Annotated in this window: 101 protein-coding genes, 1 tRNA gene and 1 other RNA gene (2 of these 103 cut by a window edge); 45 read left to right on the plus strand and 58 right to left on the minus strand. The window is 62.7% G+C overall.

Annotation, left to right across the window (positions count from 1 at the left end):
• The 6 genes from MUN81_RS12830 to MUN81_RS12855 all read left to right on the plus strand — a co-directional run.
• A protein-coding gene (locus MUN81_RS12830; RefSeq protein WP_245110940.1) for a deoxyribodipyrimidine photo-lyase crosses the window boundary here: on the plus strand, positions 1–425 show its end. It extends 901 nt beyond the left edge of the window; only the last 425 of its 1326 coding nucleotides appear in the window; the start codon falls outside the window, past its left edge; its stop codon occupies positions 423–425.
• A gap of 107 nt (positions 426–532) precedes the next feature.
• Positions 533–1162, plus strand: coding sequence for a TetR family transcriptional regulator C-terminal domain-containing protein (locus tag MUN81_RS12835; protein ID WP_245110942.1), 630 nt, complete (start codon positions 533–535; stop codon positions 1160–1162).
• 96 nt (positions 1163–1258) lie between these two features.
• Positions 1259–2566 (plus strand): AarF/ABC1/UbiB kinase family protein, encoded by a 1308-nt coding sequence (locus MUN81_RS12840; RefSeq protein ID WP_245110944.1) that lies wholly within the window; start codon positions 1259–1261, stop codon positions 2564–2566.
• Positions 2567–2637: 71 nt separating this feature from the next.
• Positions 2638–3183 carry a hypothetical protein gene (locus MUN81_RS12845; RefSeq protein ID WP_245110946.1) on the plus strand — a complete coding sequence of 182 codons (546 nt, stop codon included), beginning with the start codon at positions 2638–2640 and terminating at the stop codon, positions 3181–3183.
• 41 nt (positions 3184–3224) lie between these two features.
• A complete protein-coding gene (locus tag MUN81_RS12850; RefSeq protein ID WP_245110948.1) occupies positions 3225–4103 on the plus strand; it encodes a dienelactone hydrolase family protein in 879 nt (292 codons plus the stop codon).
• A gap of 193 nt (positions 4104–4296) precedes the next feature.
• The gene (locus tag MUN81_RS12855; protein ID WP_245110951.1) at positions 4297–4767 is read left to right on the plus strand and encodes an Mpo1-like protein; all 471 of its coding nucleotides are present in this window, start codon (positions 4297–4299) and stop codon (positions 4765–4767) included.
• Between the two features lie 33 nt (positions 4768–4800).
• Here MUN81_RS12855 and MUN81_RS12860 read toward each other — a convergent pair whose 3' ends face one another.
• The 13 genes from MUN81_RS12860 to MUN81_RS12920 all read right to left on the minus strand — a co-directional run bounded on the left by MUN81_RS12860 (position 4801) and on the right by MUN81_RS12920 (position 17984).
• Positions 4801–5217 (minus strand): hypothetical protein, encoded by a 417-nt coding sequence (locus tag MUN81_RS12860; protein ID WP_245110954.1) that lies wholly within the window; start codon positions 5215–5217, stop codon positions 4801–4803.
• An 87-nt stretch (positions 5218–5304) separates the two neighbouring features.
• Positions 5305–6678: a helix-turn-helix transcriptional regulator gene (locus MUN81_RS12865; protein WP_245110956.1), complete on the minus strand. Its 1374-nt coding sequence runs from the start codon at positions 6676–6678 to the stop codon at positions 5305–5307.
• A gap of 176 nt (positions 6679–6854) precedes the next feature.
• The gene (locus tag MUN81_RS12870) at positions 6855–7577 is read right to left on the minus strand and encodes a phenylalanine-4-hydroxylase (RefSeq protein ID WP_245110957.1); all 723 of its coding nucleotides are present in this window, start codon (positions 7575–7577) and stop codon (positions 6855–6857) included.
• A 261-nt stretch (positions 7578–7838) separates the two neighbouring features.
• Entirely contained in the window at positions 7839–8843 is a 1005-nt protein-coding gene (gene aroF / locus MUN81_RS12875; protein WP_245110960.1) for a 3-deoxy-7-phosphoheptulonate synthase, read from the minus strand.
• 138 nt (positions 8844–8981) lie between these two features.
• Positions 8982–9761 carry a tryptophan synthase subunit alpha gene (gene trpA, locus MUN81_RS12880; protein ID WP_245110961.1) on the minus strand — a complete coding sequence of 260 codons (780 nt, stop codon included), beginning with the start codon at positions 9759–9761 and terminating at the stop codon, positions 8982–8984.
• Positions 9762–9788: 27 nt separating this feature from the next.
• Positions 9789–10991, minus strand: a complete 1203-nt coding sequence (gene trpB, locus MUN81_RS12885) for a tryptophan synthase subunit beta (protein ID WP_245110963.1) — start codon at positions 10989–10991, stop codon at positions 9789–9791.
• On the minus strand, positions 10988–11722 hold the full coding sequence (locus tag MUN81_RS12890) for a phosphoribosylanthranilate isomerase (RefSeq protein WP_245110966.1): 735 nt from the start codon (positions 11720–11722) through the stop codon (positions 10988–10990). Before MUN81_RS12890 ends, trpB begins: the two co-directional genes overlap by 4 nt.
• Positions 11723–11731: 9 nt before the next feature.
• Positions 11732–12559: an indole-3-glycerol phosphate synthase TrpC gene (gene trpC, locus MUN81_RS12895; protein WP_245110968.1), complete on the minus strand. Its 828-nt coding sequence runs from the start codon at positions 12557–12559 to the stop codon at positions 11732–11734.
• A gap of 50 nt (positions 12560–12609) precedes the next feature.
• A complete protein-coding gene (trpD, locus tag MUN81_RS12900) occupies positions 12610–13605 on the minus strand; it encodes an anthranilate phosphoribosyltransferase (protein WP_245110970.1) in 996 nt (331 codons plus the stop codon).
• Between the two features lie 132 nt (positions 13606–13737).
• Positions 13738–14307 (minus strand): aminodeoxychorismate/anthranilate synthase component II, encoded by a 570-nt coding sequence (locus MUN81_RS12905; RefSeq protein ID WP_245110972.1) that lies wholly within the window; start codon positions 14305–14307, stop codon positions 13738–13740.
• A gap of 15 nt (positions 14308–14322) precedes the next feature.
• A complete protein-coding gene (locus MUN81_RS12910; RefSeq protein WP_245110974.1) occupies positions 14323–15750 on the minus strand; it encodes an anthranilate synthase component I family protein in 1428 nt (475 codons plus the stop codon).
• A gap of 320 nt (positions 15751–16070) precedes the next feature.
• Positions 16071–17285 (minus strand): alpha/beta hydrolase-fold protein, encoded by a 1215-nt coding sequence (locus tag MUN81_RS12915; RefSeq protein WP_245110975.1) that lies wholly within the window; start codon positions 17283–17285, stop codon positions 16071–16073.
• A gap of 3 nt (positions 17286–17288) precedes the next feature.
• Positions 17289–17984, minus strand: a complete 696-nt coding sequence (locus tag MUN81_RS12920; RefSeq protein ID WP_245110977.1) for a hypothetical protein — start codon at positions 17982–17984, stop codon at positions 17289–17291.
• 618 nt (positions 17985–18602) lie between these two features.
• Here MUN81_RS12920 and MUN81_RS12925 point away from each other — a divergent pair.
• From MUN81_RS12925 to MUN81_RS12945, 5 genes are all read left to right on the plus strand, one after another.
• Positions 18603–21068 (plus strand): SusC/RagA family TonB-linked outer membrane protein, encoded by a 2466-nt coding sequence (locus MUN81_RS12925; RefSeq protein ID WP_245110979.1) that lies wholly within the window; start codon positions 18603–18605, stop codon positions 21066–21068.
• Positions 21038–21646 (plus strand): hypothetical protein, encoded by a 609-nt coding sequence (locus MUN81_RS12930; RefSeq protein ID WP_245110980.1) that lies wholly within the window; start codon positions 21038–21040, stop codon positions 21644–21646. The genes MUN81_RS12925 and MUN81_RS12930 overlap by 31 nt, the downstream gene beginning before the upstream one ends.
• Before the next feature lie 12 nt (positions 21647–21658).
• Complete coding sequence (locus MUN81_RS12935; protein WP_245110982.1) at positions 21659–23308, plus strand: RagB/SusD family nutrient uptake outer membrane protein; 1650 nt, start codon at positions 21659–21661, stop codon at positions 23306–23308.
• Between the two features lie 164 nt (positions 23309–23472).
• Positions 23473–24246, plus strand: a complete 774-nt coding sequence (locus tag MUN81_RS12940) for a SusE domain-containing protein (protein WP_245110984.1) — start codon at positions 23473–23475, stop codon at positions 24244–24246.
• 146 nt (positions 24247–24392) lie between these two features.
• Positions 24393–25241, plus strand: coding sequence for an N-acetylglucosamine kinase (locus tag MUN81_RS12945; protein WP_245110986.1), 849 nt, complete (start codon positions 24393–24395; stop codon positions 25239–25241).
• Positions 25242–25339: 98 nt separating this feature from the next.
• On the opposite strand, the gene MUN81_RS12950 is transcribed toward MUN81_RS12945, so the two are convergent.
• The gene (locus MUN81_RS12950) at positions 25340–28168 is read right to left on the minus strand and encodes an alpha-amylase family glycosyl hydrolase (RefSeq protein ID WP_245110988.1); all 2829 of its coding nucleotides are present in this window, start codon (positions 28166–28168) and stop codon (positions 25340–25342) included.
• A gap of 136 nt (positions 28169–28304) precedes the next feature.
• On the opposite strand from MUN81_RS12950, the gene MUN81_RS12955 reads away from it, so the two are divergent.
• The 6 genes from MUN81_RS12955 (at position 28305) to rnpB (ending at position 34775) form a co-directional block, all read left to right on the plus strand.
• Positions 28305–29288 carry a DUF2279 domain-containing protein gene (locus MUN81_RS12955; protein WP_245110990.1) on the plus strand — a complete coding sequence of 328 codons (984 nt, stop codon included), beginning with the start codon at positions 28305–28307 and terminating at the stop codon, positions 29286–29288.
• Positions 29289–29422: 134 nt separating this feature from the next.
• On the plus strand, positions 29423–30652 hold the full coding sequence (locus MUN81_RS12960) for a Smr/MutS family protein (RefSeq protein ID WP_245110993.1): 1230 nt from the start codon (positions 29423–29425) through the stop codon (positions 30650–30652).
• 150 nt (positions 30653–30802) lie between these two features.
• On the plus strand, positions 30803–31723 hold the full coding sequence (locus MUN81_RS12965; RefSeq protein WP_245110996.1) for a metallophosphoesterase: 921 nt from the start codon (positions 30803–30805) through the stop codon (positions 31721–31723).
• An 86-nt stretch (positions 31724–31809) separates the two neighbouring features.
• The gene (locus MUN81_RS12970) at positions 31810–33666 is read left to right on the plus strand and encodes a M1 family metallopeptidase (protein ID WP_245110999.1); all 1857 of its coding nucleotides are present in this window, start codon (positions 31810–31812) and stop codon (positions 33664–33666) included.
• A 17-nt stretch (positions 33667–33683) separates the two neighbouring features.
• Positions 33684–34343 (plus strand): DUF4145 domain-containing protein, encoded by a 660-nt coding sequence (locus tag MUN81_RS12975; RefSeq protein ID WP_245111002.1) that lies wholly within the window; start codon positions 33684–33686, stop codon positions 34341–34343.
• Between the two features lie 38 nt (positions 34344–34381).
• Positions 34382–34775: RNase P RNA component class A (gene rnpB, locus MUN81_RS12980), an RNA gene on the plus strand.
• Positions 34776–34954: 179 nt separating this feature from the next.
• On the opposite strand, the gene MUN81_RS12985 is transcribed toward rnpB, so the two are convergent.
• Together MUN81_RS12985 and MUN81_RS12990 are read right to left on the minus strand one after the other, a co-directional pair.
• The gene (locus MUN81_RS12985) at positions 34955–35401 is read right to left on the minus strand and encodes a cytochrome c (protein WP_245111005.1); all 447 of its coding nucleotides are present in this window, start codon (positions 35399–35401) and stop codon (positions 34955–34957) included.
• Between the two features lie 8 nt (positions 35402–35409).
• Positions 35410–36690, minus strand: coding sequence for a PQQ-dependent sugar dehydrogenase (locus MUN81_RS12990; RefSeq protein WP_245111006.1), 1281 nt, complete (start codon positions 36688–36690; stop codon positions 35410–35412).
• 232 nt (positions 36691–36922) lie between these two features.
• Here MUN81_RS12990 and MUN81_RS12995 point away from each other — a divergent pair, with 232 nt between their 5' ends.
• Positions 36923–38086, plus strand: coding sequence for a sigma-54 dependent transcriptional regulator (locus MUN81_RS12995; RefSeq protein WP_245111008.1), 1164 nt, complete (start codon positions 36923–36925; stop codon positions 38084–38086).
• Positions 38087–38227: 141 nt separating this feature from the next.
• Here MUN81_RS12995 and MUN81_RS13000 read toward each other — a convergent pair whose 3' ends face one another.
• Positions 38228–38626: a hypothetical protein gene (locus MUN81_RS13000; RefSeq protein ID WP_245111011.1), complete on the minus strand. Its 399-nt coding sequence runs from the start codon at positions 38624–38626 to the stop codon at positions 38228–38230.
• Positions 38627–38707: 81 nt separating this feature from the next.
• Entirely contained in the window at positions 38708–39706 is a 999-nt protein-coding gene (locus tag MUN81_RS13005; protein WP_245111012.1) for an acyl transferase, read from the minus strand.
• Positions 39707–39824: 118 nt separating this feature from the next.
• On the opposite strand from MUN81_RS13005, the gene MUN81_RS13010 reads away from it, so the two are divergent.
• Complete coding sequence (locus MUN81_RS13010) at positions 39825–40388, plus strand: hypothetical protein (protein WP_245111014.1); 564 nt, start codon at positions 39825–39827, stop codon at positions 40386–40388.
• Positions 40389–40446: 58 nt separating this feature from the next.
• On the opposite strand, the gene MUN81_RS13015 is transcribed toward MUN81_RS13010, so the two are convergent.
• Positions 40447–42867, minus strand: a complete 2421-nt coding sequence (locus MUN81_RS13015; protein ID WP_245111015.1) for an alpha-ketoacid dehydrogenase subunit alpha/beta — start codon at positions 42865–42867, stop codon at positions 40447–40449.
• Between the two features lie 300 nt (positions 42868–43167).
• On the opposite strand from MUN81_RS13015, the gene MUN81_RS13020 reads away from it, so the two are divergent.
• From MUN81_RS13020 to MUN81_RS13045, 6 genes are all read left to right on the plus strand, one after another.
• Positions 43168–43938 carry a DUF1573 domain-containing protein gene (locus MUN81_RS13020; RefSeq protein ID WP_245111017.1) on the plus strand — a complete coding sequence of 257 codons (771 nt, stop codon included), beginning with the start codon at positions 43168–43170 and terminating at the stop codon, positions 43936–43938.
• A gap of 497 nt (positions 43939–44435) precedes the next feature.
• On the plus strand, positions 44436–45950 hold the full coding sequence (locus MUN81_RS13025) for a tetratricopeptide repeat protein (protein WP_245111018.1): 1515 nt from the start codon (positions 44436–44438) through the stop codon (positions 45948–45950).
• Entirely contained in the window at positions 45937–47562 is a 1626-nt protein-coding gene (locus MUN81_RS13030) for a cellulose synthase catalytic subunit (protein WP_245111020.1), read from the plus strand. The genes MUN81_RS13025 and MUN81_RS13030 overlap by 14 nt, the downstream gene beginning before the upstream one ends.
• Positions 47563–47599: 37 nt before the next feature.
• The gene (locus MUN81_RS13035) at positions 47600–48772 is read left to right on the plus strand and encodes a glycosyl hydrolase (RefSeq protein WP_245111022.1); all 1173 of its coding nucleotides are present in this window, start codon (positions 47600–47602) and stop codon (positions 48770–48772) included.
• Between the two features lie 273 nt (positions 48773–49045).
• On the plus strand, positions 49046–50173 hold the full coding sequence (gene ald / locus MUN81_RS13040; protein ID WP_245111023.1) for an alanine dehydrogenase: 1128 nt from the start codon (positions 49046–49048) through the stop codon (positions 50171–50173).
• A 140-nt stretch (positions 50174–50313) separates the two neighbouring features.
• Complete coding sequence (locus MUN81_RS13045; RefSeq protein WP_245111025.1) at positions 50314–52221, plus strand: LTA synthase family protein; 1908 nt, start codon at positions 50314–50316, stop codon at positions 52219–52221.
• 23 nt (positions 52222–52244) lie between these two features.
• Here MUN81_RS13045 and MUN81_RS13050 read toward each other — a convergent pair whose 3' ends face one another.
• Together MUN81_RS13050 and MUN81_RS13055 are read right to left on the minus strand one after the other, a co-directional pair.
• Positions 52245–52769, minus strand: coding sequence for a hypothetical protein (locus tag MUN81_RS13050; RefSeq protein WP_245111026.1), 525 nt, complete (start codon positions 52767–52769; stop codon positions 52245–52247).
• 136 nt (positions 52770–52905) lie between these two features.
• Positions 52906–53391 (minus strand): type I restriction enzyme HsdR N-terminal domain-containing protein, encoded by a 486-nt coding sequence (locus MUN81_RS13055; protein WP_348533136.1) that lies wholly within the window; start codon positions 53389–53391, stop codon positions 52906–52908.
• A gap of 100 nt (positions 53392–53491) precedes the next feature.
• Between MUN81_RS13055 and MUN81_RS13060 the strand changes: the two genes are divergently transcribed.
• Both MUN81_RS13060 and MUN81_RS13065 read left to right on the plus strand, forming a co-directional pair.
• Positions 53492–54262 carry an AMP nucleosidase gene (locus tag MUN81_RS13060; RefSeq protein WP_245111028.1) on the plus strand — a complete coding sequence of 257 codons (771 nt, stop codon included), beginning with the start codon at positions 53492–53494 and terminating at the stop codon, positions 54260–54262.
• Positions 54263–54427: 165 nt separating this feature from the next.
• The gene (locus tag MUN81_RS13065) at positions 54428–56095 is read left to right on the plus strand and encodes an amidohydrolase (protein ID WP_245111029.1); all 1668 of its coding nucleotides are present in this window, start codon (positions 54428–54430) and stop codon (positions 56093–56095) included.
• Positions 56096–56289: 194 nt separating this feature from the next.
• Here MUN81_RS13065 and MUN81_RS13070 read toward each other — a convergent pair whose 3' ends face one another.
• The 4 genes from MUN81_RS13070 to MUN81_RS13085 all read right to left on the minus strand — a co-directional run bounded on the left by MUN81_RS13070 (position 56290) and on the right by MUN81_RS13085 (position 59792).
• Positions 56290–56799 carry a DinB family protein gene (locus MUN81_RS13070; protein WP_245111031.1) on the minus strand — a complete coding sequence of 170 codons (510 nt, stop codon included), beginning with the start codon at positions 56797–56799 and terminating at the stop codon, positions 56290–56292.
• A 55-nt stretch (positions 56800–56854) separates the two neighbouring features.
• Complete coding sequence (locus MUN81_RS13075) at positions 56855–58294, minus strand: MFS transporter (protein WP_245111032.1); 1440 nt, start codon at positions 58292–58294, stop codon at positions 56855–56857.
• A gap of 205 nt (positions 58295–58499) precedes the next feature.
• Positions 58500–58587 (minus strand) — tRNA-Ser (locus tag MUN81_RS13080).
• Positions 58588–58706: 119 nt separating this feature from the next.
• Positions 58707–59792 carry an asparaginase gene (locus MUN81_RS13085; RefSeq protein WP_245111034.1) on the minus strand — a complete coding sequence of 362 codons (1086 nt, stop codon included), beginning with the start codon at positions 59790–59792 and terminating at the stop codon, positions 58707–58709.
• An 81-nt stretch (positions 59793–59873) separates the two neighbouring features.
• On the opposite strand from MUN81_RS13085, the gene MUN81_RS13090 reads away from it, so the two are divergent.
• From MUN81_RS13090 to MUN81_RS13100, 3 genes are all read left to right on the plus strand, one after another.
• A complete protein-coding gene (locus tag MUN81_RS13090) occupies positions 59874–61409 on the plus strand; it encodes a malate:quinone oxidoreductase (RefSeq protein ID WP_280638278.1) in 1536 nt (511 codons plus the stop codon).
• Positions 61410–61635: 226 nt separating this feature from the next.
• Positions 61636–62085 (plus strand): MarR family transcriptional regulator, encoded by a 450-nt coding sequence (locus MUN81_RS13095; RefSeq protein ID WP_280638190.1) that lies wholly within the window; start codon positions 61636–61638, stop codon positions 62083–62085.
• A gap of 37 nt (positions 62086–62122) precedes the next feature.
• Positions 62123–62554, plus strand: a complete 432-nt coding sequence (locus MUN81_RS13100; protein ID WP_245111038.1) for an organic hydroperoxide resistance protein — start codon at positions 62123–62125, stop codon at positions 62552–62554.
• A gap of 73 nt (positions 62555–62627) precedes the next feature.
• On the opposite strand, the gene MUN81_RS13105 is transcribed toward MUN81_RS13100, so the two are convergent.
• Complete coding sequence (locus MUN81_RS13105; RefSeq protein ID WP_245111039.1) at positions 62628–63365, minus strand: SDR family oxidoreductase; 738 nt, start codon at positions 63363–63365, stop codon at positions 62628–62630.
• 126 nt (positions 63366–63491) lie between these two features.
• Between MUN81_RS13105 and MUN81_RS13110 the strand changes: the two genes are divergently transcribed.
• Entirely contained in the window at positions 63492–64031 is a 540-nt protein-coding gene (locus MUN81_RS13110) for a GNAT family N-acetyltransferase (RefSeq protein ID WP_245111041.1), read from the plus strand.
• Positions 64032–64097: 66 nt separating this feature from the next.
• Positions 64098–64859, plus strand: a complete 762-nt coding sequence (locus MUN81_RS13115; RefSeq protein WP_245111042.1) for a hypothetical protein — start codon at positions 64098–64100, stop codon at positions 64857–64859.
• A gap of 8 nt (positions 64860–64867) precedes the next feature.
• Here MUN81_RS13115 and MUN81_RS13120 read toward each other — a convergent pair whose 3' ends face one another.
• A complete protein-coding gene (locus tag MUN81_RS13120; protein ID WP_245111044.1) occupies positions 64868–65737 on the minus strand; it encodes an SDR family oxidoreductase in 870 nt (289 codons plus the stop codon).
• Positions 65738–65830: 93 nt separating this feature from the next.
• On the opposite strand from MUN81_RS13120, the gene pncA reads away from it, so the two are divergent.
• Positions 65831–66460: a bifunctional nicotinamidase/pyrazinamidase gene (gene pncA / locus MUN81_RS13125; RefSeq protein WP_245111046.1), complete on the plus strand. Its 630-nt coding sequence runs from the start codon at positions 65831–65833 to the stop codon at positions 66458–66460.
• Positions 66461–66527: 67 nt separating this feature from the next.
• Here pncA and MUN81_RS13130 read toward each other — a convergent pair whose 3' ends face one another.
• The 3 genes from MUN81_RS13130 to MUN81_RS13140 form a co-directional block, all read right to left on the minus strand.
• Positions 66528–67559: a LamG-like jellyroll fold domain-containing protein gene (locus tag MUN81_RS13130; protein WP_245111048.1), complete on the minus strand. Its 1032-nt coding sequence runs from the start codon at positions 67557–67559 to the stop codon at positions 66528–66530.
• Between the two features lie 114 nt (positions 67560–67673).
• Positions 67674–68960 (minus strand): LamG-like jellyroll fold domain-containing protein, encoded by a 1287-nt coding sequence (locus MUN81_RS13135; protein WP_245111050.1) that lies wholly within the window; start codon positions 68958–68960, stop codon positions 67674–67676.
• A gap of 110 nt (positions 68961–69070) precedes the next feature.
• Positions 69071–70564 (minus strand): hypothetical protein, encoded by a 1494-nt coding sequence (locus MUN81_RS13140; protein WP_245111052.1) that lies wholly within the window; start codon positions 70562–70564, stop codon positions 69071–69073.
• A 133-nt stretch (positions 70565–70697) separates the two neighbouring features.
• On the opposite strand from MUN81_RS13140, the gene MUN81_RS13145 reads away from it, so the two are divergent.
• Entirely contained in the window at positions 70698–71039 is a 342-nt protein-coding gene (locus tag MUN81_RS13145) for a hypothetical protein (protein ID WP_245111054.1), read from the plus strand.
• Between the two features lie 23 nt (positions 71040–71062).
• On the opposite strand, the gene MUN81_RS13150 is transcribed toward MUN81_RS13145, so the two are convergent.
• From MUN81_RS13150 to MUN81_RS13160, 3 genes are all read right to left on the minus strand, one after another.
• The gene (locus tag MUN81_RS13150) at positions 71063–71893 is read right to left on the minus strand and encodes a phosphatase PAP2 family protein (protein WP_245111056.1); all 831 of its coding nucleotides are present in this window, start codon (positions 71891–71893) and stop codon (positions 71063–71065) included.
• 99 nt (positions 71894–71992) lie between these two features.
• Positions 71993–73189 carry a heparan-alpha-glucosaminide N-acetyltransferase domain-containing protein gene (locus MUN81_RS13155; protein ID WP_245111057.1) on the minus strand — a complete coding sequence of 399 codons (1197 nt, stop codon included), beginning with the start codon at positions 73187–73189 and terminating at the stop codon, positions 71993–71995.
• Between the two features lie 73 nt (positions 73190–73262).
• Positions 73263–74018, minus strand: coding sequence for a hypothetical protein (locus MUN81_RS13160; RefSeq protein WP_245111059.1), 756 nt, complete (start codon positions 74016–74018; stop codon positions 73263–73265).
• Positions 74019–74220: 202 nt separating this feature from the next.
• Here MUN81_RS13160 and MUN81_RS13165 point away from each other — a divergent pair, with 202 nt between their 5' ends.
• Positions 74221–75315 (plus strand): mechanosensitive ion channel domain-containing protein, encoded by a 1095-nt coding sequence (locus MUN81_RS13165; protein ID WP_245111061.1) that lies wholly within the window; start codon positions 74221–74223, stop codon positions 75313–75315.
• A gap of 7 nt (positions 75316–75322) precedes the next feature.
• Here MUN81_RS13165 and MUN81_RS13170 read toward each other — a convergent pair whose 3' ends face one another.
• The 3 genes from MUN81_RS13170 to MUN81_RS13180 form a co-directional block, all read right to left on the minus strand.
• Positions 75323–75925, minus strand: a complete 603-nt coding sequence (locus MUN81_RS13170) for a GrpB family protein (RefSeq protein WP_245111063.1) — start codon at positions 75923–75925, stop codon at positions 75323–75325.
• Between the two features lie 100 nt (positions 75926–76025).
• Positions 76026–76832, minus strand: coding sequence for an alpha/beta hydrolase (locus MUN81_RS13175; RefSeq protein WP_245111065.1), 807 nt, complete (start codon positions 76830–76832; stop codon positions 76026–76028).
• Positions 76833–76989: 157 nt separating this feature from the next.
• Positions 76990–77718 carry a hypothetical protein gene (locus MUN81_RS13180; RefSeq protein ID WP_245111067.1) on the minus strand — a complete coding sequence of 243 codons (729 nt, stop codon included), beginning with the start codon at positions 77716–77718 and terminating at the stop codon, positions 76990–76992.
• Positions 77719–77906: 188 nt separating this feature from the next.
• On the opposite strand from MUN81_RS13180, the gene MUN81_RS13185 reads away from it, so the two are divergent.
• Positions 77907–78770, plus strand: a complete 864-nt coding sequence (locus tag MUN81_RS13185; RefSeq protein WP_245111069.1) for a carboxypeptidase-like regulatory domain-containing protein — start codon at positions 77907–77909, stop codon at positions 78768–78770.
• Between the two features lie 122 nt (positions 78771–78892).
• On the opposite strand, the gene MUN81_RS13190 is transcribed toward MUN81_RS13185, so the two are convergent.
• Positions 78893–79501 carry a hypothetical protein gene (locus tag MUN81_RS13190; RefSeq protein ID WP_245111070.1) on the minus strand — a complete coding sequence of 203 codons (609 nt, stop codon included), beginning with the start codon at positions 79499–79501 and terminating at the stop codon, positions 78893–78895.
• Between the two features lie 66 nt (positions 79502–79567).
• Entirely contained in the window at positions 79568–81346 is a 1779-nt protein-coding gene (gene hutU / locus MUN81_RS13195; protein ID WP_245111073.1) for a urocanate hydratase, read from the minus strand.
• A gap of 141 nt (positions 81347–81487) precedes the next feature.
• Here hutU and MUN81_RS13200 point away from each other — a divergent pair, with 141 nt between their 5' ends.
• Positions 81488–81760, plus strand: coding sequence for a hypothetical protein (locus tag MUN81_RS13200; RefSeq protein ID WP_245111075.1), 273 nt, complete (start codon positions 81488–81490; stop codon positions 81758–81760).
• 68 nt (positions 81761–81828) lie between these two features.
• Here MUN81_RS13200 and MUN81_RS13205 read toward each other — a convergent pair whose 3' ends face one another.
• Positions 81829–82644, minus strand: coding sequence for a DUF4097 family beta strand repeat-containing protein (locus MUN81_RS13205; protein WP_245111076.1), 816 nt, complete (start codon positions 82642–82644; stop codon positions 81829–81831).
• Between the two features lie 219 nt (positions 82645–82863).
• Here MUN81_RS13205 and MUN81_RS13210 point away from each other — a divergent pair, with 219 nt between their 5' ends.
• Positions 82864–83883 carry an MBL fold metallo-hydrolase gene (locus MUN81_RS13210; RefSeq protein WP_245111078.1) on the plus strand — a complete coding sequence of 340 codons (1020 nt, stop codon included), beginning with the start codon at positions 82864–82866 and terminating at the stop codon, positions 83881–83883.
• Between the two features lie 7 nt (positions 83884–83890).
• On the opposite strand, the gene MUN81_RS13215 is transcribed toward MUN81_RS13210, so the two are convergent.
• The 4 genes from MUN81_RS13215 to MUN81_RS13230 all read right to left on the minus strand — a co-directional run bounded on the left by MUN81_RS13215 (position 83891) and on the right by MUN81_RS13230 (position 86744).
• Entirely contained in the window at positions 83891–84802 is a 912-nt protein-coding gene (locus tag MUN81_RS13215; RefSeq protein ID WP_245111080.1) for an arginase family protein, read from the minus strand.
• 42 nt (positions 84803–84844) lie between these two features.
• Positions 84845–85390, minus strand: coding sequence for a hypothetical protein (locus MUN81_RS13220; protein ID WP_245111081.1), 546 nt, complete (start codon positions 85388–85390; stop codon positions 84845–84847).
• 53 nt (positions 85391–85443) lie between these two features.
• Complete coding sequence (locus MUN81_RS13225) at positions 85444–86418, minus strand: hypothetical protein (protein WP_245111083.1); 975 nt, start codon at positions 86416–86418, stop codon at positions 85444–85446.
• Between the two features lie 77 nt (positions 86419–86495).
• On the minus strand, positions 86496–86744 hold the full coding sequence (locus tag MUN81_RS13230; protein WP_245111085.1) for a hypothetical protein: 249 nt from the start codon (positions 86742–86744) through the stop codon (positions 86496–86498).
• Between the two features lie 263 nt (positions 86745–87007).
• Between MUN81_RS13230 and MUN81_RS13235 the strand changes: the two genes are divergently transcribed.
• The gene (locus tag MUN81_RS13235) at positions 87008–87766 is read left to right on the plus strand and encodes a LytTR family DNA-binding domain-containing protein (protein ID WP_245111086.1); all 759 of its coding nucleotides are present in this window, start codon (positions 87008–87010) and stop codon (positions 87764–87766) included.
• Here MUN81_RS13235 and MUN81_RS13240 read toward each other — a convergent pair.
• Positions 87763–89895 (minus strand): tetratricopeptide repeat protein, encoded by a 2133-nt coding sequence (locus MUN81_RS13240; RefSeq protein WP_245111088.1) that lies wholly within the window; start codon positions 89893–89895, stop codon positions 87763–87765. The two genes, MUN81_RS13235 and MUN81_RS13240, sit on opposite strands and share 4 nt — an antisense overlap.
• Before the next feature lie 204 nt (positions 89896–90099).
• Between MUN81_RS13240 and MUN81_RS13245 the strand changes: the two genes are divergently transcribed.
• From MUN81_RS13245 to MUN81_RS13255, 3 genes are all read left to right on the plus strand, one after another.
• A complete protein-coding gene (locus MUN81_RS13245) occupies positions 90100–90585 on the plus strand; it encodes a hypothetical protein (RefSeq protein ID WP_245111090.1) in 486 nt (161 codons plus the stop codon).
• 119 nt (positions 90586–90704) lie between these two features.
• Positions 90705–91439, plus strand: coding sequence for a YebC/PmpR family DNA-binding transcriptional regulator (locus MUN81_RS13250; protein WP_245111091.1), 735 nt, complete (start codon positions 90705–90707; stop codon positions 91437–91439).
• On the plus strand, positions 91439–92530 hold the full coding sequence (locus tag MUN81_RS13255) for an acyltransferase (RefSeq protein ID WP_245111093.1): 1092 nt from the start codon (positions 91439–91441) through the stop codon (positions 92528–92530). Before MUN81_RS13250 ends, MUN81_RS13255 begins: the two co-directional genes overlap by 1 nt.
• Before the next feature lie 33 nt (positions 92531–92563).
• On the opposite strand, the gene MUN81_RS13260 is transcribed toward MUN81_RS13255, so the two are convergent.
• The 14 genes from MUN81_RS13260 to mraZ form a co-directional block, all read right to left on the minus strand.
• The gene (locus MUN81_RS13260) at positions 92564–93619 is read right to left on the minus strand and encodes a hypothetical protein (RefSeq protein ID WP_245111095.1); all 1056 of its coding nucleotides are present in this window, start codon (positions 93617–93619) and stop codon (positions 92564–92566) included.
• Between the two features lie 223 nt (positions 93620–93842).
• Entirely contained in the window at positions 93843–95348 is a 1506-nt protein-coding gene (gene ftsZ / locus MUN81_RS13265; RefSeq protein WP_245111096.1) for a cell division protein FtsZ, read from the minus strand.
• A 120-nt stretch (positions 95349–95468) separates the two neighbouring features.
• Entirely contained in the window at positions 95469–96875 is a 1407-nt protein-coding gene (ftsA, locus tag MUN81_RS13270) for a cell division protein FtsA (RefSeq protein WP_245111098.1), read from the minus strand.
• An 84-nt stretch (positions 96876–96959) separates the two neighbouring features.
• Positions 96960–97718, minus strand: coding sequence for a hypothetical protein (locus MUN81_RS13275; RefSeq protein ID WP_245111099.1), 759 nt, complete (start codon positions 97716–97718; stop codon positions 96960–96962).
• A 52-nt stretch (positions 97719–97770) separates the two neighbouring features.
• Positions 97771–99168, minus strand: coding sequence for a UDP-N-acetylmuramate--L-alanine ligase (gene murC, locus MUN81_RS13280; RefSeq protein ID WP_280638192.1), 1398 nt, complete (start codon positions 99166–99168; stop codon positions 97771–97773).
• A 91-nt stretch (positions 99169–99259) separates the two neighbouring features.
• Positions 99260–100357, minus strand: a complete 1098-nt coding sequence (gene murG / locus MUN81_RS13285; RefSeq protein ID WP_245111101.1) for an undecaprenyldiphospho-muramoylpentapeptide beta-N-acetylglucosaminyltransferase — start codon at positions 100355–100357, stop codon at positions 99260–99262.
• A gap of 140 nt (positions 100358–100497) precedes the next feature.
• Positions 100498–101673 (minus strand): FtsW/RodA/SpoVE family cell cycle protein, encoded by a 1176-nt coding sequence (locus MUN81_RS13290; protein ID WP_245117391.1) that lies wholly within the window; start codon positions 101671–101673, stop codon positions 100498–100500.
• Between the two features lie 77 nt (positions 101674–101750).
• Entirely contained in the window at positions 101751–103109 is a 1359-nt protein-coding gene (gene murD, locus MUN81_RS13295; protein WP_245111103.1) for a UDP-N-acetylmuramoyl-L-alanine--D-glutamate ligase, read from the minus strand.
• Between the two features lie 2 nt (positions 103110–103111).
• Positions 103112–104332, minus strand: a complete 1221-nt coding sequence (gene mraY / locus MUN81_RS13300; protein ID WP_245111104.1) for a phospho-N-acetylmuramoyl-pentapeptide-transferase — start codon at positions 104330–104332, stop codon at positions 103112–103114.
• Between the two features lie 23 nt (positions 104333–104355).
• Positions 104356–105828: a UDP-N-acetylmuramoyl-L-alanyl-D-glutamate--2,6-diaminopimelate ligase gene (locus MUN81_RS13305; RefSeq protein WP_245111105.1), complete on the minus strand. Its 1473-nt coding sequence runs from the start codon at positions 105826–105828 to the stop codon at positions 104356–104358.
• An 81-nt stretch (positions 105829–105909) separates the two neighbouring features.
• A complete protein-coding gene (locus MUN81_RS13310; RefSeq protein ID WP_348533137.1) occupies positions 105910–108366 on the minus strand; it encodes a penicillin-binding protein in 2457 nt (818 codons plus the stop codon).
• Positions 108363–109247 (minus strand): FtsL-like putative cell division protein, encoded by an 885-nt coding sequence (locus tag MUN81_RS13315; RefSeq protein ID WP_245111107.1) that lies wholly within the window; start codon positions 109245–109247, stop codon positions 108363–108365. The genes MUN81_RS13310 and MUN81_RS13315 overlap by 4 nt, the downstream gene beginning before the upstream one ends.
• Before the next feature lie 21 nt (positions 109248–109268).
• Positions 109269–110192 (minus strand): 16S rRNA (cytosine(1402)-N(4))-methyltransferase RsmH, encoded by a 924-nt coding sequence (gene rsmH / locus MUN81_RS13320; RefSeq protein WP_245111110.1) that lies wholly within the window; start codon positions 110190–110192, stop codon positions 109269–109271.
• Positions 110189–110662 (minus strand): division/cell wall cluster transcriptional repressor MraZ, encoded by a 474-nt coding sequence (mraZ, locus tag MUN81_RS13325; RefSeq protein WP_245111112.1) that lies wholly within the window; start codon positions 110660–110662, stop codon positions 110189–110191. The genes rsmH and mraZ overlap by 4 nt, the downstream gene beginning before the upstream one ends.
• 392 nt (positions 110663–111054) lie before the next feature.
• Here mraZ and MUN81_RS13330 point away from each other — a divergent pair, with 392 nt between their 5' ends.
• The 3 genes from MUN81_RS13330 to MUN81_RS13340 form a co-directional block, all read left to right on the plus strand.
• On the plus strand, positions 111055–111492 hold the full coding sequence (locus tag MUN81_RS13330) for a hypothetical protein (protein WP_245111113.1): 438 nt from the start codon (positions 111055–111057) through the stop codon (positions 111490–111492).
• Positions 111493–111590: 98 nt separating this feature from the next.
• The gene (locus MUN81_RS13335; RefSeq protein WP_245111115.1) at positions 111591–113966 is read left to right on the plus strand and encodes a TonB-dependent receptor; all 2376 of its coding nucleotides are present in this window, start codon (positions 111591–111593) and stop codon (positions 113964–113966) included.
• A 77-nt stretch (positions 113967–114043) separates the two neighbouring features.
• Positions 114044–114131, plus strand: the beginning of a protein-coding gene (locus tag MUN81_RS13340) for a heavy metal-associated domain-containing protein (RefSeq protein WP_245111116.1). The gene runs 284 nt beyond the window's last position; 88 of the gene's 372 nt are visible here — the first part of the coding sequence; its start codon is at positions 114044–114046; its stop codon lies off the right edge, out of view.

Here is a 114131-nt window from a genome sequence, read left to right on the forward strand (position 1 = left end):
TCAAAGCCTGGTGCGAGGGCCGCACCGGCTACCCGCTCGTCGATGCCGGCATGCGCCAGCTCAACAAAACCGGCTACCTGCCCAACCGCGTGCGCATGACCGTGGCCGGCTTCCTCACCAAGCACCTGTTCATCGACTGGCGCTGGGGCGAAAAGTATTTCGCCGACAAGCTGCTCGACTACGACATGGCCAACAACGTGGGCAATTGGCAGTGGATGGCCGGCACCGGCGCTATTTCGGCCCCCTGGTTCCGAGTGTACAGCCCCGAAAGCCAGCAAGCGCAGGTCGACCCCGAGATGAAGTACGTGAAGCGCTGGGTGCTGGAAGTGGGCACGGCGAAATACCCTAAGCCTATTGTGGAGCATAAGTTTGCCCGCGAGCGGGCCGTGGAAGCTATTCGGGCGGCGCGCATTGCCGCTTCGTAGCGTGGACTCTGCGAGTCCGCGCTTGGGTGAACATCCTACCGAAGCGCGGACTCGCAGAGTCCACGCTGCAATCCGAACCGTACGGCCTTCCAGCCGGTTATACCCGCATGGAAAAGGACCGCATCAAACAAGCCTATCTCGACTTCGTGCTCAACGAAGGCCACCCGCCGCAATCGGTGTTCAAACTCACGCAGCAGTTGGGCGTGGCCGAGTCGGAATTCTACCAGCACTACCCCAATTTCGAGGCCATCGACCGCGAAATCTGGGCTGATTTCGGTCGGCAGGCGCGCGAAACGGCTGCGGCCGAGCCCGTGTGGGAAGGCTACGGCAGCCGCGAAAAGCTGCTGGCGTTCTACTACACGCTGCTCGAAATCCTCAAAAGCAACCGTTCCTACGCCCTGATGAGCCTGCGCCGCTCGCTGCACCGCATCCCAGCGCTGTCGCCCCGCGTGCTCGACGACTTCCGGCAGGACTTCGAATACTTCGTGAGCGACCTGCTCAGCGCCGGCCGCGTGAGCGGCGAAATCGCCAACCGCCCGCTGGTGCAGGAAGGCTACCCGCGCTTCTTCTGGCAGCAGGCGCTGTTCGTGCTCGGCTACTTCGCCAAAGATGACACCGTGAATTTCGAGCGCACCGACGCGGCCGTGGAAAAAGCCGTGACGCTGAGCTTCGACCTTGTGGGCCGCAACACGCTCGATTCGGCCGTGGATTTCGTGCGGTTTCTGGTGCGGCGCTAGCGTTTCAATGAATAGTTATCAGTGAGCAGTGAACAGTTCGTTCAATAGCCGACTGACTGATTGTTCACTGCTCACTGATAACTGTTCACTGATTTAATGGACGAACCCCAAACCTCGCTGCCGACCACCAAGGTGGCCCGCGCCGCCCGCTTCGCCAAAACCGGCTTCAACGTGGGCACCAACTACATTAAGCACTATGCCAAGAAAGCCGTGGGGGCCGAGTCGACCACCGAAGACCTGCACGCCGCCAACGCCGCCGAGCTCTACGGCACGCTGAGCGAGATGAAGGGCTCGGTGCTGAAAGTGGCCCAGATGCTGGCAATGGAGAAAAACATGCTGCCTGCGGCCTACGCCGAGCAGTTTGCCCAGGCGCAGTATTCGACCCCGCCGCTCTCGGGCCCGCTGGTGGTGAAGGCGTTTCGGGATGCGTTTGGCAAGTCGCCGTATCAGTTGTTTGATGCGTTTGAGCCCGAAGCGCGGCAGGCGGCCAGCATTGGCCAGGTGCACCTGGCACGCAAAAACGGTAAAGAGCTGGCTGTGAAGGTGCAATACCCCGGCGTGGCCGACAGCATCAAGTCCGACATCCGGCTGGTGAAGCCCATTGCGCTGCGCATTATGGGCCTAAACGAATCCCAGGTGCGCCCCTACCTGGAGGAAGTGGAAACCCGGCTGCTGGAAGAAACCGACTACAAGCTGGAGCTGCTGCGCGGCCAGGAAATTGCGGCGCAGTGCCAGGCGCTGCCGCACCTGCAGTTTCCGGCCTACTACCCCGAGTTTTCCACGGCCCGCATTCTGACCATGGACTGGCTTCCCGGCCAGCACCTCAAGGAGTTTCTGGCTACCAACCCCACGCAGGAGGTGCGCAACCAAATCGGCCAGGCGCTATGGGATTTCTACCAGTTCCAGTTCAACACCCTGCACCGCCTGCACGCCGACCCGCACCCCGGCAATTTCCTGATGCGCGCCGACCACGGCGGCACCCTCGGCGTGCTCGACTTCGGCTGCGTGAAAGACGTGCCACAAGACGTGTACCAGCTCTTCAAGGACCTTCTGGCCCCCGAAACCATTGCCGACGAAGCCCGCCTCGCCGAGCTGCTCACCCAGGCCGGCGTGCTCCGCTCCACCGATGCGCCGGCCATGCGGGCGCTCTACCTGCGCACCCTGCAGGTGTCGCTGGAGCTGGTGGGCCGCCCCTTCCGCCAGCCCACCTTCGATTTCGGCGACCCCGCCTACATGGCTGCCCTCTACGCCCTCGGCGACGACCTGATGGCCGACCCCGAGTTGCGCAAGCAGCGCGAGCCCCGCGGCTCCGAGCACTTCATCTACCTCAACCGCACTTACGTGGGCCTGTTTGCGCTGCTCACGGAGCTGGGGGCGGCGGTCGAAACCGGAGTTGCTATGTAGCACATGCTTCCGCTTGCGCCTGCCAGAACGACCGGCTGGGCACAAGCGGAAACATATGCTACATTTCGCTGATGAACTTCCGAACCGAGCTACTGCGGGAACACTCGGCGCGCCAGACCCGGCGTCTGACCGACTACGCCTGTGCCCACCCCACAGCTCTGGCCGAGGTGCTGCAGCTGTTCTGGTACGGCGCGCCGCGCGAGCGCCAGCTGGCCGCGGACGTGCTGGGCTGGGTGGGCGAGCGCCGGCCCAAGTGGCTGGTGCCCCACCTGCCCGGCCTCCTGGCCGCAGCCCAATCTGGCCCCGACCAACACCCGGCCATTCGGCGGGCGGTGGCGCGGGTGCTGCAATTTGTGCCCGTGCCCGAGGAATGGCAGGCCCTGGCGTTCGATACCTGCCTGGCGCTGCTGCGGGCTCCGCGCGAGCCGGTGGCCATTCGGGCCTACGCCCTCACGGCCGCCGCCCGGCTGGCCGGCCCCTACCCCGAGTTGGCCGCCGAAGTTGTGTTGGCCACTGAAAATGCGCTGGCTACCAGCGCTTCGGCGGCGTTGCACAGCCGCGCGACGCGCGAGCTGCCAAAACTTCGCCACCTTGCGCGGGAAGTTTTACCGGGTTAGCTGTTGCGCTTGCTCAGTTGTTTCCAATCATACTTAATTCCATGTTCACCAAAAAGTTACTCACGCTCGGCGCGGCCCTGCTCAGCCTCTCGTTCTCGGCTTCGGCCCAACAGATGGCTAGCTGCTGCGCTCGTCCGGCCGCCAACCTCTCGGCTTCGGCCACCGAGGCCTTCGCCATGCTGGCCACCAACAAAGATTTCTCGGGTGGCCACGATGCGCCGCTGCCCTTCGTGTATGAGGGCGCAGGCAAGGAAATCACCTTCAAAACGCCCGATGGCAGCACCGGCAAGGGCTTCGAAATCAAGAGCGCCAAGTCGAGCAACAAGTACCTGTTCGTGATTCACGAATGGTGGGGCCTGAACGACTACATCAAGAAGGAAGCCGCCACTTTCGCCGCCGAGATGCCCGACGTGAACGTCATCGCCGTCGACCTCTACGATGGCAAAATTGCCACTACGCCCGAAGAGGCCGGCAAATACATGGGCGAGGTGAAAACCGAGCGCGCCGTGGCCATCCTCAAAGGCGCCCAGATGTACGCCGGTCCCAAAGCCCAATTCGCCAGCATCGGCTGGTGCTTCGGCGGCGGCTGGAGCCTGCAGGAAGCCCTGCTCGGCGGCAAACAGACGGTTGGCTGTGTCATGTACTACGGCATGCCCGAGAAGGACGTGGCCAAGCTCAAAACCCTGAATTCGGACGTGCTGGGCATTTTCGCCAGCCAGGATAAGTGGATTAACCCCGAAGTGGTGGCCCAGTTCAAAAAGGACATGACCGCCGCCGGCAAAAGCGTCACCATCGAGAGCTACGACGCCGACCACGCCTTTGCCAACCCATCCAACCCCAAATACAAAAAGGACGATGCCGCCAAGGCGCACGCCCACGCGCTGGCCTACCTGCGCGGCCGTTTCAAGTCGAAATCGTAAGGTTTCCAGCACGATGTAGAGACGCGACACTTCGTGTCTCGGTGGCCGCGCCGTAAAGGTGTTGGCAACGGTAATCGTTCAACGCCGAGACGCGAGGTGTCGCGTCTCTACAGCAATACTGAAAGCGCCTTCCCGAGCGGGAAGGCGCTTTTTTTTGCTACTTTGGTACACACTTTTCTACAATTCCCACCACATGGCTCCGCTCGCCTCCCTCCTCTCCGAATACGGCGAAAGCCACCAGAACCCCACCAACAAGCTGGTGCATTGGGTATGCGTGCCGCTGATTATGTTTTCGCTCATTGGCCTGCTGTGGGCCATTCCGGTGCCGATGACCATTCAGCAGCTCAGCCCCTGGCTGAATTGGGGCACGCTGGTAATGGCGCTGGCCCTCCTGTACTACGTGCGGCTGAGCGGGCGGCTGGCGCTGGGCATGCTACTGGTGTGGGTGGCCATGGCCGCCATGCTGCGCGTGGTGGCAGGCGCGGCGGCCCTGCCGCTGTGGGGCATATGCCTCATCATTTTTGCGCTGGCCTGGGTAGGCCAGTTCTGGGGGCACAAGGTAGAAGGCAAGAAACCGAGTTTCCTCAAGGACCTGCAGTTTCTGCTCATCGGGCCGCTGTGGCTGCTGCACTTCATGTACCGCCGCCTGGGCTGGGGGTACTAAGTGTCTGCTGCCGGTCTAACCGGCCGGCGATGACTATTTCACCGCCGCGCCCGTTTCCGAAACCGGCTCATAGGTCATGGCCAGCCGCTTGGTGTCGCCCGTCACGGTGAGGTCGAGTACTGCTTGCTTGGCGCTGGGATTAAGCAGCACGGCCGTCGAGCCCTCGGCAAACCGGAGCACGCCGCGCTGCCCCGGGGCCAGCGTGGTTTTGCCGAAGATGCCCCCGCCCCGCGGCCGCTCTCGAACCTCGACCGGCACCGGGCCCACGTTGTGCGCCGACACCCGGAAAGCTCCCGGCTGCTCGCCACCCAGAATAAATTGCTTACCCGACTCGATGAGCAGGTGCGAATGAATGGTGCCGGCCACGCCCAGCAGGGGCAGCAACACTACTCCAACAAAAGCTGACAAATGGACGACGCGGCGGGCTGGCAATCGAAACAGCGTTTTCATGAGTGTGGAGTTTGGTGAATTGATGGCCCAAAAGTCCCCCCACTTTGCCTTTCCCGCGCCTCAACTTATGGCTTGCGCCGCTTCCGCTTATGATTTGGGACGTGCCACCTCGCCCGGCGTGCGGCCAGTCAGCTTCTTGAACACCCGGTTGAACGTGGACTTCGAGTTGAAGCCCGATTCTAACGCAATGCCAACCAGCGAGTAATGCGCCAGGCGCGGGTCTTGCAGCTTGCGCTCGGCCTCGGCCACGCGGTAGCTGTTCACGAAGTCGTTGAAGTTCTGCCCGCAACCGGTGTTGATGACGTGCGAGAGCAGCGAAGTATTGGTGCGCAGGCGGTAGGCCAGTTCGGCCAGGGTTAGCTCGGGCTCCAGCCAGGGCTGGTCGTCGGCCATCAGGGCCAGCAGCTTGTCGCGCCACGGGTGCAGCTCGGGGGCCAGCGTAGCGGCGGGTGCGGCCACCTTGGCAACCGGCGCGGGCGCTTCGGGCGACTCGCCCGGCGGCGTGGTCGGCACTTCGAAAGGCGCTTTAGCAACAGCCGCTTCGGCCGAGGCAGGCACCAGCGTGGCGGCCAACTCGGCCGTCAGAGCCTGGGCCGGCGCGGGCGCAGCAACTGCAGTAGCTCCCGCACCCGAAGCCCCCGCCAGCGGCGGAGCTTCTTCCGCCTCGGGCTCGAAGCGCAGGGGCGTAATGGCGGCAAAGTTAGCCTGCAGGCCTACAATGCTCAGGAAATAAATGAGCGCGCCGTTGGCAAAGTAGGCGTACCAGTAGTCGCCGTAGCCCAGCGGGCCGATGGCACGGTTCACCACGTCGAAGCTCAGCCACAGCACCAGGCCCAGCAGGGCCGCCACCAGCAAATCGCGCAGCCCCCGAAACCGCAGCCGGGCTGTGTCCGAAAAATTGTCGTCGAGGTATCGGCGGTAGCGCCGAAAGAGACGCAGCGTGGCCAGCCCGTAGCCCAGCATCAGGGCGTAGCCGAGCCAGTTGGCGGGGCCGCTCAGGTAGTCGAGCAGGTTGGCGGCTTCGCCCTTGGTGCCGTAGTGGTAGGGCAAGGCCTGCCCGTGCAAAGCGCGGCTCCAGACCAAATCATAGCCGGCCGCCCCGGCATAGAGGCCCACCAGCACCAGCCCGGGCAGCAGGTGCCGCCAGTGCTTGCGCAGGGTGAACTCCTGGTTGGTGAGGCTGCGGAAGTACAGGTAAAACGCCGGCCCCCACAGCAGCCAGGGCTGCCAGGGCACGTAGAACATGGTGGTGGAGTAGCCATCGTGGCTATCGTACCAGCCGGCGTAGCCCAGCATCCACTGCGCCACGGGCAGCACGTTCAGCAGCAGCAGCAGGGCCAGCAGCCCGTCGGGCAGGGTGCCGAAGCGCCAGGCCTTAACCAGCAGATGCCCCGCTAGCACCAGCCCCCACAACACAAACGGCAGCAGCAACCCGCTATGCGAACTAAATTGAAACAGCATACCGCGAAGCTAGTACACAGGCCCTTGGATTCGACTACGGCAGCCGTTACCAAGCCATGAAAAGACGCTGCCGCCCCGCCGCCGCGACAGCAGCACCGGGGCAGCAGCAGTAGTCAGCACCAGTCGGGAGTAGCGCGAACGATACCGTTCGCGCTACTCCCGACTGGCCCGACAGCCTAGCGGCTCGTAGCCAGCATACCCGCCAGCTCCTCCACGCATTCGGTGAGCTGCTCCCAGGCGGGCAGCATGAAATACTGGTTCTGGTAGCGCGCGCCGGTCACGGGCGTGTTCAGTACGGTTGCCAGGTCGAAGGCCGGGCGTGGCGTGAGCTCGTTCACGCAGTGGTGAATTTCGCCGGCCGACGACAGCAGGCCCGCTCCGTAGAGGTGCGGCTTACCGTCGGATTGCACCATACCAAACTCGGCTGTGAAGAAGTACAGCGCCCAGAGCTGCTCGCGGGCAGGCGAGCCTTCGGGCAGAGCCACGTAGGCCTGCCCCAGCTCGTGCAGGAAGTTGGCCAGGCCTTCATCAAGCAACATGGGCACGTGCCCAAACAGGTCGTGGAACAAGTCGGGCTCGGGGCTGAAATCGAAGGCGTACATCGGCCGGATGCGCGTCACCACCGGAAACTTACGCTCGGCCAGCAGGGCGAAAAACGCGGCCGGCTCGAACGGGCGGCCCACCGGGGCCAGCTGCCAGCCGGTTTCCTCAAATACCGTGGCGCTAAGCTCCCTTATGTCGGGAATGGCTTCGCGCCGGTAGCCCAGCCGGGCCAGGTTTTCCCAAAACACCGGCACGGCGCGGCGGTGCAGCAGCGCGGTCTGGCGGTCAAACAGCATTTTCCAGATGAGTTGGTCTTGGCTGGCGGTAGTAGCGGCGGGATTGTTAGTCGTAAACATAGCGTAACGATGAGGGGAAGTGCAGGTAAAATCGGGCGAAAAAAAAGCCCGATATCCTGGCGGATTCGGGCTTTTGAAGGTTTCTAGAGAAGTTCGGGTATCATGCCTCATCTTCCGGTAGCGCCAATCGCAGCCCGTACCCACCCTGTTTGGGGGCAGTCATTAGGGTGTTAATGCAATTGACGAAGTTGTGGCGCATGAGTGGAACGAATTTAGGAACCGATTCCGGAAATGCAAGCATTTCCCCACATTAATTTTTCTTTATTCCAGTTCCTGCCGCAGCGCATACACGCGGCGCAGGTTGCGAATCAGGCGGGCCGATTCGTCGAAATCCAGCGTCTGCGCCCCATCCGAGGCGGCAGTTTCGGGCGTTTCGTGGGTTTCGTACACGATGCCGTCGGCCCCGGCCATCACGCCCGCCAGCGCCATCGTGGGCACATGCTCCCGAATGCCGATGCCGTGCGAGGGGTCCACAATCACGGGCAGGTGGCTCTTGGCCTTCAGGATTGGTACCGCGTTCAAATCCAGCGTATTACGGCTGGCTGTTTCGAACGTACGGATGCCGCGCTCGCAGAGAATCAACTTCTCGTTGCCGCCCGAAAACACGTATTCAGCCGACGACAGCAGTTCCTCAATCGAGCCCGAAATGCCGCGCTTCAGCAGCACCGGCTTGTCGACGCCGCCCAGGGCATCGAGCAGGTTAAAGTTTTGGGTGTTGCGCGCGCCCACTTGGAATACGTCCACGAAGTCGTGCATTTCCTCCACCTGCGACACCTGCATCACTTCTGTCACGATTTTAAGGCCGCGCGCCCGGGCCATGCGATGGAAATCGCGCAGCCCCTCCAGTCCCAGCCCTCGGAAGGCATAGGGCGACGAGCGGGGCTTGAACACGCCGCCGCGCATCAGACGCACGCCGTTGGCTACGAGGTGGTCCATCACCTTTTCCATCTGGGCCTCGCTCTCGATGCTGCACGGGCCGGCGCACAAGGCCAACGAGCCTTCGCCGATGGTCACGCCATCGCCGAGGTCGAGCACGGTGGGCTTCACGCGCCACTTGCGGCTCACGAGCTTGTAGTCGTCGCTCACGCGGTGCACGTCGCGCACGCCCGGCAGCTGGCCGATGGTGCGGATGTCGAATTCCTTCTTGCCGATGGCCACCAGGTAGTGGGCGTGCTGGGTCGTGACTTCGGTGGCTTTGTAGCCCTGCTGCTTCAGGTGCTCGGTGATGGTGGGCACCGAGGCGTTTTTTTCGAGTTGGATTATCACAGAATTATTCGAGAAGAAAAGCACGTCATGCAGAGCGCAGCGAAGCATCTCGCGTGCAACTACTAATTAATGACGTTGAAACGATTGGGTTACTTCAGCACGCGAGATGCTTCGCTGCGCTCTGCATGACGTTCGAGATTACGCCGGCTTGATGCCGCGTACGAAGCGCGCCGCTTCGGCCGGGGCGTCGGTGGCATCCTCCAGGGCGCGGATGAGGGCCGAGCCGATGATGGCACCCTCGGCGTGCTCGCAGGCGCACTCGAAACCGGCTTTGTCGCCGATGCCGAAGCCGATGAGGCGCGGGTTGCGCAGTTTCAGGGCGGCGATGCGCTCGAAGTACTGCTGCTGCGCCACGGCATCGGGCAGGGTGGTACCGCCGGTAGTGCCGGGGCCCGAAACGAGGTAGAGGAAGGCTTCGGAGAGGCGGTCGAGGTGGCGGATGCGCTCCTCCGAGGTTTGCGGGGTGATGAGGAAGACGGCTTTCAGACCATACTTCTTAAAGGTTTCCTGGTAGAACTCTTCGTACTCGGCCAGCGGCAGGTCGGGTAGGATGAGGCCGTCGACGCCCACTTCGGCGGCCTGGCGGCAGAATTCTTCGACCCCGAACTGCATCACGGGGTTGAGGTAGCCCATGAGCAGCACCGGCGTTTCGGGCACGGCAGCGCGCAGGCTCTTTAGCTGCTCGAACAGCACGGGCAGGTTCATGCCGTTGGCCAGCGCCACCGAGCTGCTGCCCTGGATGACCGGGCCATCGGCCAGCGGGTCGGAGAAGGGCATGCCGATTTCGAGGATGTCGGCCCCGGCGTCGACCAGCGCTTTGGCCAGCGGAATAGTGTCGTGCAGGCTGGGGTAGCCAGCGGTGAAGTAGGTATTGAGCAGGTTGGTTTTGCTCGCGAAGGCGTGTTTGATGCGGTCCATATATAATAGGTATCGGGGAGCCGCAGGCTACACCAGCTTGTCCATGTTCTTGAGGTAGGTTTCCAGGTCTTTGTCGCCGCGGCCGGAGAGGTTCACCACCACCACATCGTCGGGGCCGGCGCCGAGCTGGCCCAGGGCGGCCAGGGCGTGGGCCGTTTCAAGGGCCGGGATGATGCCTTCCATGCGGCTGCACTCGGCCACGGCGGCCAGGGCGTCGTCGTCGGTGATGGCGATGAACTCGGAGCGGCCCACTTCGCCCAGGTAGGCGTGCAGCGGCCCGATGCCGGGGTAGTCGAGGCCCGCGCTCAGCGAGTAGGGCTCGGTAATCTGACCGTGCTCGTCCTGCATCAGCAGTGTTTTGCTGCCGTGGATGATGCCCGGCGTGCCCAGCACCGATGTCGCCGCCGAGTGCCCCGAGTGGATGCCGTGCCCGGCTGCTTCCACCGCAATCAGGCGCACCGAAGGCTCATCCAGAAAGTGGTAGAACGCACCGGCCGCGTTGGAGCCGCCACCCACGCAGGCCACCACGAAATCGGGCAGCTCGGTACCGGTTTTTTCCAGCAGCTGGGCGCGCATCTCCTCGCTGATAATGGCCTGCAGGCGGGCCACCAAATCGGGGTACGGGTGCGGGCCCACCACCGAGCCGATGATGTAGTGCGTATCGACGGGGTTGGCAATCCAGTCGCGGATGGCCTCGTTGGTGGCGTCTTTCAGGGTCTGGCTGCCGCTTTCGGCGCGGCGCACTTCGGCCCCGAGCAGGCGCATGCGGGCCACGTTGGGGGCCTGGCGCTCGATGTCGACGGCGCCCATGTACACCACGCAGGGCAGGCCCATTAGGGCGCACACGGTGGCAGTGGCCACGCCGTGCTGCCCGGCGCCGGTTTCGGCGATGATGCGCGTTTTGCCCAGCCGCTTGGCCAGCAGAATCTGGCCCACGGTGTTGTTGATTTTGTGCGCGCCGGTGTGGCAGAGGTCTTCGCGCTTGAAGAAAATACGGGTGCCGTATTTCTCCGACAGGCGCTTGGCCTCGAACAGCGGCGTGGGGCGGCCCACGTAGTCGCGGAGCAGCTGCTTCAACTCAGCCTGAAACTCGGGCTCGGCCATGATGTCCAGGTACTGCGTGCGCAGCTCCTCCACGTTGGGATAGAGCATTTCGGGCACGAAGGCGCCGCCAAACTGGCCGTAGTAGCCGCGCTCGGTGGGTTTTTGGTAAGAGGGGATAGCAGTCATAGGGTTGGCGCGCCGGAGCGCAGTTGGGTGAGCATTTGGGCTAATCGGCCGGCATCTTTCACGCCGGGCGCGGTCTCGAAACCGCTGTTCAAATCGACACCGGCCAGACCGGGCAGGCGCAGGGCCGCCAGCTCGGCGGCGTGTTCCAGCCCCAGCCCGCCGGCCAGGAAATAGGGCACAGGCAGGTTGTAGGACTGCAACAAATTCCAGTTGAAAACGGCCCCGTTGCCGCCGGGCGCGGCACCTTTGGTATCAAACAAAAAGTAGTCGCAAAACGGCACGTAGGGCAGCAGGGCGTCGAAATCAACCGCCTCCCCTACCGAAAACGCTTTTAGTACCAGCAAGCCGGCTTCGTTCAGCTCCTCGCACTGCGCGGGCGACTCCTGGCCGTGCAGCTGCACGGCGGCCAGGCCGAAGCGCTGGACTGTGGCGAGGATGTTGGCGGTGGTTTCGTTCACGAACACGCCCACCTTCCAAATGGTCGGCGGCAGGGCGCGCACCAGCCCGGGGGCCAGCACCTCGCCCACAAAGCGCGGCGACTTGGGCGCGAAGATGAAGCCCAGAAAATTCGGCCCCAGCGCGGCCACGCCGGCCAGGGCAGCCTCGTCGCGCATACCGCACACCTTCACCAGCAGCCGCGCCGGGGCCTCGGGAGCTGCGGCAGCAGCTTTCGCACCAGGTACACCAGCGGCAGCGGCTAAAGCGGAAATGTCGGGGCGGGGCGTTTTCATGGCCGGCAACTAGGCTACTACCGACTCGATTTTCGGCAGGGCGGCGATTTCCTGCACCAGCGCGGCGCAGGCGCGCTCGGGCCGGGCGTGGCGCATGAAGGCCTCGCCCAGCAGAAAGCCGCGGAAGCCCACTTCGCGCAGCTGGCCAATGGCGGCCGCCGTGGAAATGCCGCTTTCCGACACCTTCACAAACTCGTTCGGAATGGCTTCGGCCAGCGCCATCGAGGTATCGAGGCTGAGGCTGAAATCGTGCAGGTTGCGGTTGTTCACGCCGATGAGGTTCACGGCGTCGGCGTTGATGGAGCGGGCCAGCTCTTCGCCGTCGTGCACTTCGAGCAGCACTTCGAGGCCGAGCGAGCGGGCCAGACGGCCCAGCGTATCAATCTCGGCAGGCGTGAGCACGGCGGCAATCAGTAGCACGGCATCGGCCCCCACGCTCTTGGCTTCGAGAATCTGGTACTCATCGACCACAAAATCCTTGCGCACGATGGGGCAGAAATTGAAGCGGCGCGCCGTGGTCAAATCCTCGTTCTTCCCGCCGAAAAACTCGGTATCGGTGAGGACGGACAGTGCCGCCGCGCCGGCCTGCATGTAGCCCAGCGTGGTGCGCTCGACGGGCGCATACTGGTTAATCCAGCCCTTGGAGGGCGACTTGCGCTTAAACTCAGCAATGAGCCCGCTGCCGCCTTCGCGCAGCAGGTACTTGCGCAGCGACAACGGCTGCGAGTTGAAATACAAGCTGGTTTCGAGCAGCTTGGTGGGCAACAGCTCGCGGCGGCTGGCAATTTCCTGGCGCTTGTGGGCGACGATGGTATCGAGGATGGTGGCTTGGGACATGACTTGAAAAACAGCAGCGCGACGGATTTGCTTCGCGCTATGTAGAAATTTTATTGAGTGGCCAGCATGGTTTCGAAAGCCCGTCGGGCCGCGCCCGAGTCTAACGACTCGCGGCTGAGGGCCAGGGCGGCGTCCCAGCTCAGGCCGGGGCGGGCGCATTGCAGGGCCAGGGCGGCGTTGGCGGTGGTTACGTTGCGCTGGGCCTCGGTGCCGTGGCCATCGAGCACGTGCTTGAAGAGCTCGGCGGCGGCCGTCACGGTGCTGCCGCCGGATAGGTCGTCGGGCGTGCAGGCCGGCAGGCCCAGCGTGTCGGCAGTAAACAGCCGCTCGCCTTCGAACGACGACACCACCTTGGCCGGGCCGGTGAGGGCCAGCTCGTCGTAGCCATCGAGGGCGTGCACTACTGCGTAGCGCGCGCCGGTGGGCTGCATCAGGTAGTGGTAGAGGCGCTGGAGCTCCAGGCTGAACACGCCCAGCAACTGGGCCGTGGGCCGGGCCGGGTTCACCAGCGGGCCGAGAATGTTGAAGAAGGTGCGCAGCCCAAGCTCGCGCCGGATGGGCCCGGCGTGCCGCATAGCCGGATGGAAAGCCGGCGCGTGCAGAAAGCAAATGCCTGCCCGGTCGAGCTGCCGCCGCAGCTGGTCGGGGCTGGCTTCGAAATTGTAGCCAAAATGCGCCAGCACGTTCGAAGCGCCCGATACCGACGACACCCCGAAGTTGCCGTGCTTGGCCACCAGCGTGCCCGCCCCGGCCACGATAAAGCAGGCCAGCGTGGAGATATTAATCGTGTTTTTACCGTCGCCGCCCGTGCCCACGATGTCCACGAGCTCATGCGTGCCCAGCTCCGGGTCGCGGCTCAAATCTAGCAGGGCCTGGCGGAAGCCGGCCAGTTCGGCCACCGTGATGGGCCGCATGCGGTACACGGCCAGGAAAGCCGCCGTTTCGGCCGGGTTGGCCCCGCCCTCGCCCAATTGGCGCATGGCGGCGTGGGCCTCGGCATGCGTCAGGGGCTGGTGGTCGAAAAGCTTGGTGAGAATGTGTTTCAATGCTTTTGATTTCTTTTCAGAACGTTATGCTGAGCGCAGCCGAAGTATCTCGCTCGCATCGTTCAACGATTTATTTACTACTACACGCGAGATGCTTCGGCTACGCTCAGCATGACGTTCTTTCTCAGATTTCTACTTCAACCAGTTTTCCAGCATCTGCGCGCCGTGCTCGGTTAGGATGCTTTCGGGGTGGAACTGCACGCCGCGCACGTCGTACTGGCGGTGGCGGAAGGCCAGCACCTCGCCGTTGGCGTCGCGGGCCGTTACTTCCAGCGTCGGGGGCATCGACTCGGGCCGCACCGCCCACGAGTGGTAGCGCCCCACTTGGAACCGCTTGGGCAGCCCGGCAAACAGGCGCTCGTCGGCTACGGTTACTTCGGCTTCGTTGGCCACGCCGTGCAGCACGGCGGGGATATTGTAGAGCTCCGCCCCGAAGCTTTCGGCCAGGCCCTGGTGGCCCAGGCACACGCCCAGAATGCGTTTGGTGGGCGCATACCGCTCAATGATATCCGGCATCAGCCCAGCTTCCAACGGAATACCGGGGCCGGGCGAGAGCAGGATGGCGTCGTAGGCGTTTACGTCCTCCAGCGTCAGCTGGTCGTTGCGTGTCACGGTCATGTTCGGGCCGTGGCCGAGCTCGCGCAGCAGGTGCACCAGGTTGTAGGTGAAGGAGTCGTAGTTATCGAGAACGAGGATTTTCATGGCAGTAAGCTGGAATTATTTCACGTTTTCAGCGGCCCGCAGCGCGGCACGCAGGGCGCCCAGCTTGTGGTGCACCTCTTCCAGCTCCGACTGCGTGTTAGAAGCCGCCACCACACCCGCGCCGGCCTGGAAATACAGCTGGTTGCCGGTGCTCAGAAACGAGCGAATCATAATGGCGTGGTTGAAGCTGCCATCGAAGCCTAGAAAGCCCAGGCAGCCGCCGTAGTAGCCGCGGGCGGTGGGCTCCAGCCCATCAATGAGTTGAATGGCGCGAAACTTAGGGGCGCCAGAAAGCGTGCCAGCCGGGAAAGTGTCGGCTACCACTTGCAGCGTATCAGTATTTTCGGCCAGTTCGGCCGTCACCTTACTTACAAGGTGGATGACGTGCGAGTAAAACTGGATTTCGCGCAGCGTGCGCACTTCCACTTTGGTGCCGTGGCGGGCCAGGTCGTTACGGGCCAGGTCTACCAACATCACGTGTTCGGCATTTTCCTTGGGGTCGGCGGCCAGGCGCTGGGCGGCGGCGGCATCAGCGGCATCGTCGCCGGTGCGGCGGTAGGTGCCCGCAATTGGGAACAGAGTGGCCTCGCGGCCCTGTACCAGCACCTGCGCCTCGGGCGAGGAGCCAAAGATTTTATAGTCGCCGTAATCGAAGTAAAACAGATAGGGCGAAGGATTAATGGACCGCAGCGCCCGGTACACGTTGAACTCATCGCCCGAAAAGCCCTGCTGAAACCGGCGCGAGAGCACAATCTGGAACACATCGCCGCGCAGGCAGTGCGCCTGCCCCTGCGTGAGGCGGGCCAAAAACTCGGCATCGGTCTGGTTGGTCTGCTCCTCCCCTTCGGTGGCAAAATCGAAAGCTGGCACGCTGGGGTGGCGCACCAGGTTTTCGAGGCGGTCGAGGCCGTCGGTTGCGGCTATGGCCTCGCCGGCCACGCTGTGCTCGAACAGGTACAGCTCCTGCCGTAAGTGGTTGAAAGCGATGACGTAACGGTACACCCCGTAGCGAATCAGCGGAATGTCGCCTGCCGGCACTTTCTCGGAGTTTAGCTGCACATCCTCAAAGCTTTGCACGGCCTCGTAGCCCATGTAGCCAAACAGGCCAGTGCTGATGAAGGGCAGCTTTTCGGCCGCGGCATCGGGCGTACCGGCGGCGGCGAAGTCTCGCAGCCGGGCTAGGGCTTCGCGCGGGTGAGCCAGGTTTTCGGTGGTTTCGGCAGAGCCGGGCAGCAGTTGGCGCAGCACGCCACCGCGCCGAAGCTCAAACGTGGCCAGCGGCTCGCACACCAAGTAGCTGAAGGCGTTTTGCTGGCCGTGGTAGTCGGCGCTTTCCAGCAGCAGACAGTTGGCGTATTGGTCGCGCAGGCGCAGAAACAGGCCCACCGGCGTTACGGTATCGGCGAGCAGGCGGCGGGAGCGGGTGATGAGTTGATAAGACACAGAATTGAAAGCGAGAAGCGGAAACGCAAAAAGCCCGGCTGTGGGCCGGGCTTTTTGTGGAATCAGGTAAAATCAAGTTGACTTCACGAGGCGCACAGCAAGGCCGGTCCGATGTTTCGGAGCTGCCACCACCAAGCCTGCGAAGTACGATGTGCGTTCATATTGAGAGGGCGCTTCGACTGAAACGCGTGGCAAAGGTAAAACGTTTTTCTTAAAACCCCGGCAATCAAAAGCAAAAATCCATACGAAACTATCAACACATGGTTGTAAAGTTCGCCAATTTTACAACCAGTCACTTCAGCAATGAATCTTGTTAACTGCTACTTACGTGGCATTGAACTCATGGCTTTCATCGCCGGGCGCATAAGAAAGCGATAAGCCGCTGGGAACTCCCGCCGCCAGAACCACTCCTTATGTTCGCCATCGGGCGGGGCCGAAAATGCCACGTTGGCGGCGGGCACGCCTTCCGCGCGTAGCTCGTCGCGCCATTGCCTCATCAGCGGCAGCATGGTTTCCGATTCCTTTGGCCCGCACACGAAATAGAATCGGGTGGTACGTGCTGCTGGGTGGGTTTTTGCGTAGGCACGCAACGAATCGTTGCACACCCAGAAAGCGGGCGAAAACGCGCCCACCGCGCCAAACACTTTCGGATATTTCAGGGCGGCGTACACCGAAATGAGCCCGCCAAGGCTGGAGCCGGCTATGCCCGTATGGGCGGCGTCGGGCCGAGTGCGGTAGTGTGCGTCAATGTACGGCTTGAGCGTGCGGGCCAGAAAATCGACGTAGGCGCCGCCCTGACCGCCCTGGTGAGGCTGGTCCTTAAGCTCGGCGCTGGGCCAGGGAATGTATTCGTCGGTGCGAAACTGGTCGCCGTTGTCGACGGCCACCACAATGGTGCCGGTGGCATCCTGGCCAGCTTTGCGCAGGCGGTCGAGGGTTTCGTCTACGCCCCACTCACCACCGAAGCTGGTGGCGTCGTCGAATACGTTTTGGCCGTCGTGCAGGTAGAGCACGGGGTAGCGACGGCTTGGGTTTGCCGCATAGTCGGCTGGCAGGTAAAGCCACACGCGCCGCTGTCGGCCCAGTTGCGGCATGTTGAAGGTGGCCGACAGCACGCGCACCTGCGGCGTGGCGGTGTGCTTTTTGGCTGTCCCGCCTTTCTGGTCGGCCCAGGCCATTACTTCGGCCGATACCTCATGGGAAGTTGTCAGGTCGGTTTTGCGGTTGGCAATTTGGGCGTCGTTGCCATCTACCTCCACCGTAGGCCAGCTGCCACGCGTGAACTTATATTCTACGGTGCCCAATCCAGCCGGCAGGCTGAGCTGGTGGGTGCCATCAGCCAGTCGGCGCAAAGCGTGGGCGCGACTGTGCGGGTTCCAGTTGTTAAAGGAGCCGGCCACAAAAATGGTATCGGTGACCGGCGTAGTAGCGGGCACATGGGTAAGTTTGAGCAGGACCTGCGCGCTGGCCGAACCACACGATAAGGCCAAGGCGCCAAGTAGCAGCGCCGCACGTTGGGGCAGTGATGGCATCATGGCTTAGCGAATGGTTTCGCCGGTGCCGGCGCCCCGCTCGGCCGCGTCCATCTTGCGCAGCGTGTACACGGCGCGCACCGAGTCGACTCCGGGCAAACCGTTGGCCTGGAAATCCAGAAACGCCCCCTTTTTCTGCGGGCCCTTCACAAAGTGCCGGTACTCTTCGGCCGATTCGAGCACCACGTATAAGTAGCCCGACGAGGGGACTTTCAGGCGGGAGAAGAAGCTGCGGCCGTCGCCCACGGGGCGGCGCGTGTCCTCAGCCACGGCGCTGGTGCCCAGCAGGCGGTACTTGGTCACGTCGCTGCCCGGCAGGGCCAGGTTGCCGAGGCCGTCGACGAACACCTCGCGGCGCATCATGAGGTGCTCCAGGTCGAGGGTTTTGAGCAGGCCTAGGTTCTCCTCCGACATGATGAGCTGCTGCACCGACTTGCCGGGCGCGGGCTCTTCGTAGTACACCAGCACCGGTTTTTTAAGCTTGACCTTGTTCACCACAAGCGCCTGGGCGGTTGGCTCATCGGCGCTGCTTTGCGACTGAATGGGCGAATACACCGGCGGCGGCTTGGGCGCGGCTTTGCCGGCGGGCTGCCTGCTGCTGCCTTTGGGGGCAGGCTTGCGCGAGCCGGGGCGGGTTTGCGCCGTGGCGCTGAGCCCGGAAGTCACCAGTAGCAAGGCAACGAGCAGTAGGTGCTTTTTCATTTTCTAAGGAAAAGCCAAAAGTAACGACGTTGGCGGGCCGATGCAAGGCTGCTGGCAGCCCGGCGCTGCGCCCACCGCGCAAGATAGGGACCGCCAAAATTCAATTTGCCAGACGGGACGGCGCCCCGGCCCCAAGTTAGCAAGCTCGCCGCATTTTCCGGCTTGAGGGCTGCGAGGCAAACATGGTGCCTAACCAACGTTTGCATCCGGCAGCGGATGAACGCCCAACTATAGCTGTCCCGAAAGCAATGCGAAAACCGTCGCAAATTTTCTTCAAAAAAATAGGGCTGCGCGGCCCATTGTGCAAACGTTTGCGTACCTTAGTTTCGCCTTTTCGATAGCAGCTTTCACCAGATGCGCCAATTATTTATTTCAGCGTTTTGATTATCTGTTTGTTACCTGCCACCACCCAGCACTCGCACAGCGTTTTGCTCACCCCCTCCGGCAGCTGGAAACGCACGCCAACAATCGCTGCCGAATGCTGTCTTACATAGGCACTGGTGCCCTTTATGGGAAATTTTTCCGACCGGCCCCGAACCCAATCGTTTTTGCCCCAATAACCATACTTCTTACACTCTTTTTTACCCGCTCACATTTTCCCACCAAATTCCCGTTTTCATGAAACACCCTTATCTAGCGAAACTACTGTTTCTGCTACTGTTCGCCGCCTTCGGCTTCCCCTCAACGGCCCAGGCACAAACCGGTACCATCAGCGGCCGCGTGACTGATGGCAAGAACGAAGGCATTCCGGGCGCTACCATCCTCGTCGAGGGTACCTCGCTGGGCAGCTCTTCGAACGTGGACGGGACTTTCTCGGTACAGAACGTGCCGGCAGGTCCTCAAACCGTTGTGATTTCGTTCGTGGGCTACAACTCGGTGCGTCGCCCCGTGACGGTGGCCGCCGGCCAGAACGCCGAAGTAACCGCTTCGCTGGCCGAAAACACCACCCAGCTGTCCGAAGCCGTGGTGGTAGGCTATGGCACCCAGCGCCGGCAGGACATCACCGGCGCCGTGACCACGGTGGACTCGCGCCAGTTTGTGCAGGGCCAGATTACCAACCCCGAGCAATTGATTCAGGGCAAAGTGGCCGGTGTGGCCATCACCTCGAGCGGTGGCGCGCCCGGCGCGGGCAACACCATCCGCATCCGCGGCAACTCGTCGCTCAACGCCAACAGCGACCCGCTGTATGTAATTGACGGCGTGCCCGTTGACAAGGCCACCATCAGTGGCACTTCCAACCCGCTTTCGCTCATTAACCCCAGCGACATCGAAACCTTCACCGTGCTGAAGGATGCTTCGGCCACGGCCATCTACGGCAACCGGGCCGCGGGCGGCGTTATCCTCATCACCACCAAGCGGGGCCTGCAAGGCGACAAGCTGCGCGTGGAGCTGAACTCGCAGGTGGGCGTGTCAACGGTGGCCAAGCGCTACGAAACGCTGTCAACCGACGAGTTCCGCCGCCTGATTCAGGCCAACGGCTCGGCTTCGCAGATTGCCTCGCTGGGCTCGGCCAACACCGACTGGCAGAAAGAGATTTTCCGCACCGCCGCCACCTACGACAACACCGTGAGCCTGATTGGCAACGTGGCCAAGGTGCCCTTCCGCGTGTCGTACGGCAACCTCTACCAGGAAGGCATCGTCATCACCAACAGCCTGAAGCGTAACTCGGGCTCGGTAAGCCTGACCCCCACCCTGCTCGACAACCACCTGCGCATCGACCTGAACGCCAAAGGCTCCATCGTCGACAACCGCTTCGTTGACTATGGCACCGTGGCCGGCGCCGCGCTCTACGACCCCACCCAGCCGGTGCGGTCGACCGAAGCCCGCTTTGCGCGATACGGTGGCTACAACCAGTTCACCAACTCGGTGGGCCAGCCGCTGGGCAACGCTCCCGGCAACCCGGTGGCCGCCCTCCAAAACTCGAACAACACCAGCACGGCCAAGCGCTTCATCGGCAACGTGCAGCTGGACTACAAAGTGCACGGCATCGACGGCCTGCGCGCCAACCTGAACCTAGGCATGGACGCTTCGCGCGGCCGCGGCAGCAACGTCATCCAACCCACCGACTTCGGCAACTACAACACCCTCACGGCCGACCCCAACCTGAACGGGCGCTACACGCAGTACTCGCAGGACAAGGACATGAAGCTGCTCGAAGCGTACCTGGCCTACGGCAAGCAGTTGGGCGGCACGAAGATTGACGTGCAGGTGGGCCACGCCTACCAGTCGTTTGTGGACCAGGGCCCCAACTTCCTGGATTACCGCTTCGACCGCAAAACCAAGGTAAACAAAACCGACACCCTGTTGCTGCCGGCTTATTACAACAAGTACGTGCTGCTTTCCTACTTCGGCCGCGCCACGGTGAACGTGCAGGACAAGTACCTGCTGACGGCCACCCTGCGCAACGACAACACGTCGCGCTTCCGCGAGGGCTACCGCAGCGGCTGGTTCCCGGCCCTGGGCCTGGCCTGGCGCGTGAAAAACGAAGCTTTCCTGAAGGACAACACGGTGATTTCGGAACTGAAGCTGCGCGCCGGCTACGGCCGCACCGGCCAGCAGGACGTGGGCGGTGCCTACGACACGCAGCCCCGCTACGTGGTGACCGGCTCGACGACTTCCTACCCGCTGGGCGGCAATCCGGGCGTGATTGTTCCTACGTATAGCGTACAGGGATACAACGCCACACTGACCTTCGAGAAAACCAACACCCTGAACGCCGGTCTGGACCTGGGCTTCTTCGACAACCGCTTCACGGCCACCGTGGACGTGTACGAGCGCAAAGCCACCGACCTGCTGGCGCTGGTGAACTTCTCGGCCGGTTCGAACTTTACCAACCAGTTGAACAAAAACATTGGCTCGATGACCAACCGGGGTATCGAACTTGGCTTAAATTACGACGTGTTGCGGGGCGAAAACCTGAACTGGAGCGTGAACCTGAACGGGGCGTACAATGTTAACAAAATCACCGCCTTGGACCAGCAGCCGGAGGGCATTTCGCCCTACAAAGTTGGTGGCATCGGGGTGGCACTGGCAACACCATTCAAATCAACGCTGTGGGACAGCCTTTCAACACCTTCTTTGTAGCGCAGCAGGTGTACGGCCCGGACGGCCGCCCGGTGGAAGGCCTTTATGTTGACCGCAATGGCGACGGCGTTATCAACGACCAGGACTACGTGTACTACAAGCGTCCGTACCCGCTCGTGACGCTGGGCTTCAGCTCCAATTTGACCTACAAGAAGCTGGCGCTGGCCTTCACGCTGCGCAGCAACCTCGGCAACTACGTGTATAACTCCAACGCTGCCAACTACGGCACTTACGCCAACGCCCAGGGTTCGACGAACTTCGTGAATAACCTGAGCCCCGACGTGCTGAACACGGGCTTCACCCGCCAGCAGGTGTTCTCGGATTACTACGTACAAAACGCTTCGTTCCTGCGCTGCGACAACATCTCGCTGGGCTACAACGTGGGCAAGGTGCTCGGCGCCTCCACGCTGCGCATCACCGGCAACGTGCAGAATGCGTTCGTGGTAACCAAATACAAGGGCCTGGACCCCGAAGTACTGAACGCGGCATCGCCCACCTCGGGCGCCACGTTTGGCATCGACTCTAACTTTTACCCGCGTGCCCGCACCTACACCCTGGGCCTTGCTCTCGGCTTTTAATTCCCACCGCATATGAAAAAATCATTATACCGGGGGCTGACGGCCCTCACCCTGAGCACCGCTCTGGCCGGCCTGAACACGTCCTGCACCAAGGACCTGGACCAGACGCCCAAGTATGAGCTCACGCCCGACAAAGTGTACGTGAGCCTGCCCGCCTACAAGCAGGTGCTGGCCAAGCTCTACGGCGGCTTCGCCCTGACCGGTCCTTCGGGCCCGGGCTCGGGCGACATCGTGGGCATTGACGCTGGTACGTCGGACTACATCCGCCAGTACTGGAGCGCGCAGGAGTTGACCACCGACGAGGCCGTGATTGCCTGGAATGACCCGGGCGTGCAGGAGTGGCACCGCATGAACTGGGATGCCACCGACCCCCTCACCCGCGGCCTCTACAACCGGATGTACTACGAAATTGCCATTTGCAACGAGTTCATCCGCGAAGCATCCGACGACAACCTCAGCAGCCGCTTGGGCAGCGGCGACCAGGGCGAAGCCAAGCGCTACCGCGCCGAGGCCCGCTTCCTGCGCGCCGTGGCTTACCTGCACGTTATCGACCTGTTCGGCAACGGTCCCTTTGTGACGGAGAAAGACGCCATCGGCGGCCCGCTGCCGAGCTACGCTACCCGCCAGCAGCTGTACAGCTACGTGGAAAGCGAGCTGCAGGCCCTGACCACCGAGCTGGCCCCGGCCCGCACCAACGAGTACGGCCGCGTAGACCAAGCTGCCGCTTATGGCATGCTGGCGCGTTTGTACCTGAACGCGGGCGTTTACACCGGTACCCCACAGTACGCCAAAGCCGCCGAGGCTGCCAAAAAAGTGGTGGACTCCGGCTTCAGCCTGAGCACGACTGCCTCCGGGCGCGTGTCGTCGGCTTACGGCCGCCTGTTCCTGGCCGACAACAACCTGGCCCCGGCCAAGGATGAAATCATCTGGCCCGTTATTTTCGACGTGAACAGCGTGCAGAGCTACGGTGGCACCACCTTCCTGGTGAACGGCGCCACTAGCGGCGCCGACGCCACCTGGCAGCGCCTGGTGGGCCAGTCCACCGGCTGGGGCGGCCTCCGCACCACCAGTGCCCTCGTCGACAAGTTCTTCCTGGCAGGTGGCGACACCGCCAAGGACCGTCGGGGTCGTTTCTACACCACCGGCCAGACGCTGGCCATCAACGACCTGAGCCAGTTCACCCAAGGCTTGGGCGTGCTGAAATTCCGCAACATCAACTCGGCCGGTGCTCCCCAGGGCGCTTCGCTCAACTTCTCGAGCGTGGACTTCCCGATGCTGCGCCTGGCCGACATGATGCTGATTTACGCCGAAGCCGCCACCCGCGGCAACGCCGACCGCAGCATTGCCCTCGGCTACGTGAACCAGCTGCGCCGCCGCGCTTTCGGCCTGCCGATTGCTACGCCCAGCGCCGTGGCCGACATCACCGATGCCCAGATGACCAGCGCCTTCATCCTCGATGAGCGCGCCCGTGAGCTGCACTGGGAAGGCACGCGCCGCTCCGACCTCATCCGCTACAACCAGTTTGTGGAAGGCACCTACCTGTGGCCCTGGAAGGGAGGCGTAGCCAACGGCCAGTCGGTGAATGCCAAATACAATTTGTTCCCGCTGCCGGCCTCGGACCTGGCGGCCAACCCCAACCTGAAGCAAAACACGGGCTACTAGCCTGCGCCTGGGAGAAGCCGCCCTGCGGCAGCTTCTCCCACGGGCTGCTTTCATTTCCTAACCGACGCGCACCGCTGCTCCCGGTGGCACGCCTTCGCAAACTGCGAAGCCCGATTCCGGAGTACGTACCGTTTCTGTTTTCTCTTTTAACATTCCCTATAACCATGAAAAATTGGCTTACCCAAGCAGCCGTCGGCTTGTTTGCCGTAGCTGCGCTGGCATCTTGCTCGAAGGACGAGAACAAGGTTACCGTGGCGCCTTCGGCAACGAGCACGCTCACGGCTTCCGCCAACTCGGCGGTGCTGACCCAGGCAAACGCGGCCCAGACGGCCATCACGTTTAACTGGACGCCGGTGACTTTCGCACTCAGTGGCACCGACTACAAAAAGGCCCCGGCGGTGACTTACGAACTGCAGGTGGCAAAGTCCGCCGACGGCTTCGGCTATCCGGGCATCATCAGCGTGACCGGTACAGGCACGTCGAAAGCCGTTACGGTTCAGGACCTGAATACGGCCCTTACTTTCCTAAACGTGACGCCTGGCGTGGCTACGCCGGTATTCGTGCGCTTGGCCGCTGGTGTAGGCACCGACCGCCACAGCTTCGTTTCGAACGCCGTGCCCCTTACGGTTACGGGCTATAAAGTGTGCCTGCCCCCGAACTCGGACGTGTGGTCCATCATCGGCCCCGCCGGTGTGGACTGGAACACCGACGTGCCGCTGGTGTACAACTGCGACACGAAAACCTATGACCTGACCCGCAACCTGAACGCCGGCGAGTTTAAGTTCCGCAAGAACAGCGACTGGGGCGTGAACTACGGCGGCAACTCGCCCACCGGCGGCGCGCTGGTAGCCAACGGCTCGAACATTGCCGTGGCCACGCCCGGTCTGTACACCATCAAGTTCAACCTGGCCACCCTGACTTATACCGTAACCCGCTAAACCGGATTACACGGCCGCGCTACCTGCCTCTGGCGGTAGCCAAACAACCAAAGAGGCAGCCCGCAAGGCTGCCTCTTTTTTGCCCTTGCCGGCCCACTTTCCGGGCTGCTTGCTACTTTCGCTACTTCTTCACCACTCCCTCCCGCATGATACTTATTGCCGACGGCGGTTCCACCAAATGCAGCTGGTGCCAGCTCGACGACGCGCACAACCGCGTTTACTTCAATACCGAAGGGTACAACCCCGACTTTATCGACACGGCCGGCATTGTGGCCTCGCTGAACCAGCATCTGCCCGATACGCTGCCGCGCGACCAAGTGCGCGACGTGTATTTCTACGGCGCCGGGGTGTCGTCGGCCCAAAAGGCCGAAGTCATTGCCGGGGCCCTGCGCCAGCTCTTCCCCAACACCAAGGCCCACGTGACCGAGGACCTGCTGGCCGCCGCCCGAGCGCTGCTGGGCCGCAAGCCCGGCTTTGCCGCCATCTTGGGCACGGGCACCAACTCCTGCCTCTACGACGGCGAAAAAATCACCTACAACGTGGATTCGCTGGGCTATTTCCTGGGCGATGAGGGGTCGGGGTCGTTTTTTGGCAAGCGGCTGCTGCGTGACTATTTGCGCGGCCTGCTGCCCGACGGCCTGCAGGAAGCCCTGAAAGAGGAGTACAAGCTGGGCACGCGCAACGAAATCCTTGACCGCCTCTACAACCAGCCGTTGCCCAACCGTTACCTGGCCAGCTTCGCCAAGTTTGCCTACGACCACAACAACGTGAGCTACTGCCGCGACATCGTGCTCGAAGGCTTCGAAACGTTCTTCCAAAACCTGGTGCTGCACTACCCGCGCTATCAGGAGTACAGCTTCAACTGCGTGGGCTCGGTGGGCTACAATTTCCGCGACGTACTGACGCAGGTGGCCAAAAACCACGGCATGGAAGTGGGCAAAATCATCCGCTCCCCTATCGATGACCTAGTGGCCTACCACGAAGAGGACTTATAGGCTGAGCTCCTGGGCAACTGCTATTGCCAATGAACCTACTGCAAACAAAAAGGCCGCTTCCAACTGGAAGCGGCCTTTTTGTTTGCATGAAAACGTTCTTAGTGCTGCACCACCAGTCGGATGGTCTGGCTGAGCTGCGGCGTGGTGAGGCGCACGAGATACACGCCCTCGGCCAGCCCTTGCACGGGCAGGCTCACGCTGTGCGGGCCGGCGGCTTGCGGCGCGGCCGTGCTCACGGTGCGCACGGTGGCGCCCAGCAGGTTTTGCACAGTCATCGTGACGGCGGCCGGCGTGGGCAGCTCGTACTGCAGCAGCGCGGTGCTGGCGGTGGGGTTGGGCGAAGCCGTGAGGCGTAGCACCGCGGCGGCCGCCTGCGTGCGCGTGGGCAGCAACGTGGCCTTTTTGATGCGGCGCGAGGTGTACACGGCGTAGGCGCCGGGCTGCAGCGTAATCAGGGCGTTGGGATTCGTGACGGTGATGCTGTCGCCGCTGAGGTAGTTATACCACTTACCGGTGGTCTGGAAGGCCGGGTCGATGGTGGTGGCGGTCACGTCGAAGTTGCCGATGATGGTCACCTTCGTGTTGGCGTCGCTCAGGTGAATGGACTTGGCCGCGCCGGCCAGCGACTGCGTGTAGGTGGTGGGGTTTTCAAACACCGGCTCCTTTTTCTTGAGCGCGATGAGGGCCCGGTACACCTCGTAGAGCTGGCGGCGGTTCGCGTTCTGGTAGTAGTTCCACAGGATGGGCTTGTTGCCCACGCGGCCGTTCTGGTCGATGCTGATGTCGTAGCCCAGCTCGCCAAACTGCCAAATCATCTTCGGGCCGGGCACGGTGAGGAAGAAGGCCGCGGCGGCTTCGGTGCGGGCCAGGGCGGTGTTCAGGTCGCGCACGTTGTGGGCGGGGTTGGCCTGGTTGCCATAGGTAATGTTCTTGAACATGAGCCGCTCTTCGTCGTGGCTTTCCATGTACGTCACCAGGTTCGGGCTGGCAAAGTTGCGGGTGCCGTAGTACCCGCCGCTGAAGTTCGAGGTGCTGACGTAACCCATCGTGGCTTCGTTGTAGTTGTAGTTCATGTTGCCCCACAGCATCATGCCGTAGTCGGCCAGAACCCGCTCTTCGGAGTTGTCGGCGAAGTGCTCCAGAATGCAGTACACGTTGCTGTCCACGACCTTCATGGCGTCGTAGTAGTCCTTCCAGATGTTGATGCGCGACTGGTCGTAAGCGCCCCAGGCCCCCACGTTGGTGGGGTTGTTCACCTGCGTGAAGCCCTTGCTCAGGTCGAAACGGTAGCCGTCGACGCGGTATTCCTGCAGCCAGAACGCCATCACCTGCTTCGAGAAGTACTTGGTAAACGCGCTTTCGTGGTTGAAGTCGTAGCCCACGTTGAAGGGGTGCGTGGGGTCCTGGTTGAACCACGGACTGTTGGCGGCGGGCTTGCCGGTGGCGTTGTCGAAATACATCTGCACCATCGGCGACTGGCCGAAGGAGTGGTTGAGCACCATGTCGAGCACCACGGCCATGCCGCGGCGGTGGCACTCGTCGATGAGGCGCTTCAGGTCATTTTTGGTGCCGTAGTACTTATCGGGCGCGAAGTAGAACGACGGGTTGTAGCCCCAGCTCTCGTTGCCCTCAAACTCATTGATGGGCATCAGCTCGATGGCGTTCACGCCCAGGCGGCTCAGGTAATTGAGCGTGTCGCGCAGGGTCTGGTAGTCGTGGCGGGCCACAAAATCGCGCAGGTGCAATTCATAAATCACCAAATCGGCGCGGCTGGGGCGCTGGTAATTGGTCGTCGTCCAAACGTACGGCGCCTGGTTGGTTTGCAGCACCGACACGTTCCCGGTGGTCGCGCCCGTGGGGTAGGGCTTCAGGTTGGGGTAGGTCACGCTTGGGATGAACCGGTCGTCGTTCGGGTTCAGGATTTTCTCGCAGTACGGGTCGGCCACGCGCAGTTCGCCATCTACCAAATACTGGTAGGCGTACTCCACGCCCGGCGTCAGGCCGTTGATTTGCACCCACCAGCGGTTGCCATCTGGCGTGCGGTTCATGAAGGCCGAGTTGGGCGTCTGCCAGTTGTTGAACTCGCCGATGGCGTACACAAACTGCTTGTTCGGCGCCGTCAGGTTCAGAATCACCGACGTGCCGCCGTTGAGGTAGGTAATGCCGTCCTTGGCACCGGCGGGCAGGGCCGCCGTCACCACCGTGGGGCGCACCACAAACACCAGCGAATCGACGGCCTGCGACGTGCCGCTCACCGCCGTAAAACGCACCACGCTGCGGCCCGTCTGAGAAATGGTAATGTTAGACGTCAGCGTGGTGGCGTTGGTTTGCTGAGCCACTTGGGTGCCGTTGAGGGTAAAAGCCAGGTTTGCCGAGGCCGAGGCGGCGCCGGTCACACTCACCTGCGTGTTCTGGTTCACAAACAGTGGGTTGCCGTTGGTACCCGGCGCGGGGCTGGTGATGCGGGCCGTGAGCGCCGCTTGGGCGGCATCCACAAAAATGTCGCCGCCGCCCGCCGCCCGGCCCACCACGGTGCCGTCGGCATTTTTGAAAATCATGCCCAGGCGCAGCAGGGTTTCGCCGGCCGGAATGGGGTAATAGGTGCGCGGCGTGAAGGTGATGCGGTAAATGTTGGGGTTGCTGGCGTCGCGCGTCATCAGCGCGGTGGGGTCGGCCTGGTTGAAGGTGGTGCTGTGCACGTTGCGCCAGTTGGTGTTGCTGGTGCTCAGGTTGGTCACGGTGCCGGTCCAGATGTAGACGTTGCCGGTGAAGTTGGCCAGCGCGCCGTTGCCCTGGGTAGCGTCGAAGGTGATGGTCACGGGCGTGGTGTCGGTGAAAAACACCGGCGACGTGGTGACCACCTGCGCCTGAGCCGTCCAGGCCAACAGGCTGCACAGCAGCATGGTAATGCGGGTAAATGTTTGCATTGGGGAATTTTTGGTGGGATGGATGAAGGAACAACAAGGCCCCGCGTAAGGCCGTGTGCAAACGATAGCGCAAGATACAGCTTCTGGCCTCTTCGTGGTGCAAAACCGCCTACCTTTGCGGCTGATTCTTGCCCGCATGACGTTTATTGCCTGCCCATTTGTTCCCGTACGACGTTGGCTGTTGGTGGGGCTGTGGGCCGTGGGCGGACAGGCCCTGGCGCCCGCCGCCGCCGCGCAGAATCCCGCCCGCGCCGATAGCACCGTGCTACTCGCACCGCAAACAGCTGCATCGGCGTCACCCGATTCGTTGGCGATGCGCCGGCGCCGCCTGCGCCTGCTAGTAGGCGGCTCGGCCGTGGGCTACGGCGTCATCTACACGGGCCTCACCACGGCCTGGTACACCGGCGAGCGGGTGCCGCTGCACTGGTTCAACGACCTGCCCGAGTGGCAGCAGCTCGATAAGTGCGGGCACTTTTGGGGCGCCTTTCAGGAAAGCCGCGGCGCCGTCGACATGCTGCGCTGGGCCGGCCTGAGCGAGAGAAAAGCCATTTGGTACGGCTCCTTTGTGGGGTTTGCCATCCAGAGCCCGCTGGAAATTCTGGACGGGCGCGACCCGGAGTACGGCGCGTCGGCCACCGATTTGGCCGCTAATTTCCTGGGCTCGGCGGGCCTGCTGGCCCAGCAGCTGGCCTGGCACGACATCCGCATCATGCCCAAATGGTCGTTTCACCTCACCGGCTACGCCCAGCGCCGCCCCAACGTGCTGGGCAGCAACGTGCCCGAGCGTTGGCTCAAAGACTACAACGGCCAGACGTATTGGCTCTGCACCGACGTAGGCGCTTTTTTGAAGCCCGGCAACCGCTGGCCGCGCTGGCTGCAGCCCGCCCTGGGCTACGGCGGCGAAGACATGGTGTATAACGACGACGCCACCAACGCCGCCGCCGGCCTGCGCCCCTACCGCCAGTTTTACTTGTCGCTCGACGTGGACCTGCGGCGCATCCCCACCCGAAGCGTGGTGCTCAAGCGGGTGTTTTACGCCCTGAGCATTTTCCACCTGCCGGCCCCGGCCCTGGAATACAACCCACGCAACGGTTTCGGCTTTCACGCGCTCTACTTATAGGCCCGAGCCGGCTAAAATCCGTTAGTAAAACCCGAGCGGCCCCCGTTGCCCGTACTTTTGACGAACTCACCTGCCCCGGGCGGCCGTTCTTCACACCGAAAAGCTGACCTCGGAGCGGGCAAATTAGAACTGTTATGAACGTAGGAGATAGAGTCCGGCTGCTGACCGGCACCGAAGAAGGAATCGTTACCCGCCTGCTCGACAGCGAGCTGGTGGAAGTGGCCATCGACAACGATTTTACCATTCCCGTGCTGCGGCGCGAAGTGGTGGTGGTGGCCCAGGAAGAAGGCAAGAATTTCGACCGCGCCGCCCCCGACCTGGGCCCCGGCCAAGTGCCCGGCCGCAACGCCAACGCCAGCAAAAAAGACAAAAGCAAGCGCCCCGGCCAGCCCGCGGCCGCATCCCGGCCAGTCCAGCCTTCGCTGCAGGAAGCCCTGGCCGCGGCGGCTTCAAGCGGCGCCGGCATCGCCAAGCCAGCCGGCATTGTGTCCGGCGCGACCGGCGCCAAGCAGCCAGCGGCCGCCAAAGGCTTATTTCTGGCCCTGGTGCACCAGTCGCCCGAGCTGCTGGCCGTCACGCTCATCAACAACACCGAGGCCGACGTGCTGTACACTTATGGCGAAGAAACCAGCGCCCGCCCCTACCGCGCCCTGGCCGCCGACAAACTGGGCCCCAAAGCCAGCAGCAAGCCCCTCTCCTTTCTGCATCTGAAGGATTTTGAAACCTGGCCGGCCGTGGTGTTTCAGCTGCTGCCCACCAGGCTCAACGGCGACGCTGCCTACGAGCTGCTCACCAAGCGCCAAGCCTTCAAAGCCAGCACTTTCTACAGCAGCCAGAAACCGGCGCCGGTAATTGGCAAGGAGGCCTACCTCTTCCAGCTCGACGAGAAAGCCGCCGCCTCCATCGCGCCCGAGCAGCTGGCTCAGGAGGCCCCGGCCCCGGCCCCGGCGCCCGCCCCCGCCACGCCGGCCGGCGTGGATGCCGCCGCGCTCAAAGCCCAGCTCAGTGGCGATGCACCGGCCAAGCCGGCAGCCGTGGTAGCGGCCGCTGCGCCCGCGCCTGCCGCGCCGGTCGTAGCCCCGCCCCATGAGTTCGACCTGCACCTCGAAGCCTTGCGACCCGACAACAAGGAAGAGCTGAGCAACACCGCCATTCTGCGCCTGCAGCTCGATGCGTTTGAAGACGCGCTGAGCCGCGCGCTGGCCACCAACATGCACGAAATCGTGTTCATCCACGGCATGGGCAACGGCGTGCTGCGCAAGGAAATCCACCGCCAGCTGAGCCGCAACAAGGACATCAAGTTCTTCGAAGACGCTCGCAAAGAGAAATTCGGCTTCGGTGCCACGCTGGTGCGCTTGAAGTAGCACTTCGGGCTTCTCGCCGGACAATAAGAACGTCATGCAGAGCGCCAGCGAAGCATCTCGCGCGCAAGAGTAGATAATTACTTCTGCACGCAAGATGCTTCGCTGGCGCTCTGCATGACGTTCTAATTTCTTTCAAATCCCTTTCCTACCATGTACGACCTCATTGGCGATATCCACGGCCACGCGGCCGAGCTGCATCGGCTGCTGAAAAAACTGGAATACGCTCCCGATGCGCAGGGCATTTATCGGCATGCGGCGGGACGCCAGGTCATTTTTTTGGGCGATTTCATTGACCGCGGGCCGGCCATCCGGGAGACCCTGCAGGTGGTGCGCGGCATGGTGGACGGCGGCGCGGCCCTGGCTGTGATGGGCAACCACGAATACAACGCCCTCGCGTTTTGGGAATTTGACCCCGGCGGAGGGCACCTGCGGCCCCACTGGCCCAACCACATTCTGCAGCACATGGAAACCATCAAGGAGTTCAGCAGCAAGGAGCGGTTTGCGGAGTGGCGCGAGTTTCTGGCGTGGTTTCGCACGCTGCCGCTGTTTCTGGAACTGCCGGGCCTGCGCGTGGTGCACGCCTGCTGGGATGTCCGCTACATTGCCTACCTGCGCGAGCAGCTGCCCGACGCGCGGCTGACGGAAGACTTTCTGCTGCGGGCCAGCCGCGTGGGCTCCGACGAGTTTGCGGCCATCGAAGTGACTCTGAAAGGCCACGAGACGCTATTGCCCAACGGCCACCATTTCTTCGACAAAGACGGCCACCGCCGCACCCGCGTGCGCACCGCGTGGTGGCGCGACCCGGCCGCCTCCACCTACCGCAGCTACTTCCTCGAAGCCATTGAGGCGCTGGCCGACCAGCCCGTGGACGTGGCCGCCCTGCCTAACTCCAGCTACTATCAGGACGAAACGCCGGTGTTTTTCGGCCATTACTGGCTCAGCGGCGAGCCCCAGCTGCTCACGCCGCATTCGGTCTGCCTCGACTACAGCGTGGCTAAGGGCGGCGAGCTGGTGGCCTACCGCTGGCACGGCGAGCAGGTGCTGACGCCCACCGGCCTGGTGCGGGCCTGAAATCGGCCATTTGGCGGGGATAAAAGCAACGGAGCCCGGCTTGTGGCGTTCTTTTGTGCTTTCGTCAACAGCCCCTGCTCCGCAACATGCGTTTCCTTTACCTGCTGCTCCTTTCTCTGCCGGCCCTGGCCCAGCCCACGCTCCCCGTGCCGCGCAACCTGCAGGCCACCTTCGCCAAAGGCACCCGCGCCGAAAGCGGCCAGCCCGGCCCCAACTACTGGCAAAACACTGCCGACTACGACCTCAACACCACCTTCGACCCCACTATGCGCCGCGTATCGGGCACCGTTGACATCAAATACCAAAACAACAGCCCCGATTCGCTGCGGCAGGTCTGGTTCAAGCTCTACCCCAACATCTACCAGAAAGGCGCACCTCGCAGTCGCATTTTCTCGGCGGCCGACGTGGGCGAGGGAATGAAAATCACCTCCCTCACCATCAACGGCGAGGTGTTCAACGTCGCGAAGCTGGCCATCGACGCTACCAATATGGCCGTGCCGCTGCGCCGGGCCATTGGCGCGCGGCAAACGGCCACGGTGAAGGCGACTTATTCTTACGTGCTCAACAAGGGCTCGCACCAGCGCACCGGCGAGGTGGAGCCGGGCGCCGACTTTGTGGCCTATTTCTTCCCGCGCATCGCCGTGTACGACGACATCGACGGCTGGAACCGCGTGCCCTACACCGGCGACCAGGAGTTTTACAACGACTTCTGCAATTTCAAAGCCGCCATCACGGTGCCCAAGAACTTCGTGGTGTGGGCCACCGGCGACCTGAAAAACGCCGACCAGGTACTCACCAAAAAGTACGCCCAGCGCCTGCGCGATGCGGAGCAGAAAGACGCCGTGGCCTTCGTTATCTCGGCCGAAGATGCCCAGCGCCGCGACATCACCGCCCAGAACCCGCAGAACACCTGGCGCTTCGAGGCCCGCAACGTGACGGACTTCGTGTTTGCTACCGCCGACCATTACGTGTGGCGCTCTACCAGCTTGGTGGTGGACCCCGCTACCAAGCGTCGCACCCGCGTTGATGCCGTGTATAACCCCAAGCACAAGGACTACGAGGAGGTCATCGACTTCAGTCGCAAAACGGTGGAGGCCATGAGCTACACCTTCCCGAAGTGGCCCTTCCCCTACGCGCACGAAACGGTGTTCGATGGTCTCGACCAGATGGAGTACCCCATGATGGTGAACGACAACCCCACCGAAACCCGCGAGGACGCCATCACCCTCACCGACCACGAAATCTTCCACACGATGTTTCCCTTCTACATGGGCATCAACGAAACGAAGTACGGCTGGATGGACGAGGGCTGGGCCACCATCGGCGAATGGCTGATTTCGAGCCTCATCGACCCCAAGCTCGACGACGACTACGGCGTGGCCCGCTACGCCAGCAGCGCCGCTACCGAAAATGACGCGCCGGTGGTCACGCTCAGCACCCAGCAGACCGGGATGCCGTTTTTCCTCAACTCCTACCCCAAGCCCGGCATGGGCTATTTGTACGTGAAGGACCTGCTCGGCGACGAGCTGTTTACGCAGGCCTTGCACACCTACATCCGCCAGTGGAACGGCAAGCACCCCATGCCCTACGACTTCTTCAACAGCATGAACGCCGGGGCGGGCCGCAACCTGAACTGGTTCTGGCAGCGCTGGTTTTTCGACGCCGGCTACCCCGACCTCGCCATCGCCGGCGTGACTAAAACCGCCACCGGCTACGATGTCCAGGTGCAAGCCAAAGGCAGCAAGCCTGTCCCCGTCGACCTCACCGTCACCTTCGCCGACAACACGACCCAAAAATTCCACCGCACCATCAGCGTCTGGGAAACGGGCGCCACGTCGGTCACCGTGCCCGTAGCCACCAAGCAACCCGTGACGCGCGTGACGCTGGGCAGCACGTTGGTGCCGGACAGCTACCCGAAGGATAATGTGTGGGAAGGGAAATAGCCGAAATTTTAAAAATCATGGAAATAACCACTAACTCTGGACGAGCCGAAATTAATGGCTTACCAAACCACTGTCCTTTTTGCCATTATTTGATTCGACCCATTCCTCTCTATGGGTTGAATATTGGACAAAATCAACAACTGGATGTGTTCATGGCATGCCCTAATTCAATATGCAAAAAAGGGTTTATTGCATATTATAACTACAATTACATTAATAACGATTACAACTATTCGGGAGGTATGACTTCAGGAAACATTATCCGAAAAGAAATCCCTACTTCTGTTTCGGGTATTTCTACTCAATTTGGTGTAATCTATAATCAAGCGTTTGCAGCAGAGCAGCAATCCTTATTTGAAATCTGTGGCGTTGGTTATAGGAAAGCACTTGAGTTTCTTATAAAGGATTACGCAATCGAAAAAGAGCCATCTAAACAAGAAACAATAGAGAAAAAAGCTCTTATGGCCTGCATTAATGAGTACGTGAATGATACTCGAATTAAGTTGGTAGCAACACGTGCAGTTTGGCTTGGCAACGATGAGACACATTATGTCAGGAAATGGGAAGGCAAAAACCTAGACGACCTGAAAAGACTGATAGACTTGACAATGCACTGGATTGAAATGGAGAAATTGACAGAAGGATTTGGAGTTGATATGCCAGAGAGCAAAAAATAATAGAACCTTTCCGTTTCAACAGCTTAAATTTGCCCGCAGTGATGGGTCGCCCCACCGCGGCGCTTTCGGGCGACGAGGAAAGTCCGGGCAACGCAGAGCACCTTGCTTCCTAACGGGAAGGACTGGCGCAAGCCAGGACAGCGAGTGCCACAGAAAATTACCGCCTACGTCGCCCTCGGGCGGCCGGTAAGGGTGAAAAGGTGCGGTAAGAGCGCACCAGCGGGCGGGTAACCGTCCCGGCTGGGTAAACCTCAGGGGTTGAAAGACCAAATAAGCTGGTACGCCGGCTTCTTCGGAAGCATCGGCACCGGGCGGCTCGTCCGGCGCCAGCGGGTAGGTTGATGGAGCCTTTCCGCGAGGACTGGCCTAGATAAATGGTGGGGCAGCTGCCTCGGCAGCGGACAGAACCCGGCTTACAGACCCATCACCCCACAACAAAAAAGGCCACTCCCGCACGGAAGTGGCCTTTTTTGCTATCCAAGCAGTAAGCAGTAAATAGGAACGTCATGCTGAGCGCAGTCGAAGCATCTCTACCACGCAACGTAATCAGTTACTACTGAGGTAGAGATGCTTCGACTGCGCTCAGCATGACGGGCAAGAGCTCAATTTTCCTATTTTTTATTATTGGCCCGAATGGCCTTCACCTCGGTTGCGCTCACGGCGCTGGCTTTGTTGCCGAAGGAATTGCGCACGTAGGTGAGCACGGCCGCAATCTGGGCATCGGTGAGCGACTCCTGGGCGGGCATCACGTTGTTGTAGGGCTCGCCGTTGATGTCGACGCCCTGCAGGCCGTTGAGCAGCACCTTGGTGAGGCGGGTTTTGTCGCCCAGCACGTAGTCGGTCTTGGCCAGCGGCGGGTTCAGGCCGTCCACGCCCAGACCGTCGGCCTGGTGGCAGCTCAGGCAATTTTGCACGTAAACCGATTTGCCTTGCGCCAGCACGGCGGCGGGCACGCCCACGGCTTTTTTGGCGGGCGCTTTCACGGGTGGTTTCTTTTGGGCGGCGGCAGGACCGGCCGACAGGGCCAGCAGCGACAGCATCACGAATAGCTTCTTCACGAGCGGGCTTAGTTCTTGTTATACACGATGCGGAAAATGGTGCCAGCCTTGTCGTCGCTCACATAGAGCGACCCATCGGGCCCCTGGGCTAGGCCGCAGGGCTTGTGGTCGGCGCGGCCAGCGGCCACCTTTTCGGGCGAGCCGGCGAAGTTATCGGCAAAAATCTCCCACGGGCCGCTCGGCTTGCCGTTTTTAAAGGGTTGAAACGCCACGTAAAAGCCCTTCTGAGGCTCAGGGGCCCGGTTCCAGGAGCCGTGGAATGCGATGAAGGCCCCGTTGCGGTACTTCTCCGGAAACATGGTGCCGGTGTAAAAGAGCAGGGCATTGGGGGCCGTGTGGGCCGGGAAGGCCGCAGCGGGCTCCAGGTACTTGGGGTCGGCTTCCTTTTTGCCGTCGCCGCCGTACTCCGGGGCCAGCATTTTCTTTTTCTTGATGGGGTCGTAGTAGAGGTAAGGCCAGCCGGCATTGGCACCTTTCGTGAGGCCGTACAGGCACTCGGCGGGCAGCTCAGCCGATTGCTTGGTGTCGTACATCTCGGGGAAGATGTCGTGCAGCTGGTCGCGGCCGTGCTGCATCACAAAGAGTTGGTTGGCCTGGGCGTTCCAATCGAGGCCCACCACGTTGCGCAGGCCCGTGGCGAAGCGCGAGCCGCTGCCGTAGCCCTGGTTCAGCTTGTCGGCCCGAAACTGCCAGATGCCGCCCGCCGAATCCAGAATCGGGCAGTTTTGCTGGCCCAGCGAGCCTTTCTGCCGGTCTTTGATTTGACAGGAGTTGGAGTAGGCGCCGATGTTGACGTAGAGGTTGCCGGCATTGTCGAGGGCAATGGACTTGCTCTCGTGCTGGCGGCGGTTGATGAGGCCACTCACTATTTTTTCGGGCTGCGTGGGGTTAGTCACCTCCCCTTTCGCATCCAGCTTGTAGCGGTACACGTCCTCATCCGACGAGGCGTAGAGGTAGCCGTCTTTCACGGCGATGCCAGTGCCGCCGTAGCTCCCGAAACCATCCGTGACGGTGGCCTTGCCGGTGGCCGCCGGCTTCAGCTCCAGAATTCCTTTGCCGTCCTTGGGCCGGTTCAGCTTCACGTAGATATTGCCCTGGGGAGTCACGGCAAGGTGCCGGGCCCGGCCGCCGGTTTCGGCCACCACCAGCGCGCCGAAGCCGGAAGGCAGCTTGAGGCCGGCATTGTTGGGGTCGGGGGCCACGGTGGGTCGGCTGGCGAGGGAATAGAGGCCGAAGCTGCTGGCCAGAGCTGCCGTCAGCAGCAGCGGACGGGTGAAGTTATTGTTCATGGATGGAAATGTTGGTTGAATGGGGCGAAGTAGAGACGCAACATCTTGCGTCTCGTCGTTGAACGGTAACACTGAACGAGCCAGACCGTGCCGTTCAAATAAACAACATCAGCAACGACGAGACGCAAAATGTTGCGTCTCTACCTCGTTCAATATCCTGCCTTAAACTCCCAACGCCGCTTTTCGTTACCTTCGCCCCTCTCCATTTGCATTCCATCGTATTCCATCCCGCATGCCCCGCATCCTCATCATCGACGACGAAAAAGCCATCCGCAACACGCTGAAGGAGATTCTGGAATTTGAAAGCTACACCGTCGACCAGGCCGAAGACGGCCCCGCTGGCCTCGATTTGCTGATTCAGCAGAAGTACGACGTGGTGCTCTGCGACATCCGCATGCCCAAAATGGACGGCCTCGAAGTGCTGACCCGCGCCCAGGCCATGGGCACCGACGCCGCATTCATCATGGTATCGGCCCACGGCAGCATCGACACGGCCGTGGAAGCCACCAAAAAAGGCGCCTACGACTTCCTGCCCAAGCCCCCCGACCTCAACCGCCTGCTCGTGACGGTGCGCAACGCCCTCGACCGCACCAAGCTGGTGAGCGAAACCAAGACGCTGAAAAAGAAGCTCTCCGTCACGAAAGGCTCCGAAATGGTGGGCTCCTCGGCCGCCCTCGGCGCCGTGCGCAAAGCCATTGAGAAAGTGGCCCCCACCGACGCCCGCGTGCTCATCACTGGCCCCAACGGCGCCGGCAAGGAGATGGTAGCCCGCCAGCTACACGAGCAAAGCAACCGTGCCCAGGGCCCCCTGGTGGAAGTAAACTGCGCCGCCATCCCCTCCGAGCTCATCGAAAGCGAGCTGTTCGGCCACGAAAAAGGCTCGTTCACCTCGGCCGTCAAGCAGCGCATCGGCAAGTTTGAGCAGGCCGACGGCGGCACGCTCTTCTTGGACGAAATCGGCGACATGAGCCTCTCAGCCCAAGCCAAGGTGTTGCGCGCCTTGCAGGAAAACAAAATCACCCGCGTGGGCGGCGAGAAGGAAATATCTGTAAACGTGCGCGTCCTGGCGGCCACCAACAAAGACCTGCTCCAGGAAATTGCCGACCGTAATTTCCGCGAGGACTTGTACCACCGCCTCTCGGTAATTCTGATTCAGGTGCCGGCCCTTAATGACCGCCGCGAGGACATTCCCGAGCTTATCCAGAAATTCCTCAACGACATCGCCGCCGACTACGGCAACAAGCCCAAGAAAATCGACGCCGCCGCGCTGGAATATTTGCAGAACCTGGACTGGCGCGGCAACATCCGCGAGCTGCGCAACGTGGTGGAACGACTCGTGATTATGAGCGACGATACTATTTCAGAAGGCGACGCCAAGGCGTTTGCTGGGAAGTAGTTCTAAACACCAATGAAATAGAGCAGTAAATCCTCGATGATTTAAGCACGGCGGATTTACCGCTCTATTTTATTATTCCACTAAAGCAGGCATAAGTTTCAACTGCACCTTATATAATCTGGCAAACTGCTACAATGCACTTTATGGCACCTTTTTAACCGTGATGGCATAAGGTTCGAGTGAGAAGCTATTCTTTTTGAGCAGTCCCTTATTCACAATTACCCAATCAAAATCTGCTTGATTTTCGTTTGAACATACCAGTTGATAAGTCTTTCCTTTTTCCAAAAAGTTCTTCTCATAAAATCCAGGGCAGGTAATAATTACCCCGATGGAACTGCTTGGGTAATCAATACCTGTAAGGTCGAGTACTTCAAATGCCACAACTGTTGCCCAAGCAAAGTATCCACAACCTGGCGTCAGTTGGACTTCCTCGATAATTTTTCCGGTCAAGTTGAATTGCTGCCCGCGAACAGAACCGGTCTGGCAGTATGCAGTCGAACAAATTATCGAGAAAAGCCCTGCGAATATGAACGGCTTCATTAGCTATAACTACCACACCTGATTTATTGAGTACAATGATAATTCGGTTTAGGCATAATACATAATAGCTAAGTGCCTGTTTTACACCATCTGATTACACCCGCGCACGTCCGAATTATCCATCCGGCCCAGCACCTCAAAACCGCCGTCCGCGTGCATCCGCGCCAGGTCCTTTGTCTCGATAAAAGCGCAGGAATCAATGTTGGCCAAGTCAATCACATTAATAGCTCCATCCTTCCGGTCGCCGATTGAAAACGGGTCCGACGGGTCGCGCAGCAGCACGCGCAGCGGCGCGGGGCTGTGAAAGCGGCCGTCGCCCAGCGAGTAGGCTTGGCTGAGCAATTCGGTCATGCCGTACTCGGAATGAATGCCGGCCGGGCCAAATGCCTGCTGCAGTTCGGCGTGCAGCTCCTCGCGAATCATCTCGCGGCGCCGGCCTTTCATGCCGCCGGTTTCCAGCACGGTGAGGCCTTGTAGTTCCGGGGCGGCACCGGCTTCGGCGGCAAAGTCGAGCAGGGCGTAACTCACGCCGATGAGCATGACGCGGCAGCCGGACACTCGTTTGGCATCGGCCAGGGCGGCGCGCAGGGCGGCGTGGTCGTGCAGAAAAAACGCAGGCTGCGCCTGCCCCGACTGCCGGGCGAAGTAGTCGACCATGGCCACCAGCGAGGAATTGCCCTGCTCCAGGTACGAAGGCAGCAGCGCCAGGAAAACCCACCCCGAGAGCGGGCCATAGTATTGCTCGAAAATGCGGGCCGCGTTTTCGCGGTACAAAGCCGGGTCGCGCACCAAGTGGCGGCTGCGCTGCTGCAGGGTGGTGCCGCTGCTCAGAAAGAGCTCCTGCGCCTCCCACCGGGCGGGCTCGGTGCGCACTTCGTGGGTTTTGAAAAATTCGATGGGCAGAAAGGGAATGTCGGCCAGTTGGGCCATCGCGGCAGGCTTGCGGCCCAGTTGCTGTAGGTATTCGGCGTAGGGCGGGCAGTGCGCGGCCTGGTGCCGGAACAGGGCCAGCGCAGCCGCCTCAAACGACGAAGCGGTGACGGTGGGCAGCGCTTGTAAAAAATCGGTGCGGAAACTCATGAGCGGGAAACGCGGTTGGCAACGCAGACCGAACCAAGCAGCCCGGCAAATCGTTGGGAAAAACGTACTTTGGCGGCAATTCCGCCGTTGTGCTGCTGTCTATTCACTTCCTGCCTCTATGAACTCGCTTCGTACCCTTGCCGCCGTCACTGTTTGCCTAGTCGGGCTATCCCTCAGCAGCTGCCTGAATGCGCCTGAGTACCCCGATACGCCCTCCATCGACTTCAACTCGCTCACAATGGTGCGGAACAAGCCGGTGGGCCAAACCGAAATCGACACGCTGAAATTTGCGCTCGACTTCCGCGACGGCGACGGCGACCTGGGGCTCTCCGATGAAGACATTAAAGTGGCGCCTTGGAACCAGACTTCGGGAGGACCCAACCAGCGCGGCTACAGCTACAACTACTTCATTCAGCCGTACAAAAAAGTAAACGGCGGATTTGTTAAGTTTATCAACGCGGGCGGATTTGAGGGCGAATACGACGGCCGGTTCCTCCGCCTCGACGAAGTCGAAGCCCGGCCGGCGCCGCTCAAAGGCACGCTCTACTACAAGCTGCCCATCAACATCGACGGGGCGCCTTTTTTCCCCGGCGATGTGCTGAAATTTGAAATCAGCATCATGGACCGCGCCCTGCACCGCAGCAACGTCATCACCACCTCCGAAATAACGCTGGGCCGATAGCCCAGCGTTTTTCGTTTGCCCCGGCCCAAGGACCTTGCCGCCAGGCCGGGGCAGCCGGTTAATAAATCTCCGGGAATTTCTCGGGCGCGACCTCGCTCATCAGCTCGTACACCGTGTCGAACACGTCTTCCACGTTGGGCTTGCTGAAGTAGTCGCCGTCGGAGCTGTAGGCGGGGCGGTGGGGCTGCGCGGCCAGGCAGCGCGGCTGCGAGTCGAGGAAGCGGTAGGCGCCCTGCTCATCCAGCACGTGCTGCATCATGAAGGCGGTGGCGCCGCCGGGCACGTCCTCGTCGGCAAACAACACGCGGTTGGTTTTCTGCAGGCTGTCGGCGATGACGTGGTCGGTGTCGAAGGGCAAGAGCGTCTGCACGTCGATGACTTCGACGGAAATGCCCACTTCGGCCAGCTGTTTGGCGGCATCCATCACAATGCGGCACATCGAGCCGTAGGTCACTACCGTCACGTCGGTGCCGGCTTGCAGCACCTCGGGGCGGCCCAGCGGCAGCGTAAATTCGCCCACGTTGGCCGGAATGGTTTCTTTCAGGCGGTAGCCGTTCAGGCACTCAATCACGAGGGCGGGCTCGTCGCTGCGCAGCAGCGTGTTATAGAAGCCGGCGGCCTGCGTCATGTTGCGCGGTACGCACACGTGCATGCCCCGAATGCTGCCCAGAATCATCTGCATGGGCGAGCCGGAGTGCCAGATGCCCTCCAAGCGGTGCCCGCGCGTGCGCACAATGAGCGGGGCTTTCTGGCCGCCCTTGGTGCGGTACTGCAGGCAGGCCAGGTCGTCGCTCAGAATTTGAATGGCGTAGAGCAGGTAGTCGAGGTACTGAATTTCGGTGATGGGGCGCAGGCCGCGCAGGGCGGCGCCTATCCCCTGCCCAATGATGGTGCACTCCCGAATGCCGGTATCGGTGATGCGCAGCTCGCCGAACTTCTCCTGCAGGCCAGCGAAGGCCTGGTTCACGTCGCCAATCTTGCCTACGTCCTCGCCGATGGCGAAAATGGTGGGGTCGCGCTGGAAGTTGGCGTCGAAGCAGGCTTGCAGCACTTCGCGGCCGTCTACCTGCGGCGCATTGGGCGCGAAGGTAGCGGGCACTTCTTCGATGTTGCCCACGGCCAGCTCGCTCTGACTGAACAGGTTGGAGTTGTAGCGGTCGGCGTTTTCGGCAAGCAGCTGCTCCAGGTGGCGCTGAATGGCGCGGCGGCCGGCGCTGCGCTTCTCGTTGCGCACCTGACGCAGGGCGCGGCGCAGCGTCCGCACAATGTCGGCCCGGATGGGCGTGGGATTGGCTTTCAGCTGCTCCACCAGGTCGTGCATGCTGTTTTCGGTGCCGTGGTCGGCCACCAGCTTGTTCAGCAGCGCCACGGCCTCGTCGCGCTCGGCCTTGATGGGGTCGAAGAAAGCGGCCCAGGCGGCTGTGCGGGCCGTTTTGATGGTGGCGGCAGCGGTTTTTTCGATATCGTCCAGCTCCAGCTCGGTGGCGTGGCCTTCGGCCAGCAGCCACTCGCGTAGTTTGTGCAAGCAGTCGTGGGCTTCTTCCCAGCTCAGGCGGTCCTTGCTCTTGTAGCGCTCGTGCGAGCCGCTGGTGCTGTGGCCCTGCGGCTGGGTGAGCTCCGTGACGTGCACCAGCACGGGCACGTGCTGCTCGCGGCACACGGCGGCGGCGCGTTGGTAGGTGTCCACCAGGCCGGCGTAGTCCCAGCCGCGCACCACGTAAATCTCGAAGCCCGGCTCCCCTTCGCCCTCGCGCTGCAGGCCGGCCATGATGGCCGAAATGCTCTGCTTGGTGGTTTGGTATTCGGCCGGCACCGAGATGCCGTAGTGGTCATCCCACACGCTCATCAGCATGGGCACCTGCAGCACGCCGGCGGCGTTCAGAGCCTCGAAAAACATGCCTTCCGAGGTGCTGGCGTTGCCGATGGTACCAAAAGCAACCTCGTTGCCGTTGGTGGAGAGTTGCGTAAACTGGTGCAGTTCGGGGTTTTGGCGGAACAGCTTGGAGGCGTAGGCCAGGCCCAGCAGGCGCGGCATCTGGCCGCCGGTGGGCGAAATGTCGGCCGAGGAGTTTTTGGTTTGGGTGAGGTCGCGCAGGTTGCCGTCTTCGTCCAGCATGCGGGTGGCGAAGTGGCCGTTCATGGCGCGGCCGGCGGTGGCGGGCTCGGCTTCGGCGTCGGGGTTGGCGTAGAGCTGGGCGAAGTACTGCTCCCAGGTCAACTGGCCAATGGCCACCATGAAGGTCTGGTCGCGGTAGTAGCCGGCGCGAAAGTCCCCGTTCTGAAAGGCGCGGGCCATGGCTAGCTGCGGCACTTCCTTGCCGTCGCCGAAGATGCCAAACTTGGCTTTGCCCATGAAAACCTCCTTGCGGCCGGCCAGCGAGGCGTGCCGGCTTTCCCAGGCCAGGCGGTAATCATTGAGAAAATCGGCCTTGGTAAGGGACGTGGTTAGCGCGGGCAGGGCAGTTTCGGCGGCGGACATAAGCAACAATAGGAGGAGGTGGGAATTCTGGATAAGGGTGTGCACAGCCGGGGCCGTGCTGCAAAAATACGGAATCGGGCCCGGCTGGGTGGCGCCGGGGCTTTGGCCGTATATTTGGGGATGGAACGCTGCGGTATTTGAAACGTCAAGCCGACTAGCAGAACGTCATGCAGAGCGCAGCGAAGCATCTTGCCCGCCACCACTGACTGAATGCGTTGTGCGACAAAGATGCTTCGCTGCTCTCTGCATGACGTTCTGACTTTGCTTTAATTGAAAACGCCCGTCATTTCGATTTCACTTATGAAAAAACTTCTGACTCTCTGCCTGCTCACGTTTGCCGTGGCGGCCCGCGCCCAGGGCGTGATGCAGTTCGAAACCGACAACCACGACTTCGGCAACGTGCCCGAAGGCACCATGGCCACCCACGAGTTCAAGTTCAAGAACACCGGCAACCAGCCCGTGGTGATTGCCAACGTGCAGGCCAGTTGCGGCTGCACCACCCCCGACTGGACCAAAACCCCGGTGATGCCCGGCAAAACCGGCATCATCAAGGCCATGTACAGCAGCGCCGGCCGCCCCGGCGTTTTCAATAAAACCGTGACCGTGACCAGCAACGCCGCCGAGCCCAGCAAGGTGCTCAGCATCAAGGGCACGGTGCTCACCAAAGACCAGATGAAGCCCATGCTGACCCCGGCCCAGCTGGCGGCCTCGCCCCACCTGGTGCTGGCCCAAACCAGCCACGACTTCGGCAAGATGGAGGCCGGCCAGCAGCCCACCGCCCGCATTGTGGTGAAAAACACCGGCAAAACCGAGCTCGTGCTGGGCGCCCTCACGTCCAGTTGCTACTGCGTGGGTTATAAGGCCTCGCCCAAGCCCATCGCGCCGGGCCAGAGCGCCGTGGTGGAGCTGCTCTACAGCCAGCGCCAGCTGGGCCAGGTGAGCGACGTGGTGACCATTGCCTCGAACGACGTGAGCGGCGATGCCAAAATCACGCTGCGGGCCACCATTGTGCGCGACCTCAGCGGCAACAGCATGGTGAAGGAAAGCGGCACGGCCGTTCCGTTCAAATAAATTGCCGAGCGGCGGCTCCGCCCGCTTCATGTTTCTATCAGGCCCCGCTGCTTCAGCGGGGCCTTTTTTTATGCGCGCCGGGCAATGGCGCCGACGCTACGGACAGCAAAGTTTTTGCGCAAAAACACCACTGTGTCAGCCACAACATCAGCCGGCTGGCGCGTTGCCTTGTGACAGGCAAATAACGCCCCACCACGCACTCAGTCCAGCAAACTACCTCCTGCCCTACCCGGCTGGCCTTGGGTTTGTGGTCGGCAAATGAAATTTATATTACTAAAATTTGATACAAGCATCTTTTTTTCACTTACCAGTCCTAACTTTACTAAGTTAGAATCAATTTAACGCATTAGTGTTTGCCGCGATGCAGGCACTTTACAACAGCTGTTTTTCAGGTGACCCTAGTGGGTGAAGAGGCGCGGCAGCGCCGGGGCCTTGTTGCGCCGCGAGGGCCACACACCACCATCAAAGCACCTATTTTAGAGCAGCATACCCCATTCATGAAAGGCACTTTTATCCTTGCGGCTATGGGGGTGGTGCTCCGGGCGGGCACTGCGCAAGCGCAAACGGCGCTGCCCGATACGCTGGAATACGCCCGCACCAAGGCAAATGAGAAGGACTTTGGCGAGGCCGACCGCGTGCTGACGCGCTACAACGCCCGGGCGAACCACCTCGACGGCTTGCGGCTGCAGGCGCAGGTGCTTTACTGGGCGCACGACTTTAACCGCGCCGCGGCGGTGCACGAGCAGGCCCTGGCCGCCTTCCCCAACGTGCCCGCGCTACGCCTCGACTACGCCCGCCAATTGGTGGAGCAAAATCAGCTGGACAAAGCCAAAGACCAGCTGAGAATTTATGAATCCCAGGAGGACAGCGCCCGGGCCGAGTCGGGCCTGCTGCTGGCCCTCATCAGCTACAAGCAGCTGCGCGTGGACGCGGCCCGGCAAACCCTGGCCGAGGTGCTGCGCCGCTACCCCGCCAACGCGGCGGCCACCGCCCTGCTGCAGGACATCGACAATACCTTGCGGCCCTATTTTCGGGTGGGCAGCCGCTACCTCCGCGACGACCAGCCCCTGCGCGCCCTGACTTATGAGGCCGAAGCTACCTGGTTTCGCTCGGGGCTGGTGGCGCCCATCATCCTTTTGCAGGCCAATAACTTTTCGCTGCCCGAAGGCCACACGTCTTCTTATTGGCTGCAGGTGGGCAATAAGTTTACCTTTCTGCCCCTGGGGCTGACGCTGAATGCAACGGGTGGCCTGTTTCAGTATTCGCCGAACAGCACCGGCGTGCGCGCCACCGGCAATCTGCTGCTGAGCAAAACCCTGGGCAGCACACTGACCCTCGACGTGCAGGCTGCCCGCCAGCCCTACCAGGCCGTGCTGACCAGCGCGCGGCAGCCCGTAATGGAGCGCCTCCAGGCCCTGGCCCTGCGCTACGGGAAGGGCGAGAAATGGCTGGGCAAAGCCGGCGTGGAGCAGCGCAGCTATGGCGATGGCAACCCCGCCTACTCGGCCTATGCCTGGCTGCTGGCGCCGGTGCTCACCCGCCCCGCCGTGGTACTCAAAGCGGGCTATGCGTTCAGCTACGCCTCGGCTGAGCGCAGCACCTACACCCCGGTGCGCAGCTTGAGCGACGTGGTGCTGAACGGCGGACCGGTAGCGGGTGCCTACGCGCCCTACTTCACGCCCCGAAACCAGCTGGTGAACGCCGTGCTGCTGTCGGTGAAGCTCTGGCCGCAGAAAAAAGTGAGCGTGGCGGCCCGCGGCAGCTACGGCGTGCAGGGCCGGGCCGACGCCCCTTACCTGTACCTCGATAAGGCGCTGAACAACGAGCTCTACATCGCCACCGGGTTTGCCCGGCAGAGCTACCACCCCGTGGAAGTGCAGGGCGAAGTAGCGCTGAAGGCCTCGCCTTCGCTCACCTTAGCCGCTACCTACGGCTATTCCAGCCTGATTTTTTACAACCGCCACGCCTTCGACCTTCAACTCCGTTACCATCTGCACCGTGAAAAAATCTGATAGTGCGGCCCTGTGGGAATTTCGGGAGGCAGCCACCTCCACGTTTGCGCACAAGGCCACTTTGGCCAGCCTTATGGTGGCGGGCGTGTTCAGCATCGGCCGGCTGGCCGACTGGTGGTTCCGGGAGGAGCACGTGGCCTCGCTGCCGCTGTTTCTGCTCCTCACCTTCATTTTCTGGTGGGGCATGGCGCGCATGCTCATCGTGTGGGTGTCATACCTGCGCATCAGCAAGCCGCGCTGGCAAGCGCCGCAAAATGGGCTGAGGGTGGCCATTTTCACTACCAGCTCGCCGGGCGAGCCGCTCAGCATGTTTGAAAAAACGCTGGAGGCCTGCGCCCGCATCAGCTACCCGCACACCACCTACCTGCTCGACGACACCCAAGACCTGCGCTTCCGCGAAGCGGCCGAGCGGCATGGCGCCGTATGGCTGGAGCTGGTGGGCCTGCCCGGGGCCAAAGCCGGGAAAATAAACGCGGCCCTGCAGCGCACCACCGAAGACTTCGTGCTGGTGCTCGACCCCGACCACATCCCCTTTCCCAACTTTCTGGACGAGGTGCTGGGCTACTTCCGCGACCCGCAGGTGGGCTACGTGCAGGTGGCGCAGGCCTACTACAACCAGTACCGCTCCTTCACGGCCCGCGCGGCGGCCGAGCAGACTTACGGCTTCTACGGCCCCACCCAGATGGGCATGCACGGCCTCAACTGCGCCGTGGCCATCGGGGCCAACTGCACCTTCCGCCGCGCGGCCCTGGAAAGCATCGGCGGGCACGGCATCGGGTTGGCCGAGGACCTCATCACGGCCATTCGCATTCACGCGGCGCAGTGGAAATCCATTTACTCGCCCATCGTGGTGAGCCGCGGGCTGGTGCCCGAGGACCTGGGCTCATTCTGCAAGCAGCAGCTGAAATGGGCGCGGGGCGTGCAGGAAGTGCTGTTTGCCGAAGTGCCGCGCCTGTGGCCCAAGCTTTCGTTCTGGCAACGCGTGTCCTACCTCACGGTGGGCACTTATTACCTTTCGGGCCTCACCACGGCGCTGTTTCTGCTCATTCCCTACCTGTATTTCTGGTTTGGCTGGCTGCCCGCCAACATGGACTTCTTTGGGTTTCTGGACCATTGGGTGCCCGTCGGGCTCGTTAGCCTGAGCATTTACGTGTTTGTGCAGCGCTGGCTATGCCACCCCGAAGTAGAACGCGGCTTGCACTGGCGCGGCACCTTCCTGAAGTTTGCCTGCTGGCCGGTGTTTTTCATGGGATTTGTGCTGTCCATCTGGGACGGCGAAATTCCGTACATCCCCACCGCCAAACGGGCCGTGAAGCAGTTCACGCCCTTTGTGCGGCCCCTGCTGGTGCACCAGGTGCTGTTTGTGGTCACGGTGGCTTGCGTGGTGGTGCGCCGCTTCTACTACACACCCGAAGCCCGGCTTGAACTCACCAGCGCCAACACCTGGGGCATGGTGCTCTTTGCGGCCCTGGCTTTTTTCATGACGCTGGGCGGCCTGTTTGCGGCTTACCAGTCGCTCAAAACCAAAGCCGAAGACCCGTGGGCGTCCGTCGACCTCTCCCGCATCACGGGTTGGCTGCAACCGGCCGGCAAGCGCAAATCCGCGGCCTGAAACGGCACGCCCCTTATTCCTTCGCCATTCAATCTCAATGAAAACCATAGCCTATCGTGCGTCGGCCACCTTGCTGGTCATTTTGCTAGGCCTGGGCGTGTTCAGCCTGCTGGTCTTTGCGGGCAGCAAAAGCCGCGGCCCGCTCGAGGACCTGGCCTCTGGCGTCGCCTCCAAAGTTGCGTATCTAGAGAAAAGCATGGCCGGCGGCGACTCGCGCACCGGCCGCGCCGCCTCCCTGCAGTGGTTTGACCGCTACCGCACCCAAACCAAGCTGCTGAACGCCCCCGACACCCTGCTCACCGGCGTGTACGACAACAACACCGAGGAATCGTACGAAAGCGTGACCACGCTCGAAGACTCCCTGGGCATGAAGCTGCCCATCATTCACTTCTACACGGCCTGGGGCAGCCGCAAAGACCAGGGCTTTCCGCAGCTGCGGGCCCAAACCATTTCCGACTTAGGCTCGGTGCCGATGATAACCTGGGAGCCCTGGCTCAACGACTTCGACCCCGCCGTGTACCCCGTGGTGGGCAAGCCTTCGCAGGTAAATGAAAACGGCCTGAAAGCCATTGCCGCCGGCAAATACGACGCCTACATTGATAAGTGGGCCCGCGACGCGAAGGCCTTTGGCAAGCCCTTTTTCCTGCGCTTCGGGCACGAGATGAACGACCCCTACCGCTACCCCTGGGGCCCGCAGAACAACAAGCCCGCCGATTTCATCGCGGCCTGGCGGCACGTGGTGACGCGCTTTCGGCTGCAGGGCGCCACCAACGCCTCCTGGGTATGGTCGCCGCACCCGGCCTACACTACCTACCGCGAGTTTTACCCCGGCGCGGCCTACGTGAACTGGGTGGGCATCACCACGCTCAACTATGGCACGGTGGCCCCCTGGAGCAAGTGGTACACGTTTGACGAGATATTTGGCAAAGCCTACGCCGAGTTTTCGCTTTACGGCAAGCCGCTGATGATTAGTGAAATCGGCTCACTGGGCGTGGGCGGCAACAAGGCGCAGTGGTTTAAAGATGCCCTGGCCAGCATGCCCTTTAAATACCCGGCCGTGAAGGCGGTGGTGCTGTTTAACAACTCCAACGACGTCTCGACCACCTACAAAGCCCTGGACTGGTCCATCACCTTCGACAAGCCCGTGCTCACGGCCATCCGGGAAGCCGTAGGGGGCTGGCACCCCGCTACGGGAAGCCCTGCCTTGTAAAAGGCAGGCGCACAGCATTGTGCTTCCAGCAAGCTCAGCAGGAGCCACTTCTCATGCGAGGAGTGGCTCTTTGCTTTCGCACCCATTATTTACCCCTAAAAAAGCCGTGTTAGTGGCGCGCTACGGTCCGCGCCGCCAAGTGCCGGCTGGCCGGCGGCCCAAAAGGTGCGCGTGGAGGCCGGAATTGTGCGGTGCCGAACGGAACCGGGCGGCTTATCTTTGCGTCTCGAACATTTACCTCCTGATTTCACCTCCACTCCCACCACTCCGCACATGATTATCGGCGTTCCCAAGGAAATCAAAAACAACGAAAACCGCGTGGGCCTCACGCCCGCTGGCGTGGCTGAATTGCGCAAGCACGGCCACACCCTGCTGGTGCAAAGCACGGCCGGCGAAGGCAGCGGCTTTGCCGACGAAGAGTACCAGACGGCCGGCGCCACCCTGCTCCCCACCATCGCCGATGTGTACGAGCAGGCCGAGATGATTATCAAAGTGAAGGAGCCCATTGCCGAGGAGTACCCCCTCATCAAGGAGAACCAGCTGCTCTTCACCTACTTCCACTTCGCCAGCGGCGAGGAGCTGACCCACGCTATGATTGAGCGCAAGGCCGTGTGCCTGGCCTATGAAACCGTGGAGCTCAGCAACCGCGCCCTGCCCCTGCTCATTCCGATGAGCGAAGTGGCCGGCCGCATGGCCCCGCAGGAAGGCGCCAAGTACCTCGAGAAGCCCCTCAAAGGCCGCGGCATCTTGCTGGGCGGCGTGCCCGGCGTGAAGCCCGCCAACGTGCTGGTGCTGGGCGGCGGCGTGGTGGGCACGCAGGCGGCGAAAGTAGCCGCCGGCCTCGGTGCCCAGGTCACCATCATGGACATCAGCCTGAACCGCCTGCGCGAGCTCGACGACTTCATGCCCAAAAACGTGGTGACGCAGTATTCGAACGAGTACAACATCCGCGAAGCCATCAAGACGTCGGACCTGATTGTGGGCGCCGTGCTCATTCCCGGCGCCAAGGCCCCGCACCTCATCACCCGCGACATGCTGAAGAGCATGCGTCCCGGTACGGTGGTGGTCGACGTGGCCGTGGACCAGGGCGGCTGCATCGAAACCTGCCACCCCACCACCCACGAAAACCCGACCTTCATCATCGACGACGTGGTGCACTACTGCGTGGCCAACATGCCCGGCGCGGTGCCCTACACCAGCACCCTGGCCCTGACCAACGCCACCCTGCCCTACGCCGTGAAGCTGGCCAACCAGGGCTGGCAGGAAGCCTGCCGCCGCGACGAGGCCCTGCGCCTCGGCCTGAACGTGGTGCACGGCGAAGTGGTGTACAAAGGCGTGGCCGAAGCCTGGGGCCTGCCCCTGGTGAGCGTAGATTCCGTGCTGGAAGCCGCCACGGTTTAAAATATGTTGGGTGCCGGCACGTCTGGCACATGCATACCGAAGCCTCCCGCAACCGCGGGAGGCTTTTTGTTGCCTTTGCGTGGGCGCCTGCACGGCGGCCTTGCTTAGCCGGGTCTTTCACTCTGAACGGTCGTTATACGTTGTTTCCCTCTCCTGCCATCCGCCTGCTGCTGCGCCGCTTTGCCCTGCTCATGGGCGTGTACACGCTGCTGCGGCTGGGCTTTTACGCGCTGAACTACACCACGTTTCAGAGCATCAGCGGCGCCGACGTGGCACGGGCCTTCGTGCACGGGCTGCGGTTCGACGCTTCGGCGCTGCTGTGGCTGAACCTGCTGCTGGTGCTGCCCTCGCTGCTGGTGCCGGTGGGCGCGCGCCGGGGGCAGCAGTGGCTGCGCGCGCTGTTTGTGGGGCTGAACTTCCCGGGCTTCCTGCTCAATATTATTGACTGGCAGTATTTTAAGTTTATTGGGCGGCGGCTGAGCAACGAGTGGAGTACTATAGGCGACGACATTGCGCAGCAGGCCGGCCAGATTGGGCTGCACTACTGGTACCTGGCCATTCCGCTGACGGGGCTGGTGTGGCTGCTGTGGCGGCTGTGCCCCATGCCCACGGCCGCCGAGCTGGTGTATCGGCCCGGCCGCCGGGCCTGGCTGCCCCGCGTGCTGGAGGCCGTGGTAATTATCGGGCTGGTGGTGCTGGGGCTGCGCGGGGGCTGGCAATTGAAACCCCTGCGCACCGGCACGGCCTTCGAGCTGCAGCCGGCCGTGCTGGGCCATCTGGCGCTCAACAGCACGTTTACGGTGCTGAAAACGCTGGACGTGGCCCCGGTGGAACGAGTCACTTACTTTGCTTCGACGGATGCCCTGCGCCCGGCGCTGGGCGCGGCCACGCTGCCGGTACGCCCGGCCCCCACCACGCCCGACAACGTGGTGATTCTGCTGGTGGAAAGCTTTGGGTCGGAATATACTGGCGTTGAAAACGGGGGCCGCGGTGGCTACACGCCGTTTTTTGATTCGCTGGCCACGGCGCCCGGCGCGCTGCTCATGCGCGATAACTACGCCAACGGCCGGCGGTCTATCGAGGCCTTGCCGGCCGTGCTCTCGGGCCTGCCCTCGCTGATGGACGAGCCCTTCATTACCTCCAGCTTTCAGACGGCGGAGATGCACGGGCTGGGCGAAATCCTGGGTCGGCACGGCTACACCACGGCCATGTACCACGCCGGTACCAACGGCACCATGGGCTTTGATATGTTTGCCGGCATTGCGGGCATGCAGCATTACTACGGGCTGAATGAATACCCCGGCGGGGCCAAAAGTCCTGACTTCGACGGCCACTGGGGCATTTTCGATGAGCCCTACCTGCAGTACTTCAATCGGCAGCTGTCGGCCACGAAGCAGCCGTTTTTTGCCACGCTCTTCACCCTCAGCGCCCACGACCCCTTCACAGTGCCAGCCAAGTACAAGGGCAAATTTCCGACTGGCACCCAGCCCATTCACCCCACAATTGCCTACACCGATGTGGCGCTGCGCAACTTCTTCCGGGCGGCCCGGCGGCAGCCGTGGTTTGCGCACACGCTGTTTGTGCTCACGGCCGACCACACTTCCCAAACCGACCAGCCCAGCTACCAAAACCCGCTGGGCTACCACAAAACGCCGCTGCTGCTGCTGCGCCCCGGCCAGCCCCTGCCACCAGCCAACCCGCACCGCATCAGCCAGCAGGCCGACGTGCCAGCTTCGGTGCTCGACGTGCTGGGGCTGCCGCAGGAACAGAAGTCGCTGCTGCCGTTTGGCTCCTCGGTGTTCGACGCAGCCAGCCCCGGCCGGGCGCTATTCCGCGACGGCGACTCCTACTACCTCGTTCACTCCGATTTTGTGACCGAACTCACAAACACCAATACGGTGCGTCTCTACCCCTACCAAACCCATTACATGCCCGCGCAACCCGTAGCAAATCCGGACCCGGCGCTGGTGAAAAAATACGGCAACGAGCTGCGCGCCTGTGTACAATTCTATGTAAATGGGCTCGTGGACAACCGGCTGTATAAGTGAACCCCTCTTAACGTTTACTGAAGCTAGTGTAACCCCACCCAGTATTTTTTCACTTGTCCCTTACCGTTAAACTCAATCCGCATGGAAGTAGGGTCAATTACATCCCACCCGACCCAGTAGCGCATCAGCGTGTCCGGCTGCGCGTGTTGGGCATACCAGTCGTTGAAGCGCTTGAGTTTGTCGTTGCTCAGGCGCGCTGGCATCAAAGAATCGGGTAACCCCACGTCTGCGGGCACGCACCACTCGATGCCATCTCGTTCGGCAGGGCCCAGGACGGCCAGCACTTGCACCCGGGTCATGCCCACGCGCAGATGGTGGGCCATCACATCAGCCACCATGCTTTCGCGGGGGTTGCCCTGCAGGCCTTCATCCCCGTGGTTCCGGCCGAGCTGCTGGCCGGTGGCGAGCCAGCGTTCTTGGTCGAAGCCGTAATTGTATTCATAACTGCGTTGGCCCACGAGCACGAGCAGTCCCAAAATCAACATAGAAAAGACGGTGCCGCCCAGTAGGAGAAATAATTTGAAGCATCCAAGCGGAGGACTTTCCATATCGTGCAATTTAACGCTCCATTCGGTGAACAGGCATCTCTAAACACTCAGCAATCCTATTGTAACATGCGACAAGCTTAAAATTCCTCAATCTATCATATTTCATCAAACTACCTGAGCTCAGGATTCTCATAGATTACCCCCGCACCGCCTCCGCAAACGCCGGAATCTCTTCCAGCCGCACATTCGTCCGCGCCGCAAAATCGACGCGCCAGCAGTAGTGCACCAGCCCGTTGGTGAGCAGCAGCAGCGGCGCGCCGATGGTCTGGTTGTAAGTAGTGGCTTGCCGGGCCACGGCCTGCGTGATAGGCACCGATGGCGCCTTGCATTCCACCAGCAGCAGGGGCTGGCCTTCCGGGTTGAGGGCCAGCAGGTCGGTGCGCTTTTGGCGCTGGTTGTAGCGCAGGCCGCGCTCCAGGGCCAGCAGGCCGCGCGGGTAGCCGAGGTGGTCGGTGAGGTAATGCACCACGTGCTGGCGCACCCACTCCTCCGGCGTAAGTACGACGTGCTTGCGCCGCAGCCCGTCCCAGATGAGTGGCTGATTTGTGGCCGATTGTGTAAGTTTGGCCTCGAAAGGCGGCAGGTCCAGGGCTTGCATCACCTCCAAAGGTACCTTTTTCAATGGGTGAATGAGTGAATGGGTGAATGGGTGAATGGCTTAACGGCCAGGCCCCGTCAGCTATTCACCCATTCACCCATTCACTCATTCACCCATTGGCCCCATGAAGACCAAAGAAGAAATTGTCAATAACTGGCTGCCGCGCTACACCGGCGTGCCGCTGAACGAGTTTGGGCAGTACATCCTGCTCACCAACTTCAGCAACTACGTGTACATGTTTGCCGAGCAGTTTGGCACCGAAGTGCGCGGCCTCGACAAGCCCATGCAAACGGCCACGGCCCACGGCATCACCATCATCAATTTCGGCATGGGCTCGCCCATGGCCGCCACGGTGATGGATTTGCTCTCGGCCATCAAGCCCAAGGCGGCCCTGTTTCTGGGCAAGTGCGGCGGCCTGAAAAAGACCAAGCTCGGCGACCTGGTGCTGCCCATCGCGGCCATCCGCGGCGACGGTACTTCCGACGACTACCTGCCCAAGGAAATCCCGGCCCTGCCCTCCTTCCGGTTGCAGCGCGCCGTGAGCAGCATGATTAAAAAGCACGAGCTCGACTACTATACCGGCACCGTGTACACCACCAACCGCCGCGTGTGGGAGCACGACCAGGAGTTCAAGGAATACCTGCGCCGGGTGCGTGCCCTGGCCGTGGACATGGAAACGGCCACCATTTTCGTGTGCGGCTTCATGAACGACATTCCCCACGGCGCCCTGCTGCTGGTGAGCGACAACCCGATGACGCCCGAAGGCGTGAAGACCTCGGAATCGGACTCGAAAGTGACCGCCAACTACGTGCAGCAGCACCTGCAAATCGGCATCGAGTCGCTGCAGGAGCTGCAGTTCTCGGGCGAGTCGGTGAAGCACATGCGCTTCGAGTAGGCGACTCCCGCCACCGAAAGCACGTCATGCAGAGCGCAGCGAAGCATCTTGCCCGCAATAAGTAACTCATTCGATTGGATTACTATTGCGGGCAAGATGCTTCGCTGTACTCTGCATGACGTGCTTTTTATTTCTCTCTTAAACCTCTTTCCTAACCTTTCTCGCATGGCCCACTTCTCCCCCTCGCTACTTCCTAAGCTCGCCGCGTCCCTGCTGGCCCTGACGCTGCTCAGCAGCTGCGGCGCCAGGCGCGAAACGGTGGACCTGCTGGTGACCAACGCCACCGTCTACACCGTCGACTCCACCTTTTCCAAGGCCGAAGCCTTCGCGGTGAAAGATGGCAAGTTTGTGGCCGTGGGCCCGGCTGCTGAGTTAAAAGCCAAGTACCAGGCGGCGCAGGAAGTGGACGCCAAAGGTCGGTTTATCTATCCGGGCTTCTACGACGCGCACTGCCACTTCTACCGCTACTCGCTGGGCCTGAGCTACGCTGATTTGGTGGGCACCACCTCCTGGGAAGATGTGCTGCAGCGGCTGCAGCAGCACCGCCAGCAGCACCCGCAAGCTGCCTGGCTGCTGGGCCGCGGCTGGGACCAGAACGACTGGGCCGACAAGCAGTTTCCGACCAAAGACAAGCTCGACCAGCTGTTTCCCGACGTGCCGGTGGCGCTCATCCGGGTCGACGGGCACGCGGCGCTGGTCAACCAAAAAGCTCTGGACCTGGCCGGCGTTACGGCCCGCACGCCCATCAGCGGCGGTACCATCACGCGCGACGCACAAGGCCGCCTCACCGGTCTGCTCGTCGACAACGCCCAGCGCCTGGTAGGCAAGGACATTGCCGAGCCTTCGCCGGCCGAAGCTGCCCAGCTGCTGCTGCAGGGCCAGCAAAACTGCCTGGCCGTGGGCCTCACCAGCCTCGCCGACGCCGGCCTCGATAAGGCCGATATCGACCAGATGGCGGCTTTGCAACGGAAAGGCGACTTGAAGCTGCGCCTCTACGCCATGCTGGCCCCTACGCCCGAAAACCGTACTTATTACCTCAAAAACGGCCCCATCTTGACCGACCAACTCACCGTCAGCTCGTTCAAAGTGTACGCCGACGGCGCCCTGGGCTCGCGCGGGGCCTGCTTGGTGCAGCCCTACGCCGACCGACCCAAGGAAACCGGCTTCCTGCTCTCCACCGAAAAGGAATACCGGGAGCTGGCCAAAGAGCTGGCCGCGTCGAAGTTTCAGATGAACACCCACGCCATTGGCGACTCGGCCAACCGCATCATCCTCAACATCTACGGCGAGGCGCTGAAGGGCCAGAAGGACCGCCGCTGGCGCATCGAGCACGCCCAGGTCATCACCCCGGCCGACATGCCCAAGTTCGGGCAGTTTGGCATCGTGCCCTCGGTGCAGCCCACCCACGCCACCTCCGACATGTACTGGGCCGGCGAACGCCTGGGCGCCGAGCGCGTGAAAACCGCCTACGCCTACAAAGAATTGCTGAAACAGTACGGCCAGCTGGCCCTGGGCTCCGACTTTCCGGTCGAAGACATCAACCCGCTGTTCGGCTTCCACTCGGCCGTGGCCCGGCAAGACGCCAAGAACTATCCCAAAGGAGGTTTTCAGATGGAAAACGCCATTTCGCGGCAGGACGCCATGCGTGGCATGACCACCTGGGCCGCCCACGCCGCTTTCGAAGAAAAGCGCAAAGGCCAGATTCGGCCCGGCATGCTGGCCGATTTCGTGGTGCTCAACACCGACCTGCTGACCGAGCCAAACGAGCAGCTGCGCGGCGCCCAAGTGCTGCAGACCTGGATTGGCGGCGCAAAGGTGTTTGAGCGGAAATAGAGCCGACGCCTGTCATTGCGAGGCCGCAGGCCGTGGCAATCCGTCCTACCAACGCGACCAGCCCTAAGGAGTGTCAAAGCCATTTAAAAAGCCCCGGTACCGCAGTGGTGCCGGGGCTTTTTCACAGTAACAGGTTGTCTGGTTTTGACAGGACGGATTGCTTCGGCTGCGCCTCGCAATGGCAGTCTCAAACGTTACTTATCGTCGGCGCTGGGGCCGTAGAGGCCGGGCACCGGAATATCAAGCAGGCGCATGTACACCGTGAGTTGGCCGCGGTGATGGATGCTGTGGTTAAGGCCCATGATGCGAATGGCGGTGGCTTTCGGGTAGTCGAATACCACGTGCTCGCCGCGGTGTAGCTTGAAGTTTTGCGTCAGCTTTTCGTCGTCACTTTGCTCAAGCTCCCGTTTCAGGGTGGCGCTGTACTCGTCGAAACGGGCCAGCAGTTCTTCGAGGCTGGTGGGCGTGGGACCGGGCTTGGGCGCGTTTGGGTCGAGGAAGTCGCGCGAGTCGTGAGTGACGAACAGGGTGTTAAACGCAAGCAGGTTGACCACGTGAGTGGCCAGCTGCCACAGGCTCATGCTCTTGGGGTGCGGCTTGTAGTCGGCTTGCTCAAAGGGTACCCGTTCGAGGGTTTTGCGGGTTTGGGCCAGCTCATGGTTGAGCTCGGCCAGAATGTTTTTCTGGATGGAAGAGGTGTACATGGGAGGAAGGGTGAAACGGGGGTTCTGGGATGGCGCAAAGTAAGCCCGCCGCGCGCTACCGGGCCATGGGCGCACTCATTTCGGCCGCAGCCGAGGCCGGCGGTGGGCCCGGCAATGAAATGGGGCCCAACGATTCTTCGCGCAACTTCTTGCCACGCAGCGTCAGCAGAAAGCCCAGGCCCAGAATGAAGAACACAATGAGCGAGAGGATGCTGTTCCGCATCGAGCCCGTGATTTGCCCAATCAATCCAAAGGAGAGCGTGCCGATGACGATGCCCAGCTTTTCCACCACGTCGAAAAAGCTGAAATAGGCGGCCGAGTTGGGCGTGTTTTCGGGAATAATCTTGGAGTACGTGCTGCGCGAGAGGCTTTGCACGGCGCCCATGGTGAGGCCAATCACGGCCGCCAGCGCATAAAAGCTCCAGCCGGCCTGCACGAAATAGCCCGCAATGCATATCAGCATCCAGATGAACACGGCCCAGCTCAGGGCGCGGGTGTTGCCGATGCGGTCCGAGAGTTTGGCGAAGAGCCAGGCCCCGAGGATGCCCACAATCTGCAGCAGCAGAATGGTCACGATGAGCGAAGTGCTGTCGAGCTTCAGCACCTTGTCGCCGAAGATGGTGGCCACGTACATCACCGTTTGCACGCCCATGTTGTAGGTGAAATAAGCCAGCAGGAAGCGCTTGAGGTTGGGCTGCTGCTTGAGTTGGTCCCAGACCTTGCCCAGCTCGCGAAAGCCGTTGAGCAGCCAGCCGTCTTGGCTCACCGGAGCGTCGGCGGCACGGCCGGCATCGGGCGGCAGGGTGAAAAACGGGATTTGGGCAAACCCCACCCACCACAGGCCGGTGAGCAGAAAACTGAGCCGCGTGGCTTTGCCGGTGCTCATGCCGAACAGCGCCACCCCCTCGGGCCCGCCCGCAATGTGCGGCCCCATGATGATGCCCAGGCAAATAACCAGCAGCAGCACCGAGCCGATATAGCCCATGGAAAAGCCCCGCGCCGACAGCGAATCAAACTTCTCCTCGGAGCTGATGTCGGGCAGGTAGGAATTGTAGAACACGATGCTGCCGCTGAAGCCCACGGTGGCCGCAACGAAAATGAACGTGCTCAGCGTGAGGTTGTCCTCGGTGAAGAAGTACAGCGCCGCGCAGCTCAGGGCCCCGAGGTAGCAGAAGATTTGCAGAAACAGCTTCTTCCGCCCGGAGTAGTCGGCCAGCGACGTCAGAAACGGGCTGACCAGGGCAATGAGCAGGAAGGCGAACGAGATGGCGTAGGTGAGCAGCGACGAACCCGGCACCTGAAATCCCAGAAAATCAACCATGTCGGTGGGGTTGATGGCCTTGGTGATGCTACCCCAGTAAATGGGAAAAATGGAGCTTGTAATCACCAGCGGGTACACCGAGTTGGCCCAGTCGTAGAAGGTCCAGCCGGTGGTGATGCGCTTGTTATCTTTCTCGATGCCGGGAGCGGCAATAGGCGTCGGGGTTGGGGTCATGAGTGCGCGCAGGAAGAGTGAGGGGTTGCGCCGGGGAAGGTAACGGGTTTTGTGCGTTTGCGTTGCGGAAGCCACGGTTGGGCAGTTGCAGCTGATGGATGCCCTCGCGGAATCCTCTGTTGGCGAAAAGAGAGCATCAGCAGGAGACTTTGGGAAAGTAAAGGAAACAAAAAAGCCCATTTCTGAATCAGAAACGGGCTTTTAGCTGAGAGGATGGGATTCGAACCCACGATGACCTTTTGAGCCATACACACTTTCCAGGCGTGCTCCTTCGACCACTCGGACACCTCTCAAGGTTGGCGGTTGATGGGGCAAAGATAGGGCGGCTCCGCTGGCCGGGCAAGTAATGTAGCGTGGACGCTGCGAGTCCGCGCCTATATGCCGCCCACTGCGCGGACTCGCAGCGTCCACGCTACGGCGTGATTTCGCCCCGTAAGTCCTGCATCAGCAGCTGGCGGGTGGGTTCCTCCCCCAGCCCGAGGCCGAGCACGAACATGAGCTTGGTCACGGCCGACTCGGTGGTGATGTCCTCGCCGCCCACAATGCCTAGTTCCGTGAAGCGGGCGCTGGTTTCGTACTTTCCCTGCACCACGCGGCCTTCCTCGCACTGGCTCACGTTCAGCAGCCACACGCCGCGCCGACGGGCGTCGGCCAGGCAGTTCAGAAACCACTCAGCCGTGGGCGCGTTGCCCGAGCCGTAGGTTTCGAGCACGCAGCCCTTCAGGCCCGGAATGCCCAGAATGGCCGACACCACCGCCTCGGTGATACCCGGGAAGAGCCGCAGCACGGCTACGGAGGTTTCGAGGGTTTCGTGCACTTTGAGGCGGGCGCCGGGCAATAGGCGAATGCTTTTGTCGTCGAACTCCAGGCTAATGCCGGCCCGGGCCAGTGGCGGGTAGTTCTCGCTCTTGAAGGCGGCAAACTGCTGGCTCTCGACCTTCTTGGCCCGCGTGCCGCGGATGAGCACGTCGTTGAAAAACACGCACACCTCGGGCACCCGCACGGTGTGGCCGCGCGGGTGGCGCGCCGCCGCTATTTCAAGGGCCGTGATGAGGTTGCGCTGGGCGTCGGAACGATTGGCGCCCACGGGCACCTGCGCGCCGGTAAACACCACCGGCTTGCCCAGGTGCTCCAGAATGTAGCTCAGGGCCGCCGCCGAGTAGGCCATGGTGTCGGTGCCGTGCAGCACCACAAAGCCGTCGAAACCGGCGTAGTGCCGCTCGATGAGCTGGGCCAGGTACAGCCAGTCGTCCGGCGTCACGTTGCTGCTGTCGATGGGCGCGGGCAGGCTCAGCAGCTCCAATCGAAAAGGCAGGCGCGTGAGCTCGGGCATTTTGCGGTCGAGGCGGCCGAACTTCATGGGAACCAGGCCGCCGCTGCGGTTCAGGGCCATGCCCACGGTGCCGCCGGTGTAGATGATGAGCAGGCGCGGGGCATCCGTGGCGGAGGCATCGGCGCGGGTAGGCAGCGGGAGCAGCGGCAGGTCGAGGGTGGGCATGGGTGGGAGTTGGTCGTTCGGCGGCGAAGGTAGCTTGTTGGTTTTTTGCCCGTGGGGCAGCCCGGCAGCGGGTTCAGCCGTATTGCGTGGGTCTTTCTTCCATCCGTTGCTATGACCCCAGCTGCATCCAACCCCGACAAGCCCGTCACCGACGTCATCGTCATCGGCGCGGGCATTATGAGCGCCACCCTCTGCGTGCTGCTCAAAGCCCTCGACCCCAGCCTTACCATTGCCGGCTACGAGCGCCTCGACGCCGTGGCCGCCGAAAGCTCCGACGCCTGGAACAACGCCGGCACCGGCCACTCGGCCTTCTGCGAGCTCAACTACACCCCCGAGCGGCCCGACGGCTCCATCGACATCAGCAAGGCCGATAAGATTGCCGAGCAGTTTGAGCTGAGCAAGCAGTTCTGGTCGTCGCTGGCGCTGGAAAACGTGCTGCCCGACCCCAAATCCTTCATTCGCACCATTCCGCACATGAGCTTTGTGTGGGGCGCCGCCAACGTGGACTACCTGCGCAAGCGCCACGCCGCGCTGCTGCACTCGCCCCTGTTTCAGGGCATGGAATTCAGCGAAGACCCGGCTCAGATTGCCCAATGGATACCGCTGGTGATGGAAGGCCGCGACCCCGGCGTGCCCGTAGCCGCCACCCGCATGCCCATCGGCACCGACGTGAACTTTGGCGCCCTCACCCGCGCCCTGTCAAACTACGTGAAAGGCCTGCCGGGTGTCGATTTCAACCTGGGCCACGAAGTGGAAGATTTCCGCCGCAAAGACGACGGCATCTGGCGCCTGAAGGTGCGCAACCTGGCCACCGACCAAAGCCGCATCGTGCGGGCGCGCTTCGTGTTCATCGGGGCCGGGGGCGGCTCGCTGCCGCTGCTCGAAAAATCGGGGATTCCCGAGGCCAACGGCTTCGGCGGTTTCCCGGTGAGCGGGCAGTGGCTGAAGTGCCGCAACCCCGCCGTAATTGCCCGGCACGAGGCCAAAGTGTACGGCAAGCCGGCCGTGGGCTCGCCGCCCATGTCGATGCCCCACCTCGACTCGCGCCAGATAAACGGGCAGAAAGAGCTGCTGTTCGGGCCCTACGCGGGCTTCAGCACCAAGTTTTTGAAGAAGGGCTCCTACACCGACTTGTTCCGCTCCATCGAGCTGGGCAACATCCGCCCGCTGCTCTACGCCGGCGCCCGCAACCTGGGCCTGACCAAATACCTCATTGGCCAGGTGTTGCAGTCGCCGGAAGACCGCACCGCTGCCCTGCGCGAGTACTACCCCACCGCCAACCCCGCCGACTGGCAGCTGGAAGTGGCCGGCCAGCGCGTGCAGGTCATCAAGAAAGACAAAAAGCAAGGCGGCGTGCTCGAATTCGGCACCGAAATGGTGACTTCGGCCGATGGCTCCATTGCGGCGCTGTTGGGGGCCTCGCCGGGCGCCAGCACCGCCGTGGCCATCATGCTGGAGCTGGTGCAGAAATGCTTTCCCCAGCGGGCGGTTACGCCCGAATGGCAAGCGCGCTTCCGCGAGCTGGTGCCTTCGTTTGGCAAAAAACTGGCCGACGACCCCAGCCTCACGGCGCAGGTGCGGGAGCGCAGCCGCGAGGCGCTGAAGCTGGACGCCTGAAGCGTCTTAAGGAACACAGAACGTCATGCAGAGCGCAGCGAAGCATCTCGCTTGTGGAAGTAACTCATCTGATTGGATTACTACCACAAGCGAGATGCTTCGCTGCGCTCTGCATGAAGGACTAATTTTTTCAACCTGTAAATCAAGCATAAACCACAAGAGCATGTATTTAATTGTGCACAATTAAAAATTAAACAACTAATTTTGTCTTGTTGTCTCGAAAGCCATGAAAAAGCTCCCTGACCTTGCCTTTAACCCGCTGCTCAGACTGGACAACCAGCTGTGCTTTTCGGTGTATGCCCTTTCGCGGCTCATCACCAAGGCCTACCAGCCGCTGCTCGAAAGCCTGGACGTGACCTACCCGCAGTACCTGGTGCTGCTGCTGCTGTGGGAGCACGAAGAGCTGAGGGTGAAGCAGCTGGGCGAAAAACTGCTGCTCGATTCGGGCACGCTCACGCCCCTGCTCAAGCGCATGGAGCAAGGTGGCTGGCTGGCCCGGCGGCGCGACGCCCGCGACGAACGCTCCGTAGTGGTGGCCCTGACGCCCGCCGGACAAGCCCTGCAAGCCAAAGCCCAGCAAATTCCGGTGCAGCTGGCGGAGAAAATGCAGTTGCCGCCCGCCGAAATCGACGCCTTGCGAACGCAACTCCGCCACCTGATGACCCTGCTTTCTTAACACGACAATCACTCGCTTACCCTTTTTTAAAAAACCAATGAGCATCCAACGCCTGTACACCGCCAAAGCCAAAACCACCGGGGGCCGCGACGGCCGCGCCATCTCTTCCGACAATGTCATTGACCTGCCCCTGAGCACGCCCAAGGAAATGGGCGGCCCCGGCAAACCCAACACCACCAACCCCGAGCAGCTGTTTGCCGCCGGCTATTCGGCCTGCTTCGACGGCGCCCTAAACCTGGTGGCTCGCCTGAACAAAACGCCCATCACCGGCAGCACCGTGGAGGCCGACGTGAGCTTCGGCAAAGACGGCGACAACTTCGGCCTGGCCGTGGACCTGATTGTGAACATCCCCAACATGGACCAAAAGCAAGCGGAAGAACTGGTGGCCAAAGCCCACCAGGTGTGCCCCTACTCCCGCGCCACCCGCGGCAACATTGAGGTGACGCTGACCACGATGACCAACGCCTAAGGCATTGGATTACCAAGGCAAAAAAGCCCGGCCGCTGTGCAGCGGCCGGGCTTTTTTGCCTTGGTAATTATATCTACCGGTTGTTCATCATCCGGAACCGTTCATCCAATTCGGCCCGCGAGGCCAGCCGGGCCTGCTCGGAGGTACCGAAACCGACTTCCTGCTCGCCAGCCGCGAGGCGGGCCACTATGGAATCGGCGAACTCGTCCACGTTCACGCCGAAGGTGTGCAGACCGGGGCCGCCGAGGTCGGTATTCACGGCCGGGGGCACGATTTCGAGCACCGAAACGCCGATGGGCTGAAGCTGGTGCCGCAGCGAAAGCGTGAAGGAGTGCAGCGCGGCCTTGGTGGCGCTGTAGATGGGCGCAAACGCCGCCGGCGCAAACGACAGGCCCGACGTGACGTTGACGATGGCCGCATTGGCCTGCTCGCGCAGGTGCGGGATGAGCAGCGTGCTCAAGTGGATGGGCGCCTCCACGTTGATGACGATTTCCTGGCGCAGGTGGTCCCAGTCGGCATCGGGTGCGGCCAGCTGCACGCGGTTCTGGATGCCGGCGTTGTTCACCAGCACGTTGAGCTGCGGGTAGGTGGCGGTGGCCCAGCGCACGAGCTCGGCGCGCTCGGCGGCGTCGGCCACGTCGGCCACGCGGGTGATGAGGCCGGGGTAGCGCTGCTGGGCTTCGGCCAGCTTTTCGGCGCGGCGGCCCACGATGATGACGGTGCTGCCGGCCTGCAGAAAGCGCACGGCCAGGGCCAGGCCAATGCCGGAGGCGCCGCCGGTGAGAAGAATGGTGTTGGTGGAGAGGTTCATGGAAATAGGTGGTGAGAAAAGTGAGCCGCTAACAAGCACGGCGGGGCGTTGGTTGACGAACTTGCGGCGCGCCCGGCCCACGGTGGGGCCGCATGCCACCCATTACGCCCGTTTCCAGCACTAGTTATGATTGTACTCGAACCCTTCACCGCCAACGACTTCAGCCAGCTCATTGAATGGGTGGACGACGAGCGGCTTATGAAAGAGTGGAGCGGCTCGCTGTTTTCCTTCCCCCTCTCAGAGGCCGGCCTGCGCTGGTACGTAGAGGGCTCCAATGACTTCAACGACCCCGATGTGTTCATCTACAAAGCCGTGGAAACGGCCACGGGCGTCACGGTGGGGCACATTTCGCTGGGTGGCATCAGCCAGCGCGACCGCGCCGGGCGCATCACCCGCGTGCTGGTGGGCAAGAGCACCGAGCGCCGCCGCGGCATTTGCCAGGGCATGGTGAAGGCCCTGCTGCGCATTGGGTTCGAGGACCTGAAGCTGCACCGCATCAGCCTGGGGGTGTACGATTTCAACACGGCGGCCATCAAGTGCTACCTCAAATGCGGCTTCACGCAGGAGGGCGTGCTGCGCGACGTGGTGCGCCATGGCGACGACTACTGGAGCCTGGTGGAAATGGGCATTCTGGAAGACGAGTGGCGGGCCGCGCAGGCAGGCTAGTACAGTATGGTGGGCTTCCGGAAAAAGGGTACATTGGCGGGCATCATTCATTCCTGCCCTTTTGCCATGAAACTATCTGTACGCCTGCTGCTGGGGCTGTGCCTGGCCGGCGCCAGCGCCCACGCCCAGACTTCCAACATTGTCAACATGCCGGTGACCCAGCGCGATTACAGCAAGGAAGGCACCAACGACTACGCCAACCTCAGCAACCTCACCAACGGGGCCACGCACCTCCTCACGCGCCGCACCAACACCATTGGCTCACCCTACGCCGACAACCGCTGGCTGACAGCTCACGTCACGCTGGCCAACAAGCAGGCGCTGCTGCCCATGCTGCTGAAGTACGACGTGCTGGACCGGGCGCTACTCATGCGCAAAGCAGCGCCCTCGCAGGATTCGGTGGAGCTCAACGACAGCAAGGTGGCTTCCTTCGTACTCGATGAGCCCGCCTCGGCGCTGGGGCCGGCGCGGCAGCGGCGGTTTCGCCGCTTCGAGGAAGGACCGGCCGCCCGGCAGCGCGACTACGTGGAGGTGCTGCACGAGGGCCGCTACGCCCTGCTCAAACACTATCTTAAAGAGATTAAGCGCGAAGGCTTTGGCGGCATGTACAGCAACGGCGCGCCTACAGACGAAATCGAGGACGCCTCCGTGTACTTCCTCCGCTCGCCCGAAGGCACCCTCACGCCCGTGAAGCTGACCCTCAAAGCCTTGCAGACCGCCGCCCCTGCCCTTGCCGAGCCGCTAAAAGCTGCCGCCGCGGCCCAGAAGCCCCGCAGCGAAGCCGGCTGGGGCGCCGTGCTCGACGCCGCCGACCCTGCCGCGAAATAGCTACGCGCTTAGTCCAGAAACTTCACGCCCGTCAGTTGCTCGCTGAGCTGCCACAACTGGCGGGCGTGCTCCAGGGTGTTAAAAGAATGCTTCACGGCCTCCGCTTTTTTCTTGGCAAAGAAGCCGCCGCTGATGGCCGCCACTTCGGGCGCCGAGGCCAGGAAGATGCTGGTTTCGGCTCCTTTTTCTACCGAAACCATGAACGGGCGGGCCAGGGCCGTGAGCTTGCTCAGCCAGCCGCCGGCGCTGGCCCCGAAGCTGGTGGCCACCACGCCGGGGTGCACGGCGTTGGTGGTCACGTTGGCGATGCCGTGGGCGCGCAGGCGCCGGGCCAGCTCCTGCGTGAACAGGATGTTGTAGAGCTTGGTGTTGCCGTAGACGCGCATGGCGCTGTAGTCGCGCGCCGACTGAAAATCGGCCAGGTTGGGCTTGGCCACGCGGTAGGCGGCCGAAGCCAGGTTCACGATGCGGGCGGCCGGGCTGGCGCGCAGCTTGTCGAAGAGCAGCGCCGTGAGCAGGAAGGGCCCGAGGTGGTTGGTGGCCACGCCCAGCTCGTTGCCGTCGGGCGAAAGCTGGCGCTCGGCGCCGAAAATGAGGCCGGCGTTGTTCACCAGCACGTCGAGGCGCGGGTAGCGGGCGTTGAACTCGGCGGCGGCGCGGCGCACTTGGCTCAGGTCGGCCAGGTCGGCCAGCAGCACGTCGACGCGCTGGTGGCCGGCGGCGGACTGGATTTCGTGCTGCGTGGTGGCGGCCTTGTCGGCGTTGCGGGCCAGGATGACGACGTGGGCGCCCATTTTGGCCAGTTCGGTGGCGGTGACCTGGCCGAGGCCGGACGTGGCGCCGGTAACGAGGACGATTTGCTGCTGAAGGTCGGGCATGAGAAAAAGCGTTGGTGAAAATGCGGTGCTCACGTAGACGTAACTCCCGTCGCTTTGCTTGGTTTATTTGCCCACTCTCCTCACTTTCGCCGCATGAAAGCTCTCCTGCTCATCGACATTCAAACCGATTTCCTGCCCGGCGGCCGACTGGCCGTGCCCGAAGGCGACGCCATTATCCCGCTGGTGAATGCGCTGCAGCCGCATTTTGAGCTGGTGGTGGCCTCGCAGGACTGGCACCCGGCCGGGCACAAAAGCTTTGCCAGCAGCCACCCCGGCCGCAGCCAGTTCGAGCAAATCGACCTGCACGGCCTGCCGCAAGTGCTGTGGCCCGACCACTGCACCCAGGCCAGCGCCGGTGCCGACCTTGCCCCCGCTCTGCACCCCGAGCGCATCGAGGCCATCTTCCGCAAGGGCACTTCGGTCGAAATTGATAGCTACAGCGCCTTCTTCGACAACGGCCACCGCAAAAGCACTGGCCTGGCCGACTACCTGCGTGGCCGCGGCGTGACGGACGTGTACCTGGCCGGCCTCGCTGGCGACTACTGCGTTTACTACTCCGCGCTGGATGCATTGGCAGCCGGCTTCGCCACCACCGTCATCACCGACGCCACCCGGGCCATCAGCGCCGAGGGCTTTGCCGCCGCGCTGGCCGATTTGCGGGCTAAAGGGGCTTCGCTGATTGATAGTGCCAGCGTGCTGGACCAGCTTCGGACCAATGCCTAAAGCAACGGGTGCGGCCGCTTGCCTTTCAGCAGCGCGCCGCACCCGCTTTCTGTTCTAAAAGGTGGCCTTATTGCCGCACCAGCTTTACGGAAGTGGTTTGGTTGGGCGTGCTGGCGCGCAGGACGTAGAGGCCGGCGGCGGCGGGCACTGCCACGCTGGCGCGGGTGCCGCTCAGGCGCTGCTGCCACACCTCCGCACCGAGCAGGTTGCAGAGCGTGAGCACCACGGGCTGGCCCTGGGCCCCGTCGATTTCGACCTCGGCCTGCCGCCCGGCCACGGGGTTGCCCAGCACTTGCACCTGCAGGCCGTTGGGCAGCGTGGCGCCGGCCAGGGTGGCGGTGGGCACCAGGCACTGCGTGGGCACATTGGTCGACCAGTCGGTGGCCGCCATGCCAACGAGGGTGCCGGTGTGGCCTTTGCCAGTGAGGTCCTGCGTGGTGAGGCCGGTTCCTTCGTTGAGGCGCCAGTAGGCTTCCAGGCCCGTGGCGGTGGGGCTTACCTGGCAGGGATTGGCCAGGATTTCGGCGGCGGTCAGCGCCCGGGTCCACACGCGCAGCTCATCCAGGGAGCCGTTCAGGGTGCGCAGGGCTTCGTAGTTGCGGCCCAGGTAAAACACGCCGGTGGCGGCGGCCGTGCCGGTCACGGCAGTGCTGTTGTCCAATGCACCGTTGATGTAGAGTTTCATGGCCGTGCCGTCGAAGGTGCCCGCCACGTGGTACCAGGTGTTGGCCGTGCAGGTAGCATTCGAGGTGACTTTGTATTGCACCGTGCCCACGGTGAGCACAAACTGCAGCTTCCCAGCCGGAATGGTGGCATCGCCAAAGCGGAGCATGGCGGCCGCGTTTCCGTCCTCGATGCCCATGATGCTGGTGATGTACGGGAAAGCGGTTTTGAAGGCCGTGACTTTCACCCAGCCTTCCAGACTCAGGGCGCTGGTGTTCAGCGTCACGGTATTGGCCTGCACATACTTGGTCGAGCCGTTGAAGAGCAGCGAGCTGTTGGTCTGGGCGTGCGCGCCGAGGGTGCCACCGCCCAGTGCCAGCAGAAGGCCCAGCGCCGAGCGGCGGGATGAACGAAGAAAAGAGTACAGTTGCTTCATACGGATTGGGGGTTAGGGGTTAAGAGTAAAGGGTAGTTGCGTAAGCAAGCGTAAATCTGCCCAGCCAGCCGCGGCCCGGGCCAAACCGCGACTGGCGGGAAAAACGATTCAGACCTACTGCTTCAGGAGCTTCACGGTGGTGCTGCCGGCCGGGGTGCTGGCCCGCAGCACGTAGAGGCCGGCCGCACCGGGCAGGGGCACGATGGTGCGCACGGCGGCGTTCGACAAGGTGTGCTCCCACACCACGGCACCCAGCGCGTTGCTCACCTGCAGGGTCACGGGCTGGGTGCGCTGGCCGCGGATTTCCACCTCGGCCTGGCCGCCGGCCACGGGGTTGCCATACACCAGCACCTGCAGCTCGGTAGCGGCGCGGCCCGGCAGCGCGGCCGTGATGGCCGGGCAAGCCGTGGGCACGTTGGCCGACCAGTCGGCGGCATTCATGCCAATCAGGTTGCCGGTGTGGCCGTGGCCGGTGAGGTCGTTGGCCACCAGGCCAGTGGCTTCGTTGAGCTTCCAGTAGCCTTCCAAACCAGGCGCGTTGGCAGGTACGTCGCAGGCGTTGGCTAGGATTTCGGCGGCGGTCAGGGCGCGCTGCCACACCCGCACCTCGTCGATGGAGCCGTCGAGGCAGCGGCTGCTGGCGTAGTTGCGGCCGAAGGAGAAAGCCGCATTCGCCGTGGGCGTGGTGGTGGCGTTCAGCGAAGCGTTGAGCACGCCGTTGATGTAAAGCTTCATGGCCGAGCCGTCGTAGGTGGCGGCCAGGTGGTACCAAGTGCCGGCGCTGAGCGTGGTGGCCGATGTGACCTTGCGCGAGAGCGTGCCGGTGTTCATCACAAACTGGGGCCGGTCGCCGGTAATGTTGGCATCGCCGAGGCGAATCTGGGCGTTGTTCACGCCGCCGTCTTCCATGCCAATCACGCTGGAAATGAAAGGCGAACCCAGCTTGAACGAATTGGCTTTCACCCAGCACTCCAGGCTGAATCCCGTGGGATTAAGCGCAATGACGCCGGCGTCCACGTATTTACCCACGCCATCGAACAACAAAGCGGTGTTGCTGCCGGCGGCCGGCGGCGTGACCACCCGGATGTAGGCCGTGCGGGTGAGCGAGTCGCGTCCCACGGCATTCTGCGCGCGCAGCTTCACGGCGTAGGTACCGGCTGCGGCGTAGCGGACCACCGGGTTCACGTCGGTGCTGGTGGCCGGGGTGCCGCCCGCAAACGTCCACACAAAGCTCGTGGCGTTGGTGGAAGAGTTGGCGAAGACGATGGGCTGGTTGGTGGTGACGGTGGTGGCGTCGGCGGTGAAATTGGCCGTGGGCCGGGTAGTCACCAGCGTGTTGTTGTACACGCTGAGCCGGCCCAGGTTCACGCGGTAGCTGCGCACGGCGGTGTTGCTGTTCACATCGATGCCGATGATGGCCAGCTCGCGCCCGGCGTAGGTGGCCAGCGGGAAGGTGGTGGTGTGCCAAAGCGTGTCGGCCGCGGCGGGCAGGTCGAGCAGGGCGGGCGCGGTCAGGTTGTCGCTGAAATACAGGGCCAGGCGCGTGGCGCTGCCGGCCGTGCCCGATGATTTGTAGGTGATGTCGAGCTTGGTGGGGCCGTGACGGCCAGCTTGGTTTGGTAGAGTTTCACGTTGGCGGCGTTGCTGCCGCTGAGGCTGCCGGCCAGCTTGATGGAGTTGCCGCCGTAGTAGGCGCGGTCAAAATCGAAGCTGGCCACGATGGGCGCGGCGCCGGTTTTGGCCCATTGCCAGGACGGCAGCAGGCTTTGCTTGGCCATGTCGGTCCAGGGCTTGCGCACCTGCGCGCCGTTGTTGGCAAACACCTGCCCCTGCCCCACGCAGAAATACGTGTCGAAGGGCAGCGTATTGATGACGCTGCGCACGGGCAGGTACTGCCCGAAACCCTGCCAGCCGGTGGCGTCCGGAGTGGTCACGTCGAGGTCGTCGCCGGAAAAGAGGCGCTGCTCGGTGCGGTAGAAGTTGGCGTAGTCGGCGGGGTTGGTGCTGAAGTTGTTCTGGCCGCCGTTGTAGGTCATGTTGGGCGCAAACACGGCCAGCGAGGTGCGCGGCTGGGCGGGGCTGCCGCCGGTGTAATAGTCGCTCAGCCAGCTGGTGTTGGTGAAGAGGCGCTGCGGGTTGCGGCCGGGCCAGATGTCGGCCCCGGTGTACACGTCGAACGGGCTGCGGCCCAGGCTGGCGGCCGTGGCCACCGCCGTGGTAAAGGTGCCGCCCCCGGTCCAGAAATAGTTGGTGAACATGGCGTCGCTCACGCGGGCGGTGCCGTCCTGCAGCAGGCGGGCGTTGGTGGCATTCAGGGTGTTTTGGTAAGCTACGGAGCCGCTGGGCACCATCGAGTCATACCAGTGAATCTCCATGCCGGCGGGCTTGATGGCCTGCAGTTGCTTGAGCAAGTTGATGACTTCGCCCGCCTCGGTGGCCGTCAGGGCCGATTCTTCGTTGAAAAACCAGCCGTCGAACCCGTAGTAGTTGGCCACGTCCACCAGCTTCTGGGCACCGAGGTAGTTGCCGCTGGCGTCTTTCTGGCACAAAGCCACGAAGCCGGCCCGGTCGGTAAATACGGTGCCGATGATTTTCACGCCGTTGCGGTGGGCCGTTTCCACCCAGGGCCGGCACGGAATGCCGATGGGGCTGGCAAACCACGTCAGCACGTCGACATACTGCCAGTGCGTGAAGTTGTAGAGATTGAACTGCGGCTGTTCGTTGAGGTAGCCCGAGAAGTTGTTCATGCCGTCGGGGCACCAGTTCACCTTGGCGCTGAAACTCTGGGCGGGGTTGAGTTGCGGCGCCAGAGCGTTTTGGCGGGTGGCCAGCGGCACGGCGCTGATGTTGGCGGGCACGGCCGTGGGGCCGGTGGCCGTCCAGGCCATGAGTTGGGCCGGGGTGAGGGTGGTGTACTGGGCGGCAGGCTCAATCTGGGCCTGGGCCGCCTGAAAGCCCAGCAGGGCCAGCAGCAGGAGGCAGATACGCGGGTAAAGTTGGGTCATATGGGCAGCGGGGTGAAAAGGGGAATTGGATGATACCGGGTGGTAATTGGCGGTCAAGGTACAACTCACCTTCCCGCCTGGCAACGGCTGCTGCCATAATGCCTGCCAGAACGTTACGCCCTAGCTTTGCCCCATGAAACCTTTCCTCTCCTGCCTGCTGGTCGGCGCCGCGGCCACGCTCAGCAATTGCCAGCAAACCCCGCCCGCCGACCAACCCACGCAAGCACCCGTTGCGGTGGCCCCCACTCCCACCGCCGGCCTGACCGAAGCCGATGCCCGCGCCAAGGTGGCCACCTACGTGAAGACGATGCCCAACCCGGAGTTGTACGTCACCGATTCGGCCCGTGTGAACGACAACGGCGCCACTTGGCAAGTGCTGGTGCCGCGCCGCGACTGGGCCCGCCGCATGCCCAACAGTGCCCGCTTCGAAGTGCAAAAAGAAACGGGCGCCGTGAGTACAGCGCCCGTCAAGTAGGTCGGAAATAGAGGACTGGGCCGCTACAACTGCTTGGTCAGCATCATGCCGCTGTAGGAATAGCCGTTCACGTTCAGGCCCTGCAGGGGGGCCAGCGACACGCCGGCGCCTTTGTTTTTGTGCAGTTGCGGCACCAGGATGCCCATGGTAGCGCCCACGGTATAGCCCACGATGTTGTCGGACAGGAAGTGCTTACCGGCCTTGACGCGGCTGTAGGCCACGGCGGCCGGCACCACGGCAGCGGCCCCCCAGACAAGGCCCTCGCCTTCATAGCCGGGGTTGAAATCGTGCAACACCTTGGCAGCGAAGAAGGTGGCCGTGGCCGTGTGGGCCGTGTGGCCGGCAAAGAAAGAGTTGGTGGCGATTTTGCCCGTGCGGCCGCTACCACCCTCGGTGCCGTAGAGGTAGGGCCGGTAGCGGTAGATGTTGCCCACCGAAGTGGTAAACAGCGCGTCGGAGGCCAGCATGGTTTGCACGTAGAGGCCCAGCACCTGGCCGTAGCGGCTGCGCACGTTGTCGTTCAGGGCCAGCAGGGCGGGCGCGATGACCAGCGTGGGGTAGCACAGCAGGTCGCTGGCCGTCTGCCAGTTGTCGCTGTACCAGCCGGCCGAGAAGCGGTCGAAGCTCGGCACGTCTTCTTTTTTCAGATTGGCCAGTTCGGCATCGCTCAGCCCGCTTTTCTGCTGCACGCGGTAGAGGCCGAAGGCGCTGGTGGCGCCCAGCCCCAGAATGATGGGGCCATCGACGGCGAAGCGAGTGTGGTAGGGCGAGGTGCCTTTGGTTTGGGCCTGGGCGGCCGGCGCGGCGGCGGTGAGCAGGGAGCCCGCGAGGGCCAGCGAGGCGAGAAATTTCATGCTAAGGGGAACTAAGGGGTAATGTCGCCCAAACGAAATTCCGCGCCCCGGGTTTTCTGCTTCCCGCCCCAACCGGCCACGTAGCCACAAATCACGTGGCTACAGATAGGAGAGCCACCAATAGCTATGCCGCTGCTTGTAGCCCTGGTACCAGCGGCACGGCCAATAGAGCAGCAGCACCACGGCCGCCCACACCACGTAGGCGCGCCCCAGGTTGGGCTGGTAGCCCGCCGGCCAGTCTTTGGGTGTGGCGAAGGAGAAGTTGAACGGGTGTCCAAACGCCAGGTACGACCACAGCCAGGCCCCGCTGCTGATGAGCACCAGATGTAGGATGTAGTAGAAAAACGGCACCTGCCCGAACGTGCGCAACCACCCCACCAGCCGCCCGCCGGCGGTTTCGGCGCCGCTGAGCAGCAGCAGCGCCACCCCCAGCGTGAGGCACAGAAACAACAGCGAAGGCGGGTATTTGGTGATGTTGATGAACGAAAGCAACGTGTAGAATGCTCCGCGCGGCTGCACGCTCCACGGGCCGGGGTCGCCGTACACGTTGAGCGCCCGCACCACCACGAACACCGCCAGCGCGGCCACGCCCGCCAGGCGCAGGCGGCGCGAGCGTTCGGACAGCGGCAGTCTGAACCACGGCCCCACCACGTAGCCCGCCAGCATCACGCCCAGCCACGGGCCAATGGAGTAGGCCACCAGCATGGGCGGCAAATGCGGGACGGGCAGCAAGAAGGGCGCATTGTGCAGCAAAGCCCACGGCGCATTGGCCGCCGTCACGGGCTGGATATTGGGCAACAAGTTGTGCCCCGCAATGATGGCCAGCGCCAGCGCGGCCAGCAGCGGGCGCGGCAGCCACAGCAGGCCCGCCAGCAGCACCATGCCCCAGCCGATGGCCCAGATGACCTGCAGCAACAGCAGGTTGTAAGCTCCCCACTGCAGGATGAAGTTGATGACGACCAGTTCCAGAAACACCAGCCACAGCCCACGCGTGAGTAAAAACCGGCTCATGGCCCCGCGGCTGGGCTGCTTCTGCTGCGAGAGAAAGATGCTGCAGCCCGACAAAAACACGAACGTGGGGGCGCAAAAATGCGTGACCCACCGCGTGAAAAACAGCAGCGCCGAGGCCTGGGCCACGTCTTCGGCCCGCACCGCCGTGGGGCTCCAGAACTCGCGGATGTGGTCGAGGGCCATGATGACCATTACCAGGCCGCGCACCACGTCGATGGCCTGCACCCGGATGCGGGGCGAGGTATGCGGTTGAGATTCTGGCAGGGAGGCGTAGTCTTGAACCATAAATAACGGGTAAAACAATGGCAGTGAGCGGCAATGTATGACCATTTTGCTCACGTCCCCCGCTCCTGCTCACTCATTCTTTCACAGTGGCACCGCGCACAGGCCAGGACTGGCCCAGCAGCCAGCGGCGCACGAATGCATCGTCTTCCGACACCTTGCCCACCACGCGGTATTTGGAGGGCAGGGCGCCGCTGCTGTCGGCGGCTTCGCGCACCACGGTGCCGGGGCCCACGTACGACGAATGCACCATTTGCACCGCGCCGTTGTCGCTCACCCGCAGAAACGCCGCGTGGAAATCGAGCCCCAGCACGTAGAGGCCCGGCCCCAGGGCCCGCACCTGCCGCACGAAGTCGGCCTGCGGCACGCCCCAGTACCGGGTGATGTGCGCTTCCGAGGTCAGGTTCTTGATGATGACTTCGGAAGCCTGCTTGGCCAGGAGGGTGCGCTGCAGGTGCAGCCCGGCATCGTGCAGCGACGTGGTGACGAAGTAGCCGCAGGCAATGCTGCCGCGCCGCGGTTCCCAGCTGGCGCCGTAAAACGTCCACGGCGTACCCTCCCAAGCCGGAAACACCGTGCTGTCGAGGGTGGCGAGGAAGAGTTGGCGGGCCTCCTCCAGCCGCTGGGCACGCCCGGCCGGGGTGGCCGCCACCTGGTATTGCCTGGCCAGGCGCCGCCTGCGCGCATCGAACTGCCGGAGCGTGGCCCGATACGTACCCACCGAAAATGCCGCCGGAACGGGCCGCTGGCCGGTGGCATCCTCACCAGTTTTTTGGGCAAAGCAGCCCCGCAAACCGGCCAGCAACAGCAAAGCCAGAACACTGATTTTCATACCAAAGCAGGTGACCGGCGTTTAGTACCCGGGCTGCCGCAAAAACGCTGTTATCAAGGTATATTATTGTTCAACTTACCTTATAGCTAGCCAATACCACAAGGCACCGGTTGTGCCGGGTCTGGGCACCCTGCCCAACCTTTCGGGCTGGCCGTGGGTACACCATAGCGCCTTCCCGCGCCGCCCAGCCCCGCCCTCGCCCATGACCGAAGTCCAGCATTACCTAAGCCATTTGCCCGACGTTTTCACGACCCTGGGGGTGCTGCTGGCCGGTTTTGCGAGCGGGCTGGTGGCGCACCTGCTCATTTTCAGTGTGCTGCAGGCCTTTGCGCGGCGCGAAGACTCGGCGGTGGCGCGGTCGCTGGCCCGGCACCTGCGGCGGCCCAGCGCGTGGTTTTTCCCCATACTGGCCATTTCGCTGGTGCTGCCGTTGGCCATGCTGCCGCCCCGGCCGCACGAAGTCGTGCGCCGCATCGTGGAAATGAGCCTGACGCTGGCCTTCGCCTGGGGCCTCATCAAAACCCTCGACGTGCTGCAGGACCTGGTGCAGCGCCGCTACCAGCTCAGCAGCGCCGACAACCTGCGCGTGCGCAAGCTGTTCACGCAGCTGCAGTTTCTCAAAAAGCTGGCCGCCTCGCTCGTGCTGTTTGTGGCCGTAGGGCTGGTGCTCATGAGCTTTGAGACGGTGCGGCGGCTGGGCACGGGCCTGCTCACCTCGGCCGGCATTGCCAGCGTTATTGTCGGCTTTGCGGCCCAGCGCTCCATCAGCAACCTGCTGGCGGGCTTTCAGATAGCCTTCACCCAGCCCATCCGCATCGACGACGTGCTGGTGGTGGAAGGCGAGTGGGGCCGCGTCGAGGAAATCACGTTTACCTACGTGGTGCTCAGCATCTGGGACGAGCGCCGGCTGGTGCTGCCGCTCAATTACTTCATCGAAAAACCCTTCCAGAACTGGACCCGCAACAACTCCCAGATTCTGGGCACGGTGCTCCTGCAGGCCGACTATACCGTGCCCGTCGAGGCCGTGCGCGCCGAGCTGCGGCGCATTGTGGATGGCAGCCCGCACTGGGATTCGCGGGTGTGCGTGCTACACGTCACCGACGCCAAGGAGCGCACCCTGGAGCTGCGCTGCCTGGTGAGCGCCGCCAACGCCTCGGCCGTATGGGAGCTGCGCTGCGCCGTGCGCGAGCAGCTGGTGGGCTTTCTGCAGCGCGAATACCCCGGCAGCCTGCCCCGCACCCGCGCCGAGGTAGCGCTCACGTCGGGCGCAGCGGGTGTGGCGCCCATCGGCGCCTAGCGCGACCTTACTGGCCGCTGAAATCGGGTTTCCAGCGCCTTTTGGCGGCCCACAGCTCGGCAGCCTGGTAAATGAGGTGAAAAACCGGCTCCTTCAGGTAGAGGTAGCCGTCGATGCTGTCCGGAAAAATCTCGCTGGCTCGACGCTTTAACAGCTCGTACTCGTCGCGGGCGGCGTCGTTGGCTCGCAGGTAGTCCCGAAAAAGTAGGGCAAACCGAGCGTTGAAGCGCCCGGCCTCGCGAACGTGGATGTGGGTGCGGCGCCCGCCCAGCGGCTCGCGCAAGTAAAGCTTGCGCAGCTCCACCGACTGCGGGGGCAGGCCGTGGTAGGTGTCGTAATCGAAAGCGCCCTGCCGGAAGCCCGCTTGCCAGAGCGGGTGCGTCAGCTCGGCGATGTCGTCGAGGCTGGCCACCGTCACCTGAATGTCGATGATGTCTTTGGCGGCCAGTCCGGGCACGGCCGTGGAGCCAATGTGGTCGATGCGCAAAATGGCCGGGCCCGCGGCCCCGCCGATGCGGCGAGCAGTTTCGGCAAACTCTTGGGCCCAGGTGGGCTGGTGGGGCCGCAGCACCACCGGCCGGGATTTTTTGAACCGCGCAGATGCAGGCATGGCTGTGTGCTAATCAAACAATAAGCATCAAATTTACTGGACAAATACCATGAGTCAATCTGCCGTCTATAGCTCAGCTCTGTAGCACCTTGGGCGGCGGCTATTGCTCCAAAAAGCGCGACACGGCCTCGTTCATTTCCTGCTTTTGAGCTTCGGTGCCGCCGTCCCACATGTCGTTGTGGATGGTGTGGGCCAGCGGCACAATGGTGATGCCGTAGCGCTGCTGCTCGGCCGGGGTGGGCAGCACGCCGGGGTCGGCCACTTGGTCGGAACTGCGCAGCGACAGCACCCGCGGCCGCCGCGCCCGCGGAAACGGCACCCGGCGGTTGTCGAGCGAAATCACGCGCTCCACGCGCTCCGGGTGCTGCTCGGCGTAGAGCATCGACACGTCGCCGCCGTTGGAATGGCCGGCCAGCAGCAGGTGGTTGAAGTCGATGGCGGGGTAGCGCTTGTGCATTTCCTGGCGCACAAACTCGATGTTTTGCACGCCCCGGTCCCACATGGGGCGCCGCACCACCCGAATGACGCCGGTGGTGGGCATGGGAGCATCGGTGGGCAGCTCGTGCTGAATGCTGGCCACCAGGTAGCCGTGCGCCACCAGGTTGCGGGCCAGAAACGAGTAGCCCGTGCAATTGCCGCCGTAGCCGTGGCTGAAAATGGCGGCTTTGAGCTTGCCCTGCGCGGCGGGCCGGGCCGGCTGATACACCATCACCGGCACCGCGCGCTGGCGGTCGGCGTCGTAGAGCTCGAGCCGGGTGGTGAGCAGGCTGTCGGTGGCCACGGGCGTGGCCAAGGAAGTGGCGGCGGTTTGCTGGGCGGTGGGGTTGCCGCTCGAGCAGCCGGCCGCAACCACGGCAAGGCCGGCCCACAGGCCCCAAACAGTACGGCGGGTAGAAATCAGAAGCATGAAACTAAAACGCTAGCGCCCGGCATCGGCAGTCCGACAGCCGCTTGTATTATGAAAGAATTTGGTAAAAACGGGGCAATATACTGCCTCCACGCAGGTATTAACGGCCCGTTTCACGAATATTCAGATGGCCCTTTCAGGCGTCGGTGCAGCCGGCCTACTGCAGGTCGGTCCGACGCATCCAGCCGGTGGTGGTCACCTTCTCCCAATTGGTGAATGTGACGTAAACGGCCGGCCCCTGGGCATCGAGAATACGTACTTTGTCGCCGCGCTCGCAGTAGGCCTTGCGGGGTGTCAACAGGTCGGGCGAGGTATGAAAGTAGGCCCGGGCCGATTGCACTACTGCCGTTTGGCCTTGGCCGGCCGGGGTCGATGCCTCAGGAAGCGCTTGGGCTCGAGCGGGCTGGGCGGCGGGGGCCCTGGGCAGGAGTTTCGCCGTTTCAGAGCTGCCCGGCAGCTGGCGCAGCTCGCCCCCTTTCAGCCACGCGGTGCCGGCGGCACCGTCAGGCTGCACGAAACCGGTTTTTACGAAGCCGTTGGTTTCGCCTTCGCCGTAAAATGTGTCGCCGCGCCGCAGGTAGCGGCCGTTGGGGGTCGACTGCTCGGGCTGGTCGAAGAAGTAGGCCGTGCCCACGGCCACTTGGTAGCGGCGGCCAATGCCGACAAGCGGGCCCGTGGCGGATGCATCAGCCGAGGCAGGCCTCGCGGGCGCGGCGCCTACGTTGGTGGAAGTAGCGGGCGGGTCGACGCGCAGCTCGGAGTTTTCCGGTCGGGACGAATCGTCGGAACACGACGCCAGGGCCAGTAAGCCTGCTCCCATAAGCGCCAGGCGCAGCCACTGCGCCCGCCACCCAACCGGCGCGCTGCCCAGAACCGACAAGCGCAAGCATTTAGCAGATAGAAAAAGCTTGCGCATCGCCGTACGGAGTTACCGGAATCGTGGTGCTGCTGTACGCGGGACCGTAAAGCTGGTTTCGGAGGACTTTGGGGAAGGTAGCGGCAATGAAGTACCAGCCAAGCAACGAAAAACCAGGCGCAGGTATCTGTTTGGCAACTCTGATACTTTTTGCCGCTATGCTTTCACGCCTTTTTCTGTTGCTGATTTTCACACTCCCTTTCATCCCTGATTCTTTCGCCCAAACCGTGCGGCTGCAAGGTCGCGTGGTGGCCGCCTCGGGCCAGCCGGTGCCGTTTGCCAGCGTTGGCGTGAAGGGCAAATCCATCGGCTCGACGGCCGACGAAACGGGACGCTTTGCCTTTGCGGCCCCTGCTACCCTGGCCAATGCCGATTCGGTCATTATTTCCTGCGTGGGCTTTCGCTCGCTGGCTCTCACAGTGGAGCAGCTGCGTCGGCCCGAGGCCGTATGGACGCTGCAGCCCCTGAGCCACCTGCTGCAGGAGGTGCAGGTGCGCCGGCCACACATGCAGCCAGGCTTTCTGGGCTGTCGGAGCGCCTTCTCGCCCATGCAGTGGACCACCGACAGCGCCGCCGACGTGCGCGAAATGCGCGGTTGGGAACTAGCCACCATGGTGCGCGTGCGCAAAAACAGCTTCGTCGATAGTTTCCGGGTGTACTTCGCCCACAACGAGTTTCGCTCCTTGCGCCTGCGCTTCCTGCTCTACGACATGCAGCACGGCAAACCCGACCGCCTCCTGGTGGCCGACGACATCCAATTCAGGGTACCGAACCAACGCACCGGTTGGGTAGGCCTCGACCTGCGCCGCTACAATCTGCACCTCACCAAGGGCCAGACCGTGGCGGCCGGCATACAGTGGCTGCAAGGCGAAAAAGCCACGCCCAACAGCCAGCGCCTGAGCGGCCCGGTCCTGATGCCCACGTTGATAAACCGCACCCTCATCCGCCAGAAAAGCCAGGCCCACTGGGAAAAATACGCCGCCAACGTGAGCATGTACTTGGCGGTGCAGCAGTACGAGTAGTGCTGGCGGCGCAATCCATTGGCCCAAGCCATGCCCTGCAAACATTTACCTCGTGAAGTCAGCGCTATACAATTGATTCGCAAAGCGCTTTTTTCAAGCAACTACCGGGCAGGTTACAACAGCTAGCAGGGACTAAAAAACAGTACCTCTTGCAGGCGCCCCTGTTTGAAAAGCAGGTTCAGTGAGCCGTCCATGGGCACATTCTTCTCGTAGAATGGCAAATACATTTCTTCGCCGGGGCGGCCGGTGGCGGGCGTGTCGACAGCCTTGGCGGCCTTGGGGAAGAAGCGACGGACGTCCTCAAAAGTAGTATTCTGGTTGAGTACTAATTGCCCAATTTTGCCCCGATACTTGCCGGTGGTGACGTCAAAGCCGGTCAGAATGGCGCGGCTCCCGTTCACCTCGTATATCGTTTTGCCATAGTACCAGATATCGCCGACGGGGCTTTTTTCGGTTGCCAGTACGCCGCCGCACTCCACCGCGCCTTTGGCCACGCGGGCGGGGCGTCCCAGTTGACGCGTGAGTTCGGCCGTGCTGATTTCTCCCTTTGGTAAGCCCTCGACGGAAACCATGCTGGCCTCAATGTGCTCCGGGTCGAGGGGCCCAGTTTGCGCGGGCCCGGACGTAGCGGCAGCAGGGGCCGCCACGTCTGGGGCGTTGGGAGTGTCGGGGGTGCTTTGGCAGGCGACCAAGCCGAGCAACACGGAAGTCAGGGGGAGCAGACGGTTCATCAACATTTGGTAGAATTAAGTAACGTGATTCTAAAAAAGGGGCGGGTACAAGCCCCGCCCCTTTTTTTACTTCATGCCCGGAATTTTGGCGCCTCGCTCGCGGGCCACGTCCTGGGCCAGCTCGTAGCCGGCGTCGGCGTGGCGGAAGATGCCCATGCCGGGGTCGGTGGTGAGGACGCGGCGCAGGCGCTCGGCTTTTTCGGGGGTTCCTGTCGCCACTATCACCATGCCGGAGTGGGTGCTGTTGCCGATGCCCACGCCGCCGCCGTTGTGCAGGCTCACCCAGTCGGCGCCGCTGGCGCAGTTGGCCAGGGCGTTGAGCAGGGGCCAGTCGGCCACGGCGTCGGAGCCGTCCTTCATGCCTTCGGTTTCGCGGTTGGGCGAGGCGACGGAGCCGCAGTCGAGGTGGTCGCGGCCGATGACGATGGGGGCCGAGACTTCGCCCCGCGCCACGAGGTCGTTGATGACAAGGCCGAACTTTTCGCGCTCGCCATAGCCGAGCCAGCACACGCGGGCCGGCAGGCCAATGAAGGGTACTTTGGCCTGGGCCTTCTCAATCCAGCGGGCCAGCATCTTGTTGTCGGGGAAGGTTTCGAGCAGGGCGCGGTCGATGCGCAGAATATCCTGCGGGTCGCCGCTGAGGGCTGCCCAGCGGAAAGGTCCCTTGCCCTCGCAAAACAGCGGGCGAATGTAGCCGGGCACAAAGCCGGGGTACAGGAACTGGCCGTTTTCGTCGCGCACGTTCAGGCCGCCTTTTTCGGCCTGGCCGCGCAGGTTGTTGCCGTAGTCCACGGCGACGGTGCCGCGGCGCTGCATCTCCAGAATGGCCTCCACGTGCTTCACGATGGACGCCAGCGCCTGCTTCTTGAACTCCTCAGGATTCTCCGTTTTCAAGGCCAGCACCTCCCCTATTTCGCCTTCGGGGATGTAGTCCATCAGGTCGTGGGCCGAGGTTTGGTCGGTCACGATGTCAGCCTGGAAGCCCAGCTCCAGCAGGCGCGGCAGCACCGTGGCGGCGTTGCCGGTGAGGCCCACCGACCAGCCTTTGCCGTCAGCTTTGGCCTGTTCGCATAGCTCCAGGGCATGGGTGAGGTCGCGGGCCTGCTCGTCCACGTAGCCTTCGCGCACTTTCTGCTTCACCCGCTCGTCGATGGGCTCGATGACGAGGCACACGCCGTCGTTCATGGTCACGGCCAGGGGCTGGGCGCCGCTCATGCCGCCCAAGCCCGCCGTGACGGTGATGGTGCCGCGCAGGCTGCCGCCGAAGTGCTGGTCGGCCATGGCCGCAAACGTCTCATAAGTGCCCTGCAAGATGCCTTGGGTGGCGATGTAAATCCAGGAGCCGGCCGTCATTTGGCCGTACATCATCAGGCCCATTTTGTCGAGCTCGTCGAAGTATTCCTGGGTGCTCCAGGCGGGCACGATGTTGCTGTTGGCGATGAGCACGCGCGGGGCGTGGGGCCAGGTTTTGAGCACGCCCACGGCCTTGCCGCTCTGCACCAGCATGGTTTCGTCGGCTTCCAGCTCCTGTAGGGTCTTCACGATGGTCTGGTATTCCTTCCAGTTGCGGGCGGCGCGGCCGGCACCGCCGTACACAATCAGCTCGTCGTACACCAGCGAAACGGCGGGGTCGAGGTTGTTTTCCAGCATGCGCAAGGCAGCTTCGGCTTCCCAGGTTTTGCAGCGCAGCTCGGTGCCGTGCTTGGCCTTCACCGTTTCGGTGGGCTTGAACTCGTAGAACATGGGGCGCTTGCCGTCGGGCTTTTGCGGGGCAGCGCCGGTGGCGGTGGAGAGGGAGTTGGCTTCGAGGTTGAGCTCGGCCGTGGGCGTAGCGGTGGGCGTCATGGGTGGGGTTTTGGGTGGTGCGGCGAAGATAGGAAAATGTAGCGTGGCCTCGGCGCGTCCGCGCATGCCCGCCCCATGCAAGTTTTTCGTACACTTCCGACCGCACACGGACTCGCCGAGGCCCCGCTACATTCGCCTTCCATGAACACCGACTATAAACCCATCGACTGCAACTACTACGACCTGCTCGAAGCCGCCGCCACCCAGCGCCGCCGCGTCGACCTGCAGTATTTCAACGACCTGCGCCAGCTTTGCCTCGGCTCGGGCGTGATTGAGACACTTTTCATCCGCGACAAGGTGGAGTACATGCGCCTGAAGTCGGGCGAGGAAATCCGGCTCGACCACCTCATCCGCCTCGACGACAAGCCTGCGCCGGGCTACGCCGACTACCCCGATTTCAGCTGTGCCTGCTAAGGCCGTTTAACGCAACAACCCCCTCCTGCCGTAGCATGAGGGGGTTGTTAAATTAATGAGGGCCGTTGCTAGTCGCGGCTTTGCTCCACGCTCACGCCGCCATTAGTTGTCACGGCCTTCACCTGGGCGCCGCCTTTGCCCAGGCTGGTGGCCAGCTCGCGGCGCAGAAAGCCCGTTTTGGTGACGGGGAAATTGGCCCGGATATTCCCCATGTTGGTGCTCGTAAACAGCTGGGCCGAGTAGTCCTGCGGCACACGCCAGCGAATGCCGCCGTTGGTGGTGGCCACGTCGAGGCCTTTGCCCTCCCACTGCTTGCCGCTCAGGTTGATGCTGAGGCCGCCGTTCACGGTCTGGCCCGTCACCTGCCCGCCCAGGTTGTCCAGCGAGACGCCGCCGTTGGTGGCGTGAAATTTCACCTCCGACTGCATATTCTCGATGTGAATGCCGCCGTTCAGGGTGTTAAGCGTCAGAGCCGTCTGGCGGGGCACAAACACCTCGTAGCTCACGCTGTACTGCTCGTCTTTATCGGTGGATGTGGCCCGCAACGTATTGCTGGCAGCACTGATGCTCACGGCTTTCACGCGGCTCTGCGCTTCTGCCTCGGTGCTGGCCCAGCTCGTCACCTTGGCCCGGATGCGGACGTTAGCGCCCGACCAGCCGTGCACCGTGATGCCGCCGTTGGCGCCGCCCTCGATGGCCAGCGGCTGGCCGGCGGGCGCGCTCATCGTCAGGTCGCGGGTTTCGCAGTAGCGCTTGCTTTCGCCGCTATTGCGGCCCCAATTGCCTTCGTCGCAGCTCATGTTGAACTGCGGCTCAGCGGTGGTTTGGGCGTTGGCTGAAAGAGCAGCCAGGGATAGAACGAATGCAGAAAGAAGGGTTTTCATGGGGTTGGCGGGGGTAAAAAGTGAAGGTTGAATTAATGCCGCGACGCAGATGCAGCTCCGGCAAGCGGGCTTTCTGCGGCGTTTGAATCGATTACCGGGCTAAGTCGAATTCGTTACAGCACGTCTCGGCTTTTTAGGTAAGCTCGGCACTGCGTGCCTACTTTCTGCCGGGTTTGCCGTATGCATGTTCCACTCCTAACCATCCCAAACCGCTTTTCTATGGATACAGTAGCCGCCGGTGTCACCCAGCTGCGCATTCAGCGCTTTGTCAATGTCTACTTCGTCGAAACCGGCACCCCCGGTGAGTGGGTGCTCGTCGACACCGGCCTGCCGGGCAGTGAAAAAACCATCATCGCCGCCGCCGACAAGCTTTTCTACCCCGGCACCCGCCCCGAAGCCATCCTGCTCACCCACGGCCACCTCGACCACCTCGGCTCGGCCCGCGAGCTGGCCGACCACTGGAAGGTGCCCGTGGTGGCCCATCCCCTGGAGCTGCCCTACCTCACCGGCAAGGCCCAATACCCGCCGCGCGACCCTACCGTGGGCGGCTCCCTGGCCTTCATGAGCCGCTTTTTCCCCTCGCAGCTGCCCAACCTGGAAGAGCGGGTGCAGGCCCTCAACACCGACGACCCGGCTGCCCCTTTCCTCATGAACTGGCGCTGGCTGCACGTGCCCGGCCATGCCCCCGGCCAACTGGCCTTCTTCCGGCCCGCCGACGGCACCCTGCTCGGGGCCGATGCCTTTGCCACCTGCCACCACGACTCGGTGCCCGCCGTGCTGCTGGGTCTGCCCAAAATCAGCCGCGCCGGCACCCCATTCAATTACGATTGGGAAGCGGCGCGCACCTCGGTGCAGACGCTGGCCGATTTGGAGCCCAAAGCCATTGGCTGCGGCCACGGCCCGGTCATTACGGGGACGGCAGCGGCCGCCGGCTTGCGCGCCCTGGCCGATAATTATCCCGTGCCCAGCCACGGCCGCTACGTGCACGAGCCCGCCCGCACCGACGCCAGCGGCGTGGAGCACCTCCCGCCCGCGCCCAAAGACAAGCTACCCCTGCAGGCGGCCATTTTCGGGGCGGGCCTGCTGGCGGCCGGCGCGGCCTGGCTGCTCTCCGGCGGACGGCGCCAGTCGCGCAAAGCCAATGCCCAGCACCGCGCCTATTCCACAGCATTGAAAAAGTCAAAAGGCTACCAGTCGCCGCCCGTTCCCCCGCTGTATCGCGGCGGCGTGGGTGACTAAGCCACGCTTACGCCACCTGACTGGCCACCCCGGTTAAATAGGCCGTGATGATGGTGGCACACAAACGGGCGGTCTGGTTGTCGCGGTCGAAATGGGGATTAAACTCCACGACTTCGAACAGCCGGACCGCCTCTTTTTGCCCCGCCAGGAAAGCTGCCTCCACCGCCTGGCGGGGAGTGAAGCCATCGGCGCTGGGTGCCGACACCGCCGGCGCATACGCCTCGGCGCAGCCATCAATGTCGAAGCTCACAAAGGCCGGGCCACCCGAAGTGGCCCGGCTCAGGGCGCGGCTGGCATACAAGTCCATCCCGTCCTTCTGGACGTGGGCCAGCGGCACAATGTGCGCCTGCTGCTGGTGCAGAAACTCGATGTCCTCGCGGGTGTTGAGGTTGGAATGCAGGCCGATTTCGGTGAACCGCTCGCCCGGCACGAAGCCCTCGCGCAGCAGCTTGCCGAAGGGCGTGCCGCTGCTGATGAGGCCGGGCTTGTCTTTCACGTCGGCGTGGGCGTCGAAATTGATGCCGCCCACTGGCCGGCCGTCGTTGGCATCCACCAGCCCGCGCACGGTTGAATAGGTACCGTCGTGGGAGCCGCCCAGCACCAGCACGCGCGGGTATTGCCGCAGCAGTGCGGCCAGCTGCGCACGAATTTCGGCGTGGTTGGCAGCGTGGTCAGCCTGGCGAAGGCGGAGGTTGCCGGCGTCGGCAATGCGCAGGGCATCGAAGCTGACGTTGTGCTCCAGGTTGTAAGTCTTGTGGTAGCGGCGCAGCTCGCGGCGCATGGCGTCGGGGGCGCCGGCGGCACCGGCCCGGCCGCCTTCCAGCACGGTGCCAAAATCGAGGGGCAAGCCCACGAGGCACACGTCGGCGTCGGGCAGCTCGGCGGCGGGGCGAATGAGGTCGCGGAGAAAAACGGGCATACGCAGGGCGCTAAATTTTCCTCAAAGGAAAGCCCCGGCGCTTCAGTTGCCCATTTTCACGGTGCCGTCGTCGTTGAAGGTGCGCTTCACCGTTTCGGAACCCGCCACCACCAGCCCAAATACTTCGCGGCCGCCGTCGGCTTCCTGGTTCAGCACCATGCTCAGGGCCAGGGCCGGCTCGTTGTAGTCGAACGTGCCGCCGTAGGTCACGGCCTTGCCCTTGGAGTCGTTGTAGGTAAACTCAATGTTCTTGCCCTTGAGGGCGTAACGCCCCACTTCGTCGAAATGGTTGGTGCCGTAGGGGCCCGGGAATTTCAGCTTTTTCTCGTAGCGTCCGGTGGGCCCCAGCGTGAGGGTGCCGCCCACGCCGCGCGTGTTGGTGGGCTTGGGGCTGTATTTGGGCGCGTAAATCATGTACACCGTGTAGGTGTAGGTAGTGTAAAACTTGGTGGGCAGGCCGCCGGGCACGGGGCGCACCGCCGGGCGGCTGGCCGCGGCGGGAGCTTTTTTCGGGGTAGTTTTGGCCTGAGCCAGGGCCAGGCCGGCAGCTGCGCAAACCAGTGCGGTGGTGTAGACGATTCGGTGCATGCGGCGAAAATACATCAGGTGCATTGGCATTAAAAAACGGGGCTGTTAACGCATCACAGCCGCTTGTAAGCCACGTTATTGAAGTAAAAGCGCGTCACTTGACCCGTTTTCTCGTTTTTCTCGATGGGATAGGCCACGCCACTGCTGGTGCGGCCGGCGGCGTCAGTAAGGGTCAGCATCCAGCCGCTGAGGCTCCAGCGGCCGGCGCTGCCGCCGCTGCTGCCGGCCGAGTAAGTGCTGGCCCCGGCCTCGTTGCGCCCGCCAAAGCTGCTGGCGCTGCCGCCGCTGTAGGTGCCATTGGCCCGGAAGGTGAGTCCGCTCACCGCCGCCGCGCTGCCGCTGCTCGTGCTGATGGAATTGCCGCCCTCAAAGGACCCCACCAGTTGGCTGGCACTCGCAAAGGGCCGCCCGGCCAGGAAGATGCCCATGTTCCAGGCAAAGGTTTCGGCCTGGGGCTCCACGTTCTCGCTTTCGGTTTGGCCGTTGGTCCAGCGCACGGTGAGCTTGCCGCCCGCCACCGTGTAGCTGCCCCGCGAGGCAGCCGGCACGGCCGCCAGCTGGGCCGCCGAAAACCCCGTTGGGTCTATATACACCTGGCCATTGGGGGCAAAGTAGTACGTCGACTTTTCCAGCGAATGGGTGGCAATCCAGTACCTCGTCATGAAAAACAAGCCCACGGGACGGCCGCCTTTCACGGAGCCGGCCAGTGGCTGGGTAGCAGCGGCCGCGGTGGCGGCGGGCCGGGCGGGCGCGGCCGCGGGGGTGGGCCGGCTCAGGGCATTTTTGCGGGCCAGCGCTTTGGTCATGCCCTCCGAATCGTCGACGCTGGTGTAGGCTTCGTACGCCTGCTGGTAGGCAGCGGCAGCGGCGGCCTTATTGCCGGCGGCTTCCAGCTGCTGCGCTTTGGCAAAGACGACCGCCCCGGCGGGCCCGCTGTAGGCCGGCTGAGCCAGTACAGGGGCGTTGAGCAGCAGATTGGTGACTAGAATGCACCCGAAGAGAAAGCGAAACAAAGAAACCGTTTGCATTGAAGTGGGCCTGAATGAGTTTAAATTGATTGTTCGGCGACGGGCCGACTTACTACCGCTGTGGCAGCGAACCTGATTCACCCTTTTTTCTGCGTTTTTTTGATAAAAATCGCCACCCGTTGCACGATGCTGCCAACCCAACAGGCCAAGCCGGGTAGCCAGCCGCCGGGACTCTTGGCGTCGGTGGCGCCCGGCTCGCCCGAAGCCGACGCGCCGACCCAGTCAATGCGCCGCCATTTGGTGAGAAAGCCGGGGATTTTGGAATCAGGTGGGCGCATGGATTCGGACAGACAACCGGCGAGGGAATGCGGAAACGCGAAAGCCATATACCCGAAAAGTATTGACGCCTCCCTATGGCTCCTAGACTCGTCTAGCAAACGGCCCATAAAGTCGACCGACGCGGCGAGGCGTCGGCGAAGGACTTGCACCACGGGCCATTAGGTCGAAAACCAGCGACGCGCTACCTTGCGCGGACAAGTAAAACAAGCTGACCCGGCCGAAGCCACTGGGCTTAAAGCCGCCGGCATCATCTCGTCTTTCTGCGGCTGGCGAGCCGTTTTGCCGACGCCCGTATTTTCCTTTCCACCGCATGTCTCCGCCATTCACTTGCCTCGTCCTCGACGACGACCCACTGGTGAGCGACCTAGCGAGCAGCTACGTGGCGCGCATTCCGGCCCTCACGCTGGCCGGGCAGTACGCCGACGCCCTGCCCGCCTTCGAACACCTGGCCCGCATCCCCGTCGACCTGCTCATTACCGACATTGAGCTGCCCGAGCTTAACGGCCTAGAGCTGGTGCGGGCCCTGCGGCGGCCGCCGCTGGTCATTTTCATGACCTCCCACCCTGAATACGCCCTGCCGACTTACGACCTCGACGCCGTCGATTTCCTGGTGAAGCCCCTGCGTTTCGAGCGCTTTTTGCGGGCCATCGATAAAGCCCTGCTGCAGTTGCGGGCCCGGGCCGCCGAGGCCGCCAGCCCACCCGTTGCGCCCGTCGACGAAAACGAGGCCTTTTTCATTCGCACCGAGCTTCAGTATGTGAAGGTGCGCTACGCCGACGTGTCTTACGTGGAAGCCATGCGCGATTTCAGCAAGGTGCACCTTGCCGACGGCACCGTGCACATCACCCTGGTCAACCTCAAGCACATGGAAGACCAACTGCCGGCCAGCCTGTTTGTGCGCACGCACCGCTCCTATTTGGTGAATGCCGGCCGCATCGACGCCGTGGCCGGGCAGGCCGTGCGCGTGGGCAACGTGGAAGTGCCGCTGGGCCTCACCTTTCGGGATGCGGTGCTGGCGCAGGTGGTGCAGCAACGCCTGCTGAGCCGCCACCCCCACAAGCCCGCTTAACCAACGGCTTCCGACGCGGCCACGGGCTCGGCCACGGGCAGGCTTAGGGCAAACGTGGTGCCCTGGCCGGGTCCGGCGCTGGCCACCCACAGCCGGCCGCCGTTGCGCGCCAGCACGTCGCGGCTCAGCAGCAGGCCCAGGCCGGTGCTGCGGGCCTGGCCGCCCTCGCCGGCGCGGCACGGCAGGCTTTCGGGGCGCAGCTCCTGCCAGGGCGTGGGCTCGGGCAAGCCGCGGCCGGTATCGGCCACGGCCAGCTGCCAGGCGGCGCCCTCGCGCCGGGCCGATACCTGCACCGTGCCGCCCGCCGGCGTGAACTTGATGGCGTTGGCCAGCAGGTTGCGCAGCACCAGGCGCGCGGCGGCGGGGTCGGCCCAGGCGCATTCGTCGCCCGTGAGGTGGTGCACCACGCTCACCTGGGACGCCTCGGCAGCCGCGGCCAGCAGGCCGATGTTTTCTTCCACCAGGGCGGCCAGGTCCAGGGGTTCGGGGCGAGGTGGGCCGGCGGCCCGCATTTGCAGCGCGGCCCAGTTCAGCAGGTTTTCCAGCAGCGCCAGGGTGTGGTCGAGGGTGCGGGTGAGGCGCTGGGTGTACTGGGCCAGCTTATCGGGCGGCAGCGGGGGGCCGGCCAACAGCTCCACAAAGGCGTGGAGCGAGTGCAGCGGCCCGCGCAGGTCGTGCCCAATGATGGAAAACAACCGGTCTTTGGTCGCGTTCAGCTCGGTGAGCTCGGCCCGCTGCGCCTCAATTTGCTGGTTTTTGCGGCCCAACAGGCGGTTGAGGCGCCACAGGGCCAGCCCCGCGGCGGCCACCACGCCCAGGCCCAGCCCCAGGCCCCAGAGCTGGCGCTGCTGGGCCTGCAGGCGCTGCTGCTGGGCCTCGCCGGTGCGGGCCAGACCTTGGGCCCGCTCGCGCTCCTGGCTGAGTTGAAAATCGCCCTGCAGCCGCCCCATTTCCTCGGCCTTGGATTGCGAAAACACGGTATCGTGCGCGGCCTGGGCCAGCTCGGTGTACTGCAGCGCCTGGCGGTAGTCGCCGCGGCGCTTGAGCAGGCCGGCCAGCAGCGCCCCGCTTGATTCCTGCACGCTCCAATCCTGAACGGACGTGGCCAGGGCCAGGGCGCGGCGGGCCTGGGCTTCGGCCTCGGCCGCGTGGCCGAGCTTGCTGTGCAGCTGCCCCAGCGCCACCAGCGTGGCAGCCAGGGTGCCGACGTCGCCGGAATTTTCCAGCAACGCGCGCGCCCGTTCCAGCGTGGCCTGCGCGGCAGGCAGGCGCCGCTGGTCGGTGAGCAGCTGGGCGTAATCGCTCAGCACTACGCCCAGCTGGGCCCGCTCGCCGGCCTGCTCCGACACGGCAATGGCTTGCTGATAGAAGGGTTCGGCCTGCTTGAATTCGCCCAGCTGCTGATGCGCAGCGGCCAGGTTGGTCAGGCAGTCGGCCAGCGCGCCCTGGTCGGGCCGGTGGCGCACCAACGGCAGGGCCTGCTCGAAATAATGCAGGGCTTGTCGCGCGTCGTTGTGCCGAAAATAGACGTTGCCCAGGTTGGTGAGGCAGTTGGCCTGCAGGGCGCTGTCGCCCAGTTGCTGGGTTTGGCGCAAGGCCGGCAGCAGCATGGCCAGCGCCCGCGGGAAGTCGCCGCGGCTGCTGTAAATAATGCCCAGGCCGTTGCGGGTCCGGGCCTCGTCGCGCACGGCGCCGCGGGCGTGGTACAGCCGCAGGGCTTCTTCGCAGGCGCGCAGGGCGCCGGGGTAGTCGTCTTGCTCGTTGGCCACTTGGCCCAAGGTCAGGAGCACGTCGGCCAGGCCGGGCTGACCGGAAGTGCGCCGGGCCAAGGTCACGGCTTGGGTCAGGTAGGCGCGGGCTTCGGCAAAGCTGCCGTGCACCAGCTCGGCTTTGCCCAGCACGCGCAGGCTTTCCACTTCGCCGGCCGCGAAATGGGTGCGGCGGGCCAGGTCGCGAGCTTGCAGCAGCAGCGGCTGGGCGGCGTCGTTCTGGCCGGCGCGCAGCAGGTCCTGGCTTTGGCGCAGCAGGTCGCGCACCCGGGCGGTGTCGGACGCGGCAGGCGGCCCCGCGGCCAGCAGCACCAGCCCGCTGGCCAGCGTGGCCGCCGCTTTCGCCAGCCGCTTGTTCAAAGGGGTTCGCCGGTGTGTCGGGGGTAAACTTTTTTCCATGCTTCCGCAATTACTTATGCCCTTGCCAATTCCGGTAAATAAAAGAAGCGGCACCGCTTTTGCCAAATGCGGCCGCCGGGCGTTGCTCAGCGCCCGGGTTTTACTTTCGTTCTCACTCATTTCAGCCCCGGGCTTGGTTTGCCAGCGGGCGGCTCTGTTTTAATTATGCGACTCCTCCTTAGCCTTGCTGGTTCATTGTGTTTGCTGGCGCCCACGGCGCAGGCCCAAACCCCGGCGGCGCCTCCCACTTTCTACTCAACGTATACCTATACGGCCTACACCGTGTACGACACCACCAGCGCCGGCCCGCCCACCCGCGTGAGCGGCGTGGGCGGCACCCTCACCCTGCGGGCCGATGGCACCTACGAGAAGCACCTGAGCATTGTGGCCTCGGGCACGCCGCACTACTTCAACCAGACCGGCACCTTCGCGCTCGCCGGCGACAGCATTCGCTTCGCATTTTCCGACCTGAAAGGGGCCGACGTGCAGCGCGGCACCTTCCGCTTTGTGCCAACCACCCGCCAGCTTACAATTACCATCCTGGGCTACCCCTCCGGCAACCGCGGGGTGTACGACCTGGTGGCCACTCCTGCCAAAGCCCCCGGCAAGGCCCCCAAGCCCCGCCCGAAAGCTCCGGCCCGGCGTAAATAGCCGCGCATTTGGCGTCCCCCGCCCGTTCTGGCTAACTTGCGGCCCGTTTCGCCGATTCTGCCCCTTGGGCGCTTCGCCGCAGCGGTTCACAGCTCACTGTTAACTGAAAACTGACCCCTATGGGACGCGCGTTTGAATTTCGCAAAGGCCGCAAAATGAAGCGGTGGGACCGGATGTCGAAAGACTTCACCCGCATTGGCAAAGAAATCGTGATGGCCGTGAAAGAATCCGGCCCCAACCCCGACACCAACGCCCGCCTGCGCACCGCCATGCAGAACGCTAAAGGCGTGAACATGCCCAAGGACCGCGTGGAGGCCGCCATCAAGCGCGCCACCGGCAAGGACGAGAAAGACTACCAAGAAGTGGTGTACGAGGGCTACGGCCCGCACGGCGTGGCCATTGTGGTGGAAACCGCCACCGACAACCCCACCCGCACCGTGAGCAACGTGCGCCTGTATTTCAACCGCAACAACGGCGCCCTGGGCACGGCCGGCTCTTCGGACTACACCTTCACCCGCAAGGGCGTGTTCAAGCTCGACGCCGCCGGCCTCGACCGCGACGAGCTGGAGCTGGAGCTCATTGATTTCGGCGCCGAAGACGTGTACGAAACCACCGAGGAAGACGAGCACGGCGCCGAGCACAAATACATCGTGGTCGAGTCGGCCTTCACCGATTTCGGCCAGCTGCAGAAAGCCCTCGAAGCCAAGGGCCTGAACGTGGTGAGCGCCAACCTGCAGCGCGTGCCCAACGCCACCGTCAGCCTCACCGACGAGCAAGCCGAAGAAGTGCTCACCCTCATCGAAAAGTTTGAGGAAGACGAGGACGTGCAGGCCGTGTACCACACCATGGGCTAGTGGCCACGGCATCGGTGGGCGCGGGCCCGCACCCGCTGGCGTACCGCCCGGGGCTGGACGCGGTGCGGGCCGTGGGCATCCTGCTGGTCATTCTGGGGCACTGGACGCACCCGCGGTTTCCCATCAGCAACATGGGCAGCATGACGTTTTTCGTGCTGAGCGGCTACTTCATTTCCGGCATCATCTGGAAACAGAAGGTGTACGTAGGCGCGCCGGGCGGCTGGCCGCGCCGGCTGGGCATTTTCTATTTGCGCCGGCTTACGCGCACGCTGCCACCGTATTACGTTTCGCTGCTGGTGGGCGCGGCCTTGCCCCTGGCCACCTTGCACGAGTACCCGCTGTGGTTCATCGTGCCGGTTTCCAACCAGCTCTTCTACCACCTGCAGCACTGGGGTGAAGGCGTGGGCCACTACTGGACCATGGCCGTGGATGAGCAGTTTTACCTACTGTGGCCCGTGGCCCTGGCCGTGCTGCCCAAGCGCCTGCGCTGGCTAAGCCTGGTGCTGCTGAGCGGCCTGGCGTTTCGCTACGTGTGGGGTTATTGGGTGCACCCGGGCGCGTCATTGGTACTGGCCCTGATGCCCTCCTGTCTCGACATGTTTGCGGCCGGGGCCCTGCTGCGCCACGCCGAGCAGCAGCCCTGGGTGCGACGCTTTGCGCATTTTCGCTGGGTGGCCGTGGGCTGGCTGGCCTGGGCGGCAGTGTGGCTGCTGTTGTACGTGAATGAAGCCCACGAAATGTGGAGCCTCGTGTACCCTACTGCCGGCTGCTTGCCGGCCGCTCTCACGCTCAACTGGGCCTTGCACCAGCCCACGCGCCCTCCTTCTGAAAACCGGGTCCTGGCATTGCTCCGCTGGGTAGGCCAGCGCAGCTACGGCATTTATCTGTACCATCTTATGCTGCCGGTTTTTTATCAGCGGGCCGTGTATCGGCTGTTCCCCAGCACGGAGGCGCGACACTTCTGGCTGGGGCCATTGCCTACGGTTGTGTTTCTCTTGCCACTGGTATTCGTGCTGGCTTGGGCATCGTGGGTGTGGCTGGAAGCCCCCCTCAACCGCTGGAAGAACAAGCTGGAATACCAGCGTGCTTAGCCACTCGCGCAGTTACGAAGCCCCCCAATGCCGCTAGGGATGACTGGGCGCGAATACTTCCACCGTCTCGGGTAATCGTAGCACCAGCACGTTGTGCCCCACCCGCACGGCCGAATACGCCAGCCAGGCCGCCAGCACGCCGCGCTGAGCCCACGTTGCCCAGGGTTTCCCGGCTCTGGGCCAAGCTGCCAAGGCTAGCAGCAGCACCGGGCCACTGAGCACCGCCGCATACCGCTCGGCATCGTACAGCCCTGTGGCGCCGCGCGTCATGTTCACGGCCAGCAGTAGCCCCAGCACATACACCAGCGCTGTAATCCAGAGCAGGCGCCGTCCGGCATCAGCCGCTGCGTTTGGCGCTGTTTTTTTGATGCTTCCCAGCCAAAGCCAGCTCAGCCAAAGCGGCAGCGCAACCGAAAACAACCCTGCGGCCATTGTGCGCCAACCAGCCGGCAGCGGCAAAAACCAACGCAAGAACACAAACCCGTAATCCGAAAACGAGCCCCACAGCTTTGCCAAGGTCCCAAAGCCACGGTCCGGACGCGTACCCGCCACCCGCTCCGCGTAATAGTTCCAGGCCACGCCTCCCGCTGCCGCTGCCGCCCCGTGCAGCAACAGCAGCCGCCACTTCCGCAGGCGCCCCGGATACAACAGCGCCCCTACCCCCACTCCGGCCAGCAGGGCCATGCCCGCCGTACGCTGCAACGGAATGAGAAAAGCCGCCCCAGTGGCCACTGCGAGCCAGCCAGCACGGTCGGTTCGGCACCATTGCAACAACGCATACACGTACGCGGCCAGCAAGAGCGCAAACACTGTTTCTGACCACACAAATGCCGTCGGCACCATCATGGCCGTGCTCAGGGCCAGGGCCCACGGCAGTACCAGCGCCCGCTTGACCGGCAGGAGCATGCGGCCCACCATTCCCCACAGCCACAGGTTTCCTGCCAGCGCTAAGCCGTGCAGACAGCGGGTGGCCCAGGTGCTTTCGCCTATTGCCAGCAGCAGGGGGTACAGCGGCCCCCAGTAGCGGTACAGGCTACCATCGGGGTGCAGCAGGCGCCCACTTTGCGCCCAGCTGCGGGCAGCTGCCATGTAATAAATCGAGTCGCTGGTTGTGTGCAGCCCATTTGCAGTCATGTGCCAGAACAGCCCAACCAGCGCAACAGCCGCGCCCGCCAGGTTCAGCCGGAAAGCTCCATCAGGCCAACCATTGTCGTCAGTATCTTTCTCGATGTGCACGCGACTTGATAAAGGTGAGCTACAAAAAAGCCGTCGCAGCAGGGCTACGACGGCTTTTTCCAGAATAATTCAGCGTTTAGTCGACGTTGTCGTGCAGGAAGCGGTTGTCGCCCAGCAGTTCATTGTCGTCCGACAGGTTGAAGCGCGAGATGTTTTGCGCCGAGCTGGGCTCCACGTTTTCCAGCTTCACCTGTCGACGCAGGTAGGCGGGCGTGTCGTATTGGCTTACCGCCTCGGGGGGCAGGCCGTTGCTCAGCTCCTGCAGGCGCCGCCGGCGCTCCAGGGCCTGGGCATCCATGGCCGGGCGCGGGCGGCCAGCGCCAGCCGCAGTGGCCTCGGGGGCCGGGGCGGGTGCGTTCGAGGTCAGCACGGGCTCACCGGGAGCGGTGGCCGGGATACCTGCCAGCGGCGGTGCCGTGTGGGCCGAAGGTCCATTCAAGTCGAAGGTCACGCGGGCCGGCTCGGGGGCCCCAAAGCTGGGCACAAACGGCGCCGAAGTCGGGTTAGAAACCGGCGCAGGCGCTGCCTCCGTCCGGGGAGCCTCCGCAACCGGAGCAGTGGCGGCAGGCTCAGCCGCAACCGCCCCGCCCATAGCGGGCGTGGTGATGGAATGCGCCTCGCGTGCAAAACCCGTGGCAATCACCGTCACCCGGATGCTCTGGCCCAGCGACTCGTCGATGCCGTGGCCGAAAATCATTTCCGCGTCCTGACCGGCTTTCTCCTGGATATACTCCGTGATTTCCGTCAGCTCGTCCATCTCCAGCTCGTGCTCAGCGCCCGACATGATGGAGAGCAGAATGCGCTGCGCGCCGTGGATGTCGGTGTTGTTGAGCAGCGGCGAGTTCAGGGCTTCCTCGGCGGCGCGGCGGGCGCGGTTTTCGCCTTCGGTCACGCTGCTGCCCATTACGGCGGCCCCGCTGTCCTTCATCACCGTTTTCACGTCTTCAAAGTCCACGTTCACGTCGGCCGTCACCGTGATGATTTCGGCAATGGACTTGGCGGCCGTGGTCAGCACGGTATCGGCCTTGGCAAAGGCGGCGCCCATGGTCAGGTTGCCATAAATCTGCGGCAGCTTGTCGTTGAGAATCACCAGCACCGTGTCGCAGTGTTCGCTCAGTGCTTTGATGCCTTCTTCGGCCTGCTGGCGCTTCTTTTTGCCTTCAAACATGAAAGGCGCCGTCACGATGCCCACGGTGAGGATGCCCAGTTCCTGCGCTACCTGCGCAATTACCGGGGCCGCCCCCGTGCCCGTGCCACCGCCCATGCCAGCCGTGATGAATAGCATCTTGGTGCCTTGGTTGAGCAGGTCGCGGATTTGCTCCTTGCTCTCGATGGCGGCCTGGCGGCCACGCTCGGGCTTAGCACCCGCGCCGAGGCCCTCGGTCAGGTCCACGCCAATCTGCAGCTTATTGGGCACCGTCGAGCTTTGCAGCGCCTGGTGGTCGGTATTGCAAATAATGAACTCCACGTCCTTGATGCCCTGCTTATGCATGTGCTTCACGGCATTGGAGCCCCCGCCACCCACGCCAATCACCTTGATGATGGACTTGTTCTGGGCCGGAATGTCGAATTTGTAATTCATAATAAAGTTGTCATGTTGAGCGAAGCGAAACAACTTATCGCGCCCGCGCCGCAATGGTTTAGCATCTCTGATTAACGCAGCCTTGATAAGATGCTTCGTTTCTCAGCATGACAGTCGGATTTAGTAAGATTTATCGTCGTAATCGTCAATCAGCAGCCCTTTGGTACGGGTGATGATGTCCTTGAAGAAGCGGCTGGCCGCACCGGGCTCCTTCTGCTTGGCCGGCTGGGGGGCCGGGGCGGGAGCGGTAGGCGTAACAGCGCGCGTCTCGACCGGAGCCGGCGCGGGCGCGGCCACCGGCTGCGGGGCAGCATAATACGCAGGCGCGGCGGGCAGCTCTTCGTGGTCGTAGGGCGTGCGCGAGAGGTTGCGCTCGTCGAGCGAGTGGTAGCCCGACAGCACGAGGCCCACCGTGGTGGCATACATCGGCGACTTCACGGCCTCGATGCGGCTCTTGCCAAGGTGTTGGTTGGGGTAGCCGATGCGGGTGTCTAGACCGGTGATGTACTCGGTGAGCTGCTCCAGGTTCTGCAGCTGCGAGCCGCCACCCGTCAGCACAATGCCGGCCGACAGCTTATCGTGCAGGCCCATGCGATAGATTTCGGCATACACCAGCTCCATGATTTCCGACATGCGGGCCTCGATGATGTATGCCAGGTTTTTCAGCGACACTTCCTTGGGCGGGCGGTTCGGCAGGCCGGGGATGCTCACGATTTCGTAGTCGCTGGCTTCCTGGGCAATGGCTTTGCCAAACTTCACCTTCAGCTGCTCGGCTTGGCCGGGGGCCACGTTGCAGCCGGCCTTGATATCCTGCGTGATGATGTTGCCGCCAAACGGAAGCACCGCCGCGTGGCGGATGATGCCGTCCTTGAACACGGCCAGGTCGGTGGTGCCGCCGCCGATGTCAATCAGGGCCACGCCGGCTTCCTTCTCTTCCTCCGAGAGGATGGACATGGAGCTGGCCAGCGGTTCCAGAATCAGGTCGGCAATTTCCAGCCCGGCCTTGGTCACGCACTTGTTGATGTTGTTGATGGCCGTGCTCTGGGCGGTGATGATGTGGAAGTTGCCTTCCAGGCGCACGCCCTCGTAGCCCACGGGGTCGGCGATGCCTTCCTCGTAGTCCACTTTGTAGTCCTGCGGCATCACGTGGATGATTTGCGAGCCGGGCTGTGTCACGAGGCGATACATGTCCTGCGTGAGGCGGTTCACGTCGTCCGGGCCGATGGTATCGTGCGAGTTGCGCGTGATGCTGCCGTTGTGCTGCAGGCTCTTGATGTGCTGGCCGGCAATGCCCACGTTTACCACTCCAATGCTAATTCCAGACTGTTCTTCGGCTTGCCGAATGGCCCGTTTGATGGCGTCTACGGTCTTGTCGATGTTGAGCACGATGCCGCGCGAAACCCCTTCCGACACGGCTTTGCCCATGCCCAGAATTTCGAGTTTACCGAACTCGTTTTTGCGGCCCACCAGGGCGCAGATTTTTGTAGTACCAATGTCGAGCCCGACGACGATTTTGTCTTGTTGCATAGGAGCGGTGCTGGCGAGCAATGAAAACGCGAGAGTTGTGAACGGTGGGATTTTCGACCTTACGGCCTATGTGTCAGCGAATTACTATTCGCAAATAATCTGATTTTGGTATTCGACGTTTACGCGGTGGTAGGTGTCCCACCCCAAAACTGACGGAATTTGCCGGTAAAATACCATAAGCTTGGCAAATTTTTCGGAAATATTTTCGGGCAGCCCAAATTCGATGCGCTGGTCCCCTACCTGCTGGGTAAACGACAGCTTGCCGCTTGGCTCAATGAACACCTCCGATACCTGCGCTTTCCAGAATTCGTGCTCGTCGACGTACCGCAAAAACTCCAGGTAGCGGCGCCCGACGCTGTCTTGGAAAAATGCAGTTGGCAGATTGGCGCCGTTGGGCCGTGCGACAGTCGCGACGCGGGCCGTAAACAGCGGCGAAAGCGGTAGCACGTGGCCTTCGGCGTCGACGTAGGTATCGAGGCGGGTATCGGGATGCGTGAGGCGGGCAATGGGCCTGTTTTGGCGCACGTCGGCGTGCAGGTTGCCGGCCAGGTCGCGGTACACCTGGGCGTCGCGCACGAAGGGATGAGCCTTGAGGCGGGCCTCTAACTCGCGCAGGCGCGGGCCTTCGGGCACGGTGCCCACCACCGGCTCTTTGCCGCCGCGGGTGAGCAGGGCCTTGACGCCGCGCTCGCTGATGAAGAAGTTATCGAACTCGTTGGCGATATTCACCTGCACTTCGCTCACGGGCCGGGAGGACTGGCGCACGGCGGCAAACACGCCCAACCCGCCCAGCACCAGCAGGCAGGCAGCGGCAACAAGCAGGTTTCGTACGGTGCGGTCCAAAAAGAAAAGGATTGGGATAGATGAATGAAATCTGGGCTAGCCAGCCAAGGGGCTATTTCCAGCGTTCTGTGAGCACGGCCCGCAGCTGGGGCACCAGGGTGTCGATGTCGCCGGCGCCTACCGTGGCCAGAACGTCGAACGACGTTTCAGATTGCGCGGCTTTCAGCACCTGCTCTTTAGTCAGGATGGCTTTGGTCGGAGCGGTGATGTTGGCCAACAGAATATCGGAGGTAATACCCGGCAGTGGTTTCTCGCGGGCTGGGTAAATATCCAACAAAAATACCTCATCTGCAATGCTTAAGCTTTTGGAAAAGCCTTCGGCAAAGTCCCGGGTGCGGGTGAAAAGGTGGGGCTGGAAAACGACGCGCAAACGCTTGCCTGGATACAGGGCCCGCACCGAGCGCAAAAACGCCTCGATTTCGCGCGGATGGTGGGCATAATCGTCTAAATAGACGTTTTGGCCAGCCGTCACCACAAACTCAAACCGGCGCTTTACGCCGCGGTAAGCCGCTACGGCTGCCCGTAATTTTTCTGGCTCAACGCCTTGTATTTGAGCCACGCAGGACGCCGCCAGCATGTTTTCCACGTTGTGGTAGCCCGGCACGGCCAGCTGCAGGTCGGCCACAATGCCCTGCGGGCCGTGCAGGTCGAAGTGGAACTGGTGGCCTTCGGCCGAGATATTGGCGGCAAAAAGTTCGGGTCCCTGGCTGGCGTTGAGGCCGTAGCGGATGACGCGGGTGCCGGCCGGCGCGGCGGCGGCCACGCTGGGGTCGGCGGTGTGGTTGATGAGCAGGGTGCCGCCGGGCTTGATTTGGGCCACAAACTGGCGGAAGGACTCAATCAGGGCCGTTTGGTCGCCGTAGATGTCGAGGTGGTCGGCGTCGGTGCTCGTCACGATGGCCACGTCCGGAAACAGGGTCAGGAAGCTGCGGTCGTACTCGTCGGCCTCCACCACAATGGGCGCGGCGGGTGTGGCGGGCAGCAGCAGGTTGCTGCCCAGGTTCACGGCAATGCCGCCCAGAAAGGCCCCGGCATCGAGGCCGGCGTGGTGCAGCAGGTGGGCCACCATGCTGCTGGTGGTGGTTTTGCCGTGCGTGCCGGCCACCGCAATGGTGTAGCGCCCCTGGGTGAGCACGCCCAGCACCTGGCTGCGCTTGCGAATATCGTAGCCTTTTTCGCGCAGCCAGGCCCATTCCAGGCTATCGGCCGGGATAGCGGGCGTGAGCACGACGAGGGTGCGGTCCCGGTTTTCGCGCACTGCGAGGGGGATATTCTCCACCGCATCGGCGTAGTGAATGGCGATTCCCTCGTTCGTCAGGCTCTGCGTGAGAGGCGTTTCGGTCTTGTCGTAGCCGCTCACCTGGTGGCCGTTGGCCCGGAACCAGCGCGCCAGCGCCGACATGCCGATGCCGCCGATGCCGAGAAAAAAAACGTAGGGAAACTGCTCCAAGGGCCGTCGTTAATGAAAGTGCAAAGGTAGAAGCCAAACGGGCAGAATAGGCCAAAACTGCGGTTTTTGCCCTAATTTTAACTGCCTGTCGTCACTTTTTCAGCAGGCCCAGCAGCTCGTCGACGATGGTGGCGGTGGCTTGGGGCCGAGCCAGCTCCCGCACGCGGCTGCTGAGCTGCTGCTGGCGCTCAGGGTCGGCGAGCAGGCGCAGGGCTTCGTCGTAGAGGCGTTCGGGGGCGTGCTCGTCGGTGATGAGCACGGCGGCGCCTTTGCTCATCAGGGCCAAAGCGTTTTTGGTTTGGTGGTCCTCCGCCACGTTGGGCGAAGGCACCAGAATGCTGGCTTTGCCGGTAAGGCACAACTCCGAAACCGATAAGGCACCCGCGCGGCTGATTACGACGTCGGCCGCGGCGTAGGCCAAATCCATGCGCTGGATGAATTCCAGGGCGTGCAGGTTGTGGGGCTGGTCGGCCTGCTGGCGGGCTTCGGGGAAATACAGCTTGCCGGTTTGCCACAGAAGCTGAATGCCGGCGTCGCGCAGGCGCGCAATGGCGGCGGCCGTGGCCAGGTTGAGGGTGCGGGCGCCGAGGCTCCCGCCTATCACCAGCAAGGTTTTCTTGTTCAGGTCGAGGTCAAAGAACTTAAGGGCTTCGGCGCGGTTGCCGCTGGCTATTTCAGTGCGGACGGGGTTGCCGGTCAGGACGAGCTTTTCGGCGGGGAAAAACTTTTCCATGCCGTCGTAGGCCACGCATATTTTGTTCACCCGCTTCGCCAAGAGCTTATTCACCAGGCCGGCGTAGGAATTCTGCTCCTGAATGAGCGAGGGAATGGCCCGCGAAGTCGCCGCCAGCAGTACCGGCGCCGAGGCATAGCCCCCCACCCCCACCACGGCATCGGGCCGAAATTCCTCAATCAGCTTGCCGGCTTTGCGCACCGAGCGGAACACGCGCACCGGAAACAGAAGATTTTGCGGGGTGAGGCGGCGCTGCAGGCCGGTGATGTCGAGGCCCACAATGTTATAGCCGGCTTCGGGCACACGGGTCATTTCCATGCGGCCGTTGGCCCCCACGAAAAGGATTTCGGCATCGGGCAGGCGCCGACGCAGCTCATTGGCAATGGCCACCGCGGGGAATATATGGCCGCCGGTGCCGCCGCCGGAAATAATGAAACGGAGGGGAGTATGGGTCATGTGGGAAATTGCGTCTGGACAAGAACGTCATGCTGAGCTTGCCGAAGCATCTCTACCGCGAAGAGTAATCAGTTACTGCTCCGGTAGAAATGCTTCGGCAAGCTCAGCATGACGTTCTTTTTTACCTTTTACCGAAGTCGCTACGCATACGCCGCGCGCTGGCTGGGGATGCGCGCCGTGTCGTCGGGCTCGCCGGTCATGGGGCGCACTTCGCGCTCGCCGCGGCTCACGGCCAGGATGATGCCAATGCTGATGCCGGTGAAAATAAGTGAGGTGCCGCCCATGCTCAGCAGCGGCAATGGCAGGCCGGTGATGGGGCCCAGTCCCACCGCCACGCCCATGTTCACGAGGGCTTGCAAGACCAGACTAAAACTGAGCCCGGCGGACAGCAGCCCGCCAAAAGCCCCGTAACTGTTCATCACCGTTTTCAGCCCTCGATAGAGGAAGGCTAGGTAGAGGAATAGCACCACGGCGCCGCCCAACAGGCCGTATTCCTCAATGATGATGGCGTAGATGAAGTCGGAATACGGGTGCGGCAGGATGTTGCGCTCGGTGCTTTTGCCGGGGCCCTTGCCGGCGATGCCGCCCGTGGCAATGGCGATGTAGCTGTGTTCGAGCTGAAAAGGCGTTTTCTTGGTGGGGTCGGAGAAGTTGGTGATGCGCGACTGCACGGTTTTCCAGCGTTGGCCGCTGGCCAGGGCCGTGCCCCCCACCGTGACGCCGATGAGCACCATCACCAGCATCTGCTTGAGCGGCACGCGGCCGATGAACATGAGCAGCAGGCAAGTAGCAAACAGCAGCGACGAGGTGGAAGCGTTGGTAAGCGCAATCAGGCCGCAAATAATGCCCACCCACAGCATTACCGGAAACAGCGTGGTCCAGAAGTCCTGCAGGTGCTGCTGGCGGCGGCTGAGCATGCTGGCCAGGTGCGAAATCAGGGCCAGCTTGGCCAGGTCGGAAGGCTGGAAAGTCTGGTTGATGACCGGAATGGTCATCCAGCGCGAGGCGCCGTTGGTTTCGCCGCCCAGCAGGTAGGTAAAGAGCAGCAGCGGCACCGAAATGAGCAGCGCGTACAGCGCCAGCCGCGAATAGTAGCGGTAGTCGATGCGGTGCGCCAGCCACATGAAGCCCAGGCCGGCCACAATCAGGGCGCTGTGCTTGAGCAGGAAGGCCTCGGTGTTGCCGTTCATCTTCTTATACGCCAGCGTGCCGGTAGCGGAATACACCACCGCGATGCTGATAAAGGAAAACAGAAACACAATGGCCCACAGAATGGGGTCGCCTTTGAGGTTACGTTGCAGCCAGTCTTTCATGATACTGTGGGGAAGTTGGCGTAGAAATTCTTTGTGGGCAAGGCCTGCTTACCGGCACTTGGGACGGCGGGCAGGTCCGATTATTTCTTCAGTTCGGCCACCGCGGCGGCGAATTGCCGGCCCCGGTCTTCGTAATTTTTGAACAGGTCGAAACTGGCGCAGCACGGCGAGAGCAGCACCACGTCGCCGGGTTCGGCCAGGGCTGAAGCGCGGGCCACGGCCTCGGCCATGCTTTGCGTTTCTTCGAGGTGCGGCACCACGTTGCCGAAAGCCGCCCGCAGCTTGGCGTTGTCGACGCCGAGGCACACCAGCGCTTTCACCCGGCTTTCGGCCAGGTGCAGCAGGCTGCTGTAGTCGTTGCCCTTGTCGGTGCCGCCCGCAATCCAGACAATGGGCTGGCGAATGCCATCCAGCGCATACCAGGCAGCTTCCACGTTGGTGGCCTTGCTGTCGTTGATATAGCGCACGCCGCCGATTTCGCCCACCGGTTGCAGGCGGTGGTCGGCGTTGTGGAACGTGGCCAGGGCGCTTTCAATCTGCCCGGAGTTGAGGCCGGCCACGCGGGCGGCAAGTACGGCGGCCATCATGTTCTGGCGGTTGTGCTGGCCGATGAGCGGCGAATTAGCCGTGCTTATTTCTTCGGTTTCGCTGTAGTAGCCGGGCAGCATGTCCAAGCATATCACGTCCTCCGACTTGTAGTAGGCCGCCAAGTGCACATCGGGCCGGTGGTGCAGGCTGAAGGGCATTTTGTGCACCGGCCGCAACGCGGCTTTGAAATACCGCTGGATGTTCTCATCGTCGGCATTGTAGATGAAGTAGCCGCTACTGTCCTGGTTGCGCACGATGCGCAGTTTGGCTTGGGCGTAGTTCTCTAGCGAGTAGCCGTAGCGGTCCAAGTGGTCGGGGGTTATATTGAGCAGAATGCTAATCCAAGGCTGAAAATCATAGGTATCGTCCAGCTGGAAGCTACTCAGTTCCACTACGTAGTACTCATGCTCATTGGCGATTACCTGCTCTGCCATGGAGTAGCCCACGTTGCCGGCCAGCCCTACCTTCAAGCCCGCTTCTTTCAGCAGATGGTAAATGAGCAGCGTGGTGGTGGTTTTGCCGTTAGTGCCCGTGATGCAGATGCACTTGGCCGCGGTGTAGCGACCGGCAAACTCAATCTCGGAAATGACGGGAATGTTGCGCTCCCGCAGGGCCTGAATAACCGGTGCCTTTTCCGGAATGCCGGGGCTCTTGATGACTTCCTCGGCCTGCAGGACGCGCTCCAGCGTGTGCTGGCCTTCTTCAAACTCGATGCCCGCCCGGGTGAGCTGCTCCTTGTAATCGGCCTGAATGGCGCCGCGGTCCGACACGAACACCGCGTGGCCTTTGGCCTGTGCCAGCAGGGCCGCGCCCACGCCGCTTTCGGCGGCTCCGAGGATGACAATGTTCATACCTAGCGCAGTTTCAGGGTTACCAAGGTGATGACGGCCAGCATGATGCCCACAATCCAGAAGCGCGACACGATTTTGGATTCGTGGTAGCCCAGCTTCTGGTAGTGGTGGTGCAGCGGCGACATGCGCAGCAGGCGCCGGCCCTCGCCGTACTTCTTACGGGTGTACTTGAAGTAGCCCACCTGCACCATCACCGACAGGTTCTCAATCAAGAACACGCCGCAGAGAATGGGAATAAGCAGTTCCTTGCGCACGATGAGCGCCAGCACGGCAATGATGCCGCCCAGGGCCAGCGAACCCGTGTCGCCCATGAATACCTGCGCCGGGTAGCTATTGTACCACAAAAAGCCGATGCAGGCGCCCACGAAGGCCGTACAGAAAATAACCAGCTCGCCGGAATCCGGAATAAACATGACGTCCAGATAATCAGCCAGCAGCGCGTTGCCGCTCACGAAAGCGAAAATGGCTAGCGTGATACCAATGATGGCCGAAGTGCCGGCCGCCAGCCCGTCGAGGCCGTCGGTGATGTTGGCGCCGTTGCTGACGGCCGTAATCAGGAAGATGACGATGGGGATGTAAAGCAGGCCGTAGAGGCCGTTGAACAAGGAGCCGGCCGTGGCAAACAAGTCGCCATAGTTCAGCTCGTTGTTTTTCATAAACGGCACCGTGGTAATCATCAGGTGCACGTCTTTGAAAAACTTGGTCGCCTCAATGGCCGAGTACTGGCCGTTGGGCAGCAGGTACTCGCGCACCGTGATTTCGTTGCTGTAAAACAACACCCAGCCCACCGTGATGCCCAGGCCCACCTGGCCCAGTACCTTGAAGCGGCCGCTCAGGCCTTCCTTGTTCTTGCGGAACACCTTGATGTAGTCGTCCAGGAAGCCAATCAGGCCCAGCCACACCGTGCTCAAAATCATGAGGATGATGTAGATGTTGCGTAAGCGGGCCAGCAGAACCACGGGCACCAGAATGGCCAGGATGATGATGAGGCCACCCATGGTGGGGGTGCCCTTTTTCTCGTTTTGGCCCTGCAGGCCCAGGTCGCGGATGCTCTCCCCTACCTGCTTTTTCTGAAGAACGCGAATGAGGCGGTGCCCAAACGTTTGGGCGATGAGCAGGGAAATGACCACCGCCAGGCCGGCCCGAAACGTGGTGTACTGAAACACCCCGGTGCCGGGCAGGTGAAAATGGTCGTGCAGGTAACGGAAGAGGTAATAAAGCATTCAGATTCGGTTAGCGCGAGGGACTACTTGCCCTGCGCGGCAAAAACTTCGGTTAAAATCAACTTGTCGTCGAAGGGTGCTTTGACGCCGCGAATTTCCTGATAATTCTCGTGGCCTTTGCCCGCCACCAGCACAATATCGTTGGTGCCGGCTAGGCGCACCGCGGTTTCGATGGCTTGGCGGCGGTCGGCTACGGTTTGCACTTTGGCCGAGTCGGGGGCCGTGACGCCGGCCTGCATCTGGGCCAGAATCTCGTTGGGGTCCTCAAAGCGAGGGTTGTCGGAGGTGAGGACGACCTTGTTGGAAAGGCGGGCGGCCAGGTTGGCCATGATGGGGCGCTTGGCCGCGTCGCGGTTGCCGCCGCAGCCCACCACGGTGATGATTTGCTGGCTGGGCTGGCGGATTTCGTGCAGCGTCTGCAGCACGTTTTCCAGCGCGTCGGGCGTGTGAGCATAGTCCACGATGCCCGTAACAGTCTGCGCGGGCGACACCACCGGCTCGAACCGCCCGGGAGCCGTGGTCAGGCCCGAGAGGATGGTGAGCACCTCGGTGGGGTCTTCGCCCAGCAGCACGCCCGCGCCGTACACGGCCAGTAGGTTGTAGGCATTGAACACCCCGATGAGGCGGAACAGGATTTCGCGGCCCTCGATTTTGAGGTGCAGGCCGTGCACTTCGTTGGCCACGAGCTTGGCCCGGAAGGTGGCCGCGCCGCGCAGGGAGTAGGTTTCGCGGCGGGCGGCGGTGTTTTGCAGCATCACCGGGCCGCGCTTATCGTCGGCGTTGGTGAGGGCGAAAGCGGTTTTGGGCAGGCCGTCGAAGAAAGCTTTTTTGGCTTTCAGGTAATTGTCGAAGGTGCCGTGGTAGTCGAGGTGGTCGTGGGTTAGGTTGGTGAAGATGCCCCCCACAAAGCGCAGGCCCGTGATGCGGTGTTGGGCCACGGCGTGGCTGCTCACTTCCATGCAGGCGTGGGTGCAGCCGGCGGCCACCATGCGCGCCAGCAGCGCGTTGAGCCGAATGGCGTCGGGGGTGGTGTGCGTGCTGGGAATCACTTCCTCGTCAATCTGATTCTGCACCGTGCTCAGCAGGCCAGCGTGGTAGCCCAGCTCACGCAGCAGCTTGTGCAGCAGCGTGGCGCAGGTGGTTTTGCCGTTGGTGCCCGTCACGCCAATCAGCTTGAGCTGGCGCGAGGGGTGCCCATGAAACGCCGCCGCCATATGGCCCAAGGCTTCGGCGCTGTCCTTCACCAACACGTAGGCCGTGCTGGGATTGAGCGTAGCCGGCAGCGCTTCGCAAATCACAGCGGCCAACCCCTTCTCCACCGCACCTGCTATGAAATTATGCCCATCGGTAGCGGTGCCGCGCAGGGCGCAGAATGCCACGCCCGGTCCCGCTTCGCGCGAGTCGAGGGTAAGGCCGGTGATGGCCACGTCGGTGGGGCCGTGCTGGGCGAGCACGGCAACGTCGGTGAGCAGCGAAAAGAGCGGTAGGGAAATCATCGGGGGTCGTGAGAGTTGGCGTTTATGCGGAAGACGATGAAGGTCTCAACTTTCGTCCTGCCTCATAAACAGCCAACTCGATTAGGTGCGGCGCACAACGGGTTTTGTCGCAGCAGCCGTTTTCTTGGAGGTTTTGGCTGGTGCCGGGCTGGCAGTCGCTTTCGCTTTCGCCGCAGGTTTATTGGTCGATTTTGCAGTTGACGGAGCCGACGCAGAAGCCGGCTTGGCTTTGGGCTTGGCCACCTCAGCTTTCGCAGGCTTTGCGGCGGGTTTGGCAGTAGTCCTCAGTTTGGCCACCGCCGCCACAGGCTTTGCTTTTGTGGCCGATTCCAATTCCACGGGCACCAGCAGCTTGTTCTCGGCCAGGTCGGTGTGCTCGGGCTCGGGCAGGGCGCGGGGGGCCGTGAGGCGCGGGCCCGATTCTTCCAGCGTGAGCGTAATAATGTCGCCACGCTTAATGGGCGCACCCACCGGCAACGACTGCTCTTTCACGCGGCCCGTGCCCACGGCGCGCACGTGCAGTCCTTTGTTTTCGAGCAGAAACAAGGCGTCGCGGCGCGTGAGGCCGCGCACCTGCGGCACCCGGCCGGTTTGCACGGGATTTACCACCAGCGCCACCGTGCGGGCGTGGAAGGCGGTATCGGAGGCCGCGCGCACCCATTCTTCGCCGCCCGTGGCCTGGGTGTTGCCGGCCAGGCCCAGCTTCTGGCACACCAGGGCCAGCTCGTCCTGCATGCCGGCGCGCACCAGCGGCACGTGGCTCTTGTTGAGGCGGGCCTTGGCCAGCAAGGGGCGCTGGCTGAGCAGGTCGCGGGCCATGCACTTGTCGGCCACTTCGCGGAACACCGGGGCGGCCACGTCGGCGCCGTAGATGCGGCCGTTGCGGGGCGAGTCGACCACCACAATGCAGCTGTATTTGGGCTTGTCGGCCGGGAAATAGCCGCAGAAGCTGGTCGAATACGTTTTGGTGTACTGGCCGTTCTTGAACTTCCAGGCCGTGCCGGTTTTGCCAGCAATGCTGTAGTCCTTGGGCCGGATGCTACGGGCCGTGCCGGCCAGCACCACGCCTTCCATCATGGATTTCACTTTGGCCAGGGTAGCGTCGGAGCAGATTTTGGGGTTCAGCACTTTGGTTTCGTTGTGCTGAATGACCTGGTCGGCCACCTTGATTTCGCGCACTATCATGGGCTGCACCTTCACGCCGCCGTTGGCCACGGCATTGTAAAAGGCCAGGGTTTGCAGCGGGGCCAGCTTGAGCTCGTAGCCGATGCTCATGGTGGTGAGCGAGGTGCGGCTCCAGCTGCGGTCGGCGGGGTCCTTCACGTAGGGCCGCGCCTCGCCGGCCATCTGGAAGCCCAGCGGCTTGTCGAGGCCGAACTTCTTCAGGTAGTCGGTGTATTCGGTTGGGTTGCCGGCAAAGTACTTGTCCACCAGCTTGGCCACGCCAATGTTGCTCGACTTCTCAAACACCTGCTGCACCGTGATGCGGCCGTAGCCGTGCGAGTCCGATTTCACGGCCCCGCCCACGTACATGCGGCCGTTGCCGGTGTCCACCATGTCGTCGAGGGTGATGTTGGGCCGGGCTTCCATCAGGGCCATCATCGAGGCCAGCTTGAAGGTGGAACCCGGCTCGGTACGGCCCTGGTCGGCAAAAGCGTAGTTGTAGTCCTCCTTGTACGTGTCGTCGGAGGCCTTGCCCAGGTTGGCCACGGCCTTGATTTCGCCGGTGGCCACTTCCATCAGAATCACGCAGCCGTATTGGGCATTGTTGTCCACCAAGGACTTGTAGAGGGCGTTCTCGGCCACGTCCTGCAGGTTGATGTCGAGCGTGGTCTGCACGTCGTAGCCCGGCTGGGGCTTGATTTCGGTGCCGTCGTACACGGGTTTCACGCCGCCCGGCACGCGCTCAAACAGCGCTTCGCCGGCCTTGCCGGCCAGGCTTTGCTCGTAGGTGTATTCCAAGCCGGCGCCGTGGTGCTCTTCGTTCACGAAGCCGATGGTACGCTGGGCCAGGCCCCCAAACGGCCGAAACCGCTTGTCGACCTTCTCAAAAATGGCGCCGCCGCGGTTGCGCTTGGCCCGGAAGATGGGCCAATTGGCCAGCTGCTTTTTCTCCTGAAAGTTGATTTGGCGCGAGTTGAGCCGGATGTAGCGGGCTTTGCCGTCGTGGGCATTTTTCAGGCGGCGCTTGTACTCCTGCACGCTGCGGTCGCCGAAGAAGTGCGACAAATGCCAGGCCAGCGAGTCAACCTCCGCCCGAAACAAGTCGTCGTCGACCACGCCGGGGTCCCAGGCCACCCGGTAAAAGGGCAGCGAGGTGGCCATGATGCTTTTGCCATCGCCGGCGTAAATGGTGCCGCGCGTGGCCGGCACCGGCAGGTAGCTGATGCGGCGCTCCTGCTCTAGGGCCCGCCACTTGCTACCTTCCTGAAACTGGATTTTGGTGGCTTTCCAGAAAATAGCGCACGAAAACACGGCCACGCCCAAAAAGGCGAGCCGCACACGGGTGACGATGGATTTTTTAACGCTGCCTTTCATCGGGAGTGGCTTCTGGCGGCCGGCGTGGCCGTGCGTGACGTGGGGCGGTTAGGTTTCCTGGCTTTGGAGGCCGCTTTATTAATAGCCTTGGCAGGTTTCGCAGGCTTGCTCTTTGCCCGGGCAGGCGAAGCCGCCCGGGTGGCAGCCGGCGCGGGGGCCGCGGCTTCGGTGGCGGCGGAGTCTCCGCTCAGCGGCTGGGGCGGGGCAATGATTTCGGGCCCGGAATCCTCGCTGCTCACCACACCGCGCTTGCGGCCGGCCAGCAGGTCGGCTTGTAGCGCGGCGGCCGAGTCGCGGGCGGCCCGGGCGGCCAGGGTATCGGCCGTGAGCACGGGCATCAGCTCCAGTTCGGCCGCGTCGAGGTGGCCGCTGGGCACGGTGATGCGGAAGGGTGGCGAGGAGCTTTCCACCAGGCCAAAGGCGGCCACCTTGCGGGCCACCTCGCTTTGCTTGCTGGCCTCCATGTAGTCCGATTTCAGGGTGGTGTAGTCGGCGCGCAGGTCTTCGGTTTCCTGCTTGAGGCGCTGGATGCTGCGGTTCATGCGGTTGCCGTAGTGCGTGTTGCCGATGTAGAGCAGCGTAAGCAGCATGATGAACAGTAAGTTGGGCAGGTAGCGCACCGGCAAGCCCTCCCGAAACAGCCCGTCGACGCTGGTCACGCGGTCTAGCAGCGAAAACAGGCTCCAGGAGCTGCGAGGTCGCGGCTCAGGAGCAGGCTTGCGCGGACGCTTGGCGGGCTCCGGCGTGGGCTCGGGAGCAGGAGGCGGAGGCAATTTTTCCACCACGGCGGCGGGCAGCACCACCGGCTCGGGCACGGCCATCTCGCGCGGCACGTTGGCGCGGCGGGGGCTGTCGGAAGGTCTAAGCGTGTTGGAAGCCACGGTCTGGGCGGAAAGGAGGTTTTACATCTTCACGGCAACCCGCAATTTAGCACTTCTGGCCCGGCTGTTCACGGCCACTTCGGCGGGGTCAGCCTCTTCCGGCTTGCGGTTCAGGGCCTCAAACGGCTTGCTTTCATTGCCAAAGAAGTCTTTTTCAACTTCGCCAAAAAACTTGCCCTTGGCGATAAAATTTTTCACCAGCCGGTCTTCGAGGGAATGGTAGCTGAGCACCACCAGCCGCCCGCCGGGCCGCAGCACGTCGGCGGTTTGCAGCAGCATTTCCTGCAGCGCCTGCATTTCCTGGTTCACTTCGATGCGCAGGGCCTGGAAAACCTGTGCCAGGTACTTGTTCTCCTTGCCGCGGGGGGTGCACGGCACAATGGCCTGCTTGAGCTCGGCAATGGTTTCGAGGCGGCGGCCGCGGCGGGCCGCGCCGACGGTATTGGCCAGGGTGCGGGCGTTGGTTACCTCGCCATACATGCCGAAGATGCGATGCAGGTCGGCTTCCTTATAGTCGTTCAGAATGTCGGCGGCGGTGAGGGGACCGTCCGGGTCCATGCGCATGTCGAGCGGCCCGTCGAAGCGGGTCGAAAAGCCCCGTTCGGGCGTATCAAACTGGTGCGAGCTCACTCCTAAATCAGCCAGCAAGCCGTCAACGGGCAATGCGCTAATTGACTCAAGCTCAGCGTATAAATGTCGAAAGTTTGACTTTACAAATGTAAACTGCGGCCTTGCCAGTTTCTGTGCCTCGGCTTCCGCATCGGAATCCTGGTCGAAGCTGTAGAGGTGGCCGGTGCTGAGTTTTTCAAGAATGCGGGCCGAGTGCCCTCCCCCACCAAAGGTCACGTCCACGTAGCGGCCGTCGGGCCGCAGGCCGAGGCCGGCCAGGCATTCGGCCAGCATCACGGGGCGGTGGTAAGCACTGTCGTTGGCGTAGTCGCTCATGCGGTGGGGCCGTTCTGCGGCGGCGTTTCAACGGATAAAAACTTCTGCGCCAATTTGCTAAAGCTTTGCTGGTCTTTGATGAGAAACTCGTCGTAGCGAGTGGGGTCCCAAATTTCGCAACGGTTTCCCAAGCCAACAATTATTGCTTCTTTCTCAATCCCAGCATAGCGTAACATGCTGCGTGGCAACATGAAGCGACTGATAGAGTCAAGCTCTACTTCAGTCATGCCCCGGAAAAAGTTGCGCTGAAATTGCCGGTACTCTTCGTTAAATTCATCGAGGGCCATCACCTTTTCGTGAATGACCCGCCAGGCTGCCCGCGGGTACAACACCAGGCAAGGCTCAAAGCCACGCACCAGCACCAGTTGATTTCCGGATTGTTCGGGGAGGTTGCTCTTCACCTTGGCCGGCAACACAAGCCTCCCCTTGGGGTCAAGCTTGCATTCATATTCGCCGGACAACAGGTTCATAAGCATAGACGCCAGGGAGGCAAACAGGCGACATGGGCAAATGTACGGGAAGCCCAGTGGAATTCAACCACCATTTACCACTTTCTACCACGTTTCAAAAAAGCCTCTTGCTATTCATTAATAGCCACTTTTACAGTTTTCCAGTGCCGCGTGCGTGGAGAGAAAACCACAAATCCACATCCAACGGGACAAAATGTCAGAGCAACTACTGGTGAGAAAAGACCGCATACAAGTGCGCTCGCCGGTGATTGCGGCCTGACAGCATCGCGGCCAGCCGGGCCAGCACGCAAGCAGTCGCAGCCACTACCAGGCTCCAAAGGCAGGAATATTGAACGCGCGGCACTGTGGTTGTGTACGCCCTCCTCCAAAGTAGCTGTTGTACCTTTGTGGCTGTGCAACATTCCCGCATCCGCCGTTCGCTTTGCGTAGTGCTGGCCGTATTGGTGCTCATCACCTCGGTGGGCCTCACGGTGCAGCGCCTGACCTGCCGCATGAGCGGCCGGAGCACCGTGGCGGTATCGATGGCCGGCCCCGCCGAGCTACGCGGCTGCACCGCCGACATGGCCCCCGCCGCGCCGGCGGCCAAGGACAACTGCTGCGATTTCAGCAAGCAGCTGCACAAGCTTTCGTCGCCGGCCCACGAGCTGGCGGCCAAAATACTGGTGCCCACGCCGCAATTCGCGGCGGTATTGCCCGAACATCCCCGTCCACTGGCTGGTGCGTTCGTGGCCCGGTTCAGCCGGGAGCCCCGGTGGATGGCGGCCGATGCCTCGCCCCCTCCCAAGGCAGGGCGCACGTTGCTGGCATTCGTTTGTAAGCTGGTGGTTTAGGAATTCTGAAAAGCCGTGCGTGGCTGCTCCGGCAGCAAGCCCGGGTGTGTTCGTGGCATGGGCTGCGAAATTTCAGAATGCCTTAACTTACAGAACTTATGAAATCCACTTGCGGGGCTTTCCCGCTGCTATTCGCTTTTTTCGCGGGCCTCGGTGCCCTGCAGCCGCAACGGGCGCTGGCCCAGTCGGCTGCCATTGCGCCGGTGCGCGGCGAAATCACCGAAGCCGGCAAAGCCACTCCCCTGCCCGGCGCGGTGCTGCGCTGGCTCTTCGATGCCCCTGAGGCTTCCGACCCGGTGGTGACGGCCAGCTCCGACGGGGCCGGCCGATTCTCCATAACCCGGCCGGCGCGGGCCGCGTCGCGGCTGGTGGTGCAGGCCTTGGGCTACCGCGCCGACACCGTGGCCGTGGCCGCTACCGGCGCGCCCTACCTGCGGGTGGCCCTGCGCCCCGGCCAGGAGCTGAGCGAGGTGACCGTGACCGCGCGCGGCCCCTCCTACTCGGCCCTGACGCCGGCCAACGTGCAGGTTATTTCGAGCCGCGACCTGACCAAATCGGCCTGCTGCAACCTGGCCGAAAGCTTCGAAACCAACGCCTCGGTGGAGGTCACGACGTCCGATGCCGTATCGGGTGCCAAACAGATTCAGCTGCTGGGCCTGGACGGCAGCTACTCGCTGCTGACCGTGGACAACCAGCCCGCGCTGCGGGGCCTGGCCGCGCCCTATCGGCTGGGCTACCTGGCCGGGCCGTGGATTGACAACATTGAAATCATCAAGGGCACGGGCTCGGTGGTGAATGGATACGAGGCCATTTCGGGGCAGGTAAATGTGAAGCTGAAGGAGCCCGAGAAAACCGACCAGCTGCTGTTCAACGCCTATGTCAACGACCTAGGCAAGTTCGACCTCAACCTCAACACCTCGGCCCGCATCAACCCCAAGTGGAGCACGGTGCTGCTGCTGCACTCCGACCACCTCGGCAACCGCGTAGACCGCAACAAAGACGGCTTTCTCGATTTGCCGCTGGCTACGCAGTTCAATGCCTTCAACAAGTGGAAGTACCAGTCGGGCCACGGCGTGGTGAGCGAAGTGGGCCTGGGCGCCCTGCGCGAAACCCGGCAAGGGGGCCAACTGGGTTTCCGCGACACCGGCGAAGCGTCCTTTCTGGCCAACTACGGCACCACGCAGGCTACCACCCGCTACACGGGCTACGCCAAAACTTCCTACACCTGGCCCAGCCGCCCCTTCCAAAGCCTGGGCCTGCTGCTGAGCGGCACGAGCCACGACTTCACCTCGCGCTATTCTTACGGCTACGACACGTACACCTTCGAACCCAACCTGCCGCCCATCGCCACCACCAACCGCACCATGCGCGACTACGATGGTACGCAGCGCACGGGGCTGGGCACGCTGCTGTTCCAGAGCGTGATTGGCAACACGGCGCACGTGTACCGGGCGGGCCTGAGCTTCTTATACGACGACTACCAGGAGCGCCTCACCTCGGGCCGCAAGTACCTTTTTGAAGGCCCGCAGGAGAATTTCAGCCGACGCGAGCTGGTGCCCGGCGCCTTTGCCGAGTACACCTACCAAAACAGCCGCAACCTGACCCTGGTAGCCGGCCTGCGGGCCGACCGCCACAATCTGTACGGCTGGCAGGTGACGCCCCGCCTCAACGTGAAGTACGACGTGGCCAAAAACACCGTGCTGCGCCTGGCCGCCGGCCGCGGCTTCCGCGTGGCCAATCCCATTGCCGACAACGCCTCCCTGCTCGCGAGCGCCCGAGAGTTCAACATCAGCCCCAACCTGCAGCCCGAGCGGGCTTGGAACGTGGGCGGCAGCGCCACGCAGTACTTCACGGTGCTGGGGCGGCCGGCCACGTTTGTGGTCGACTACTATCACACCGAGTTCGACAACCAGGTGGTGGCCGACATGTACACGGCCGCGCGCTACGTATTCATCGACAATCTGGGAGCCGGCGGGCGCTCCTTCGCCCGCAGCCTGCAGGGCGAGCTGCAGGTAGAGCCCGTGAAGGGCCTGCAAGTGAAGGGGGCCTACAAGTACCTCGACGTGCGCACCACCTACGACGGCGTACTGCTGCCCAAGCCCCTCACCCCCAAGCACCGCGCCTTCCTGAACTTGGGCTACGCCAGCGCCTTCGATAAGTGGCGGGGAGACTTTACGGTGCAGTGGTTTGGCCAACGGCCGCTGGCGCACATCAGCAGCACCCACGCACACGGCACGGGCCAGGAATACACGCCCGAAACCTCGCCGCGCTACGCCCTGCTTAATGCCCAGCTCACCCGCGGCTTCAAGCGCCTCGACGTGTATGCCGGCGTGGAAAACCTGACCAACTATCGGCAGTCCAATCCTATTGATGGCGCCGCCAATCCGTTCGGGCCCACTTTCGACGCGGCCATGTCGTGGGGGCCGGTGTATGGCCGCCTCACCTACCTGGGCCTGCGCTACCGCATTGAGTAGTGACGCCGGTTTTCGCTAATTTTTCCGGCAGCAATTTTGTTATGGCTGCCTCACCCAAGCTTTTCAATTTTAGACTTATGAAATTCTTCCTCCTGCTGCCGCTGCTTGCACTATTGAGTTCCTCGCCCAGCGCCCACGCCCAAACCACTCCCGCCGCCTCGGCCA

This window comes from Hymenobacter sp. 5317J-9, assembly GCF_022921075.1.
Lineage (GTDB): Bacteria > Bacteroidota > Bacteroidia > Cytophagales > Hymenobacteraceae > Hymenobacter.

Excerpts from the sequence above, each read along its gene's own strand:
- MUN81_RS13145 (WP_245111054.1), top strand. The coding sequence starts at position 70,698 with ATGAAACCTTTCCTCTCCTGCCTGCTGGTCGGCGCCGCGGCCACGCTC.
- MUN81_RS13190 (WP_245111070.1), bottom strand. The coding sequence starts at position 79,501 with ATGAACCGTCTGCTCCCCCTGACTTCCGTGTTGCTCGGCTTGGTCGCC.
- MUN81_RS13235 (WP_245111086.1), top strand. The coding sequence starts at position 87,008 with ATGTCTCCGCCATTCACTTGCCTCGTCCTCGACGACGACCCACTGGTG.
- MUN81_RS13060 (WP_245111028.1), top strand. The coding sequence starts at position 53,492 with ATGAAGACCAAAGAAGAAATTGTCAATAACTGGCTGCCGCGCTACACC.
- MUN81_RS12915 (WP_245110975.1), bottom strand. The coding sequence starts at position 17,285 with ATGATGCCATCACTGCCCCAACGTGCGGCGCTGCTACTTGGCGCCTTG.
- mraY (WP_245111104.1), bottom strand. The coding sequence starts at position 104,332 with ATGCTTTATTACCTCTTCCGTTACCTGCACGACCATTTTCACCTGCCC.
- MUN81_RS13120 (WP_245111044.1), bottom strand. The coding sequence starts at position 65,737 with ATGCCCGACCTTCAGCAGCAAATCGTCCTCGTTACCGGCGCCACGTCC.
- MUN81_RS13185 (WP_245111069.1), top strand. The coding sequence starts at position 77,907 with ATGCTTTCACGCCTTTTTCTGTTGCTGATTTTCACACTCCCTTTCATC.
- MUN81_RS13100 (WP_245111038.1), top strand. The coding sequence starts at position 62,123 with ATGAGCATCCAACGCCTGTACACCGCCAAAGCCAAAACCACCGGGGGC.
- MUN81_RS12860 (WP_245110954.1), bottom strand. The coding sequence starts at position 5,217 with ATGAAAACGCTGTTTCGATTGCCAGCCCGCCGCGTCGTCCATTTGTCA.
- MUN81_RS13065 (WP_245111029.1), top strand. The coding sequence starts at position 54,428 with ATGGCCCACTTCTCCCCCTCGCTACTTCCTAAGCTCGCCGCGTCCCTG.
- MUN81_RS13260 (WP_245111095.1), bottom strand. The coding sequence starts at position 93,619 with ATGGCAGCTGCCCGCAGCTGGGCGCAAAGTGGGCGCCTGCTGCACCCC.
- MUN81_RS13020 (WP_245111017.1), top strand. The coding sequence starts at position 43,168 with ATGAAAAAACTTCTGACTCTCTGCCTGCTCACGTTTGCCGTGGCGGCC.
- MUN81_RS12965 (WP_245110996.1), top strand. The coding sequence starts at position 30,803 with ATGTACGACCTCATTGGCGATATCCACGGCCACGCGGCCGAGCTGCAT.
- MUN81_RS13335 (WP_245111115.1), top strand. The coding sequence starts at position 111,591 with ATGAAATCCACTTGCGGGGCTTTCCCGCTGCTATTCGCTTTTTTCGCG.
- MUN81_RS13070 (WP_245111031.1), bottom strand. The coding sequence starts at position 56,799 with ATGTACACCTCTTCCATCCAGAAAAACATTCTGGCCGAGCTCAACCAT.
- MUN81_RS13220 (WP_245111081.1), bottom strand. The coding sequence starts at position 85,390 with ATGCACCGAATCGTCTACACCACCGCACTGGTTTGCGCAGCTGCCGGC.
- MUN81_RS12995 (WP_245111008.1), top strand. The coding sequence starts at position 36,923 with ATGCCCCGCATCCTCATCATCGACGACGAAAAAGCCATCCGCAACACG.
- MUN81_RS13305 (WP_245111105.1), bottom strand. The coding sequence starts at position 105,828 with ATGATTTCCCTACCGCTCTTTTCGCTGCTCACCGACGTTGCCGTGCTC.
- MUN81_RS12840 (WP_245110944.1), top strand. The coding sequence starts at position 1,259 with ATGGACGAACCCCAAACCTCGCTGCCGACCACCAAGGTGGCCCGCGCC.
- MUN81_RS13245 (WP_245111090.1), top strand. The coding sequence starts at position 90,100 with ATGCGACTCCTCCTTAGCCTTGCTGGTTCATTGTGTTTGCTGGCGCCC.
- MUN81_RS13175 (WP_245111065.1), bottom strand. The coding sequence starts at position 76,832 with ATGCTTCTGATTTCTACCCGCCGTACTGTTTGGGGCCTGTGGGCCGGC.
- MUN81_RS13035 (WP_245111022.1), top strand. The coding sequence starts at position 47,600 with ATGAAAACCATAGCCTATCGTGCGTCGGCCACCTTGCTGGTCATTTTG.
- MUN81_RS12950 (WP_245110988.1), bottom strand. The coding sequence starts at position 28,168 with ATGCAAACATTTACCCGCATTACCATGCTGCTGTGCAGCCTGTTGGCC.
- MUN81_RS13115 (WP_245111042.1), top strand. The coding sequence starts at position 64,098 with ATGAAACTATCTGTACGCCTGCTGCTGGGGCTGTGCCTGGCCGGCGCC.
- murG (WP_245111101.1), bottom strand. The coding sequence starts at position 100,357 with ATGACCCATACTCCCCTCCGTTTCATTATTTCCGGCGGCGGCACCGGC.
- MUN81_RS12905 (WP_245110972.1), bottom strand. The coding sequence starts at position 14,307 with ATGAAAATCCTCGTTCTCGATAACTACGACTCCTTCACCTACAACCTG.
- mraZ (WP_245111112.1), bottom strand. The coding sequence starts at position 110,662 with ATGAACCTGTTGTCCGGCGAATATGAATGCAAGCTTGACCCCAAGGGG.
- MUN81_RS12855 (WP_245110951.1), top strand. The coding sequence starts at position 4,297 with ATGGCTCCGCTCGCCTCCCTCCTCTCCGAATACGGCGAAAGCCACCAG.
- trpC (WP_245110968.1), bottom strand. The coding sequence starts at position 12,559 with ATGTCCCAAGCCACCATCCTCGATACCATCGTCGCCCACAAGCGCCAG.
- MUN81_RS13205 (WP_245111076.1), bottom strand. The coding sequence starts at position 82,644 with ATGAAAACCCTTCTTTCTGCATTCGTTCTATCCCTGGCTGCTCTTTCA.
- rsmH (WP_245111110.1), bottom strand. The coding sequence starts at position 110,192 with ATGAGCGACTACGCCAACGACAGTGCTTACCACCGCCCCGTGATGCTG.
- MUN81_RS13025 (WP_245111018.1), top strand. The coding sequence starts at position 44,436 with ATGAAAGGCACTTTTATCCTTGCGGCTATGGGGGTGGTGCTCCGGGCG.
- MUN81_RS13015 (WP_245111015.1), bottom strand. The coding sequence starts at position 42,867 with ATGTCCGCCGCCGAAACTGCCCTGCCCGCGCTAACCACGTCCCTTACC.
- ald (WP_245111023.1), top strand. The coding sequence starts at position 49,046 with ATGATTATCGGCGTTCCCAAGGAAATCAAAAACAACGAAAACCGCGTG.
- hutU (WP_245111073.1), bottom strand. The coding sequence starts at position 81,346 with ATGACGCCCACCGCTACGCCCACGGCCGAGCTCAACCTCGAAGCCAAC.
- murD (WP_245111103.1), bottom strand. The coding sequence starts at position 103,109 with ATGAACATTGTCATCCTCGGAGCCGCCGAAAGCGGCGTGGGCGCGGCC.
- ftsZ (WP_245111096.1), bottom strand. The coding sequence starts at position 95,348 with ATGAATTACAAATTCGACATTCCGGCCCAGAACAAGTCCATCATCAAG.
- MUN81_RS13095 (WP_280638190.1), top strand. The coding sequence starts at position 61,636 with ATGAAAAAGCTCCCTGACCTTGCCTTTAACCCGCTGCTCAGACTGGAC.
- MUN81_RS13050 (WP_245111026.1), bottom strand. The coding sequence starts at position 52,769 with ATGGAAAGTCCTCCGCTTGGATGCTTCAAATTATTTCTCCTACTGGGC.
- MUN81_RS12975 (WP_245111002.1), top strand. The coding sequence starts at position 33,684 with ATGGAAATAACCACTAACTCTGGACGAGCCGAAATTAATGGCTTACCA.
- MUN81_RS13250 (WP_245111091.1), top strand. The coding sequence starts at position 90,705 with ATGGGACGCGCGTTTGAATTTCGCAAAGGCCGCAAAATGAAGCGGTGG.
- MUN81_RS13000 (WP_245111011.1), bottom strand. The coding sequence starts at position 38,626 with ATGAAGCCGTTCATATTCGCAGGGCTTTTCTCGATAATTTGTTCGACT.
- MUN81_RS12955 (WP_245110990.1), top strand. The coding sequence starts at position 28,305 with ATGACGTTTATTGCCTGCCCATTTGTTCCCGTACGACGTTGGCTGTTG.
- MUN81_RS13130 (WP_245111048.1), bottom strand. The coding sequence starts at position 67,559 with ATGAAGCAACTGTACTCTTTTCTTCGTTCATCCCGCCGCTCGGCGCTG.
- MUN81_RS12835 (WP_245110942.1), top strand. The coding sequence starts at position 533 with ATGGAAAAGGACCGCATCAAACAAGCCTATCTCGACTTCGTGCTCAAC.
- MUN81_RS12870 (WP_245110957.1), bottom strand. The coding sequence starts at position 7,577 with ATGTTTACGACTAACAATCCCGCCGCTACTACCGCCAGCCAAGACCAA.
- trpA (WP_245110961.1), bottom strand. The coding sequence starts at position 9,761 with ATGGACCGCATCAAACACGCCTTCGCGAGCAAAACCAACCTGCTCAAT.
- MUN81_RS12970 (WP_245110999.1), top strand. The coding sequence starts at position 31,810 with ATGCGTTTCCTTTACCTGCTGCTCCTTTCTCTGCCGGCCCTGGCCCAG.
- MUN81_RS13155 (WP_245111057.1), bottom strand. The coding sequence starts at position 73,189 with ATGGTTCAAGACTACGCCTCCCTGCCAGAATCTCAACCGCATACCTCG.
- MUN81_RS12935 (WP_245110982.1), top strand. The coding sequence starts at position 21,659 with ATGAAAAAATCATTATACCGGGGGCTGACGGCCCTCACCCTGAGCACC.
- MUN81_RS12960 (WP_245110993.1), top strand. The coding sequence starts at position 29,423 with ATGAACGTAGGAGATAGAGTCCGGCTGCTGACCGGCACCGAAGAAGGA.
- MUN81_RS13150 (WP_245111056.1), bottom strand. The coding sequence starts at position 71,893 with ATGAAATTTCTCGCCTCGCTGGCCCTCGCGGGCTCCCTGCTCACCGCC.
- MUN81_RS13170 (WP_245111063.1), bottom strand. The coding sequence starts at position 75,925 with ATGCCTGCATCTGCGCGGTTCAAAAAATCCCGGCCGGTGGTGCTGCGG.
- MUN81_RS13200 (WP_245111075.1), top strand. The coding sequence starts at position 81,488 with ATGAACACCGACTATAAACCCATCGACTGCAACTACTACGACCTGCTC.
- MUN81_RS13075 (WP_245111032.1), bottom strand. The coding sequence starts at position 58,294 with ATGACCCCAACCCCGACGCCTATTGCCGCTCCCGGCATCGAGAAAGAT.
- MUN81_RS13230 (WP_245111085.1), bottom strand. The coding sequence starts at position 86,744 with ATGGCTTTCGCGTTTCCGCATTCCCTCGCCGGTTGTCTGTCCGAATCC.
- MUN81_RS12865 (WP_245110956.1), bottom strand. The coding sequence starts at position 6,678 with ATGCTGTTTCAATTTAGTTCGCATAGCGGGTTGCTGCTGCCGTTTGTG.
- MUN81_RS13110 (WP_245111041.1), top strand. The coding sequence starts at position 63,492 with ATGATTGTACTCGAACCCTTCACCGCCAACGACTTCAGCCAGCTCATT.
- MUN81_RS13210 (WP_245111078.1), top strand. The coding sequence starts at position 82,864 with ATGGATACAGTAGCCGCCGGTGTCACCCAGCTGCGCATTCAGCGCTTT.
- MUN81_RS12940 (WP_245110984.1), top strand. The coding sequence starts at position 23,473 with ATGAAAAATTGGCTTACCCAAGCAGCCGTCGGCTTGTTTGCCGTAGCT.
- MUN81_RS12990 (WP_245111006.1), bottom strand. The coding sequence starts at position 36,690 with ATGAACAATAACTTCACCCGTCCGCTGCTGCTGACGGCAGCTCTGGCC.
- MUN81_RS13225 (WP_245111083.1), bottom strand. The coding sequence starts at position 86,418 with ATGCAAACGGTTTCTTTGTTTCGCTTTCTCTTCGGGTGCATTCTAGTC.
- MUN81_RS13215 (WP_245111080.1), bottom strand. The coding sequence starts at position 84,802 with ATGCCCGTTTTTCTCCGCGACCTCATTCGCCCCGCCGCCGAGCTGCCC.
- pncA (WP_245111046.1), top strand. The coding sequence starts at position 65,831 with ATGAAAGCTCTCCTGCTCATCGACATTCAAACCGATTTCCTGCCCGGC.
- MUN81_RS12850 (WP_245110948.1), top strand. The coding sequence starts at position 3,225 with ATGTTCACCAAAAAGTTACTCACGCTCGGCGCGGCCCTGCTCAGCCTC.
- MUN81_RS13140 (WP_245111052.1), bottom strand. The coding sequence starts at position 70,564 with ATGACCCAACTTTACCCGCGTATCTGCCTCCTGCTGCTGGCCCTGCTG.
- MUN81_RS12925 (WP_245110979.1), top strand. The coding sequence starts at position 18,603 with ATGAAACACCCTTATCTAGCGAAACTACTGTTTCTGCTACTGTTCGCC.
- MUN81_RS12920 (WP_245110977.1), bottom strand. The coding sequence starts at position 17,984 with ATGAAAAAGCACCTACTGCTCGTTGCCTTGCTACTGGTGACTTCCGGG.
- MUN81_RS12845 (WP_245110946.1), top strand. The coding sequence starts at position 2,638 with ATGAACTTCCGAACCGAGCTACTGCGGGAACACTCGGCGCGCCAGACC.
- MUN81_RS12890 (WP_245110966.1), bottom strand. The coding sequence starts at position 11,722 with ATGAAAACGCCCCGCCCCGACATTTCCGCTTTAGCCGCTGCCGCTGGT.
- MUN81_RS13160 (WP_245111059.1), bottom strand. The coding sequence starts at position 74,018 with ATGAAAATCAGTGTTCTGGCTTTGCTGTTGCTGGCCGGTTTGCGGGGC.
- MUN81_RS13085 (WP_245111034.1), bottom strand. The coding sequence starts at position 59,792 with ATGCCCACCCTCGACCTGCCGCTGCTCCCGCTGCCTACCCGCGCCGAT.
- MUN81_RS13005 (WP_245111012.1), bottom strand. The coding sequence starts at position 39,706 with ATGAGTTTCCGCACCGATTTTTTACAAGCGCTGCCCACCGTCACCGCT.
- MUN81_RS13105 (WP_245111039.1), bottom strand. The coding sequence starts at position 63,365 with ATGAACCTCTCCACCAACACCATTCTTCTCACCGGCGGCGCCTCCGGC.
- MUN81_RS13310 (WP_348533137.1), bottom strand. The coding sequence starts at position 108,366 with ATGAAAGGCAGCGTTAAAAAATCCATCGTCACCCGTGTGCGGCTCGCC.
- trpB (WP_245110963.1), bottom strand. The coding sequence starts at position 10,991 with ATGACTGCTATCCCCTCTTACCAAAAACCCACCGAGCGCGGCTACTAC.
- MUN81_RS13010 (WP_245111014.1), top strand. The coding sequence starts at position 39,825 with ATGAACTCGCTTCGTACCCTTGCCGCCGTCACTGTTTGCCTAGTCGGG.
- MUN81_RS12945 (WP_245110986.1), top strand. The coding sequence starts at position 24,393 with ATGATACTTATTGCCGACGGCGGTTCCACCAAATGCAGCTGGTGCCAG.
- ftsA (WP_245111098.1), bottom strand. The coding sequence starts at position 96,875 with ATGCAACAAGACAAAATCGTCGTCGGGCTCGACATTGGTACTACAAAA.
- MUN81_RS13165 (WP_245111061.1), top strand. The coding sequence starts at position 74,221 with ATGACCGAAGTCCAGCATTACCTAAGCCATTTGCCCGACGTTTTCACG.